This window comes from Serratia sp. YC16 (genome assembly GCF_009707615.1).
In the GTDB taxonomy this organism is placed as follows: Bacteria; Pseudomonadota; Gammaproteobacteria; order Enterobacterales; family Enterobacteriaceae; genus Serratia; species Serratia surfactantfaciens.
In genome coordinates, this window is record NZ_WLYN01000009.1 from 1 (window position 1) to 112,533 (window position 112,533).

Consider the following 112,533-nt stretch of genomic DNA (forward strand, 5'->3'; position numbering starts at 1 on the left):
AAAAGCGCAGCTACGCTGCGCCTTTCAACCACTCGACTATAAAGTCGGTGATGCTTTCCGGCTGATTGAGATCCAGCTGCTTAGCCGTGATGGATAACGGTCGGTCGCTGGCTACCGCTATAACAAACTGATCCAGCATATCTTCCAACGCTCTGCCGATCTCAGCGCGATAAAGCAGGATCTTGCTGACCGGCTCATGTTTGAACCCTTCCACCAGGATCAAATCGACCTTATCGGCGTCAAAGCGCCCAGCCAGGTAATGCAGATCCAACGGTTGTTGCTCCGGCGTTTCGGTCATTAATGCCCAACGCCGATCGCTGGCGACCAGCGTTTGGTCTGCGCCCGCTTTACGCAACTCATAGCTGTCTTTACCCGGCGTATCTACATCCATGTCGTGATGCGTATGCTTGATCAGTCCAATCCTCACCTGGCGTTGTTTCAGCAGTGGGATCAGCTGTTTGAGCAGGGTAGTTTTCCCCGTTCCGCTGTAGGCGCCGATGGCCAGTAAGGGGGGCAATAAACGATTCATTTTTTTAGCTCCCGTGCTTGCTGCCAGTTCAGGCAATCTTCCGGTGTATTCAGGTTATGAAATGCCGCTTGTTGCCCGCTGAACACCACGCGTTGCGCGCCGATCTGATGCAAGAACAGCATCAGCTTGCGTTCACCGCGCGCCAGGTAGTCGGCCAGCTGCGGCGCTAGTTGGGTATGCAATAACGCCAGCGTAGGGTGATCTCGCTCGCCATCACTGGCAAAGGCTGCCAGCGCCGCGTTTTTTTGTCGCCATAACTGCGCGACTAAGTCGGCGGGAAAGTCAGGGACATCACAAGGGACGAAAACCACCCATTCGCTGGGAGCCTGCTTGAGCCCGGCGAGCATCCCGGCCAACGGCCCAGCGAAATCGGACGTCAGATCGCCAATCACCGGCAAACCGCTCGCTTGATAACGTGCCTGATTGCGGTTGGCGCTGATGGCGATGGAAGCCACCTGCGGCCGTAACCTGGCGAGTACCTGTTGATAGAGCGCGACACCGCCAATCGACACCAGGCCTTTGTCCTCGCCACCCATACGCGTGGCCCGCCCGCCGGCCAAAATTACGCCGCTGATTTCTTTATGCATTTCGTTTATCCCGCCTTGTCGATGCGCTGATTGTAGCGCTAAAGCCGGCGTGACATCAGGATTTACCTTTATTGACAAGCCGGTTCTTTCACTGCGTGGGTAAGCCTGTTACTTTGTGAGTTTATTCATGCTATTGGACGATATTGAGATGAAAACGCATCGCGTAAACGAATTGATCGAGCTGCTGCACCCGGCCTGGCAGGAAGATCCCGATCTCAATTTGATGCAATTTTTGCAAAAGCTGGCGAAGGAAGCGGGTTTTCAGGGTGAGCTGTCCGAGTTGAGCGACGACATTCTTATTTACCATCTGAAAATGCGCGGTAGCGCCGGCACGGATCAGATCCCAGGCCTGAAGAAAGATTACGAAGAAGATTTTAAAACGGCGTTGTTGCGCGCTCGCGGCGTTATCAAGGACTGATCCTCGTGCGGTGCGAGAAAGCATAGCGCGTGAAATGCGCCATTAATGCTACTATTTCTCATTCCCGGCACCGTGCTGTCAGCGATCAAACGAACGTTATGAATAACTCTGCTTTTAATTTCGAAACTCTGTCGCCCGATTTGATAATGGACGCGCTAGAAGGGGTTGGCCTGCGCGTTGATTCCGGCCTGACGGCGTTGAACAGTTATGAGAACCGCGTCTATCAGTTTATGGACGAAGATCGCCGGCGTTACGTGGTGAAGTTTTATCGCCCGGAGCGCTGGAGCGCCGCACAAATCGGTGAGGAGCATCAGTTCGCTCTGGATTTGGCCGGCGCGGAGATCCCGGCGGTGGCGCCCTTGGCGCTGCAAGGCACCACGCTGCATACGCACGGCGGCTTCTTCTTTGCCCTGTTCCCCAGCGTGGGGGGCCGGCAATATGAGATAGACAATCTGGATCAGCTGGAATGGGTCGGTCGTTTTCTGGGGCGCATCCATCAGGTCGGCGGTGAGCGTTCGTTTACCGAGCGCCCGACAATGGGGATTGAAGAGTACCTCACCGCCCCGCGCCAGGCGCTGGCCAATTGCACGCTACTGCCGGCAGCGCAGCGTGACGCGTTTCTGCAGGCGACGGATAATCTGATTGCGGCGATCAAGCCGCACTGGCATCTGAACTGGCAGCCGCGCCGTTTGCACGGTGATTGCCATCCGGGCAATATTCTGTGGCGCGACAGCCCGCTGTTCGTCGATCTTGATGACGCGCGCAACGGCCCCGCGGTACAGGATTTGTGGATGCTGCTGCACGGCGAGCGTCGCGATCAACTGATGCAGCTGGACGTCTTGCTGGAGGCGTACGGTGAATTTGCCGAGTTCGATCAGCGCGAGCTGGCGTTGATCGAGCCGCTGCGCGCGATGCGCATGGTGTATTACCTGGCCTGGGTCGCCCGTCGTTGGCAGGATCCGGCCTTCCCTAAGAGTTTCCCGTGGATGGTGGAGTCTGATTTCTGGTTGTCTCAGACTGCGGCCTTCACCGAACAGGTTAAGCTGTTGCAGGAGCCTCCTCTGCAGCTGACGCCAATGTATTGAAGCTTTAACACAATGGAGAGTTTAGTCTTATGAAAAAAATATGGTTGGCGCTCGTTGGCATGGTGATGGCATTCAGTGCCTCGGCTGCACAGTTTAGCGATGGCGCTCAGTATGTGACCCTGGACAAACCGGTGACCGGCGAGCCGCAGGTGTTGGAGTTCTTCTCTTTCTACTGCCCGCACTGCTACCAGTTCGAGCAGGTCTATCATGTGTCTGAGAACGTAAAGAAAGCGCTGCCTGCCGGCACCAAAATGACCAAGTACCACGTTGAATTCCTGGGGCCGTTGGGCAAACAGCTGACTCAGGCATGGGCGGTGGCGATGGCGCTGGGCGTGGAAGACAAGGTGAGCCCGCTGATGTTTGAAGCGGTGCAGAAAACCCAAACCGTGCAAACGCCGGACGATATCCGCAATGTCTTCGTGAAAGCGGGTGTGACCGCAGCAGATTATGATGCGGCCTGGAACAGCTTCGTGGTGAAATCCCTGGTGGTTCAACAGGAGAAAGCCGCAGAAGATCTGCAGCTGCGCGGCGTGCCGGCGGTATTCGTGAACGGCAAGTATATGGTTAAGAACGATGGCCTGGACACCAGCTCGATGGACGCTTACGTGAAGCAGTTCGCCGACGTGGTTAAATTCCTCAGCCAGCAGAAATAAGCCAGACCCAATGCGAAAACGCCGGCATCGCCGGCGTTTTTTTATCCATATTGCCGTTTCAATTTATCCAGCAACCGATCTTTTTCCTGCCACAGCGTATTCAGCCACAGCTGGAAGCGCCGTTTGAACTGCTTGTCGTTGAAGTAGTCTCCATGCAGGGTTTCATCGATCGGCAGCGTCTCTATTCTCACCACGATACGCGTCAGCCGCCCACACAGCATATCCATAAAAGGCCGTTGGTTATTTTCCGGATAGAGCAGAGTCACGTTCAACACTTTGTCGAACTGATTGCCCAACGCGCTGAGCGTAAACGCGATGCCGGCGGCTTTGGGCGCCAGTAAATTGCGATACGGCGAATTGCTTTTAATTTTCTTGGCTTCGGTGAAGCGCGAACCCTCGACGAAATTGACGATAGTGGTTGGACGCTGACGGAACTTTTCGCAGGAACGGCGTGTGGTTTCGATATCCTTGCCGCGTTTCTCCGGATGCTTGAGCAAATAGGCGCGGGAATAACGCTTCATGAATGGCATATCCAGCGCCCAGCAGGCCAGGCCGACAAAAGGCACCCAGGCGAGCTGCTGCTTGAGGAAATACTTATTCATCGGAATATGATTTCTGAACAGCACGCACAGCACGACAATGTCCGACCAACTTTCGTGGTTGCTGATCAGCAGATACCAGTTTTTACGATCCAGGCCTTCCAGCCCTTCAATATCCCAACGCAATTGCCCGTTAATGCGCAATAACAGAGCCAGCCCCTGACACCAACACCACATCATGAAATCGGCGAAAGCCGAGATATACCGCCAGACGGCAGGAATGGGCACCAGGAGTTTCACGATGCCGGCCAGTGTGATGGGAATGGAACACAACACCGTCACCAGAATGGTGAGTATGACGGAAATGATAAAGATAACAGGCGTTAACAATCTTGGCATGGTTATGGGCTGACGGTTGTTGGGAACATCGTTGCATGCCAAAGCGCATGAACAAAAACATATTTTAACAGAAATCGTCGGGTTAAAGCGCCGCTAAAAATCACTGTTTTTCGTCTCGATGGATAACCATTTGCTGAGTTTTCGTGCAACTTGTCCAGCTTGTGCTATGGTAATTGAGGCGCCGAATTTGATTAATAGTGCGATTAAAATCCGGCGAAAGTTATATCCACAAATTCAATAAATGCCAGTAATAAAGCGTCGCCGGAATTCGTTCTTTTAACGCGGTGATTTAAATAGGAATTTTATTCGCCGTTATAACGATAATCGCAGCGTTATAATTCGTTCTCTTTTCTATGCACAAAGTTATCCACAGGTAAGATCTTGCGGATCCTCGCGCACAATCACATCATTTTCGTCCGCAATGCACGCTAAGGTTCGTCTCCGGCGGCCAGCTATGGCATGCTTACCCCTATGTCCGATCACGATAAAGAAACGCTATGGCCCAGATTGCAGAAAACCCACTAATCCTGGTTGACGGTTCCTCCTACCTCTACCGCGCTTACCATGCCTTCCCGCCGCTGACCAACTCGGCGGGTGAGCCGACCGGCGCGATGTACGGCGTGCTGAATATGCTGCGCAGCCTGCTGCTGCAGTATCAACCGAGCCACGTTGCCGTGGTGTTTGATGCCAAAGGGAAGACCTTCCGCGACGAGCTGTTCGCTGAATACAAGTCGCACCGGCCGCCGATGCCGGACGATCTGCGTGCGCAGATCGAGCCGCTGCACAACATGGTCAAGGCGATGGGCCTGCCGCTGCTGGTGACGCCCGGCGTTGAGGCGGACGACGTTATCGGTACGCTGGCGCTGGAGGCCGAAAAGGCCGGCCATGCGGTGCTGATCAGCACCGGCGACAAAGACATGGCGCAGCTGGTGACGCCGAACGTTACCCTGATCAACACCATGAACAACACGATCCTCGGCCCGCAGGAAGTGTGCGACAAATATGGCATTCCGCCGGAGCTGATCATCGACTTCCTGGCGCTGATGGGCGATTCATCGGACAACATTCCCGGCGTGCCGGGCGTGGGCGAGAAAACCGCCCAGGCGTTGCTGCAGGGCATCGGCGGGCTGGATGCGCTGTACGGCAACCTGGAGAGCATCGCCACGCTGAGCTTCCGCGGTGCCAAAACCATGGCGGCCAAGCTGGAGCAGAACAAAGAGGTCGCGTACCTTTCCTATAAGCTGGCGACGATCAAAACCGACGTCGAGCTGGATCTGACCTGCGCTGAGCTGACGGTGTCCGAGCCGGATGTCGATACGCTGCAACAGCTGTTCAAACAGTACGAGTTCAAACGCTGGCTGGCGGACGTGGAAGCCGGCATATGGCTGGAAAACAAGAAAGGCGCGGGTGCGAAAGCTGCCGGCGTCGCCAAAGCGGCCGTCGCCGCGGAAGCGCCGAAAGCGCTGGCGGCGGCCAAGCTGTCTCAGGACGGTTATGTCACTATCCTGGATGAAGCGACCTTTACCGACTGGCTGACGCGGCTGAAAAAGGCCGAGGTATTTGCCTTCGATACGGAAACCGACGGGCTGGATACCCTGACCGCCAACCTGATCGGCCTGTCCTTCGCGATCGCACCGGGCGAAGCGGCTTACTTGCCGGTGGCGCACGATTATCTGGATGCGCCGCCTCAGCTGGATCGCGCCTACGTGCTGGAAGCACTTAAGCCGCTGCTGGAAGACGAGAAGGCGCTGAAAGTCGGGCAAAACCTTAAGTTCGACATGAGCCTGCTGGCGCGCTACGGCATCGAGATGCGCGGCATCGCTTACGACACCATGCTGGAGTCCTATGTGCTGGACAGCGTCGGCGGCCGGCATGATATGGACAGCCTGGCCGACCGTTATCTGGGCCACAAAACCATCACCTTCGAAGAAATCGCCGGCAAGGGCAAAAACCAGCTGACGTTCAACCAGATCGCGCTGGAGCAGGCGGCACCTTACGCCGCCGAAGACGCCGATGTCACGCTGCAGCTGCACCTGGCGATGTGGCCGCAGCTGAAGCAAAGCGCGGAACTGCTGACGGTATTCAATGAGATTGAAATGCCGCTGTTGCCGGTACTGTCGCATATCGAACGCACCGGGGTGCTGATCGATCCGGCCATTTTGTCGGCCCACTCCCAGGAGCTGGCCAAGCGTCTGGCTGAGCTGGAAGTGCAGGCCCACGAGCTGGCGGAAGAGCCGTTCAACCTGGCGTCGACCAAGCAGCTGCAGGCGATCCTGTACGAAAAACAAAAGCTGCCGGTGCTGAAGAAAACCCCGGGCGGGGCGCCTTCTACCAACGAAGAAGTACTGGCCGAACTGGCGCTGGACTACCCGCTGCCGAAGGTGATTCTGGAATACCGCGGCTTGGCGAAGCTGAAAACCACCTACACTGACAAGCTGCCGCTGATGATCAATCCGGTCAGCGGCCGGGTGCATACCTCATACCATCAGGCGGTGACTGCCACCGGTCGTCTCTCCTCGAGCGATCCGAACCTGCAGAACATCCCGGTGCGCAACGAAGAAGGGCGGCGTATTCGCCAGGCCTTTATCGCGCCGGAAGGCTACCGCATCGTCGCCGCCGACTACTCGCAGATCGAGTTGCGCATCATGGCGCATCTGTCACAGGATGAAGGGCTGCTGAAGGCCTTCGCCGAAGGGAAAGACATCCACCGTGCCACGGCGTCGGAAGTGTTCGGCGTGCCGTTGGATAAAGTGACCGGCGAGCAGCGCCGCAGCGCCAAAGCGATTAACTTCGGCCTGATTTACGGCATGAGCGCCTTCGGTCTGGCGCGCCAGTTGGGGATCCCGCGTGGGGAAGCCCAACGCTATATGGATCTCTACTTCGAGCGTTACCCGGGCGTGCTGGACTACATGGAGCGCACCCGCCAGCAGGCCGCCGAACAGGGCTATGTCAGCACGCTGGACGGGCGCCGCCTGTACCTGCCGGATGTACGCTCCAGCAACGGCATGCGTCGCAAGGCGGCCGAACGCGCCGCCATCAACGCCCCGATGCAGGGCACCGCGGCCGATATCATCAAGCGTGCGATGATCGAGGTCGACGCCTGGCTGCAAGGGCAGGAGAAGCCGTTGGTGCGCGCGATTATGCAGGTGCACGATGAATTGGTGTTTGAGGTGCATGAGTCGGTGATCGACGAAGCCAGCCAACGCATCCGCCAACTGATGGAAGGCAGCATGACGCTGGCGGTGCCGCTGAAGGTTGATGTGGGCGTCGGCATGAACTGGGATGAAGCGCACTGATCGCCGGGTTATCGCCGGATGCGCTAACTGGCGAGAAGCTAAGCACTTTTCGTAATTAAGCTACAAGATGCGGCGATTGTTTCCTCAACTTCGCCGTTCTTGTGTCTCAAATTGTGTAAGTAAACTACAAAAAATTCTTTTTCCCTGCGAAAAAATGATGTAGAGTTACAGGCGTAGGGTACAGAGGTAAGATGTTCTATCTTTCAGACCTTTTACTTCACGTAATCGGATTTGGCTGAATATTTAGCCGCCCCAGTCAGTATTGACTGGGGCGTTTTTTATTGTAAAAACAGCAGCAAACCATACGTTTTTCCTATCACCACGCCCCGCTTTTCATGTCAGTTTCCGCCCCCTTAATTCGCGTCATCCGCTGAGATAAGCCCGTTTTGTCGATAAGTTTTTATGATGGCTTTATTTCAAAACTGTAATTAGATAACGAAAAATCCCGCCTGCGGCCGATCTTCGGGCATAAAAAAGCCGATGCGGTGAGGCATCGGCCTAAGCGTTCGGCTCGAGCTTATTCGCCGGCTTCGTCTTCCGGCAGCACTTCCGGCGGGATCTCGTTGAACCAGGTGTCCAGCTTCTGGCGCAGCTTGTCGACGCCGATCTTCTTCAGCGACGAGAAGGCTTCAACCTGGATATCTCCCATAAACGGCAGCACCGCTTCACGCACCATATTGAGCTGCGCCTTGCGTGCGCCGGAGGCCAGTTTGTCGGCCTTGGTCAGCAGCACCAGCACCGGCGTACCGACGTCGACCGCCCACTGGATCATCTGCTGGTCGAGATCTTTAAGCGGGTGGCGAATATCCATCAGCACCACCAGGCCTTTCAGGCTGTTGCGCATCTGCAGGTATTCGCCCAACGCGCGTTGCCATTTGCGTTTCATCTCTTCCGGCACTTCGGCATAGCCGTAACCTGGCAGGTCGACCAGGCGAATGCCGTCTTCCACTTCGAACAGGTTGATCAGCTGGGTGCGCCCTGGCGTCTTACTGGTGCGCGCCAGGCTTTTTTGGTTGGTGAGGGTATTCAGTGCGCTGGATTTACCGGCATTGGAACGGCCGGCAAAGGCGACTTCAATTCCTGCATCCCCCGGCAGATGGCGAATATCGGGTGCGCTGGTGACGAAATGGGTCACATGGTAGTTGTAGTTCTTGCTGGTCAAAATTTTTCGTCTCCGTGAGGATGGCTAACTGGTTGGCGATTATAACTGCATCAGCGGTAAAAATGGCGTGTTTCTCCGTTTTTAAGCGGCGGGACGCGATAAAGCGGCAGTTATGCCAAGCGTGCGTTGTGAGACATTTGCCATTCGAATCGCGGGTAATGTCGCTTTATTCGAAAGTGATATTTCTGTTTTTATTTTAAAAACAATGCGTTGTTTTTTCGTTATGTGGAAATGTCGCCCAAAACGGCGTCAGGTACCTTGAGCCTTCGCAACAATAACGTAAAGTACTCGTTAACGCAGGGTTGCGCAGGATTAAGGAACATCCGGGAAGGATGACAAATCTCAGGGAATGCACAGGGCGTGCAATGAGTGCCAGGATGAACGCAAAAGGAAGTGACTGTTTCGCACCGGAATAGGCGACAGGCACATCGGATGGTGAAGTATCGGCAGTTTGGATGCCCGCAGGAAGCTCGCTCGGGAAGGGCGGATGCGAATGGATTGCGCCATGGACGATTTTTCTTTCAGGATGAAGGACGTAGTGGCAGGGAATGCGGTTATAGCAGAGGGAAAAACCGGGATGTTGCATGTACGCAAGGAGCGCGTAACAGGAATACCCTTCGCAAGAAGGTGCGAAATAGGCGGCAGGTTTAACCTGCCGCCTTTTTTCTTTGCCCGCTTTCTGCTAGATTCCGCCGCAATTCTATACTGAATCTACATACCTAAGAGCACACGCTATGAACCAGCCATCAAAAGCACCTCGCGGCAGCGCGGCGAAGTCAAAAACGAAAAAGAAAAGCCGTATGGAGCTCGATCAGGAAGCGCGCGAGCGCAAACGCCTGAAAAAGCGCCGCGGCCACGCTTCCGGTTCGCGCACCCAGGTCGAGTCCGGCAGCCAGAAAAACAAATCGGCGTCTGAAGCCAAAGATCCGCGTATCGGTAGTAAGGTGCCGGTTGCGCTGGTGATCGACGAGACCAAAGTGAAGGCCAAACCGCAGCCGAAGCCAAAGGCCGAAGCGAAACCGCGCCTGTCGCCGGAAGAAGAACTGGCGAAGCTGGAAAATGACGAACGTCTGAACGAGCTGCTGGATCGCATCGACGACGGCGAAACGCTGAATGCGCAAGAGCAGGCGTATGTCGACAAGACGCTGGATCGCATCGATGTGCTGATGGACGTGCTGGGCATCGAGCTGGGCGACGACGACGAAGACGAAGAAGAAGAGAAGCAGGAAGATATTCTGAAGCTGCTGAAAGGCGGCAACCCGAAAGACGCCTTTTAACGCGCCATGTGGCTAATCCCGACAATAGCCCTACTCTTGATGTGTTATCTGCTGTGGTTATTCGGTAAACTATGGCGGCTGTCTAAGCGCAAAGCGCGTTTTCGCAGCGCTTCCGTGGCCAGACAGCGCAGACAACCGCCCCTCTCCCGGCCCGGTAGAAAAAGATATCGGAAGGAGTGAGCATGTCAGAGCAGACGATTGTCTGGGATTTGGCCCTGATCCAAAAATATAACTACTCAGGGCCGCGTTATACCTCATACCCCACGGCGCTGGAGTTTAACCAGAGCTACGACGAAGCGGCGTTTCAACGCGCCGCTGCGCGCTACCCTGAGCGGCCGCTGTCGCTGTACGTGCATATCCCTTTCTGCCACAAGCTGTGCTACTTCTGCGGCTGCAACAAGCTGGTGACGCGTCAGACGCACAAGGCCGACGAATACCTGAACGTCCTGGCGCAAGAGATCGCCGGCCGCGCGCCGCTGTTTGCCGGCCGCAAGGTTGGCCAGATGCACTGGGGCGGCGGTACGCCAACCTACCTGGATAAAGCGCAAATCAGCCGGCTGGTGGCGCTGCTGCGCGAACATTTTGATTTTCTGCCCGATGCGGAGATGTCGATCGAGGTCGATCCGCGTGAGATAGAGCTGGATGTGCTCGATCATTTACGTGCCGAAGGCTTTAACCGCCTGAGCATGGGGGTGCAGGATTTCAACAAGCAGGTGCAGCAGCTGGTCAACCGCGAGCAGGATGAAGCCTTCATTTTCGCCCTGATCGAGCGGGCCAAAGCGCTGGGCTTCCGCTCGACCAATATCGATCTGATCTACGGCCTGCCGAAACAGACGCCGGAAAGCTTCGCTTTCACGCTGCAGCGCGTGGCGGAGCTAAATCCCGATCGCCTCAGCGTATTCAACTACGCGCATATGCCGAACCTGTTCGCTGCCCAGCGTAAAATCAAAGACGCCGATCTGCCCGGTGCGCAGCAGAAGCTGGATATCCTGCAACAGAGCATCGCTTTCCTGACCGACGCCGGCTATCAGTTCATCGGCATGGATCACTTTGCACGCCCGGACGACGAACTGGCGATCGCGCAGCGCGAAGGCAAGCTGCACCGCAACTTCCAGGGCTACACCACCCAGGGCGACAGCGATCTGTTGGGGCTGGGCGTGTCGGCCATCAGCATGCTTGGCGACAGCTATGCGCAGAACCAAAAAGAGCTGAAGCATTACTATGACAGCGTACAGGCGCAGGGCAACGCGCTGTGGCGAGGGTTGGCGCTGACGGACGACGATTGCCTGCGGCGCGATCTGATCAAAACGCTGATCTGCAACTTCCGGTTGGCCTATCAGCCGCTCGAGCGGCAATACGGCATCGACTTCACCGCTTACTTCGCCGAAGACCTGCAGCTGCTGGCGCCGTTTGAACGCGATGGGCTGGTGGAGCGCGACGAGCAGGGCATCCGCGTTACGCCGCGCGGGCGCTTGCTGATCCGCAATATCTGTATGTGTTTCGATCGCTATCTGCGGCAACAGGCGCGCAGCCAGCAGTTCTCACGGGTGATCTGAGGATGAAAAAACAGCCGCTGATGCGGCTGTTTTTTTAACTGAAGAAATTAATCAGCGCGGCGCACAACACTGCGGCAACCGCCGCCTGCGGGGTGTGGCTGGCGGCGGAGCCCAGCTCCGCGCCCTGAGAAATGAATACGATGAATGAGTCCAGCATCGTCAACCTCCAGAGTGTGCGACACGATCATACTGCGCCCGCACCGGCTGTAAAGTCTGAGGTTGGCGTTTTTTTGTGCGCTGGGCTGCGTTTTTTATCATCAATCCCGGCACCTATTCCATGCCCAGTTCTTTGAGCTTGCGGGTCAGGGTATTGCGCCCCCAGCCCAGCAGGCGCGCGGCTTCCTGTTTGTGTCCCTGAGTGTGGCGCAGGGCGGTGGTGAGCAGCGTGCGCTCCATCTCCGGCTGCGCTTCCGACAGCAGGTTTTGATGACCGGAACGCAGCGCGCGATCGGCCCACTGGGCCAGCAGCGTGGCCCAGCTGTCCGGCAGACTGTGGCTGGGATTTTCCGGCGTCGCGGTTTCGAACAGCTCGCCCGGCAGATCTTGAATCAGCACTTCCTGCCCGGCGGCCATCACCGTCAGCCAGCGGCAGGTGTTTTCCAACTGGCGCACGTTGCCCGGCCAGGGCAGGCGGGTCAGCGCGGTTTCAGTTTCCGGGTGCAGGTTCTTGGCCTCTACGCCCAACTCTTTGGCGGCGATCTGCAGGAAATGGCGCGCCAGCCGTGGGATGTCTTCACGGCGTTCGCGCAGCGGCGGCAGGTGCACGCGGATCACGTTCAGGCGGTGGAACAGATCCTCGCGGAACTTGCCTTCCTGTACCCGCAGCTCCAGGTTCTGGTGTGTAGCGGCGATGATGCGCACGTCGACCTTCACCGGCGCATAGCCGCCGACCCGGTAGAACTGGCCGTCCGCCAGCACCCGCAGCAGGCGCGTCTGCACGTCGAGCGGCATGTCGCCGATCTCGTCGAGGAACAGCGTGCCGCCGTCGGCCTGCTCAAAGCGACCCTGACGGATTTGGTTAGCGCCGGTGAAGGCGCCTTTCTCGTGGCCGAACAGCTCGGACTCGATCAGATCCTTGGGGATGGCGGCCATGTTCAGGGCGATGAACGGCGACTTGGCGCGCGGGCTGTGGCGGTGCAGCGCATGTGCCACCAGTTCCTTGCCGGTGCCGGATTCGCCGTTGATCAGTACGCTGATCGACGAACGCGACAGCCGGCCGATGATGCGAAACACGTCCTGCATCGCCGGCGCTTCGCCGATGATGTCCGCCGCCGGATCGCTGGCCGGCTGGTTGCGCACCGGCTGCTGCTGCTCCTGATAATGGCTGATGGCGCGCTCGACTAGCGCCACCGCTTCGTCGATGTCGAACGGCTTCGGCAGGTAGTCGAAGGCCCCTTGCTGATAGGCGCTGACGGCGGCGTCCAGATCCGAATGCGCGGTCATGATGATCACCGGCAGCATCGGATGGCGCTGTTTGATCTGTTTAAGCAGCGCCAGGCCATCGATACCCGGCATGCGGATATCGGACAGCAGCACGTCGGGGGTTTGCGTGGCCAAGGCTTCCAGCACGTCATTGCCGCCTTCGAAGGTGGCGCAGCTCAGGCCCGCGCCGGTGAGCGCGCGCTCAAGCACCCAGCGGATGGAGCTATCGTCATCGACGATCCAGACTATCCCTCGTTGCATAGCAAACCTCACTGACGAATGGGCAGGTAGACCGAGAATTCGGTATGACCTGGCCAACTGTTGAATTCAATTTTTCCGCAATGCTGATCGATAAGATTGCGGGCGATGGATAATCCCAGGCCGGTACCGCCTTCACGGCCGCTGACCATCGGATAGAACAGCGTGTCCTGCAGCTGCGCCGGTACGCCGGGGCCGTCGTCTTCGACGTCGATGCGCGCCGCCAGGCGGTAGCGGGTGCCGTGCAACGTGATCTGAAACGCGGTGCGGGTGCGCAGCGTGATGGTGCCGCCCGCTTCACCCAGCGCCTGCAGCGCGTTGCGAGTGATGTTCAGCAGCACCTGTTCTATCTGATCCGGATCGTGGGCCATTTCCGGCAGGCTCGGATCGTAGTCGCGCACCAGCGTGACGTTATCCGGCATTTCCAGCGACACTAGCTGGCAGACGCGCTCCGCGACCTGATGGATGCTTTGGGTGATGTGCTGGCCGGGCCGCTGTGGCCCGAGTAGGCGATCCACCAGATTGCGCAGCCGATCGGCTTGCTCGATGATCACCTTGGTGTACTCGGTTAGCGCCGGATCGGGCAGCGCCTTGGCCAGCAGCTGCGCCGCGCCGCGCAGGCCGCCCAGCGGATTTTTAATTTCGTGCGCCAAACCGCGCACCAGATCGCGGGCCGCCACCTGTTGGGCATGCTGCAACTGTTCCTGGCTCAGGCGGCGCTGATTGTCCATCGGCGCCAGCTCGACCAGGATATAGCCTTCCGGCAGAGCCTGAGCGGTCAGGGAAAGGATATGCGCGCGGCCGTCGACCACCAGGGTCACTTCATTGTCGGTGAAGCCCTGACCGGCGCGCAGGCTTTCACGCATCAACGAGACGTTCAGCGAAAAATAACCGAGCAAATCGGGCAGCGGGGTGCCGAACAGCTTGCGGGAGCTTTGCGCCAGCAACTGCTGTGCCGCCGGGTTGGCGTAGTGAACCGCCAGTGAGTCATCCAACAGCAGGATGCTGTTGATGAGTGAATTGAGGATCTGCCCAGCATCGGGCAGCTTGCCAGTTGCCATACAGCAGACTCCTGCACCTTTTTAGTGCATCTATCCTACTCCATCCGGGATCGGCGCGGTATGGAATAGTTTTGCAGAAAATACGGTGGAGAAAAAAACCCATCCGAAGATGGGCTGAAAGTTTCCACGGCAACAAAAAAGCGATAACAAAAATGTGGGCGCCGTCCGCCTCTGCAGACGGCGCGGGTCGGGCTTAGACGCTGTAGTACAGTTCGAACTCAACCGGGTGTGGCGTCATGCGAACGCGGTCCATCTCTTCTTTGCGCAGTTCGATGTAGGCATCGATCGCATCGTCGGTGAACACGCCGCCGCGGGTCAGGAACTCGCGGTCTTCGTTCAGTGCGGCCATCGCCTCGTCCAGCGAGCCGGCCACTTTTGGGATCTCGGCTTCTTCTTCCGGCGGCAGGTCGTACAGGTTTTTGTCCATGGCGTCGCCAGGGTGGATCTTGTTGATGATGCCGTCCAGGCCGGCCATCAGCAGTGCGGCGAAGCACAGGTATGGGTTAGCCGCCGGATCCGGGAAGCGGGCTTCGATGCGGCGCGCTTTCGGGCTGGAAACCACTGGAATGCGGATAGACGCAGAGCGGTTACGGGCGGAGTAAGCCAGCATCACCGGCGCTTCGTAGCCCGGCACCAGACGTTTGTAGGAGTTGGTGGTCGGGTTGGCCAGGGCGTTGATCGCTTTGGCGTGCTTGATGATGCCACCGATGTAGAACAGCGCGGTTTCAGACAGGCCGCCGTATTTGTCGCCGGCGAACAGGTTGGTACCGTTCTTGGACAGCGACATGTGGCAGTGCATGCCGGAACCGTTGTCGCCGAACATTGGCTTCGGCATGAAGGTCGCGGTTTTGCCGAAGGCGTGCGCTACGTTGTGCACCACGTATTTGTAGATCTGAATTTCGTCGGCTTTCTTGGTCATGGTGTTGAAGCGGGTTGCCACTTCGTTCTGACCGGCGGTCGCCACTTCATGGTGGTGCGCTTCAACCACCAGGCCCATCTCTTCCATGGTCAGACACATGGTAGAACGCAGATCCTGCGAAGAGTCGACCGGCGGAACCGGGAAGTAACCGCCTTTCACCGCCGGACGGTGGCCTTTGTTGCCGCCGTCGTATTTTGTGCCGGAGTTCCAGGCGCCTTCGATGTCGTCGATGGCCACGTGGGAACCGCGGATGCTGCTGCCGAAGCGGATGTCGTCGAACAGGAAGAATTCAGGCTCTGGCCCGAACAGCACGGTGTCCGCGATGCCGGAAGAGCGCAGGAAGTCTTCGGCGCGTTTAGAGATGGAGCGCGGGTCGCGATCGTAGCCTTGCATGGTGCCCGGCTCGAGAATGTCGCAGCGAATGATCAGCGTAGGTTCTTCGAAGAACGGATCCAGAACCGCCGTGCTGGCGTCCGGCATCAGTACCATGTCAGATTCGTTGATGCCCTTCCAACCACCGATAGAGGAGCCGTCAAACATTTTACCTTCTTCGAAGAAGTCGGCGTTTACCTGGTGAGCCGGGATAGTCACGTGTTGTTCCTTACCCTTGGTGTCAGTGAAACGCAGGTCTACGAATTTCACTTCATGCTCATTCAGCATCGTCAAAACGTGTTCAGCGGACATACTTAACTCTCCCGGTTTATCATTGTCGTCGTCGTGGAACGAATCTGTGGAACTGGCTTTTTTTCGCCTTGAAAAGACTAAAGCGAAAAGCGTGCCAACTTTTAAAAAAGGCTTTCATCGCCTTTCTGCGCGGGTTTTACCCAGCCACAGTATGCACCATCAGCGATAATTTGCACTGTTATGGTGCAATTGGGGTGGGCGTGGGCACCGAAATGGTGCAAAAGTGCAACGATTGCGGCTTTTTGCACCGTGAAAGGGATCACAAACTGACCGGTATGCGGTTGTTTATAAGAGATGGTTGTGATCTTGTTTAGTCCCTCGCTTAATACGTGTACAATAGCGCGCTATTTCTAATGCCCGAGGCAAAGCTGTGATCGAAAATTTGCGTAACATCGCCATTATTGCCCACGTTGACCATGGTAAAACCACCCTGGTTGATAAGCTGCTGCAACAATCCGGTACTTTCGGAGAGCGTGCGGAAGCCACCGAACGCGTAATGGACTCCAACGATTTGGAGAAAGAGCGTGGGATTACCATCCTCGCAAAAAACACCGCCATTAATTGGAACGGTTACCGTATCAACATCGTGGATACCCCAGGACACGCCGACTTCGGCGGCGAGGTAGAGCGCGTGATGTCGATGGTTGACTCGGTGCTGCTGGTTGTGGATGCAATGGATGGCCCTATGCCGCAAACCCGCTTCGTGACCAAGAAGGCCTTCGCCAACGGTCTGAAGCCGATCGTGGTCATCAACAAGGTTGACCGTCCAGGCGCGCGTCCTGACTGGGTTGTGGATCAGGTGTTCGACCTGTTCGTGAACCTCGACGCGACCGACGAGCAGCTCGACTTCCCGATCATTTATGCGTCTGCGCTGAACGGCATCGCCGGCGTCGATCACACTGACATGGCGGAAGACATGACCCCGCTGTATCAGGCGATCGTCGACCACGTGTCTGCGCCGCAGGTTGAGCTGGAAGCGCCATTCCAGATGCAGATCTCCCAGTTGGACTACAACAACTACCTGGGCGTTATCGGCATCGGCCGCATCAAGCGCGGTAAAGTGAAGCCGAACCAGCAGGTCACCATCATCGACAGCGAAGGCAAAACTCGCAACGGTAAAGTGGGCAAAGTGCTGGGCCACCTGGGTCTGGAGCGTATCGACAGCACCCTGGCGGAAGCGGGCGACATCATCGCCATCACCGGCCTGGGCGAGCTGAACATCTCCGACACCATCTGCGACACCAACGCCGTAGAAGCGCTGCCGGCGCTGTCCGTCGACGAACCGACCGTAACCATGTTCTTCAACGTCAACACCTCGCCGTTCTGCGGTAAAGAAGGTAAGTACGTGACCTCGCGTCAGATCCTTGATCGTCTGAACAAAGAGCTGGTGCACAACGTGGCGCTGCGCGTCGAAGAAACCGACGATGCGGACGCTTTCCGCGTATCCGGTCGTGGCGAGCTGCACCTGTCGGTGCTGATCGAAAACATGCGTCGTGAAGGTTTCGAGCTGGCGGTTTCCCGTCCGAAAGTTATCTTCCGCGAAATCGATGGCCGCAAGCAGGAGCCATTCGAGAACGTGACGCTGGATATCGAAGAGCAGCATCAGGGTTCCGTGATGCAGGCGATGGGCGAGCGTAAAGCCGACCTGAAAAACATGGATCCAGACGGTAAGGGCCGCGTGCGTCTCGACTACGTGATCCCAAGCCGCGGTCTGATCGGCTTCCGTAACGAATTCATGACCATGACTTCGGGTACCGGTCTGCTGTACTCCACCTTCAGCCACTACGACGACGTGCGTCCGGGTGAAGTGGGCCAACGTCAGAACGGCGTGCTGATCTCCAACGGCCAGGGCAAAGCGGTCGCGTTCGCGCTGTTCGGCCTGCAGGATCGCGGTAAGCTGTTCCTGGGCCACGGTGCGGAAGTGTATGAAGGCCAGATCATCGGTATTCACTCACGTTCCAACGACCTGACCGTAAACTGCCTGACCGGTAAGAAGCTGACCAACATGCGTGCTTCCGGTACTGACGAAGCGACTACCCTGGTTCCGGCCATCAAAATGACCCTGGAGCAAGCTCTGGAGTTCATCGATGACGACGAACTGGTAGAAGTGACGCCGACCTCGATCCGTATCCGTAAGCGTCACCTGACGGAAAACGATCGTAAGCGTGCCAGCCGCGGTCCTAAAGACGCTTAATCGCTGATTGAGTGTCCCCTGCTTAGGGCGCGGTTCTCGCGCCCTGAGTTTTTTCCTCTGTTGTTCCCCGTTTGTGCGGCGCGCTATGCGCTTTTCCGTTCGCTCCCTGTTCAGCTGTTCCTTTTCCCGCTACAGTGAAATCTCACCGGCCCATCAGGAGAGGACTATGCTGTATATCTTTGATTTAGGTAATGTGATCGTCGATATCGATTTCAAGCGTGTGCTGGGCGTGTGGAGCAATTTGAGCGGCACGCCGTTGGCGGTGCTGTCCGATCGTTTCGCCATGGGTGAGGTGTTCCAGCAACATGAACGCGGTGAAATCAGCGACGAAGACTTCGCCGGCAAGCTGTGCGATGAAATGGGCATCGCGCTCAGCTTCGAGCAGTTCGCCACCGGCTGGCAGGCGGTATTCGTCGCGCTGCGCCCGGAAGTGATCGACATCATGCAGCGCCTGCGCAACGAAGGCCACCGGGTGGTGGTGCTGTCGAACACCAACCGTTTGCACTGCAACTACTGGCCGCAGCACTATCCTGAAGTGGCCGCCGCTGCCGATCATCTCTACCTGTCGCAAGATCTCGGCATGCGCAAGCCGGAAGCCGAGATCTATCAACATGTGCTGGCCGCGGAAAACACCGCCGCCGCCGACGCGGTGTTCTTCGACGATCACCCGGCGAACGTCCTCGCCGCGCAGGCGTTGGGGATCAAGACGGTGCACGTCACCGATCGCGACGTGGTGCCGGCCTATTTTGCCCAATGAGCGCAGGGCGCGTTAAGCTTAAGGCGTATCAACTGGCATCAAGGAGTGACCATGTCGTTTTTCCGCCGCAAGAAGCTGCCCCCTGCGATTAAGCCCGGCGTTACCTTCGGACGTTTGCTGTACCAGCGCATCGACAACGATGGCCTGACGATGCTGGCGGGCCATCTCGCCTATGTTTCCCTGCTGTCGCTGGTGCCGCTGGTCACCGTGGTGTTCGCGCTGTTCGCCGCTTTCCCGATGTTTGCCGACATCAGCGAACAGCTGAAGAGCTTTGTTTTTGCCAATTTCGTGCCGGCCGCCGGCAACGTGATCCAGAACTACCTGGAGCAGTTCGTTGCCAATTCCAACAAGATGACCGCCGTCGGCACCTGCGGGCTGATCGTCACCGCGCTGCTGCTGATCTCCTCGGTGGACAGCGTGCTGAACACCATCTGGCGCAGCAAGAACAAGCGGCCGATCGTCTTCTCCTTCGCCGTGTACTGGATGGTGCTGACGCTGGGGCCGCTGCTGGTGGGCGCCAGTATGGCCATCAGCTCCTACCTGCTGTCGCTCAACTGGCTGACTCAGACCGGGGTCAACGGTCTGGTGGATCAGGTGCTGCGCATCTTTCCGCTGATTTTGTCGTGTATCTCCTTCTGGCTGCTGTATTGCATCGTGCCGACGGTACGGGTGCCGCCCAAAGACGCGCTGATTGGCGCGGTGGTGGCCGGATTGCTGTTCGAGCTGGGTAAGAAGGGGTTCGCGCTGTACGTCACCATGTTCCCCTCCTATCAGCTGATTTACGGTGTGCTGGCAGTGATCCCGATTTTATTCCTGTGGGTCTACTGGAGCTGGTGTATCGTGTTACTCGGTGCGGAAATCACCGCGACCATCGGCGAATACCGCGACTACCGCCGGCAGAAGGCGGAGCAACAGGAACCAAAACCAGAAGGGCAGCAGGAATGATTGCGTTGATTCAACGGGTGTTAAACGCCAGCGTCACGGTAGGTGGCGAGACGGTAGGCAAGATTGGCCCCGGTTTGTTAGTGTTATTGGGCGTGGAGCAGGGCGATAACGAGCAAAAAGCGCAGCGCCTGTGCGAACGCGTGTTGGGATACCGCATTTTCGGCGACGAGAACGACAAGATGAACCTCAACGTCCAGCAGGCCGGGGGCAGCGTGCTGGTCGTCTCGCAGTTCACCCTGGCGGCGGACACCCAAAAGGGCATGCGCCCCAGCTTCTCGCGCGGCGCCGCGCCGCAGGAAGCCGATCGGTTGTATCAATATTTTGTTGGCCAGTGCCGCGAGCGCGGCATAGAGACCCAGACCGGCGAGTTCGCCGCCGACATGCAGGTGGCGCTGGTCAACGATGGTCCGGTGACATTCTGGCTACAGGTCTAAGCATTCGGAGAACAGGCGTCTATGTATCACCTACGAGTACCCGTAACAGAGCAAGAACTGAAGGAGTATTACCAGTTTCGCTGGGAAATGCTGCGCAAGCCGCTGCACCAGCCGGTGGGTTCGGAAAAGGATGCCTATGACGCCATGGCCCATCACCAAATGGTGGTGGACGAGGTCGGTAAAATCGTCGCCATTGGGCGGCTGTATATCAATGCCGACAATGAGGCGGCGATTCGTTTTCTGGCGGTAGACCCGACGCTGCAGGATAAAGGGTTGGGGACGCTGGTGGCGATGACGCTGGAATCCGTTGCGCGGCAGGAAGGCGTGAAGCGGGTGGTGTGCAGCGCCCGTGAAGACGCGGTAGATTTCTTCGCCAAGCTGGGGTTCGTCAACCAGGGGGAGATCACCGCGCCGCAAACCACCCCGATCCGCCACTTTCTGATGATCAAACCGGTGGCGACGCTGGACGATATCCTGCATCGCCCCGACTGGTGCGGCCAACTGCAGCAGGCCTGGTATGAACACATCCCGCTGAGCGAAAAGATGGGCGTGCGCATCAGCCAGTACACCGGCCAGCGCTTCGTCACCACCATGCCGGAGATCGGCAACCAGAACCCGCACCATACCCTGTTCGCCGGCAGCCTGTTCTCACTGGCGACGCTGACCGCCTGGGGGCTGATTTGGCTGCTGCTGCGCGAGCGCCATCTGGGCGGCACCATCATTTTGGCGGACGCGCACATTCGTTACAGCAAACCGATCACCGGCAGACCGCGGGCGGTGGCGGATCTCGGTTCGCTGAGCGGCGATTTGGCGCGTCTGGCGCGCGGCCGCCGCGCGCGCGTACACGCCGAAGTGCATCTGTTCGGCGATGAGGATAAGGGCGCGGTGTTCGAAGGCACCTACATGGTGTTGCCGGCCGAGCCGGATGTGCCGCTGGATCAGGGCGGTTCCGAAGCGCTGGAAGAGTAAAACGGCGGCCCTGTCCTGATGGCGGGCCGCGCGATAGATTACGGCAGCTGTTGGTTCACCGCTTGGCCATCGCCGGCGGTGGCCTGCAGATTGCCCTTCAATGAAGCTTTGAACGGCCCGTCGCTGTTCAACAGCCCTTTCAACTGCAGTTCGAGGTTGCCGTCGCCCGTCAGCGGCACCGGCTGCCATCCCCATTGCTGCAAGGTATTGAGCGGTACCGAGCGGCCGTGCAGCGTCAGCTGGAACGGTTTGCCCGGCAGCTGATCGACGCTCGCTTTGGCCTCCAGCAGTCCATTCGGCATAAAGGCGCTGAGCTCGGTGACGTTGATTTGGCTGGCGTCGGCGTTCAGCGCCAGCGAAGGGCGTCGCACGTCGATTTTGTTGAAGGTGGCCTCGCTGCCGTTCAGGTTCAGCGAGCCGGACCACACGCCCCATTGGTGGTCGCGCGCCAGCAGCAGGTTGCTGCCGTAGCCGTCCAGCGCGGTGATCTGGAACGGGAACGCCGGGTTGATGTCGATAATCAGATTGCGGTTGGTGGTCAGCTTGGTGACGTACACCTCGTTCAGCCAATCCGGCAGCGGTTTCAGCCACAGCTCGCGCCAGTCGATCGGCAGAGTGTATTCCAGCGCCGCCATGGCCACTTCATCCAGCTGCAGGCGTTTGCCGGCGCGCAGCCAGCTGCCGGAGGCGCGCAACAGGCCGCCTTCCCAGCGGGTGGTGAACTGCTGAATGGCGATGCCGGCGGAAGAGAGCCGCAGGGTGGCGATCGGGTCGATCAGGTGGAAGCCGCCGTTGATCACATCGCCGGCGTTGAAGTTGAGCGAGCCGTCCTCGCTGCGCCAGTCGCCCTTTTCGACGCTGACGTTTTGCAGCGACAGATCGAGATCGTTAAACGCCCACGCTTTGCCCTCCAGACGCGCGTCGATCAGATCGAACCGCTTGAGGGTGACCGGTGGCAAGGTGGTGAAGCGCTGCATGAACTCCGCCAGCGTCAACGGGGTTTGCAGGCGTACGCCGCTCAGCCGCAGGCGATCCACCTGCCAGCTGCCGTCGACGGCGCGGCTGGCCACGCCGGTCAGGTCACCCTGCGCCAGGTCGGCGCCAAAGTTGTTCAACAGCAGCTGACCCTGCTTTTGCTCTCCCTGCACCAATACCTTCGAGGCGGGAATGCCGTTCAGCGTCATCGAACCGGCGCTGAACTGGAACTGGTTGTTGTCCCCCAGCAAATGGTCGGCCAGCGGGCGCCATGGCGTGATGCCGGCGTTGACCTGCTGCGCGTTGAGCTGCCACTCGTTATCGTTGGACTGCAACGCCATGTTGCTCAGCTGCAGTACGTCAGCCTGTACAGGCAGCGCCGCCGCCTGCGGCTGCACGTTCAGCGTGCCGTCGCGCAGCGTGACGCTGTGGAAATAGCGCGGTTCGGTGATTTGGCGCAGGCTGAGGCCGAGCTCGACGCGTTTGGCGACCAGCGCCTGCGGCTGGCCGTTGCGCGCCAGCTGCACCTCTTCCAGAGCGATCTGGTCCGGCTGGCTCCACGAATGGGTGATTTTTCCTATCGACAGGCGGTATTCGCTGTTGCCACTGATCCAGGCGCTCAGGCGGCCTGCCGCCCAGCGGGTTTGCCCCACCAGATACAGCACCACCGCCGCCAGCACCACCAGCAGCAGCAACGTCAGCAACAGCTTTCCGATAAATTTCATCGTCTACATCCGCATCGGTCAAAAAAGATACCCTGTTTATGCCGCAATTGGCCGGGCATCTCAAGGGCAATGGTCTGATAGACAATAAAAAACGGCCGCAGGCGGCCGTTTGAACGTCAAGGGACGGGTTACTTTTTCTCGTGTTCCTGCGGGAACACCAGGTTCAGCACGATGGCGGTAATACCACCGGCGGCGATACCGGAAGAGAGCAGGGTTTTCAGCCAGTCCGGCGCGAACTGCAGGATCAGCGGCTGCTGGGAGACGCCCATGCCGACGGCCAGCGACAGCGCCATGATCATGATGGCGCGGCGGTTCAGGCGCTCGCGCGACACGATGCGCACGCCGGAGGCGGCGATGGTGCCGAACATCACGATGGTCGCGCCGCCCAGCACCGGCTCAGGGATGTGCTGCACGAAGCCGGCCACCGCCGGGAACAGCCCCAGCGCGATCAGCATCAGCGCCACCACGAAGCCGACGTAGCGGCTGGCGACGCCGGTCAGCTGGATCACGCCGTTGTTCTGGCCGAAGCAGGAGTTGGGGAAGGTGTTGAACACTGCCGACAGCATCGAGTTCAGGCCGTTGGCCAGCACGCCGCCCTTCAGGCGCTTCATGTACAGCGGCCCGCTGACCGGCTGTTCGGAGACGTCGGAAGTGGCGGTGATGTCGCCGATGGTTTCCAGCGAGGTGACCATAAAGATCAGCATCAGCGGCAGCAGCAGGTTCCAGTCGAAGCCCAGGCCGTAATAGAGCGGCGTGGGGATGGTGATCGCCGCCGTGGGCGCCGCCGGCGCGTCGGCGGGCAGCATGTCCATCGCCCAGGCCAACAGATAGCCGACCGCCATGGCGATCACCAGCGAAGCCACGCGCAGGTAAGGGTTGCGCTGGCGGTTCAGCAGGATGATTACCGCCAGCACCGCGCCGGCCAGCAGCAGGTTTTTCGGCGAGCCGAAGCTGTGATCGTTCATCGCGGCATAGCCGCCGCCGATCGAAGTCAGGCCGACCTGAATCAGCGACAGGCCGATGATCATCACCACGATGCCGGAAACCAGCGGGGTGATGATGCGGCGCGCCAGATGCAGCACGCGCGACAGCAGAATTTCGGTGCAGGAGGCGACCATCAGGGTGCCGAACAGCGCGGCCATCATGGTCGGCACGTCGGCGCCGCCGTTTTTCAGCGCCAGACCGCCCATGATCAGCGGCGAAACGAAGTTGAAGCTGGTGCCCTGAATCGACAGCAGCCCGGAGCCCACTGGTCCCCAGGTTTTGATTTGCAGAATGGAAGCCAGACCGGAGGCGAACAGCGACATGCTGATGATGTGCTGAGTATCCTGCGCCGGCAGGCCCAGCGCCTGGCAGATCAGCAGGGCCGGAGTGATCACCGCGACGAACATCGCCAGCAGATGCTGGCCGGCGGCAAACAGCGTTTGTGGCAGCGGCGGGCGATCTTCCAGGCGATAAATCAGTTCACTGGCGCGGGGTTCTGAGGCGGCTTGGCGCGCGGCATCAAGCTCGGAGGATGACATGCTCATGGTGTGGCGTTTCCAGATACGGCAAAGCAGGCATTTTAATGCTCCGCCCCGCAAAAGCAAACGGTTGCGCGTAAATATTATGTTGCCGACTTTCTCGTTTATGTCGCATTTTCATTCATTTTTTCTTGTCATCTCAGCGTTTTTTACTTCTAATCCTGCACTCATCAAGTTTAAAAACTCAGTGGTTTTCTATAACTTATTATTTTTATTTGGATCTTTTCCCTTACATGGAGTACCTGGATGTTTCATCTTGATACTTATGGCACGTTAGTCGCGGCGACGCTGGTTTTGCTCCTCGGGGGCAAGTGCGTCAGGACCATTCCCCTGCTGCGAAAATATACCATTCCTGCTCCCGTCGCCGGCGGTTTGCTGGTGGCACTCCTGCTGTTAGCCCTGAAAAAGCTCGTCAACTGGGAAATCAGTTTTGACATGTCGCTGAAGGACCCGCTGATGCTGGCCTTCTTCGCCACCATCGGTCTGAACGCCAACCTGGCGCGTTTGCGCGCCGGCGGCAAGGTGCTGGTGGTGTTCCTGTTCGTGGTGCTGGGTTTGCTTATCGTGCAGAACGCCATCGGCATCGGCATGGCGAAAATGCTGGGGCTGGATCCGCTGATGGGCCTGATCGCCGGGTCGATCACCCTGTCGGGCGGGCACGGCACCGGGGCGGCCTGGAGCAAGCTGTTCATCGAGCGCTACGGTTTTGAAAACGCGACGGAAGTTGCCATGGCCTGCGCCACCTTCGGCCTGGTGCTGGGCGGCCTGATCGGCGGCCCGGTGGCGCGCTATCTGGTCAAGCACTCCTCCACGCCGGAGGGCACCCCGGAAGACAGCGTGCAGCCGAGCGGCTTCGAGAAGCCGGAAAGCGGCCGCCTGATCACCTCGCTGGTGATGATCGAAACCATCGCCATGATCGCCATCTGTCTGAGCCTGGGGCAGCTGATTGCCGGCCTGCTGAGCGGCACGGTGTTTGAACTGCCGAACTTCGTTTGCGTGCTGTTCGTCGGGGTGATCCTCAGCAACACGCTGGCCTTCACCGGTTTCTATACCGTGTTCGAGCGGGCGGTATCGGTGCTGGGCAACGTCAGCCTGTCGCTGTTCCTGGCGATGGCACTGATGAGCCTGCGTCTGTGGGAGCTGGCCTCGCTGGCGCTGCCGATGCTGGCGATCCTGGCGGTGCAGACGCTGGTCATGGCGCTGTACGCGATCTTCGTTACCTACCGGGTGATGGGCAAAAACTACGACGCGGCGGTGCTGGCTGCCGGCCACTGCGGCTTCGGCATGGGCGCCACGCCGACGGCGATCGCCAACATGCAGGCGATCACCGATCGTTTCGGCCCGTCGCACGTGGCGTTTTTGGTGGTGCCGATGGTGGGGGCATTCTTTATCGATATCGCCAATGCCATCGTCATCAAGCTGTATCTGCTGCTGCCGGTGTTCCCGGCGGTGGGGTGATATCGCGAGCCAGAAAAGAAGAGGGCGCCGTCGGCGCCCTTTTTTATGCGTTGGAGTAGCGCGCCTTCTCCGGCAGCCAGCGCTCGATCAGCGCCTGGGCGTGCTCCGGATAGTGCTGGTGGAGGTGGCGAGCGACGCGTTGCACTTCGGGGATCATCGCCTGGTCGCGCAGCAGGTCCGCCACTTTGAATTCGGCGCTGCCGGTCTGGCGGGTGCCGAGCAGCTCGCCCGGGCCGCGGATTTCCAGATCGCGCTGCGCGATGACGAAGCCGTCATTGCTGTCGCGCAGCACCTGCAGACGCGTTTGCGCGGTTTTGCTCAGCGGCGTTTTGTACAGCAGCACGCAGTGTGAGGCCACCGCACCGCGCCCCACGCGGCCGCGCAGCTGGTGCAATTGCGCCAGGCCCAGCCGCTCCGGGTTCTCGATGATCATCAGGCTGGCGTTCGGCACGTCGACGCCGACTTCGATCACTGTGGTGGCGACCAACAGCTGCAGCTCGCCCTGTTTAAACGCCTGCATCACCGCCTGCTTCTCCTGAGCTTTCATGCGGCCGTGCACCAGCGCCACCTTCAGCTCCGGCAGCGCGGTTTTCAATTCTTCCCAGGTGGCTTCCGCCGCCTGCGCTTCCAGCAGTTCGGACTCTTCGATCAACGTGCACACCCAGTAAGCCTGCCGGCCCTCTTCCAGGCAGGCGCTCTTCACTCGTTGAATGATATCGGCGCGGCGGGTATCGGGAATGGCGACGGTGGTCACCGGCGTGCGGCCCGGCGGCAGCTCGTCGATGACCGAGGTATCGAGATCGGCATAGGCGGTCATTGCCAGCGTGCGCGGGATCGGCGTGGCGGTCATGATCAGCTGATGGGCGTGGAAGCCCTGTTCTTCGCCTTTCTCCCACAGCGCCAGCCGCTGATGCACCCCGAAGCGGTGCTGCTCATCGATGATCACCAGCGCCAGGCCGTTGAACTGCACCTGTTCCTGGAAGATGGCGTGGGTGCCGACCACCATCGACACCTGGCCGCTGGCGATGGCTTCCTGCTGCGCGATGCGCGCCTTGCCTTTCTGTTTGCCGGCCAGCCAGCCGACCTCCAGCCCCAGCGGTTCGAACCACTGACGAAAATTGTTGGCGTGCTGCTCGGCCAGCAGCTCGGTTGGCGCCATCAGCGCTACCTGCTTGCCGTGCGCGATGGCGCGCAGCGCCGCCAGCGCCGCCACCAGCGTTTTGCCGGAGCCGACGTCGCCCTGCACCAGCCGCATCATCGGGAAGTCTTTTTGCATATCGGCTTCGATGTCGGCCACCACGCGCGTTTGCGCGCCGGTCGGCGAGAACGGCAGCTGGGCGAGAAAACGGTTTTTCAGCCGATCGTCCGGCAGCAGCGGCTGCGCCCGGTAACTCTGGGCACCGGCGCGCACCGCCAGCATGCTGAGGTTATGCGCCAACAGCTCTTCGAGGATCAGGCGTTTTTGCGCCGGGTGTTTGCCCTGCTCCAGATCCGCCAACTGGATGTCCGGCGGCGGGCGGTGCAGGGTGTGCAGCGCCTGCGGCAGGCTCATCAGGCCGCCGCTCAGCTCCGGCGGCAGCAGTTCGGCAATGGCGCAGGTATCCAGCAGCTCCAGCGCCTGGTCGGTCAATTTGCGCAGCGTGGCCTGCCGCACCCCTTCGGTGGTGGGGTAGACCGGCGTCAGCGACTCCTGCAGCTCAACCTCGCTGGTTTCGCCCTGAATGCGGTATTCCGGATGGATGATCTCCGCGCCGTGGTTGCCGCGTTTGATCTCGCCGTAGGCGGTCACGCGGCGGCCGGTGGCCAGGCTGTTCTTCATCGCGGCGTTGAAGTTGAAAAAACGCATGGTGAGGATGCCGGTACCGTCGCTGATCTGGCAGGTCAGCATGCGGCGGCGGCCGAAGCTGATGTCGCTGCGCAGCACTTCCCCTTCTACCGTGGCGTAGATGCCCGGCAGCAGATCGTTGATCGGATAGAGGCGGGTGCGGTCTTCGTAGCGCAGCGGCAGATGCAGCAGCAGATCCTGAATGGTGTCGAGGCCAAGCTTGGCCAATTTGCCCGCCTGGCTGGCGCCAACCCCGGAAAGCGTGGTGAGTGGGACAGCATCCAGCAGGCGGCCTTTCATTTGCGCACCGTCGCCTGCATGGCCGCCCACCATTCGGCGCTGGCGACCACCTGGCCCTGTTCATCGATCTGCGGGCGCGGCAGCCCTTTGCGCTTGGCCACGTTGGCCAACACCGGGTAGCCGCCTTCGAACAGCAGGCGCTGCTGCTCTTCTTCGTCCAGCATGCTGTTATCGCGGCGATACAGGCCGGCGTTTTGCCGTTGGCGCTGCGCCTCATACAGGATCAGCGCGGAGGCTACGGAGACGTTGAGCGATTGCACCATGCCGATCATCGGAATGACGATGTCCTGATCGGCCAGCGCCAGCGCTTCTTCGGTGATGCCGGTTTTTTCCTGGCCGAGCAGCACGCAGGTTGGCCGGGTGTAGTCCACCTCGCGGAAATCGACCGCGCGCGCAGACAGGTTGGTGGCCAGAATTTGCATGCCCTGCGCTTTCAGGTGACCGACCGCGTCGCCGATGGAGCGGTGGGTTTTAACGCTGACCCAGCTGTTGCTGCCGGCGGCGGAGGAAACCAGGGTGCGCATGCGGGTGGTGGGCCACACGGCGTGGACCTGATGCACGCCGACGGCGTCGGCGGTACGGATAATGGCGGAGACGTTATGCGGTTTGTGCACCTGCTCCAGGCAAACCGTCAAATCCGGCTGCCGGGTCGCGAGCATTTCACAAATCCGCGCATAGCGTTCAGGACTCATAAGCGCTAGTTTCGGTTGCGGTTAACTTTGATCACATCCGGCATGATACGGATTTTACGCATAATGTTTGCCAAATGGATGCGATCGCGGGTGGTCAAGCGGATAAAGGCGCTATAAACCCGACCGTCTTTCTCTTCGGTGTTCAGGCTCTGAATATTGGACTCGGCCGCGTTGATCGCCGCCGTCAGGTTGGCCAGCGCGCCCTGGTGGTTAAACATATCCACCTTAATTTCGGCGATGAACTCCTGCTCGGTCTCTTTATCCCACTCGACCGCCATGAACTTCTCAGGCTCTTTCTGATAGCCGCGAATATTGCGGCAGGATTCATGGTGGATCACCAGCCCTTTACCCGGGCTGACGTGAGCGATAATCGGGTCGCCCGGAATCGGACGGCAGCACTTGGCGAAGGTGATCAACACCCCGTCGGCGCCCTTGATGGCCAGGTTGCGCACGCCGGAGGACGCGCCCAGGCTGGACTGATCGCCCTGCAGGTTCTTCGCCACCACCACGCTCATGGCGTTGCCGAGGCCGATTTCCGCCAGCAGATCGTCCAGCGTCGCCAGCTTCATGCGATCCAGTTCGTGCTGAATGTTTTCCTGCGGGATTTCGGCCAGCTTGCGGCTGCCACCCAGCGCGTGGTTGAGCAGACGGCGGCCGAGGCCGACGGAGTCGTCGCGCTTGAGATTCTTCAGCATCTGGCGAATTTTGGCGCGCGCTTTCGAGCTGACCACGAAGTTCAGCCAGGCGGCGTTAGGCCGCGCGCCCGGTGCGGTGATGATCTCGACGGTCTGGCCGCTGGTCAGCGACTGCGACAGCGGATATGGCTGACGATCGACGCGCGCGCCGACGCAGGCATGGCCGATATCGGTATGCACCGCATAGGCGAAGTCGACCGGCGTGGCACCGGCGGGCAGCTCGACGATGCGGCCTTCCGGGGTGAAAACGTAAATCTCATCCGGGAACAGATCGGATTTGACGCTCTCAATAAATTCAAACGAACTGCCGGCGCTTTGCTGCAGCTCCAGCAGGCTTTGCATCCAGCGCTGGGCGCGGATCTGCGCCGTGGTGCCGGTTTCGCCCTGTTCTCTTTCCTTGTAAGCCCAGTGCGCGGCCACCCCCATCTCAGCCATCTGATCCATGTCTTCGGTGCGGATCTGCACTTCGACCGGCACGCCGTGCGGGCCGATCAGCGAGGTATGCAGCGATTGATAGCCGTTGGCCTTGGGAATGGCGATGTAATCTTTCACCCGCCCCGGACGCGGCTTGTACAGGCTGTGCACCTGGCCGAGCACGCGGTAGCAGGTATCGACCTCTTTGACGATCACCCGGAACGCGTAGATATCCATGATGGAATGGAACCGCTGTTCTTTCAGGTGCATCTTGAGGTAGATGGAATAGAGGTGTTTTTCCCGCCCGCTGACGCGGCAGGCGATGCCGGCTTCCGTCAGCCGCCCTTCGATCTCGGAGAGGATTTTTTGAATCATCTCTTTGCGGTTGCCGCGCGCGGCTTTCACCACTTCCTTGATCACGCGATAACGGTTCGGGTACAGCGCCTCGAAGCCCAGCTCTTCCAGCTCGGTTTTCAGGTGATGAATACCCAGACGGTGGGCGAGCGGGCTGTAGATTTCCAGGGTTTCACGCGCGATGCGCCGGCGTTTGTCGGGGCGCAGCGAACCGAGGGTGCGCATGTTGTGCGTACGGTCGGCCAGCTTGATCAGCACGACGCGGATATCCTGCACCATCGCCATGATCATCTTGCGGAAGTTTTCCGCCTGCGCTTCTTTCTTGTCCTGGAATTTCAGCTTATCGAGCTTGGAGACGCCCTCGACCAGTTCGGCGACGCTCTTGCCGAACAGCTGTTCCATATCTTGATAGGTGGCCGGGGTGTCTTCGATGACGTCGTGCAGCAATGCCGCCATCAGCGTCTCGTGGTCGAGACGCATTTCCGCCAGGATGCAGGCCACGGCGACCGGGTGAGTAATGTAGGGCTCACCGCTGGAGCGTGTCTGGCCCTCGTGCGCGTCGCGCGCGACGAGGTATGCCTGTTTGAGGCGCTTAATCTGCTCCTCGGGCAGGTAACGTTGAATCAGCAGATTCAGGCTTTCAAACAGGTACAAGGCGGACTCGCAGTCTAATTAACGACGACCTTCAGCAATCGCGGTAACCGCTTGAATCTCTGCGGCTTCCTGCTCTTGCTGCTCCTGGCGCTCACGCACGTCGAGGATCTGGCTGGTGATCAGGCCTTCTTCGATTTCGCGCAGGGCGATAACGGTGTACTTGTCGTTCTCTTCCGGAACCAGTGCATCTTTGCCGCCGGTCTGGATCTGACGCGCCCGACGAGCAGCGACCAACACCAGGTCAAAACGGTTACCAATTTTCTCTACAGCGTCTTGAACAGTTACGCGTGCCATATTTGTGCTACTCCACAGGTGACGAAAAGACTGGGCATGATACTGAAACTGCCTTCAGTCTGCCAATAGTTTGCTGATTAAAGCGTCATGCCGCAGCAACTGGCGGCCCAAACGCAGGCGTTCGGCGCGAATGATGGTCTTCAGATCGGACAGCGCCAGATCGAAATCATCGTTCACGATCAGGTAATCGTACTCCGCGTAATGCGTCATTTCCGCCACGGCCTGAGCCATGCGCTTGGCGATCACCTCTTCGGAATCCTGCCCGCGCCCGCGCAGGCGGCGGCCCAGTTCTTCCTTCGACGGCGGCAGAATGAAGATGCTGCGCGCCTGCGGCATTTTGGCGCGGATTTGCTGCGCGCCCTGCCAGTCGATATCCAGAAACACGTCTACGCCGGTCGCCAACACTTGTTCGATGGCGGCGCGCGAGGTGCCGTAATAGTTGCCGAACACTTCGGCGTGCTCAAGAAACGCGTCCTGCTCGATCATCCGGCGGAATTCGTCTTTCGAGACGAAGAAATAGTGCTCGCCGTGATTTTCACCCGGGCGGCTGTCGCGCGTGGTGTGCGAAACCGAAACCTGCGTGTCGTACAGCGGTTGCGTCTTTAACAAAGCCTGAATCAGACTTGATTTACCTGCGCCACTGGGAGCAGAGACAATATAAAGCGTGCCTTGAGCCATGATGATGTTCGTTGATAACGGTTGATATGCCAATAACAGCGGATGTGTATTTTCTCCGCACAGTATACACGGCTAACGCGCCGGGTGCAGCGTTAGCTCGCATTTTGCCCGCGGCTTTGCGCGGAAAAAGCGGTGAATGCGCGAATTTGCGCGTTGAAGGGCGACATTTCTGCAGTTTTGGCCTCGGCGGCGGCGCGTTGCCGCCCCGACATCAATGATCCGGATGCTGGTAGTTGAACACCGGCAGGCCGAGGCGGAAGCGCAGGGCGATCAGGCGCGCGCTCAGACCGGCGACCAGCGTGATGATCACCACCAGATTGTGCGGCAGGCTGAGGTGCTGCAGGCCGATATACAGCCAGGCGGCGCTGAAGGAGATGCCGGCGTAGATCTCCTTCTGGAACACCAGCGGGATGCGGTTGCAGAACATGTCGCGCAGCACCCCGCCGAAGACGCCGGTGATCACCGCGGCGATGGCGGCGATAATCGCGCTGTGTCCCATATCCAGCGCCACTTGCGCGCCGATGATGGAGAACACGATCAGGCCGACGGCGTCGAGCACCAGGAACAGGCGGCGCAGATGGCGCATCAGGGGGGCCACCCAGGTGGTGACGATCGCCGCTATCGCGACGATGACGATGTATTCCGGGTGTTTGACCCAGCCTAACGGAAAATGCCCGAGCAGCATATCGCGCACCGACCCGCCGCCGATCGCCGTGACCGAGGCGATGATGATCACGCCGAACATGTCCATTTGGCGGCGGCCGGCCGCCAGCGCGCCGGTCATGGCTTCGGCGGTGATGCCGATGATATAAAGGATGCTCAGTAACATAAGGGGTTCACAACGTACTTGCGTCAGAATGATGGCCGGCAGGGTAATCGCCGCCGAGGGTGCGCGCTACTGAGTTTTTTTCACCGATGGTGTTTCGGATTAATTTAGCTAATCCAAACTGCGTTTTTATTGTCGATAACCAGCCTTTTTTAACATCTGGCTGCTGATAAAAGCATTAGAAATTTCGCGCTGGTTTCCATCGCTGACTATGCTTTTTGCAGCTAATCCTTCAACTGAGAAACCGAGACTGCAGATGAAAAATTCCCCGAAACTGGCCGCCTGCGCCGTGGTGGCTGCCGCCCTGCTGTTGAGCGGCTGCGTGGCGCCAGGTCACCAGACAACGTCACCCGCCCCGGTTTGCCGCACCGGCGATCCGCTGGTGCAGACAACGCTCTATTTTGGCCTGAATCGTCCGGCGGGGCCGGCGATCACCGCCGCCGAGTGGCAAACCTTCGTCGACAGCCAGGTGACGCCGCGCTTTAAAGACGGGCTGACGGTGTTTGACGCCAAAGGGCAGTGGCTGGGCCACGACGGCAAACTGGCGCGCGAGAACAGCAAGGCGCTGCTGCTGATCCATGCGCCGGGCAAAGAGAGCGAGACGAATATCGAGGCGCTGCGCAGCGGCTATAAGCAGCAGTTTGCGCAGGATTCTGTGATGCGGGTGGATGCGCCGGTGTGCGTGGCGTTTTAAAGCGAACTCCCGGCCTTATGGCCGGGAGTGGAGATTACAGCACCAGGCCGGCGATGGCCGCCGACAGCAGGCTCACCAGCGTCGAGCCATAAACCAGCTTCAGGCCAAAGCGGGAAACTACGTTGCCTTGCTGCTCGTTCAGCCCCTTGATGGCGCCGGCGACGATGCCGATGGAGGCGAAGTTGGCGAACGACACCAGGAACACCGACAGAATGCCCAGCCCGCGCGGCGACAGCTCCGCCGCGATCTTCTTCAGCTCAATCATCGCCACGAATTCGTTGGCCACCAGTTTGGTCGCCATGATGCTGCCCGCCTTCAAGGCCTCTTCCGCCGGGATGCCGATCAGCCAGGCCAGCGGATAGAACACGTAGCCGAGGATCTGCTGGAAGCTGATGCCGAGCACCGCCGAGAACAGCGCATTGACGGCGGAGATCAGCGCGATAAAGCCGATCAGCATCGCCGCGATGATCATCGCAATTTTGAAGCCGGCCAGAATGTACTCGCCCAACATTTCGAAGAAGCTCTGATCTTCGTGCAGTTTGTTCAGCTTCAGCTCCGGCTCGTCTTCGACCTGATACGGGTTGATGATCGACAGAATGATGAAGGTGCTGAACATATTAAGGATCAATGCCGCCACCACGTACTGCGCGTCGATCATCGACATGTAGGCGCCGACGATGGAGAGCGATACCGTCGACATGGCGGTGGCGGCCATGGTGTACATGCGGCGCGGCGAGATATCGCCGATGATGCCTTTATAGGCGATAAAGTTCTCCGACTGCCCCAGCACCAGCGTGCTGACGGCGTTGAACGACTCCAGCTTGCCCATGCCGTTGACCTTGGACAGCAGGGTGCCGACCAGACGGATGATCAGCGGCAGGATGCGGAAATGCTGCAAAATGCCGATCAGGGCGGAAATAAAGATGATAGGGCACAAAACGCCGAGGAAGATGAACGCCAGGCCATCCTTGCTCATGCCGCCGAACACGAACTCCGATCCTTGTGCCGCGTAGGCGAGCAGGGTGTCGAAGAAGCCGGCGACGTGTTTGATCACGCTGAGCCCGCTGGCGGAGTGCAGGAAGAAATAGGCCAGCGCGCCTTCGATCACCAGTAGCTGGATGATATAGCGCAGGCGGATTTTCTTGCGATTATTGCTGACCAGCAGCGCCAGGGCGATGATCACCACCAGGGCCATAATAAATTGCAGAATTTGTGGCATAAACGGTCCGTACGGTTCACGGGCAGGAAAAAAACACATTTAGCCACAGCATCGCCGCCCTTTCATTACCTTGCGTGATAATTAGAACAAAATACTTATGGCATGCGGGATATCTTGCCGAATGTCATCCACACGCGCTGCTCGGCAGTTTTTCATAAGCCCCTGTGAACAGCCTACTGGCCCGCAACCTGATGCAACCTTCGCCCCACGCGTGCAGACGCCTGGAATCTGGCTCGCAATGGGGGATTTTTCCCGGCGCAAAACGTGGTTTTCTCGGCTAAGACGGAGAAACATGCTTGAGCAGGGCGCCGCGACCGGCGCGCATTTTCTCAAGTCAGGAGGTGAACGATGAATACCGGCATGTTGCTCAGGGCGTTGGCCAACGGCGTTAATCCCGACACCGGCGAGCTGTTGAAACCGGCTTCAGCGGCCTGTGCGCCGGAGGCTATCCGCCTGCTGTTCGCGTTGGCCAACGAGTTCGACGGTGAATCCGCACTGCAGAAAAAAGCCCGGCTGACGCCGGAAGAGAAGCGGCAGAAAAATCTCACTGAGGGTCGGCCGGCCAATGCCTATTTCCCCTGGTCGGAAGAGGAAAAACTGCGGCTGCGCGAGAGCCATGCGGCCGGGGCGACGCTGGAAGCGTTGAGCGATGAGTTTGAGCGCTCAACCTGGAGCATTGCGGTGCAACTGCAGAAAATGGGGTTGATCGGTGAGGAGCAGGCGGCCGCCTATCGCTGATCTGCAGCCATAAAAAAGCCCGCGTGCCGCGGGCTTGATGGCGTGCGGAGCGGGATCACTCGATGTTCTGGATCTGCTCGCGCATCTGCTCGATCAGCACCTTCAGCTCGATGGCGGAGGCGGTGACGTCGGCATTGATCGACTTGGAGGCCAGGGTGTTCGATTCGCGGTTGAACTCCTGCATCATAAAGTCGAGGCGGCGGCCGACGGCTTCTTTCTTCTTCAGGATGTTGTGCGTCTCTTTCACGTGCGCTTCCAGACGGTCCAGCTCTTCGGCGACGTCGATGCGCTGCGCCATCAGCACCAGCTCCTGCTCCAGGCGGGTGTTTTCCAGCTGCACCTGCGCCTCTTCCAGCTTGCTGACCAGGCGCTCGCGCTGCCATTGCAGGATGTTCGGCATCTGGGCGCGCACTTTGACCACTTCGGCGCTGACGCCGTCGAGGCGCTGTTCGATCAGCGTTTTCAGCGCGGCGCCTTCGCTTTCGCGTGCGACGATAAAGTCATCCAGCGCGCCGTCCAGCGCCTGCATCAGCTCGGCGCTGATGGCGTCCAGATCCTGCTCCTGCGCGGACATCACACCCGGCCAGCGCAGCACGTCGATCGGGTTGATTTCCCCTTCGTCGCTCTGCATTTTCACCCAGTTGGCGGCTTCGACCAGCTGTTTGGCCAGCTTTTCGTTCAGGATCAGCGAGCTTTGCGCGCTTGGGTCCAGTTCGAAACGCAGGTTGCATTCGACTTTGCCGCGGGTCAGGCGGCCACGGATACGTTCACGGATCACCGGCTCCAGGCTGCGGAATTGTTCCGGCAGGCGGATGTAGGTTTCTAAGTAGCGCTGGTTAACGGAACGCAGCTCCCAGGCTGCGCTGCCCCATTCACCCTTGATTTCACGCCGGGCGTAGGCGGTCATGCTGCGGATCATTGATGCGTACCCGTAATAGGAAAAGATGGGGCGATTATAGCGTCGCGGCTGCGGGCAGGATAGGCATTACGTCACGAAGCCCGTATAATGCGCAGCCAATAGTTGATTTGAAGCCGGAGAGAGCCCATGCGTCCTGCAGGCAGAGCACCACAGCAAGTTCGCCCACTGACACTGACCCGTCACTATACCAAACACGCTGAAGGTTCAGTGCTGGTTGAGTTTGGCGATACCAAAGTCTTGTGCACCGCCACGGTAGAAGAGGGCGTTCCGCGCTTCCTGAAAGGCCAGGGGCAAGGTTGGATCACCGCCGAGTACGGTATGCTGCCGCGCTCCACCCACAGCCGCAATGCCCGTGAAGCCGCCAAAGGCAAGCAGGGCGGCCGCACGCTGGAAATCCAGCGTCTGATCGCCCGCTCGCTGCGAGCTGCGGTGGATCTGAAAAAGCTCGGTGAATTCACCATCACCCTCGACTGCGACGTACTGCAGGCCGACGGCGGTACCCGCACCGCCTCCATCTCCGGCGCCTGCGTGGCGCTGGCCGACGCGCTGAACACGCTGGTGGCCAACGGCAAGCTGAAAGCCAACCCGATGAAGGGCATGGTGGCGGCGGTTTCCGTCGGCATCGTCAATGGCGAAGCGCTGTGCGATCTGGAGTATGTGGAAGATTCCGCCGCGGAAACCGACATGAACGTGGTGATGATGGAAGACGGCCGCATGATTGAAGTGCAAGGCACCGCCGAAGGCGAGCCGTTCAGCCACGATGAGCTGTTGGCGCTATTGGCGCTGGCCCGAGGGGGCATCGAAACCATCTTCCAGGCGCAGAAAGCGGCGCTGGCGAACTGATTTTTTAAGGCGACTGAGAAGTCGCCTTTTTTATGCCCGACGATCGGGCGGCAGTAATGACAAGACCCAAACAGATTCAGACGAGGAGAAGCAGTAATGAAAGCCTATCAGCGCCAGTTTATCGAGTTCGCGCTTAACAAGCAGGTATTGAAGTTCGGCGAGTTCACCCTGAAATCCGGCCGCACTAGCCCGTATTTCTTCAACGCCGGCCTGTTTAATACCGGGCGCGATCTTGCGCTGTTGGGGCGCTTCTACGCCGAAGCCCTGATGGATTCCGGCATCGATTTCGACCTGCTGTTTGGCCCGGCCTATAAAGGCATTCCTATCGCCACCACCACGGCGGTGGCGCTGGCGGAACACCATGAGCGCGACGTGCCTTACTGCTTTAACCGCAAGGAAGCCAAAACCCATGGCGAAGGTGGTTCGCTGGTGGGCAGTCCGCTGCAGGGGCGCGTGATGCTGGTGGACGATGTGATCACCGCCGGCACCGCGATCCGCGAGTCGATGGAAATCATCGGCGCCAGCGGCGCTTCGCTGGCGGGGGTGCTGATCTCCCTCGACCGTCAGGAACGCGGCCGCGCGGATATCTCCGCCATTCAGGAAGTGGAACGCGACTATCACTGCAAGGTGATTTCGATCGTGACGCTGAAAGACCTGATTGCCTACCTGGAAGAGAAACCGGAGATGGCGGATCACCTGGCGGCGGTGCGCACTTACCGCGAGCAGTACGGCGTCTAAATAACAACGCCGGGCATGCCCGGCGTTATCTTTATTGCAGCTGTGCCGCTAATAGCGGCCAGCGGGCGTCGAATTCCTGCGTGGGGCGATAGCGGAATTCCGAACGCACATAGCGCGACAACATGCCTTCGCAGAAGGCCAGCAGCTGGCTGGCCAGCAGCGTTTCATCGACGATAAAGCCTTTGCCTTCGCGCAATTTGCGCTCTTTCAGCACCTGGCGCAACTGCGCCTCGATGCGCTCGAACAGCTGATTGATGCGGCCCTGCAGGCGATCCTGTTCAAACATCAGCGCGTGGCCGGTCATGATGCGCGTCAGCCCTGGGTTGCGTTCCGCAAAGCCCAGAATCAGCAGCAAAATCAGGCGCAGACGATTAAACGTCTCTTTCTCGTCCTGCAAGATCAGGTTGATGCGGGTGATCAGGCTGTCTTCAATAAACTCGATCAGACTGTCGAACATCCGTGTCTTGCTGGGGAAATGCCGGTACAGCGCAGCTTCAGAAACACCCACGTTCGCGGCGAGCTTGGCGGTGGTGATGCGTTGGCTGCCGTCGCTGGACTCCAGCATCTGGGCTAACGCCTGCAATATTTCCTCGCGCCGATTCCTTTTCGTCTTTTCTTTTTCTGCCATGTCTGATTAGACCCTTGCTAAAACTTAACTGACGGAAACCCGCGCACCGGCCGCTGCAGAGCAGGCTCTGTGCGGCTTATGTGATAGCTTTTTTACGATGCTGGGGTCAGCGGCCTTAACGGCCTTTTTCCGCGCTGCCTGGTGTGCGCTGCAATTGTCGCGGTAAAACCTTGCCGCAGAGACATCCTTCTCCCCGGAAAGGCAAGGTTCAGGCGACGTTTCCCTGCCGGCCATCGTACATTGGGTAGCGCTTAGTGGCGCCCCGAGTGGCCGAAGCCGCCTTCGCCGCGTTCGCTGCTGTCGAACTCTTCCACCAGGTTGAATTCGGCCTGCACCACCGGCACGAAGACCATCTGCGCGATGCGTTCGCCCGGCTCGATGGTGAAGTGTTTCTGGCCGCGGTTCCACACGGACACCATCAGCTGGCCCTGGTAATCGGAGTCGATCAGGCCGACCAGGTTGCCCAGCACGACGCCGTGCTTATGGCCCAGGCCCGAGCGCGGCAGGATCACCGCTGCCAGGCTAGCGTCGGCGATGTGGATCGCGAGGCCGGTAGGCAGCAGCGTGGTTTCGCCCGGCGCCAGCTCCACCGCGCTGTCCAGGCAGGCGCGCAGGTCGAGACCGGCAGAGCCCGGAGTAGCGTAGGTCGGTAGCGGGAAATCCTGACCGATGCGTGGGTCGAGGATCTTAACGTCGATTTTTTTCATCATAACGGCTGACTATCTCGTCTATTAAACGTTGGCCAAGGAGTGCCTTGTCGCTCAGCGCCAGGCGTTTCTCTCCATCCTGCCAAAAAAGGTGCAGGGCATTGGTGTCGCTGTTGAACCCGTGCTCTGCAAGCGATACATCGTTAGCGCAAATTAAATCCAGCTTCTTACGCGCCAGTTTTTGCCGCGCGTATTCTTCCACATTCTGGGTTTCGGCGGCAAACCCCACGACAAAGGGTCGATTTTTGGTCATCGCCGCCACGCCGGCGACGATATCGGGGTTTTTTACCATCTTGAGGACGATTTCATCACCCTGTTTTTTTATTTTTTCATCGGCGATCCGCTCGGGGCGATAGTCGGCCACGGCGGCGCAGGAGATGAAAATCTGCTGCTGCGCGGCGCGTTGCTGCACCGCCTGCTCCATCTCCAGTGCGCTGGTGACGTCCACTCGGGTGACCGATGGCGGCGTCGACAGGTTGACCGGCCCGGCGATCAGCGTCACCTGCGCGCCGCGAGCGGCGGCGGCGCGGGCAATGGCGAACCCCATTTTGCCTGAGCTGTGATTGCTGATGAAACGCACCGGATCCAGCGCTTCACGCGTCGGGCCGGCGGTGATCATAACCTGCAAATGTTGCAGATCCTGCGTGACAGAGAAATGGCCGTTCGCCAGTTCGACGATGTCCAGCGGATCCAGCATGCGACCCGGGCCGACGTCGCCGCAGGCCTGGCTGCCGCTGTCCGGCCCCCAGAGCCGCATGCCGCGTGCCTGCAGCGTTTGCAGGTTGGCCTGCGTGGCGGCGGCGCGATACATCTGCTGGTTCATGGCGGGCGCGGCGGCGATAGGTGCGTCGGTCGCCAGGCAGACGGTGGTCAGCAGATCGTTGGCCATGCCGGCGGCGACGCGCGCCAGCAGATCGGCGGTCGCCGGCGCCAGAATCACCAGGTCCGCCCATTTGCCGAGTTCGATGTGGCCCATGGCGGCTTCGGCGGCGGGATCCAACAGATCGTCGGACACCGGATAGCCGGAAACGGCCTGCAGCGTCAGCGGCGTAATGAACGCCTTGGCGGCGTGGGTCATCACCACGCGCACTTCTGCGCCTCTGTCGCGCAGGCGGCGCACCAGCTCTGGGCATTTGTAGGCGGCGATGCCGCCGCTGATGCCAAGCACAATATGTTTGCCGGAAAGTCCCGTCATCATCATTGTCCGATTGAAAGCCGAAAGATGCGCCATTTTAGCATATCCGCCGTTCAGGTGAGCGATTCCGCAATGGCTGCAAGGCGTTACATTGTGCTTTGCGAAACACTTCGCAATGTTATCAAACACCTGTCGAACGCGCCGGGTGGCACATGGCATGCTGTAGCCCTTTCAGGGAGGAACACGATGAGCAACCCGATTGTGGCGTGCTGGCCGGGCGCGTTGGCACCGCGTGAAAAGCTGCTGATGCAAGGGGCGGCGTCGCTGTCCGACGCAGAGCTGTTGGCCATTTTCTTGCGCACCGGATTGCCCGGCGTGCATGTGATGCAGTTGGCGGAACAACTGCTGCGCCGATTCGGCTCGCTTTATCACCTGATGTCGGCCGATCATCAGGCTTTTTGTAGCCAAAAAGGCCTGGGCGACGCCAGCTATACCCAACTGCAGGCGATTGCCGAACTGGCGCTGCGCTTCTTTTCCAGCCACTTGTCGCAGGAAAATGCCATGCTCAACCCGCGCGTCACCCAGCATTACCTGCAAAGTCTGCTGGCGCATCGCGAGCGAGAGGTCTTTTTGGTATTGTTTTTAGACAATCAGCACCGGGTTATTCGCCATCAGGAGATGTTTGCTGGTACCATCAGCAGCGTCGTCGTCTACCCGAGAGAAATTGTGCGTGAAGCGCTGAAGGCTAATGCAGCCGCGCTGATTCTCGCGCATAATCACCCCTCGGGTAAGGCTGAACCCAGTCACGCCGACCGTTTGATAACCGAGCAAGTGGTGAAAGCCTGCCAGTTATTGGAGATCCGAGTGCTTGATCATTTGGTGATCGGTCGGGGTGAATGCGTCTCTTTTGCCGAGCGCGGATGGCTTTAAGCGATTTTTTCGCGATCCTTGTGGGATCTTTAGCTGTTCGGGACTTGAGCACTTACGCTTCAGAGCGTATACTACGCCACCTTTGAGAATCTTGGGTTTGGCGCAAGAGCCTATCTCAGCAGGTTTCTGACCTGATGTGTGGTTTCTACCTGATGACGAGAGTCTCCTCAGTATGAAGTTTGCTGAGATGGGCTCTAAAAGCCTGACGAGGCGGCCATACCCTATACGAAGCTCGAGCTGATTTGATTTTTGGAGAATAGACATGTCCCGAGTCTGCCAAGTTACTGGCAAGCGCCCGGTGAGCGGTAACAACCGTTCCCACGCAATGAACGCGACCAAACGCCGTTTTCTGCCTAACCTGCACTCACACCGTTTTTGGGTTGAGGCTGAGAAGCGCTTTGTAACTCTGCGTGTATCTGCTAAAGGTATGCGTGTTATCGATAAGAAGGGTATTGAGACGGTTCTGGCCGATCTGCGTGCCCGTGGTGAGAAGTATTAAGGAACTGAATCATGGCTAAAGGTGTTCGCGAGAAGATCAAGCTGGTTTCTTCTGCTGGTACTGGTCACTTCTATACCACCACGAAGAACAAGCGTACTAAGCCGGAAAAATTGGAACTGAAGAAATTCGATCCAGTTGTCCGTCAGCACGTAGTATACAAAGAAGCTAAAATTAAATAATTTTAGTGGATTAATGAAAAACCCGGCCTTGGCCGGGTTTTTTGTTTTATAAAGGGTAGAAAACGTCGGAGGGAAGCCAGATGCCTGAATTACCGGAAGTTGAGACGAGCAGACGCGGTATAGAGCCTTATCTTGTCGGCCACAGCATTCAGTATGCGGTGGTGCGCAACGCGCGCCTGCGCTGGCCGGTTTCCGAGCAGATCCTGACGCTGAGCGATCAGCCGGTGCTCAGCGTGCAGCGTCGGGCCAAATACCTGCTGATCGAACTGCAGCGCGGTTGGATTATCGTGCATCTGGGCATGTCGGGCAGCCTGCGCATGCTGCGCGAGGAAAACGAAGACGAAGCAGGTAAACATGACCACGTTGATCTGGTGATCAATAACGGCATGATCCTGCGCTATACCGATCCGCGCCGTTTCGGCGCCTGGCTGTGGTGCGAAGATTTGGCGACCAGCAGCGTGTTGGCTCACCTGGGGCCGGAACCGCTGAGCGAAGCGTTCAACGGCGACTACCTGTATGAAAAATCACGCAATAAGCGCACGTTAATCAAACCGTGGCTGATGGATAACAAGCTGGTGGTCGGGGTCGGTAACATTTACGCCAGCGAATCGCTGTTCAGCGCCGGGATCCTGCCCGATCGTCCGGCGGGATCCTTGAGCAAAGCCGAAGCGGCATTGTTGGCGCAGACCATCAAGGCGGTGTTGCAACGTTCCATCGAGCAGGGCGGCACGACATTGCGCGACTTTTTGCAGTCGGACGGCAAACCGGGGTATTTCGCGCAGGAGTTGCAGGTTTACGGGCGGGCGGGAGAACCGTGCCGCGCATGCGGCACGCCGATTGAATCCGCCAAACATGGGCAGCGCAGCACCTTCTTTTGCCGCCGCTGCCAGCGCTGAGCATCACTCGGCGGCGAGCTTGGCCATCAGCGCCTGGGTGACCACATCGGGCAGGAAAGGCGCGATATCGCCGCCGTGGCGGGCGACCTCCTTCACCAGTGAGGAGGAGATGAACGACCACTCTTCGGAAGGCATCAGAAATACGCTTTCCAGCGTTGGCATCAAGTGACGGTTCATGTTCGCCAGCTGCAATTCGTATTCAAAGTCAGACACTGCACGCAGCCCGCGCACCAGGATATTGGCGTTCTGGTGGGCGGCGAAGTGCGCCATCAGTTCACTGAAGCCCAGCACTTCCACATTGTCCAGATGCGAGGTGACCTGCGTCGCCAACGCCACGCGTTCATCCAGGCTGAACAGCGGTTTTTTGCTCGGGCTGGCGGCGATGGCCAGAATCACGTGATCGAACATCAGTGACGCGCGCGTTACTAAATCCAGGTGGCCGTTGGTCATGGGATCGAAGGTCCCGGGATAGATGGCTTTGCTGGTCATGATTCACTTCTCTGAGTAGTTGCGGCCCAATGCCCATAATGCGGCATATTTATTGAAGGTATATTGCGCGTTGACCACCGCTAACAGCAACCCCTGTTTACCGTCCAGGAAGCCGGCGCGCAGCAGCCAGGTTTTGACGAAGGCGCCGAGCGTGTGGGTCAGGATAGACAGGTAGCCGCAGCGCTTGCCGGCCCGGTGGCGCTGGGTGGCCCACTCTTCGGCGTAGCGCAGCTGTTTACGCTGGAAGGCGAAGAAATCGCGGCAGGTCAGGTGCAGCATATCGCCGCTGAGGGGGATGACTTTAGCGTCGCCGATGTTCAGCGATTCGTGCACCAGATCGTCGTTATAGCGATAGCGTTGGTTGGCGTACAGGCGGTTGACGCGGTCGGGATACCAGCCGCTGTGGCGCATGAAGCGGCCAAGGAACAGATTGCGCCGCGCGCAGCTGTAGACGGCGCCGTCGTCCGGCGCGTTCAACACCTGTTCGATAGATTGCCGCAGCTCGGGCGTGACGCGTTCGTCGGCGTCGATCATCAAAACGTAGTCATGGCTGGCGTAGCTTTGCGCCAGCTGACGCTGCTTGCCAAACCCTTGCCAGTCGGTGTGCGTGAAGACTTTGGCACCCAGGCTTTCGGCGACGGTGACGCTGTCGTCTTCGCTGCCGGAGTCCAGCACAATGATTTCATCGGCCCACTCGACCGAGCGCAGACAGTCCGGCAACAGCCCGGCTTCGTTTTTGGCGATCATCACCACCGACAGGCTTTTGCGGCTGCTCATTCAGTGACTCCGGGGCGGCAGGTGCGGTTCCAGCAGCTGCAGCAGGCGCTGCAACGCTCCCTGATTCTGATACAACACTTCCACCGCATGGCGGCCGTAGTAGCGGCGGTAGTCTTCGTCGGTCAGCAGGGTTTCCACTTCCTTCACCAGCGAATCGACATCGGTCACGGTGATCAGGCCTTCAGCCTGCGAAAGCTTGGCGCAAATGTCTTTAAAGTTGAAGGTGTGCGGACCCATCAGCACCGGGATGGCGTGCGCGGCAGCTTCCAGCGGGTTGTGCCCGCCACGTTCCACCAGGCTGCCGCCGACAAAGGCCAGATCGGCGATGCCGTACAGCAGCATCAGCTCGCCCATGGTATCGCCGATCACCACCTGAGTGCTGCCGGATGGGATTTCGCCGCTGCTGCGCAGGGTGTAGCTGAAGCCGGCTTTCTGCACCAGCTCTTTGGCGGTCGGGAAGCGTTCCGGGTGACGCGGCACCAGGATCAGCAGCAGGTCGGGGTGTTTTTCCAGCAGTTTGCGATGCGCTTCCAGCAGGATGGTTTCTTCACCCTCATGGGTGCTGGTGGCGATCCACACCGGGCGGCGCGGCGCCCATTGGCGGCGCAGCGTAACGGCGCGGGCGGCCAGCTCCGGGGTGACGGAGATATCGAATTTCAGGCTGCCGGTGACGGCCAGCTGAGAGCGTTTCAGGCCCAGTTCGATAAACCGATCGCCGTCTTCCTGGTTCTGTGCGGCGATCAGCGTAATGCGGCGCAGCATATCGCGCATGAACCCGCCAATTTTCTTATAGCCAGCGGCGGAGCGTGCCGACAGACGTGCATTGGCGATCACCAGGGGGATCTGCCGCTGATGCAGCGCGTTGATCAGGTTAGGCCATAGCTCGGTTTCCATAATGATCACCAGCTTGGGATTCACCTGGTCGAGGAAGCGGTTCATGGAACCGGGCAGATCGTAGGGCAGATAGACATGATGCACGTCTTTGCCGAAAGCGGACTGGACGCGTTCTGAACCTGTTGGGGTCATTGTGGTCACAGTTATCGGCAAAGCGGGGTAACGGTGGCGTAGTGCCCGCACCAGCGGGATGGCCGCCAGCGTTTCGCCGACGGAGACGGAATGCAGCATGATGCCGCCTGGCACGACTTTCCCGGCGCAGAAGCCATAGCGTTCCGCCCAGCGTTTACGGTAGGCTGGAGCTTTGCGGCTGCGCAGCAGTAAGCGGAGCCAGATCAGGGGTTGGATGAGGTAGAGTAGTACCTGATATAAACGCAGCAACATTCTATCAATTTCATTTATATGGGTTATTCGGAATAGTACCATAACTGGAAGGGAAAGGCGCTAATTTGGTAACCTTGGGTGTCAGTTTCAGACAACCGGCGAGCGATTTCGCCGATAGGCTCGGAATGAAGAATATTTTAATTATTCGCCGCGATAACATCGGCGATCTTGTTTGCACCACGCCTCTGATCGAAGGGGTGAAAATTGCCTATCCAGACGCTAAAGTTTATCTGCTGATCAATAAAGTCAGCCAGGACGTTGTTAAAAACAACCCTCATCTCGAGAAAGTTTTTGTCTATAAAAAGGCCAAGCATAAGGCGAAAAATGAAACGACGTTGGGCGTTTATTTCGAACGTCTGATGATCTTCCTGAAGCTGCGCAAAATAAAGTTCGATGCGGTCATTCTGGCCAATCCGGTACCTTGCAAATACAGCCTGCGTTTAGCGAAAATGGCCGGCGCAACCCATATTATCGGCGCCGATTTGGGCACGAAAGATATTGATCGCCCGTTTCGCAAGGACGATTTCCGCGGCCTCCATCAGGTCGAACATACCTACAGCTATTTATCGGCGATCACCGATAAATCCATTCCAATCCCTCCGGTGCGGGTGTTTCTGACGCCGGAAGAGCGGCAGCTGGCGGCGCAGCGGTTGCTGGAACGTCTGCCGCCGGTCGAACGAGTCTGCGCCGTGCATATCAGCAGCCGCAGCCCGAAAAGGCGCTGGCCGGTTGAGCGCTATGCCGAAATCATCAACCGTCTGACTGCCGATCCCCACACCGGCGTGCTGATTTTCTGGTCGCCGCAGGGCACGCTGGCGCCGGACGACATCGGCGACCAGCAGCGCGCAGAACAGCTGTTGGCGCTGTGCCAAAACGAACGCGTCGCGCTTTATCCGACGGCCTCGGTGCGTGAGCTGTTGGGCGGGTTTGATTTATGCGATCGGGTGCTGTGCAGCGACGGCGGGCAGATGCATCTTGCCGCCGCGTTGAATAAGGATATGGTGGTGTTCTTTGGCGATACCGATAAAACGTCCTGGCATCCATGGACCGGTCGTCATCATATTTTGCAAAGTGAGTCTGGGCACTGTGAAGATGTTTCTGTCGATGAAGTTTGGCAGAAAATGCAGGCGCTCAACTAGCGAAGAAAATAAGGCAGGTATCTCCTGCCTTATTTATTCCTTTATTATTGTTTTTTCAGTTCCAGATATTGGCGGCAAATAGGCTCCAGCCCATAGCTCAGCAATTGCTGTTGATTTATCTGCGGCGGCTTGGCGTAAATTTCCGCCATTTTTGCTGCCAGCGACGCTTCGCTTAATTCCGCCAGCGCGTTAGCCATTCCGGCTTTTTCCAGAATTTCCGCAGGGCCGCCTGGGCAGCGGGTGCTGACCACCGGCGTGCCGCACAGCAGCGATTCTACCAGCACGTTACCGAACCCTTCGCTGTCGGAGCTGAGCACCAGCAGTGAGGCATGGCGAATAAACGGGTAGGGATTGGCCTGAAAACCGAGAAACAGCACGCGTTCTGCGATGCCTAGCTCCGCCGCCAGGCGTTTGGCGTCGGCGACTCTGGCGTCGTCTCCGGTACCGATCAAGGCCAATGGCGCCTGAATGCCGGACTGCGCATAGGCTTTCAGCAGCCGGTCATGCCGCTTTGCGGGGTGAAAACGGCCGACATGCACCAAATAGTCCTGGCCGGCCAGTTCGCAAGGCGCCGCGGCCTGTTGCTGGATGGCGTCGATGTCGAACGGGTTGTTGATGACCGCCAGCCGGCGCGGGCGGATCGGCAAGTTCTGCTGCAGATCGTCGCCGACCGCCTGTGAAACGGCGACGATATTTCTCCCCTGGTAAACGTTGGCGATTTTGCGCTGCTTCAGCCAGCGGTCCAGGCCCTTGCGGTGGCCGAGGTAGGAGGTGGAGAGAATGCCGTGAATGCAGAACCACAGACGATCCGCGGCCAACCGCTTGCTGCGGCTGACGATGCGATCGGTTTTATGCAGGTTGGAGAACACCAGATCGAACGCGCCGTGTTGGCGTTCGTGTTCGGCTATCGCCCGATCCAGCGCTGCGGCGCGGCGCGACAGCTCGGTCAGCTTGCGCCAGGGGGCACGGCTGCGATCGGCCACCACCTGATAATCAATGCCTGACGGGATAGGGTAATTGCAGACGTCGCGCAGCGAGATAAGGCTGACGTCATGCCCCTGTTGCTGCATACCCTGACACAGGGTCAGCACCACTTTTTCCGCGCCGCCTCCCGGCAGGCCGTCGATGATCATCAGAATACGCATAGCTAGTCCAGTAACCGGTTATAGAGAGAAATCAGCTGTTCGGAGAGATGCGCCGGCGTAGCCGTCATAATGCGCAATCTCGCCGCTTCGCCCATGGATGATCCCAGCGCTTGGCGCGGCAGCGCGCGGATAGCCTCCGTGATGGCCGGCACGTCGAGCGCATCGGTGACGAAGCCGTTTTCGCCAGGGGTGATAAATTCGGCGCCACCGCAGGTGGTGCTGGTGACAACCGGCAGGCCGCATGACATCGCTTCCAAAATCACGTTGGGGAACGGATCGTACAGCGTCGGCAGCAGCAGCGCGTCCGCCGCCTGGTAGAACGGCAAGGTCTGCTTCTGCACGCCCATAAAGTGAATGCGATCGCTGCAGCCCAGCGACTGCGCCAACGCACGGTAGCGTTTTTCGGCCTTGTCTTTGCCAACCACCAGGAGATGGCTGTCGGTCGCCGCCACGGCGCGGATGGCGGCGGCCAGCCCTTTGCGCTCGAAACCGGAGCCGACAAAGATCAGGCAGTGCGCCTGTTGCGGGATCTGATATTGTTCGCGCAGGCCGCGGCGCAGGGCCTCGTCGGCGGGCGGGAATTTCTGATTGTCGATGGCGTTATAGATCACCGTGATCTTGTCGGCGGGCACGCCAAAGTCGGCGATGATCTCCTGCTTGATCATCTCGGCGTTGCAGATGACGGCTTTCAGCTCTGGCGCAGCGTACATGGCGCGTTCGGCGCACATCACGTAGCGGTGATAGCGGTTTGAAAACAGCCATTTGCGCCGCCATTCCGGCAGCAGACGCGCGCGTTGCAGCAGCCAGCGGCGATGTACGCCGTCGCCGGCGCGGTAGATGTCGCAGCCGGGAATGCGCTCGTGGCTTTGTACTAAATCGAAGCGCTCTTTCTGCCACAGAGCCCTGGCCGCCACGGCGAACCCCCGCTCGCGGCTGATGCGGCCGAGCTTTAACGGGTTGCACAGGTGGATGTGCCAGTTGGGATTGGCGTCACCCTGCCATTCGCGAGTGATGACGTTCAGATCGAGATCCTGTTGCTCCAGCGCCTCCAGGGCGCGGGAAACGAAACGTTCAGCTCCGCCATCCGGGCGGTATTTTTGGCGAACGATCGCCAAACGAAATGCTTTCATGCCAGCGTGCTCCGCGCGGCTGCAATCACCGCGTCTGTAGGAATAAGGTCGAGATACCGTTCGTCGGTGCCGGTATCGATGGCGTCCGGATCGGGCAGTTCACCGAAGTCACCGGCCCAGATCACGGCGCCGGTAGCCTGCCATGGCCGCCAGAAGGTCAGCTTGGAAGGGCCGAACAGCGCTATGCATGGCGTTTGCAGCGCAGCGGCCATGTGCATCGGCACCGAATCCACGCCGATAAACAGTTTGGCGTGATCGATTAAGGCGGCCAATTGGCGCAGCGTCAGTTGCCCGGCCAACGAGATCACGCCCTGCGGCGGGCTGAGCGCCAAAATGCGCTCCACCATGGCTTTTTCTCTGGCGTCGGGGCCGGAGGTGATCACCAACTGGTGGCCGTCCGCCTGTAAGGCGGTGAGGGTAGCGGCCATCTTCTCTTCGCTCCAGCATTTGAAGAACCAGCGCGACGTGGGCTGCACCACAATATAACCGCCGGCGACGCCCTGTTTCTGCAACAGTTGCTCACAAGCCTGCCAATCCTTTGGATCATAACTCATGGTCACACGTTCATTGAGCGCGGGCAGGTTCAGCGGTGCCAGCAATGAGAGATTCTGTTCGACGGTATGCAGGCGGGCGTGATTGTCGACCGGTACCAGCTGCGTGTGACAGTGGCGCCACACGAAGCCGCGGCGTTTGGGAAAATCGAAGCCCAGACGGATGCGCGCGCCGGTCAGGCGCGTGAGGATGGCGCTGCGCCACTGATCGGCCAGGTTGACCACCAGATCGTAGCGCTGCGCTTTCAGGCGGCGCAGCAGCGCCAGTTCGTGCCCCAGGTGCGCGCGGGTGCCCTGTTTTTTCCATTGGCGATCGATGGTGAACAGGGTCGACAGCTCCGGATTACTGGCCAGCATCTCCCGCGTTTCCTGATACAGCAGCACATCGATCTGCGCCTGCGGGTAGTTTTGGCGCAGGCTGCTGATGACCGGCGTGACCAGCAGCATATCGCCGTGGTGGCGCAGTTTTATGATCAGAATACGCTGTACGGATGGGGCGGAAGTTAGGGCTGGCGCGTCGTTCATCATGAGTCGCTTTCTGGGAAACCAATCTTTGATTCTAAATGACCCGATCGCATGTGGCTACTGTTGCACGGTTTTCTTGCCGGGCGGCAAAAAAATCGCCGGATCGGGGACGAATGCGTCTCAACGTTGTCCAAACCAGGCAGCAAAGTCGTTTGCCCTGGCGAAACGGCCTGCGTAACATAGTGCATTCTGTTGATATCAGGCTCGATATTCATGACTAAACCGGCGTTTCTCATCACCATTGATACCGAAGGCGATAATCTGTGGCAAAACCACGATCGCATCGCGACCGAAAACACGCGTTTCTTGCCGCGCTTTCAGGCGCTGTGCGAAAAATACGCCTTCAAACCGGTTTATCTCACCAACTATGAAATGGCGATGGACCCGGCTTACGTCGAGTTTGCGCGCGACGTGATCGCCCGCGACGCCGGCGAGGTGGGGATGCACCTGCACGCCTGGAACAGCCCGCCGCTGACGCCGCTGACCGACGACGACTGGCGCCACAAACCTTATTTGATCGAGTATCCCGCCGATCAGATCCGCGCCAAGGTCGATCACATGACCAAGCTGCTGGAAGACGCTTTCCAGACCAAGATGCTCAGCCATCGCGCCGGCCGCTGGGCGTTCAACGAATACTATGCCTCGCTGCTGCTGGAATACGGTTATCAGGTGGACTGCTCGGTCACGCCGCGGGTCAACTGGCAGTTTTCGCCGGGCAATCCGCGGGGCAACGGCGGCACGGATTACAGCCGCTTCCCGTCGCAGGCCTATTTCATCGATCCGCAGAACATCGCCAAACCGGGCGCTTCGTCGCTGCTGGAAGTGCCGATGAGCATTCAGTACAAGCACTCGGCGCTGATGAATGCGTTCAAGCAGGGGTATGACCGGCTGCGCGGCAAGCGGCGCTCGCCATCCGTCAACTGGCTGCGCCCGAGCGGCGGCAATGTGGACAAGATGATAGGCGTGGCTGAGGCGTCGCTGGCGCAGGGGCATGACTACGTCGAATTTATGCTGCACTCCTCCGAATTTATGCCGGGCGGCAGCCCGACGTTCAAGACCGAGCAGGATATCGAAGTGCTGTACCGCGATCTGGAGCAGCTGTTTGACTGGCTGCAGCAGCGTACGGTGGGCATGACGCTGGCCGAGTATTATCAACTTAAAGCGAACTAAGAACTCACATGTCGAAGAAATGGAAAATCAAGGTTGCCGACTGGTTCTTGCGCCGCTATACGGCGAAATACGGCCGTTTTCAGGACAAGGCGACGTTTGACGGCGCCCAACAGTTTGACAATATCGTCATCTATTCCACCACGGCGTTGGGCGACTTCATGTTCAACACGCCGGCGCTGAGGGCGATGAGGGAACGCTACCCCAACGCCCACATCACGCTGGTGGTGCACAAGAAAAACCGCGAGCTGGTGGAAAACGGTCGTTATTACGATCGCGTGGTGTATTGGGACAGCAAGATCAAGACGATACGTCCATTGCTGAAATCGCTGCGCGAACATCGGCCGGATTTGGCGCTGATTCTGCACTCCCACCTGCCTTATGACATCATCAGCGCCGTACTGGCCGGGGCGAAGTACATTATCAGGGATAACTACAGCTCGGGCATTTGCGGGCTGGAGCCTTGGCTGACCAACTACATCTTCCATTATTACGGCCACTTCGTGCGCCGCAAACTGGAGCTGATTTCCATCCTGGGTTGCCGCAGCGACGATCCGACGATGGAAATTCCCGTGGACTATCAGCGCGGCGTCAAAAGCAGCGAGCATCCTACCATCGGTTTTCAACTGGGGGCGTCAACAGAATCGCGTTGCTGGCCGGTTTCGCACTATGCGCGGCTGGCCGATGAGCTGGTGGCGAAGCACCCTAATGTACGCATCGTACTCATTGGCGCACCGTTTGACGACGGCAAGGCAAAGCAGTTTATGAGCCTGATCGGCCCGCAAACGCAGGCCTGCGTGGATAACCAGATCGGTAAAACGGGGCTGCAAGGCTTGCTGACGCTGATCGACAGTTTCCATGTTCTGGTCACCGGCGATACCGGGCCGCTGCATTTGGCGGTGGCGCTGAAGGTGAAAACCATCAGCCTGTTCGTGACCGCCGACTCACGCTCTACCGGCCCGATTCAGGATGCTGAACTGCACCGCATCATTCAGGTGTCGCGTACCGGCTATACGATGCCGCTGGAGGCCGAAAGCCCGATGGGAGTCATCCAGCCGCAGCGGATTTATGATGAGTTGGTCGCGCACGTGCCTTTGACGCGCTAGAGGTGCGGCACCGCATCGGCCGCCTGGCCGATGCGGTTAGTGCGGCTTACGCCCGCGCAGTCTCGAAAGAAAGGTATCCACGCGCGCATAGCGCATCTGGCGGACTTTTTTGCTCGACACGCCGCTGTTGCGGCAGATCTCAGCGGTGCGACGCAGGATATGCAACGTTGCCGGCGCGTAATGATAATAGCCGTATACCGCCTTCGACATGCTTTTCACCTCGGAAAAGCAGTTGGCCAGCATCAGGGCGGCCAACCGGCGCAGCGGCTCATCCCCGGGATGCTGCGCCACAAAACGCAGCATTTTCTCCATGGCGAACAGCAAATCTTCGATATCTTTGGGTTTGATATTGCGGGTAATGCCTTGGCTGTTGTCCCGATAGAAATAGAGTTCGCAGTCGAGATGGGCGATGCGGCGGGTTTTGAAATACTGAAAAGGCGTGAAAATCACGTCTTCATAGCGCCTGCCGTCTTCGAACGTTTCCCCTTCCAGCAGCGTACGTTTATACACGCGACTCCAGAGATGCCACATCGAGCGTGCAAACAGCGGTTGCAGGCAGCCGAGCCCCAACTGTGGAAAGTCGTAGGCCACGGGCTGCACTGCGCGGTTATCCGGGGTCGGCGGTTGTTCGGTAAACTTCTGATAATTGAAGTCGATCAGGTCATTTTCCCCGGCTGTCAGCAAGGGCCGCAGGATCGCCAGGTAGTCGTCGCTCAGCAGATCGTCGCCGTCGAGAAAAGTGATATAACGCCCGGTGGCCCGTTGCAGGCCGACATTGCGGGCGTGCGCAATGCCGCCGTTGGCTTGTGAAGTAAAGACCACGCGCGGATGCCGCCGCTGCGCCAGATAGTGGCTGACCAGCGCGCCGGAAGCGTCGGTGGAGCCATCGTCGATGATCACCACCTCGATATCGTCGCTAATCTGTGCAAATAACGAATCCAGCGCAGCGATAACGAACGCTTCATTATTATAAAACGGCACGATGACGCTGAGCAGCGGCTGCTGAGGATTCACGGTGTTGGTTCCTGGACAGGGGGCTGTTTCGCGACGGAAAGAACGGCGGCGATCAGCGCCAGACAGAACATGGCGGTGCCTTCCGTGCTGAAGAAGATAACGTCGCTCAGGCCGTAAACGAACAGACTGGCGCTGACGCTCAGCAGCAGCGCGTTGCGCTGCGGCCGGAATGAAGAGAAGAACAGCCCCACATAGAGCGCCAGCAGCAGCAGTGCGCCCCAGACGCCCTTGAGCGAGTAGGTTTCCAGCAGTTCGTTATGCAGGTGGACGTTGATGTAGGGCATGACGCCAGACAGGCGAGGCTGCAGTGCGACCATCGCGCGGATCTCTTCGCCGCGCTGCTCGGCGGATTGGCCCCATGGGGCTTGTGAACCGGTACGCCATGCCAGCGTTTGCATCGACAGCCGGGAAATGATCGAGTTTTCAGTCTGTGGCTGGTCCATCAGGCGCATGTCGGTCTCAAAGGCCTGAATGCGTTCCTCTATCTGCGGTTTAAACACCAGGCCGCAAGCTACGAGCAGCAGCGGCACCGAGGCCACCAACGCGAGTTTGTGTTTCCTGGAAACCAGCTGCTTGGTCGCCAGCAGCGACAGGCAGACCGCCACCGGGTAGACCAGCATGGCCGCGCGCGTGCCGGTGAGCACCAAAGCAGAGAAGGACAGCAGGAATGCCGCAATGTACCACACCAGGCGGTAGCGGGTGCGCAGCATCAGGATGGCCTGCATCATCACCAGATCGATGGCGGTCATCAGGTAGGCAGCGACCGTGGCGCGATCGAAATTGAGCTCTACGCGCGGAATATCCAGACGCAGCCCCTGATAGAGGGAATAGCCGTTGACCGCCAGACCGGTAACGAGAGCTACAACGATCAGCAGACGCTGCACACACAACCGCTCATTGAGCGCGATCAGCAGGATGAACGCAGTAGCGAGCTGCAGTTTGCCGGTCGACATATAAGAGCGATAAATGTTGATGTAGTCACCCGGCTGTTTGAAGTGATGCATCCAGAGGATGGTTCCCATGCCCACGCTGAACATCAGTGCGGGCAGCAGCAGATTTTTAACGTTGCTGAAGTAGTAGCGCGGGTACAGGCAAACGGCGATAAAGGCGATGTAGCTGGAAACGTAAAACAGATTGCGTCCGGTCGCGGAACCGAAAGGAATGGTACAAAAAGCGATGGCGCACCCCAGATAGATCAGATAGCTGAAGGCAGGGTGCGGCGTTCTGTGTTTTAGCATCGGGCGTGTTTTCCGGCTCACGTTTTAATTAAGCGATGAAGGATCGCAGCGTGTCGTCGAACTCAGCTTTGAACTGAGCATAGTTGAAATGCTCAGCAGGATAGCGCTGCGCATTGCGGCTCAGAGTCTGGTAGGTTTCGCGCTCCAGTAATTTCTCAACGGCATCCGCACAGTCGAGATGCGACAGCAGCTTGGGCGACACCAGACTGTCGGTCAACGGATCGTAGACCTCATGCGGGAAGTCGACCTCGATATCGGTGAGCTGTCGGTGTTGTTCAATGGTGATCGACGGCGTCAGGCCGATGCCGCAGACGCCGTCTTTCACCGCCTCCGGCTGGCCGTCAACCTGCGGGAAAATGACCGGCACGCCGAAATAGAGCGATTCCATGCAAGACAAGCCAAACGGTTCGGTTATCGGTGTACTCATGTAGATATGCGTACGATTGAAGAAGCCGGCGACATCGTCCTGGTAGCCGCTAAAAGTCACGCGATCGCCGAGCTGAAGCCGGGCCGCCAGCGCCTCGAACGCTGCGCGATCCGGCCCTTTGCCGGCCACTTCCAGCGTGACGTCATGTCCGCGCCGCAGCAATTCCTGCATCATCAGCAGCGAAACGCTGATGCCTTTCAGGCTGACCAGGCGCGAGGCGGTGCCGATCCTGATCGGCTGTGACAGCACTTTCGGCGCGTCGGCGATCCCCGCCGGCGTCTTGATGCGGTTGATCACCACGTGATTTGGGCAAGGCAGATTAAAACGCAGCTCCATCACCCGCTTCGACGCGTGCGAGGCGGAAATGACGCCGTCCAGCATGGCGAAGAAACTCAGCGTCTTTTTATTCTTGGGGTAACGCCAGGAGCAGCCGTGATCGTAGTAAACCAGTTTGCCGCGCTTGGGTTTGGCCGCCAGCCCCGGCACCAGGTCCCAGACGATCACTACGTCGGCGTTCGCCCGCTCGATTTTCCACTTCAGCAAAAATTTGCGCAGGAACTGCGGGCAGCGCAACGGCAGCGCATTGATTAGGCGGTTGGCGAAGGTGACGGGCTGATGCGCGGGCAACTGGCGGCGGATCTCTTCGCCAATGTCACCGCTGATGCACAAGACCTGGTTGCTGCCGTCGGTGGTATCGTTGATGTACTGCAGGAACAGGCGCTCGACGCCGCCCATTTTACCCAGGTTGATAATATGCAGTTTTTTCATGCTATAACCTTTTGCAACGCCTGCCATGCTGTATCGGCGTCGATTGTCGCCATGCTTTTTTCCGGCGAAATCAGCGAGTGCTGATTTTGCCCGTAGCCGCCGATCAGGCCGGGATCGGTCGGCCCGAACAGCGTGATGTTCGGTTTGTCGAGCGCGGCGGTCAAATGGCTTAGCCCGGTGTCGACCGAGACCACCCCTTTGGCGCCGGCCAGCACTTCGGCCACCTGCTGCAGGCTGAGTTTCGGCAGCACCTCGACATGCGTAAAACCTTCCGCCAACCGCAGCGCGCGCTGATGTTCATGCTCTGCGCCCCACGGCAGTTTGATCTTCAGCCCGCTGTCGGCCGTCAGCGCGATCAGCTCACGCCAGTTTTGCTCCGGCCAGTGTTTATCGTCACGGGTCGTAGCGTGCAAAAACACCAAATACTGTCCGGCATCGGCCGGCGGACTGCTGAGAAAACGCGCGGCGATGGCGTAATCGCCGTAGCTGCCCGGTTTGTCGTAACCGAGGCTTTTGGCGAACAGCTCGCGCGTGCGTTCCACCGCGTGCTGCTGTTTGTCTATCTCATGGCGAACGTTGTAGAACCAGCTGGCGAACGGCTCGCGTGCGCTCTTGCAGTCGGGGCCATGCTTGTTGCCCTTGGCGATGCGCGTGATCAGCGCGGCGCTTTTGATCAGGCCCTGTGCGTCGATCACCACATCGTAGCGGCGTTCTTGCAGCGCGCGCTTGAAGTCGCAGCGCTGCTGCCGGGTGTCGTTGCCGAACCAGTTTTTACGCCAGCGGCGAATGGCCACCGGGATCACGCGGTCCACCGCCGGGTGCCAGGTGGGAATTTGGCTGAAGCCTTCTTCCACCACCCAGTCGAAGCGGATATCGGGAATGGCCTGCAGCGCGTCGGTCAGGGCGGGCAGCGTATGCAGCACGTCCCCCATCGAGGAGGTTTTTACGATTAACACCTGCATGACTATTCCTCGCTGGCGACAAGCAACGGCGTCAGCGCGTCCAACACTTGCTGCGGCTGAATATCGATCAAACTTTGGTGGTATCCCTGATCGGCATCGCCTTTACGCACCTTGTGGTAGCCGCTGATCAAACGGATAACGCGCGCCTTGTCGGAGAGCGGCGGCGTGAAGTCGGGGCTACTTGGGCCGTACAAGGCTATCAGCGGTTTGTTCAACGCGGCGGCAACGTGCATTAAACCGGAGTCGTTGCTGACCACCGCCCGACAGGCCGCGATCAGGATAACCGCCTGCTCCAGCTGGGTTTTCCCGGCCAGGTTGAGGCAGAAATCGCGCGCGTCTTCCTGCAATGCGGCGCGGATCTGTTCACCGGCTTCGTGGTCTTTCGCCGAACCGAACAGCGCGACCTGATAGCCGCTCTCGATCAGCTGCTGAGCCAGCGTTGCGTAGTGATAATGCGGCCAGCGTTTGGCGGGGCCGAACTCCGCGCCCGGGCAGAAGCCGACGATCGGTCGGCTGTCGGTCAGGTTAAAGGCCGAAGTGGTTTCGGCGATCTCTTCGTCGCTCACCTGCAGCTGCGGCCACAGCAACGGCTGCGGCAGATCGTCGGCGCGCTGAATGCGGCCTTTGTCATAGGCCAGCGCCACGTAGCGCTGCACCATCAGCGGGAAGGCCGTCTTGTCGAGCACGCGGACGTCGTTCAGCAGGCCGTAACGCATTTCGCCTCGCCAGCCGGTGCGCTGCGGGATATCGGCGAAGAAGGGTACCAGCGCGGATTTGAACGAGTTGGGCAGAACGTAAGCGCGATCGTAACGGTTGGCGCGCAGGGCGCGCCCCAGGCGGCGGCGCTCGCCGAGCCCCAGCGCGCCGTGGCCCAGCGGCATCGCCAGCGCCTGATTGACTTCCGGCATGCGCGCCAGCAGCGGGCGGCACCAGGCCGGCGCCATCACATCGATCTCCGCCGACGGGTATTCGGCCTTCAGGGTGCGATAGAGACTTTGCGACATCATCATGTCGCCAACCCAAGAAGGGCCGATAACCAGTATTTTCATACCCAGCGTTAGTTCCTTCAGCTTATGCGGTGCGGTTCAACCAGGCCATGTACTCTTTCACGCCTTCGGCGACCGTTTTGAACGGTGCGTCGTAGCCGGCGGCGCGCAGCTTGGTCAGATCGGCCTGGGTGTACGCCTGATAGCGGCCCTTCAGCTTCTCCGGGAATTCGATGTATTCCACCGCGCCCTTCTGGTGGAAGTCCACCACCGCGTCGGCCACCGCCTGGAAGGTTTCCGCCCGGCCGGTGCCGCAGTTGAAGATGCCGGATTTGCCGGTTTTCCAGAACCACAGGTTGACCGCCGCCACGTCGCCGACGTAGATGAAGTCGCGCTTGAAGTTTTCGCTGCCGGCGAACAGTTTCGGGTTTTCGCCGCGGTTGATTTGGGTGTTCAGGTGGAAGGCGACGCTGGCCATGCTGCCTTTGTGGCCTTCGCGCGGGCCGTAAACGTTGAAGTAGCGGAAGCCGCAGATCTGCGAGTCCGCTTCCGGCAGGATCTCGCGCACGTACTGATCGAACAGGAATTTGGAGTAGCCGTACACATTGAGCGGCGCTTCATATTGGCGCTCTTCGATGAACTCTTCGCGGCCGCCGTAAGTGGCGGCGGAGGAGGCGTACAGGAACGGAATTTCGCGATCCAGGCAGTAGTGCAGCAGGTCTTTGGAGTACTGATAGTTATTGTCCATCATGTACTTGCCGTCCCACTCGGTGGTCGCGGAGCAGGCGCCTTCGTGGAAGACCGCTTCGATATCGCCCAGATCGTCGCCGGCCACGATGCTGGCGATAAAGTCTTCTTTATCGACATAGTCGGCGATGTCCAGATCGACCAGGTTGACGAACTTGGTGCCGTCTTTCAGGTTATCCACCACCAGGATATCGCGATATCCCTTGTCGTTCAGTGCCTTAATGATGTTGCTGCCGATCATGCCGGCGCCGCCTGTGACGATAATCATTGGGTTACCCCTGCTAAGCTGCCTGGTGGAGCACAATGCCCCACGCTCAATGGCGGTTATCATAGCATTTCATGCCGCGGCAAACAGCGTAAGGGCTCCGAATATCCCGCATTGCCATTGAAGTCCGCTTTTTGCCGTGATATCTGCTGCAATTTTAATATTCTCTCCCGCGCATTCTCGTCAGTTTGGTTACAAATCAGTAAAATATGCCGCAAATAGCCCAATCCTGGAGATAACCGAATGTCAGCGTCTTTTTATCAGCAGTTGGAACAACAGCTTGCCGCCACTCGCAGTGAAGGGCTGTTCAAGGAAGAACGCATCATCACCTCCGCGCAACAGGCGGATATCGCCGTCGCCGACGGCAGCCATGTGATCAACTTCTGCGCCAATAACTACCTGGGCCTGGCCAACCATCCGGCGCTGATCGCCGCCGCCAAGTCGGGGATGGACAGCCACGGTTTCGGCATGGCGTCGGTGCGCTTCATCTGCGGCACTCAGGACAGCCACAAACAGCTGGAACAGAAACTGGCGGCCTTCCTGGGTATGGAAGACGCGATCCTGTACTCCTCCTGCTTCGACGCCAACGGCGGGTTGTTCGAAACCCTACTTGGCCCGGAAGACGCCATTATCTCCGATGCGCTGAACCACGCGTCGATCATCGACGGCGTGCGCCTGTGCAAGGCCAAGCGCTATCGCTACGCCAATAACGACATGACCGAGCTGGCCGCGCAGCTGAAGCAGGCCAAAGCCGATGGCGCGCGTCACATTCTGATCGCCACCGACGGCGTATTCTCGATGGACGGCGTGATCGCCAACCTGAAAGGGGTGTGCGATCTGGCGGACGAATATCAGGCGCTGGTGATGGTGGATGACTCCCACGCGGTAGGCTTTGTCGGCGCCAACGGGCGCGGTACTCATGAATACTGCGAAGTGATGGGCCGCGTCGATATCATCACCGGTACGTTAGGCAAGGCGCTGGGCGGCGCTTCCGGCGGCTACACCGCCGCCAAGAAAGAAGTGGTGGAGTGGCTGCGCCAGCGTTCGCGCCCGTACCTGTTCTCCAACTCGCTGGCGCCGGCGATCGTCGCCGCATCGATCAAAGTGCTGGAACTGCTGGAAGAGGGCGATGCCCTGCGCGATCGCCTGTGGGCCAACGCGCGGCTGTTCCGCGAAAAAATGACCGCCGCTGGCTTCACCCTGGCCGGCGCCGATCACGCCATCATCCCGGTGATGCTGGGTGAGGCGAAGCTGGCGCAGGAGTTCGCCAATGCGTTGCTCAAGGAAGGCATCTATGTGACCGGTTTCTTCTATCCGGTGGTGCCGAAAGGCCAGGCGCGCATCCGTACCCAGATGTCTGCCGACCACACCCCGGAGCAAATCGAACGCGCAGTGGCGGCGTTTACACGTATCGGTAAGGATCTTGGCGTTATTGCATAAGGTAAAACCATGAAAGCACTGTCAAAACTGAAAGCGGAAGAAGGGATTTGGATGACCGACGTGCCTCAGCCGGAGCTGGGCCACAACGACATCATGATCAAAATCCGCAAAACCGCGATCTGCGGCACCGATGTGCATATCTACAACTGGGACGAGTGGTCGCAAAAAACCATTCCGGTTCCGATGGTGGTCGGCCATGAATACGTGGGCGAAGTGGTGGCGATCGGTCAGGAAGTCAAAGGCTTCAGCATCGGCGATCGCGTGTCCGGTGAAGGGCATATCACCTGCGGCCATTGCCGCAACTGCCGCGGTGGCCGCACACACCTGTGCCGCAACACCGTCGGCGTGGGCGTGAACCGTCCGGGCAGCTTCGCGGAATACCTGGTGATCCCGGCGTTCAACGCCTTCAAGATCCCGGATAACATCTCCGACGAACTGGCGTCGATCTTCGATCCGTTCGGTAACGCGGTGCACACCGCGCTGTCGTTCGATCTGGTCGGGGAAGATGTGCTGGTGTCCGGTGCCGGCCCGATCGGTATCATGGCGGCGGCGGTGTGCAAACACGTCGGCGCGCGGCATGTGGTGATCACCGACGTTAACGAATACCGTCTGGAACTGGCGCGCAAGATGGGCGTGACCCGTGCGGTGAACGTCAGCAAGGAAAACCTCAGCGACGTGATGGCCGAACTGGGCATGACCGAAGGGTTCGACGTCGGCCTGGAAATGTCCGGCGCGCCGCCGGCCTTCCGCACGCTGCTCAATGCGATGAACCACGGCGGGCGCATCGCCATGCTGGGCATTCCGCCTTCGGATATGTCGATCGACTGGAACCAGGTCATCTTCAAAGGGCTGTTTATCAAAGGGATTTACGGTCGCGAAATGTTCGAGACCTGGTACAAGATGGCGGCGCTGATCCAGTCCGGCCTGGATTTGACCCCGATCATCACCCACCGTTTCTCGATCGACGAGTTCCAGCAGGGCTTCGACGCCATGCGCTCCGGCAAGTCGGGCAAAGTGGTGCTGAGCTGGGATTAATCTCGGCAGACGTGAAAAGGGCCGGAATTCCGGCCCTTTTTTATGCTTGCGGTTTGGCTTGCGTCCAGTGTTGCCAATGACGCTTGATGAAGGCCACCGGCGCCGAAGTGGCGATGCTGTCGGCGATGACGCCCAGCGCGGTGCCGGCGTTGGTACTTTCCTTCGGCGGTTTGACCTTGCACTGCTTGATGCCGCCGCTGAACGGGTTCTTCGGCTGCGGTTTCTGCGGTTTAACCGGCGGTGGGACGTAGCTGCCGCCGCCGTTGCCCTGCGGTTCGTTCAGCAGTGCGCTCGGCTTGACCAGCACGATATCGGCGGGCAGCGACGGCAGCATCTGCTGCAGCACTTTCACCGTCGCCGGGCGCGGGTGGCCAATGGCGATGGCGGAGCCGTTGCGCCGCGCCAATTCGACCGCGCGGTTGAACTGACGGCGGATGTCGGCTTCGTTTGCGGTATCGTCGAGGAACACCTTGCGTTTGATCACTTTCACGCCGGTGCCGGCCGCGGCGCGGGTTGCCTGGCTGCTGCCGATGGTCATGCTGTCGAGAAAATACAGACGGTAGCTTTCGAGCGCCTGCATCACTTTCTGCATGCCCGGCAGGCTGGAGGTCATGGCGCTGCCCATGTGGTTGTTCATGCCGACCGCATAAGGCACGTTGTTCACCGCGTTGCGGATGATGCGCTGGATCTCTTCGCTGCTCATGGAGGGCTGCAGAGTATCGCGCTCCAGCGGCTGCTTGCTGAGCGGCGCCATCGGCATGTGGATCAAGACTTCGCGGCCCTGGCTGTGGGCGCGGGTGGCCATCAGGCGGGCATGCGGCGCGTTGGGCAACACCGCGACCGAGATCGCCGTCGGCATTTGCAGCACCGCGTTTTCTTCGTGAGGGCGGTAGCCCACGTCATCGATGACGATGGAGAGTTTCCCTGCCTGCGCAGCGTAAACCTGCAGCAGACAGCCGATTAACAGAGCTGTACGGGTTTTGACATAGCGCAAATCTATCTTCCCAACCACGGCAGTGGGTTAACCGCCTGTCCCTGACGACGGATTTCGAAATAGAGCGACGGCGTTCCCTGGCCGCCGCTGGTGCCTACCAGAGCGATCGGCTGGCCGGCGCGCACCTGCGCCCCGACGTTGACCAACGCGCTTTGGTTGTAGCCGTACACGCTCATGTCGCCTTTACCGTGTTCGACCACCACCATCAGGCCATAGCCTTGCAGCCAGTCGGCCAGCAGCACGCGGCCATCGGCGACGGCTTTCACTTCGCTGCCTTCGCGGGCTTCAATCACCATGCCTTTCCAGCGTAGCTCGCCCTGCTGCGGTTCGCCAAAGCCGTGCAGCGTGCGGCCGCGCACCGGCCACATCAGCTGGCCGGCCGGACGACCGAGGCCGCCGGTACGCGCCATCAGCGAGCGATCGGCTTCGCTCGGTTTGTAGGTGGTGCCGGTTTTCTTCGCCTGCTGTTCCTTGATGCGCACCTGTTCGCGCACCTTGGCCGCTTCACGCGCTTCGCGTTCGGCGCGCGCACGGGCTTCGCGCTCCGCCCGGGCGATCTTGTCGCGCATGCGGGCTTCGTTCTGGCGCAGTTCCACCAGGCGTTGTTGGTCTTTTTCCAGCGAGGCTTCCAGCGCGGTCAGCGTTTGCTTGCGGGCGCCGCGCGCCTGCTCCAGCTTCTGCTGCTGCGTCTGTTGCTCGCCCAGGAGGGATTTTTGCTGGCCCTGTTTGGCCACCAGCGTGGTTTTTTGCTTCGCCAGCTCGGCGCGGGTCTGCTTCAGCTCTTCGATGGTTTTCTGACGCGCTTCGTTCAGATAGCCGAAATAGGCCAGAATACGTTCGCTGCGCTGGCTTTCTTCACCGCTGAGGATCAGCTGCACGGCGCTGTGCTGCCCTTGCCGGAAGGCGGCGTCGAGCTGTTTGGCGAGGAGGTTTTGTTGGGTCGACTGCTGCTTTTGCAGCTTGGCGATCGAGGCGTTCAGGCCGGAAATATCCTTGCCCAGCTGGGTGAGCGTGCCCTGGGTGTCGCGCAACTGGCGGCTGGCCTGGGCGATGGTTTTTTCCTGCTGACGCAGCTGATCCTGCAGCGAGCTGCGCTGCTGTTGCTGCTGCTTCACCGCTTTTTCTTTCTCGGCGATGCTCTGCTGGATGTCTTTCAGCTGGGATTTATTGTCTTCCGCCGCCTGGCCGGCGAGCGGCAACAGCAAGACGCCAGCGCAAAATACGCTGGCGCACATGGCGGTGAACGTCCTTGGCGCGGTGCGTTCAGGCAGCGGTCGGCTGCCTGCGTTTGCGCTTCGGGTTACCCTTGATAGTGCAAAAAACGCCTTCTCCCTCATGGAGAAGGATTATTCCACGATGAACAGCGGCTTACCAGTCATCTCTTGCGGGATTTCCATTCCCATCAGTGTTAGCAGGGTTGGCGCGATGTCCGAAAGCTTGCCGCCTTCGACCGCCCGCGCCGGTTTGCCGACGTAAATCAGCGGCACCGGCAGGCTGGTGTGGGCGGTGTGCGCCTGCCCGGTGGCCGGATCGCGCATCTGTTCGGCGTTGCCGTGATCGGCGGTGATCAGCAGCTGGCCATCGACGTCGCGCACGGCGTCAACCACCTGAGCGATGCACGCGTCCAGCGTTTCCACCGCTTTGACCGCCGCTTCATACACGCCGGTATGCCCCACCATGTCGCCGTTCGGATAGTTGCAGATAATGGCGTCGTATTTGCCGCTGCGGATGGCGCTCAGCAGCTTGTCGGTCAGCTCGGCGGCGCTCATCTCCGGCTGCAGATCGTAGGTGGCGACCTTCGGCGAATTGACCAGCACGCGGTCTTCGCCCTTGAACGGCGCTTCCACGCCGCCGTTATAGAAGAAGGTGACGTGGGCGTATTTTTCGGTTTCCGAGATGCGCAGCTGGGTTTTGTCGTGCTTCATCAGCCATTCGCCGAAGGTGTTGGCCAGCGACGCCGGCGGATAGGCGCAGGCGGTCGCGATGTCGGCGGCGTACTCAGTCAGCATCACGAAATCGCCGAACTGCACCCGCTTGGCGCGCGGGAAACCGTCGAAATCCGCGTTCACGAAGGCGCGGGTGATCTGGCGCGCGCGGTCGGCGCGGAAGTTCATGAAGATCAACGCGTCGCCGTCCTGCATCGCGGCATCGGCCTCACCGGCGGCGCGAATGACGGTCGGTCTGACGAACTCGTCGTTTTCACCGCGTTCATAGGCGGCCTGCAAGCCGGCAGCCGCATCGTCGGCCAGGTAGTCGCCTTTGGCCGCGGTCAGCAGGTCATAGGCCAGCTGCACGCGATCCCAGCGGTTGTCGCGGTCCATCGCGTAATAACGCCCGATCAGCGAAGCGATGCGCCCGACGCCCAGCGCGGCGAAGGCATCGCGGCAGCGTTGCAGCGGGGCTTCGGCGCTGCGTGGCGGGGTGTCGCGCCCGTCGAGGAAGGCGTGCAGATAGATGGCTTTGGCGCCGCGCTGGGCGGCCAGCTTGATCATGGCCAGGATGTGCTCGTCGTGGCTGTGCACGCCGCCCGGCGACAGCAGGCCCATGATATGCACCGCCTTGCCGGCCGCCACTGCCTTGTCGACGGCGGCAGTCAGCACCGGGTTGGCGAAGAAGTCGCCGTCGGCGATCGCTTTGTCCAGCCGGGTCAGATCCTGATACACGATGCGCCCGGCGCCCAGGTTGACATGACCGACTTCGGAGTTGCCCATTTGCCCGTCGGGCAGGCCGACATCCAGCCCGGAAGCGGCGATCAGCGTATGCGGCTGCTCCTTCCACAGGCGATCCATCACCGGGGTGCCGGCGTTCAGGATCGCGTTGTCCTCCCGCTCTTCACGGTGGCCGTAACCGTCCAGGATCACCAGTACCATCGGTTTTTTGTTGCTCGACATTGCATTGACCTCTTATATGAACTTTTTAAGCTGCGAATAGCCATGCGCCCGCCGCAAGCATGGCTATTCGCCCTCGAAAAACCGGCTGATTTTACACCGCCGCCGGCGATAAATAGCCCAAAGAGATCAAGGTTGCGGCGAATCGCGCGGGCTTTTATGCTCTGACGTCGGGAATTTCTCAGCGCAGCCCGCAGTTTCTACAATCGCGCTTGCTTATTGGCTGTATTTGCCGCACTCGGCAGGTATACTCTGGAACCTTGACTTATTTATCCCTTAACTGACGGGAGTTGTTACACCCCATGCTGCAAGAAATTATGCCATTCGTAAGCAGACACCCTATTCTGAGCCTGGCTTGGATCGCTCTGCTGGTCGCCGTGATCGTCATGACGTTCAAAAGCCGTTTCTCCAAGGTCAAAGAGATCGCCCGCGGTGAAGCTATTCGTCTGATCAACAAAGAAGAAGCCGTGGTGGTCGACACCCGCAGCCGCGACGATTTCCGCCGTGGTCACCTGGCCAACGCCATCAACCTGACCGCCAGCGAAATCAAAAACGGCAGCCTGGGCGAGCTGGAAAAACACAAAGCGCAGCCGATCATCGTCGTGTGCGCCAACGGCACCGCCTCCCGCGAGCCGGCGGAGAACCTGAGCAAGGCCGGTTTTGAAAAGGTGACTATGCTGAAAGACGGCATTGCCGGCTGGAGCGGAGAAAACCTGCCGCTGGTGCGCGGTAAGTAACCGTTTAACCTATTTGAGGTGGCAATCCATGGCTAACATTGATATCTACACCAAAGCGACCTGCCCGTTCTGCCATCGCGCCAAGGCGCTGCTGAACAGCAAGGGCGCGGCGTTTAACGAGATCGCCATCGACGGCGATAGCGCCAAGCGCGAAGTGATGATCGAGCGCAGCGGGCGCACCACCGTGCCGCAGATTTTCATCGACGGCCGGCATATCGGCGGCTGTGATGATTTATATGAACTCGATGCTCGCGGCGGCCTGGATCCGCTGCTTTAAGCCGCTTGCCGGTTCATCGAGTGTCAATAAGGACGTTTAACCAAGGGTATTACTCACATGTCAGAACAAAACAGCACTGAAATGGCTTTCCAGATCCAACGTATTTATACCAAGGACATCTCCTTCGAAGCGCCGAACGCGCCGCAGGTTTTCCAGCAGGAATGGCAGCCGGAAGTTAAACTTGATCTGGATACCGCGTCCAGCCAGCTGGCTGACGAAGTGTATGAAGTGGTACTGCGCGTAACCGTGACGGCGACCCTGGGCGAAGAGACCGCGTTCCTGTGCGAAGTGCAGCAGGCGGGCATCTTCTCGGTAGCAGGCATCGAAGGCACGCAGCTGGCGCATTGCCTGGGCGCGTACTGCCCGAACATCCTGTTCCCGTATGCGCGCGAGTGCATCACCAGCCTGGTTTCCCGCGGTACCTTCCCGCAGCTGAACCTGGCACCGGTCAACTTTGACGCGCTGTTCATGAACTATCTGCAGCAGCAGGCGGAAGGCGAAGGTGCCGCACCACATCAGGATGCCTGATGAACACCGTCAATGCTTCAATGACTGTTATCGGTGCCGGCTCGTACGGCACCGCATTGGCCATTACGCTGGCGCGTAACGGCCATCCCGTGGTGTTGTGGGGACATAACCCCGCGCAAATTCAAACGTTGCAGCACGATCGCTGCAATCAGGCGTTTCTGCCCGACGTTCCTTTCCCCGATACGCTGTTGCTTGAAGCCGATTTGGCGCGTGCGCTGGCCGCCAGCCGCGACGTGCTGGTGGTGGTGCCGAGCCACGTGTTCGGCGACGTGCTGCGCCAGCTGAAGCCGCATCTGCGCCCGGACGCCCGCATCGTATGGGCCACCAAAGGGCTGGAGGCGGAAACCGGCCGCTTGCTGCAGGACGTGGCGCGTGAAGCGTTGGGCGAGGCGATCCCGCTGGCGGTGCTCTCCGGGCCGACGTTCGCCAAAGAGCTGGCCGCCGGCCTGCCGACGGCGATCGCGCTGGCGGCGACCGATGCGCAGTTCGCCGACGATCTGCAACGGCTGCTGCACTGCGGCAAGAGCTTCCGCGTCTACAGCAATCCCGATTTCATCGGCGTGCAGCTTGGCGGTGCGGTGAAGAACGTGATCGCCATCGGCGCCGGCATGTCCGACGGCATCGGTTTCGGCGCCAACGCTCGTACCGCGTTGATTACACGCGGGCTGGCGGAAATGAGCCGTCTGGGTTCTGCGCTGGGCGCCGATCCTTCGACGTTCATGGGCATGGCGGGGCTGGGGGATCTGGTGCTAACCTGCACGGACAACCAATCGCGCAACCGCCGCTTCGGCATTATGCTGGGGCAGGGCAAAGGCGTGCAGGAAGCGCAGGACAGCATCGGTCAGGTGGTCGAGGGCTATCGCAATACCAAAGAGGTGTTGGCGCTGGCGCAGCGGCACGGCGTGGAAATGCCGATCACCGAACAGATTTATCAGGTGCTTTACTGCCATAAAGACGCCCGCGAAGCGGCGCTGAGCCTGCTGGGGCGCGCCCGAAAGGACGAAAAGCCCAGCGTGTGACATAAAACGATATGCCGGGGCAGCATGCTGACCCCGCAAATGACCTGGGCCGCTTCGCGCTACCGTGTGAAGCGGCCCGTTTGGCAAGGCAGAGGGGAATGTGATGTCGTCAGAAGAGTTGGAACAGGTCTGGAACAGCATTAAATCAGAAGCGCGAGCACTGGCTGATTGTGAACCGATGCTGGCCAGCTTTTTCCATGCGACGTTGCTCAAGCACGAGAATCTGGGCAGCGCGCTCAGCTATATGCTGGCCAACAAGCTGGCGACACCGATCATGCCCGCGATTGCGGTACGCGAGGTGGTGGAAGAGGCCTACAAGTCCGACAACCAGATGATCGTTTCGGCGGCGCGCGATATCCTCGCGGTGCGGCTGCGCGACCCGGCGGTCGATAAGTACTCCACGCCGCTGCTTTACCTGAAAGGGTTCCATGCGCTGCAGGCTTACCGCATCGGCCACTGGCTGTGGCAGCAAGGTCGGCAGGCGCTGGCTATCTACCTGCAAAATCAAATTTCCGTCGCCTTCGGCGTGGATATCCACCCGGCGGCGACCATCGGCTGTGGCATCATGCTCGACCACGCTACCGGCATCGTGATCGGTGAAACGGCGGTGGTGGAAAACAACGTCTCTATCCTGCAGTCGGTCACTCTGGGCGGTACCGGTAAAACCAGCGGCGACCGTCACCCGAAAATCCGCGAAGGGGTGATGATTGGCGCCGGCGCCAAAATTCTCGGCAATATCGAAGTGGGCAAGGGTGCGAAGATCGGCGCGGGCTCGGTGGTCTTGCAGGCGATACCGCCGCACACCACCGCCGCCGGGGTGCCGGCGCGCATCGTCGGGCGGCCGGAGAGCGATACGCCGTCGATGGACATGGACCAATACTTCAACGGCACCAATCACGGTTTTGAGTACGGCGACGGCATTTGAGCGCCGCTGGCTGAGCCATTCAGGGGGAGCTTCGGCTCCCCCTGTGTTTTTCAAACCGCGTTCAGCCCTGTTTCGGGAAGTTGGTGATATCGGTGACGATGTCGTCGATCGCCGCCTTGACGTCTTCCGCCGTGACCGGTGAGCTGTCGTTGCTGACGGTTTTGCCGTAGGCCTTGCGCACCACTTCCATCACCGTTTTACCGGTATCCTGGTCGATCAACTCACCTTCGATATACAGCGTGGTGTTTTGCGTCCGGTGGCCGGTGGCGGCCATGGTGCTGGCGACCACGGCGGCGACAGGCACCACTTCATAGAACTTCATGTCTTCGTTTTCGGCTGAAACGGCAGTGATGGCGAGCTTGGCCACCAGTACGCGCGAGCCAGCCGGGCTTGGCAGAATGGTAAAGCGGTTCTGCAGCGCAGTTTTAATTCGCTGGGTCGCATACGCCTTAATCTTGTTCAGCGTTTCCTGGCTGACTCGCGCCGTGGGTTTCTCCGCCGGGAAATAGACCACCGGTTGGAAATAGAGGCCGCGATAGTTGGATTCCTTGTAACTTGGGTCTATCCAGCGCAGCGTTTTATGGCCGCTTGGCGAGGTGGTTTCCTGCAGTTTGCTGTAATCGGACAAGAAGCCCGAATATTGAGATGTCTGGGTGACTTTGGACGAACAGCCCGCCAGCAACAGACCCGCTGCCAGAACCGCCATGGCAACGCCCAAGCGTGGTTTCTTCATATGCTTTCCTATGATGAGTGGTGATTACCCTTAAAAAACATAGCGCATTATCTGCGCCGCAGCGGGCGTTTTCGGGGCCGGGCGTGCCCTGTCGCGGACTTTTATCAGGATCGTGATACGCCGCCGGTTTTCGCCGCTAGCGCCATTGATAAGGCGGCGAGTACGGCATCCGCTCTGGCCAGTGCCTGGCGTTGCTCGGCTTGCCACTGGGGCAACAATGGCCAGAGATCCGCCTGGTGTTCGGCCTGCAGGCACCAGACTTCTCGGTCGTGCCACTCGCCGAGGGCGTTTTGCGCCGCTTTCAGACTCGCCGCTGCGCAGGGAGAGAGGGGGAGGCGTTGCGGATAGGCTTCGGCCGCGTAGCGCAGGCGTTTGATCAGCAGCCGCAGGCGGTGGCGATCGTAGCCGGTATCGGCCAACGCCCGGTGCAGTTGTCGTTGCTGGCGCTGCAGGCGTCGGTTCAGACGGTGTTTGGCAGCGTGCCGCGCAGTGCTTCGAAAGCGGCGCGGCCAGGCATGCAGCAGCGAGGGAAAATCGATGAGCTGCGGATGGGCGAGCAGTTGACGGCAGCGGGCCTGAAAATCGCTCTGGCGCGCGTTCGCCTGCCAATCCAGGCGATGGCGCACCAGTTCGGCGATCAGCACCTCGAGATCGCGCGGCGGCGTCGTGAGCCTGCCTAACTCGGCGGCGGCCCGATCGAGCCGCGTTGCGCCGGGGCTGCCGCGCAAAGGGCGCAACAGGCTGCGAATGCGCCGCAGACAGACGCGCAAGTCGTGCAGCGCTTCGCTGTCAGGCGCTTGCTGCAGCCGCAACAGCGCCGCGTTCAGCGCCAGCTCGAGCCGACGAAGCTGGGTGACAATATCTTCGACGAAAGCCATGTACCGTTCCTGGAAAGAACATCGCAGCGATGACACTTCCAGTATGGCGCGTCGTCGCGGATTACGCCTTGATCAACGCGCCGGCATAGTCCAGCTGCCGCCAGGCCTCATAAACCACCACCGCGACGGCATTCGACAGGTTCATGCTGCGGCTTTGCGCCTGCATCGGGATGCGGATTTTTTGCTGCGCAGGCAGCGCATCAAGGATATCGGCGGGCAACCCGCGGGTTTCCGGGCCGAACAGCAGGTAGTCGCCGGCCTGATAGCTGACGGCGCTGTGCGCCGGGGTACCCTTGGTCGTGAGGGCGAACAGCCGCTGCGGATTTTCGGCGGCGAGGAAGGCGGCGTAGTCGGCATGACGGCGGACGCGGGTGAACTCATGGTAGTCCAGCCCGGCGCGGCGCAGGCGCTTGTCGTCCCACGGAAAACCCAGCGGTTCGATCAGGTGCAGATTAAAGCCGGTATTGGCGCACAGGCGGATGATATTGCCGGTGTTGGGTGGGATTTCAGGTTCAAATAAAACGATGTTCAGCATGTTGCAGGCCCCTCGTGAACGAGGGGCGCAGGATAGCAAACTCTTACTGTTCTGTCTTAGCCGATAGGCGTTGATGATGCAGCGGCAGCCACAGCACCAGCCTCAGCCCGCCCAGCGGGCTGTCTTCCGCCTTCACCCAGCCGCGATGCTGGTTGACCGCTGCCTCGACGATAGCCAGGCCGAGGCCGGTGCCGCCGGACTCGCGGTCGCGCGCTTCATCGGTACGGTAGAACGGACGGAAAATCTGCTCGCGATCTTCGGCGCTGACGCCGGGGCCGTCGTCATCCACTTCAATGGTTACGCCCTGATTGTCGGCGCTGAACGCCACGGCGATGCGGGTATGCGAATAACGCAGGGCGTTGCGCACGATGTTTTCCAACGCGCTGTCGAGCGCACTCGCGTTGCCGAACAGCGTCCACGGGCCGGGCGGTGCGACGATCTCCAATTGTTTGCCCATCTGTTCCGCTTCGAAACGGGCGTTGTCCAGCACGTCGGCCCACAGTTCGTTGGCCTTCAGCTGTTCGCGCGCCAGTTCGCCCTTCTGCTGTCCGCGCGACAGCGCCAGCAGATCGTTGATCATCGAATCCAGCCGCTGCGCTTCGGTTTCGATGCGCGCCAGCTCGTGGCCTTCACCGTGACGGCGGCGCATCAGCGCGGTGGCCAGCTGCAGGCGCGTCAGTGGCGTGCGCAGCTCGTGCGAGATGTCCGAGATCAGCCGTTGCTGGGCGTTCATCATGCGTTCCAGCGCGCTGACCATCTGGTTGAAACTGGCGCCGGTGGCCAGGAATTCCTGCGGGCCGGCCTCCAGCTCCGGGTGCTGCTTCAGGTTGCCGCGCGCCACGTCATCGGCGGCGTTCTTCAGCTTGCGCGCCGGTTTCGCCAGACTCCAGGCCAGCCACAGCAGCAGCGGGGCGCTGATCAGCATGGTGACGATCAGCAGCAGCAGCGGCCGGTCGAACATCAGGTTGATGAAATCGGATTGCGGGCTGTTGGCGGGGCGGATCAGGTACAGCTGGTAGTTGTCTTCGCCGTCGCGCACTGCGAACGGCCCCACCAGCTCGACGCGACCGTACTTTTTCTTCTTCGGATGATCCGAGTTGTCGGATTGGCCGATGAAATTGCGGACGATCTGCATTTCGTTGCGCTGCGCGCCGATCACCCGGCCTTCGCTGGTGACCAGCAGCAGGCGCTGGCCCGGCGGCGCCCATTTGTCGATGGCGCGGAACAGGCGGCGCCACCACATCAGATCGTTGGCCGGATCGTTTTGCAGTTCGGCCTCGACGTGTTGTTCCAGCATCAACCCCTGCCGCTGCTCGCTGTCGAGCAGCGAGGTCATTTGGCGGGAGTCGAGCTTGGGCACCATCAGCACCAGCATTAGCACCAGGGCTAACGTGAACCAGAAAATGGCGAAGATGCGTGCCGTCAAACTATTGATCATGTTGCAGATACCATCAAATAACCGCGCCCGCGCAGGGTTTTGAACCACGGATGCCCGTCTTTGCGATCCGGCAGCTTACGCCGCAGGTTGGATATGTGCATGTCGATGGCGCGATCGAACGGGGTCAGGCGTTTGCCTAACACTTCCTGGCTCAGCAGTTCGCGCGACACCACCTGGCCAAGATGCTGCGCCAGCAGGTACAGCAGGGTGAATTCGGTGCCGGTCAGATCCAGCACCTGGCCGTCGAAGCTGGCCTCCTGGCGGCCGGGGTTCAGCTGCAGGCCATCGACATCCAGCGTCGGGGCGCCGCTGTCGACCTGCTGTTGCTGTTCGCTCCAGTTGGAACGGCGCAGAATGGCGCGGATACGCGCGACCAGTTCGCGATCGTTGAAGGGTTTCGGCAGGTAATCATCGGCGCCCAGCTCCAGGCCCAGCACGCGGTCCAGCTCGCTGCCGCGCGCGGTCAGCATGATGACCGGCGTCTGGTGATGCTGGCGCAGTTCTTTCAGCGTATCGATGCCGTTTTTCTTCGGCATCATGATGTCGAGCAGCAGCAGATCGACGGAGCTGTCCAGCAGCGACAACGCCTGCTCGCCATCGTGCGCGACGACGATATTAAAACCTTCCATTTCAAGCAGTTCTTTTAACAGCGAGGTCAACTCGCGGTCGTCGTCAACTAACAGAATCTTGTTCATTATGATTTACCTCCAGACGCAAAATACGTCATCAACTGTTGCCATTCCATGACTTTACGTAGTTTTACATGCACTGACGCAGGTTTTCAGGTGTAGCGGTACACTGCTCCTCGTTGATTCGCAAAGTGAGAAAGCTTGAGGAGTTGAAATGCGTAAGGCGACCGCATTAGTTATGGCATCACTGCTGGCAATTGGTTCGACCGCTGCCTTCGCTGCCGACACTATACCGGATGCAGCCCAACCTCCCGGCAACGACGCGATGACCCGAATACCCGGCCAGCACCACATGTTTGACGGTGTCAGCCTCAGCGAACAGCAGCGCCAACAAATGCGCGATTTGATGCGCCAGGCCCGGCACGATCTGCCTGGTGTCAATGTAGCTGAAATGGAAGCCATGCATAAACTGGTGACCGCAGAGAAATTTGATGAAGCCGCCGTGTATGCCCAGGCGGAAAAGATGGCCCAACAGCAGGTCAAGCGCCAGGTGGAAATGGCCCGGGTGCGCAACCAAATGTATAACCTGCTGACGCCAGAGCAAAAAAGTGTTTTAGACCAGAAACATCAGCAGCGTATGCAGCAGATGGAGCAACAAATTTCTGGTTTGCAACAAGCTTCTGCCCAGAAGTGAAGTACGACTGAGTAGTCCCCTGTTTTTCCTTGCCATAGACACCATCCCTGTCTTCCCCGCCATGATGGCGGGGTTTTTTTTATCCGGCATTTCGCTATATTGAGCGCCACACCTTTTGACCGGGGCCCCCATAATGGAACAGCGCTATGCACGCCTGGTGAAGTCCGCTGCGTTGGCCGCTACCGCGCTGGCGTCGTCGCTGCTGTTGATTAAAATCGTCGCCTGGTATCACACCGGTTCGGTCAGTCTGTTGGCGGCGCTGGTGGATTCGCTGGTCGATATCGCGGCATCGCTGACCAACCTGCTGGTGGTACGCTATTCGCTGCAGCCGGCCGATGCCGAACACACGTTCGGCCACGGCAAAGCGGAGTCGCTGGCGGCGCTGGCGCAAAGCATGTTTATTTCCGGTTCCGCCCTGTTTCTGTTCCTCACCGGCTTTCAGCATCTGTATGCGCCGCAAACGCTGCGCGATCCCGGCATCGGCGTCGTCGTGACGGTGATAGCGCTGGTCAGCACCCTGATTTTGGTGACTTATCAACGCTGGGTGGTCAGAAAAACGCGCAGTCAGGCGGTGCGCGCAGATATGCTGCATTATCAGTCAGATGTCATGATGAATGGTGCTATTCTTATCGCTCTTGGGCTAAGCTGGTACGGCTTCCAGCGGGCGGATGCGCTGTTCGCGCTGGGCATCGGCGTTTACATCCTCTATAGCGCGCTGCGCATGGGCTATGAGGCGGTGCAGTCGCTGTTGGATAGGGCGTTGCCGGATGACGAGCGCCAGGCGATTATCGAAGTGGTTTCTTCCTGGCCCGGGGTGAAAGGCGCGCACGATCTGCGCACGAGGCAGTCGGGGCCGACGCGTTTCATCCAGCTGCATCTGGAGATGGACGACACGCTGCCGCTGCGCGAGGCGCATCGGTTGGCCGATCAGGTGGAACAGGCGTTGCGGCACCGTTTTGCGGGGGCAGACGTCATCATTCACCTGGATCCGTGCTCCGTGGTGCCGCCGGGTAGGCGGGGGCATTGGGAGCTATAATCAGATAGAGGCACAGATCGAAGTATTATCATGAATATCTGAGTTAGCTCAGCGTGCCATGCGGTGTTTTTACCGTTATATTGCGTGACTTGAATCAATTCAGCTGGGTGTTTTTGATATAATATCCAGCAATAAGCCGTAAAGCTGGTTTTCTGCAGCCGGAGAGGTTCCAAGACGATCGGCGGAGACAGAATTCTTAAGAAATTGCATCTACACAGTTCAGAGGTAGTCATGATCAAGAAAATCGGTGTACTGACGAGCGGCGGTGATTCGCCGGGTATGAACGCTGCAATCCGCGGCGTTGTGCGTTCTGCGCTTTCAGAAGGTCTGGAAGTTTTTGGTATTTACGATGGCTACCTTGGCTTGTACGAAGATCGCATGGAGCAGCTGGACCGCTATAGCGTGTCTGACATGATCAACCGCGGCGGCACCTTCCTCGGCTCGGCCCGCTTCCCGGAATTCAGGGATGAGAACGTGCGCGCCAAGGCGATTGAAAACCTGAAGAATCGCGGCATCGACGCGCTGGTGGTTATCGGCGGCGACGGTTCCTACATGGGCGCCAAGCGACTGACGGAAGAAGGTTTTCCGTGCATCGGCCTGCCGGGCACCATCGATAACGACGTTGCCGGCACCGACTACACCATTGGTTACTTCACTGCGCTGGAAACCGTGGTGGAAGCGATCGACCGCCTGCGCGATACCTCCTCTTCGCACCAGCGTATCTCCATCGTGGAAGTGATGGGCCGTTACTGCGGCGATCTGACGCTGGCGGCGGCGATTGCCGGCGGCTGCGAATTCATCGTGCTGCCTGAAATCGAATTCAACCGCGAAGACCTGGTCTGCGAAATCAAGGCCGGTATCGCCAAGGGTAAAAAACACGCCATCGTGGCGATTACCGAGCACATCTGCGACATCGATGAGCTGGCGCGCCACATCGAGCAGGAAACCAAGCGTGAAACCCGCGCCACCGTGCTGGGCCACATTCAGCGCGGCGGTTCGCCGGTCGCTTATGACCGCATCCTGGCCTCGCGCATGGGCGCCTACGCCATCGAGCTGCTGCTGCAGGGCTACGGCGGCCGCTGCGTCGGTATCCAGAACGAAAAAATGGTGCACCACGACATCATCGACGCGATCGAAAACATGAAGCGTCCGTTCAAGGGTGACTGGCTGGAAACGGCGAAAAAACTGTACTGATACGCCGCTCACCGCACGACAAAAAAGCCCCCGCTCGCGGGGGCTTTTTTATGTCCGTCGGCGATATATTCCGGAATCATCTATCCCACAATTTTTTATTCTTTAATTGCCGAGAAAGTTTCTGGCAGGCTCTGATGCTAAATCAACCGATTGAGGTTGCGCTTAATTTTCTGGGAGAGCCTGTCGATGCGTAAATGGGGTGTAGGTCTGACATTGGTGCTGTTGGCGTCCGGCGCCATGGCGAAGGATATTCAATTGCTGAACGTGTCATACGATCCGACGCGTGAGTTCTATCAGGCTTACAACACAGCGTTCAGTAAGCACTATCAGGCGGAAACTGGCGACAAGGTGACGGTGCGCCAGTCGCACGGCGGCTCCGGCAAACAGGCGACCTCGGTGATCAACGGCATCGAGGCCGACGTGGTGACGCTGGCGCTGGCCTATGACGTCGACGCCATCGCCGAACGCGGGCGCATCGAGAAAGACTGGATCAAACGCCTGCCGGACAATTCGGCGCCTTACACCTCGACCATCGTCTTCCTGGTGCGCAAAGGCAACCCGAAACAAATTCACGACTGGCCCGATTTGCTCAAGCCGGGCGTGTCGGTGATCACCCCGAACCCGAAAACCTCCGGCGGTGCCCGTTGGAACTACCTGGCCGCCTGGGGCTACGCGTTGCACCACAACAACAACGATAAGGCCAAGGCGCAGGACTTCGTCAAAAACCTGTACAAGAACGTCGAAGTGCTGGATTCCGGCGCGCGCGGCTCGACCAACACCTTCGTTGAGCGCGGCATCGGCGACGTGCTGATCGCCTGGGAAAACGAAGCGCTGCTGGCGGAGAAAGAGCTGGGCAAAGACAAGTTCGAGATTATTACGCCGAGCGAATCGATCCTGGCCGAACCGACGGTGTCGGTGGTGGATAAGGTGGTCGATAAGCGGGGTACCCGCGACGTGGCGACCGCCTACCTGAAGTATCTGTATTCGCCGGAAGGGCAGACCATCGCGGCGCAGCACTATTACCGTCCGCGCGATGCGGCGGTGGCGGCCAAGTTTGCCGGGCAGTTCCCGCAGCTGAAGCTGTTCACCGTGGATGACACCTTCGGCGGCTGGACCGAAGCGCAGAAGGTGCACTTCGCCACCGGCGGCGTGTTCGATGAGATCAGCAAACGCTGATGCCGGTTGAGCGGCAATAAAAAACCCCGGCAAGCCGGGGTTTTTTTATGGCAAGCCTAAGGCAATCAGGCTTTTTTCGCTGCGGCAGCGGCTTTGACGATCACGGCGAAAGCGTCGGCTTTCAGAGAGGCGCCGCCAACCAGCGCGCCGTCGATGTCCGGCTGAGAGAACAGCTCCGCGGCGTTCTTGTCGTTCACCGAACCGCCGTACTGAATGATGATTTCAGCGGCAACCGCGGCATCGTGCTTGGCGATGTGATCACGGATAAATTTGTGCACGGCCTGCGCCTGCGCAGGGGTAGCGGACTTGCCGGTACCGATGGCCCAGACTGGCTCATAGGCGATCACGGTGCCTTTCATCGCCGGTGCGCCCAGCGTTTTCAGCACGGCGTCGATCTGGCGCGCGCACACTTCTTCGGTTTTGCCCGCAGCGTTTTCCGCTTCGGTTTCACCGATGCACAGCACCGGGATCAGACCGGCTTCTTTCAGCACGGCGAATTTCTCGGCGATGACTTCGTCGCTTTCTTTGTGGTAGGTGCGACGCTCGGAGTGGCCGATGATGATGTACTGGGCGCCGACGTCTTTCAGCATGTTGGCGGAAACTTCACCGGTGAAGGCGCCGGACAGGTTAACGTCCACGTTCTGCGCGCCCAGCGCGATGCGGCTGCCGGCCAGCGCGTGCTTGGCCTGATCCAGATACATCACCGGCGGGGCGATGGCGACGCCACAGCCGTCAACGCTGCTCAGCTCATGGCGCAGGCCGGCGATCAGTTCGTTGACCATGTGGGTGCTGCCGTTAAGCTTCCAGTTACCCATAACTAATGGATGACGCATGTTTTTTCCTCCAACTAGAAAACGCGAGAGTCGAAATGACAACTGCCGGACCGGCAGTTTACCTGCCCAACAGTATAGAGATCATTAAGCGCGAAGGCTTTGCTTTTCGTCATTAAATACCGCGCCGTTACGGCTCGGAAAGCGCCAGCTTAATCGGTTCAACTGCGAAGGTTACCCCTTTATCGCCGTTGTCCGAGACGACATAGCGAATGGCGCCGACCTGCTGTTGGTAAAAGCGCGATCCTTTGCCTTTTTCCAGCAGGTTGTTCACCTTGTTCTGGCTCTGTTCCACCGTCAACGCCGGTTCGAACTGGCGCATCAGCGCCGCCATGTAGTTGATGGCGATGGCGCGCGCGGCTTTTTCTTCATTGGCCTGCTGCAGCGGCAGGTGAGTGATCTGCAACGTTTTGATTTTACCGGTACCTTTCTCCAGCGCGGTAGAGGCATACAGGTTTTCGTTGAGTTTGCTGGCGGCGCGCGTCAGCAGCGGCGAATCATCTTCGGCCGAGGGAATGGCGCGAAATTCGCCAATCGGCAGTTTGGGATTGTCGCGATTGTATTTCTCGCGGAACTTGACCACCGTCAGATCGAAGGTCGGCGCTCCGGCCAACAGGTAAGGCGCGGTGGGCTTCGTTTCGCCTGCCGGCGGGTCGGCCCAGGCAGTGGCGGCCGCCTGCAGCAGGCAGGCGATGACGAGGGTTTTTCTCAGCATGGCGTATGGCATCAAGGACAAAGATGGCTCCGATTAAAGCGATAACCCGCAGGCCTTGTCAAAGATCCCACGCCATTATCGGTTCGCTGACGAGAAAGCTGTGCGGCGTGCCGCGTTATGCAGGGCGAAAAACTCGGCCCGGCAGCGCCTATGTTACACTGCGGCGCAGAATATGGGCAGGCTTAGAGCGCAGGAATCGATGACGTTACAACAGTGGTGTTTTTCTTTTAAGGGCCGCATCGGGCGGCGCGACTTCTGGATCTGGATGGGGCTGTGGCTGGTGCTGATGGCGGCGGCGTTTACGTTGGCCAATTATCAGCTGGTCGCCATTCAATCCATCGCCTTCTTTATCGTTGCGCTGCTGTGGCCGACGGCGGCGGTGCTGGTCAAACGGCTGCACGATCGCAACAAGGCCGGCTGGTGGGCGCTACTGCTGATCCTGGCGTGGATGCTGGCGGCGGGCAACTGGCAGATGCTGGCGCCAATCTGGCAATGGGGCGTCGGGCGTTTCATCCCGACGCTGATTATCGTGATGATGATGATCGATCTGGGCGCCTTCGTCGGCACGCCGGGGGACAATCGGTTCGGCCCGGAAGCCGAACCGGTGAAGTTCCGCTGATCTTCCGCCGGGTTACCAGTAGTGTTCGCTGGTGATATGGCCCGGCTTGCGGCGCAGGTGCTTGCGCATCTGGCGGTGGTCTTTCAGCGTTTGCTGGGTGTCCCGCACCATTTGCGGGTTGCCGCACAGCATCACGTGGCTGGTTTCGGCGTCGATGGTCAAGCCGATCGCCGCTTCCAGCCGGCCGTCCTCGATCAGCGCCGGTACGCGGCCGGTCAATGAACCGGGCGCCTCTTCGCGGCTGACGACGGTCTGGATACGCAGCTTGCCGTTGTAGCGCTGCTGCAGTTGCTGCATCAACGGCAGGTAGCTCAGGTCGCGCGCAAAGCGCGCGGCGTGCACCAGCACCAGGTTTTTAAAGCGCTCCAGGCCGGCGCCCTGTTGCAGAATCGATAAATAGGGGCCGATGGCGGTGCCGGTCGCCAGCATCCACAGCGTGTCGCAGTCGGGAACCTCGTCCAGCACGAAGAAGCCGGCGGCTTCTTTGGTTACCATCACCTCCGAGCCCGGCTGCAGCTGATTGAGGCGTGGGCTCAGTTTGCCTTCCGGTACGGTCACCAGATAGAACTCCAGATTGGCATCATCGGGGGCATTGACGTAGGAATAGGCGCGCTGCACCCGTTCGCCGTCGATTTCCAGCGCCAGCTTGGCGAATTGCCCGGCGGTGAAAGGATCGATGGGGGCGTTGACCACCAGGCTGAACAGCCCGTCGGTCCATTGTTTTACCTGCGTAACCTTGCCGTTTACCCATTCAGCCATACTCTAAAGCTCCCGTGGTCGAATCAAATAAGCACAATGTCGTGAGCCGGAAATGGCGTGCGCGGTGCGCTCTACCCGGTAATCGTTGCCGAACAGGCGGTGAAACAGCTGCAGCTCGGAATTGCACAGGCTGCTGCAGCTGGAACCGGCTACGCCGATTGGGCAGTGGTTTTCCACCAACAGCGCGCCGTGCGGATGTTCGATCAACTCGGCCATGTAGCCGTCGTGTTGCCGCAGCCGCACCAAGCGGGTTAATCGGTCCTGATGGCTGCGCTCGGCGGACAGCTCTTCGGCATAGCGCAGATAAAGCTGCTCTTCGCGCGCGCTGAGCAAGGGTTCCACTCCGGCGCCGCCAAACAGCTGCAACGCGGATTCTCGCAGCCTCTCCTGATCGGCGGCAGCAAAGGCGTGCCCCCGTTCGGTCAGCGACCAGTAGCGCGTCGGGCGGCCGACCTTGCTGCGCGCTTCTTCGTAACAAACCAGCTCACGTTTTTCCAGGGATTGCAGATGTTGTCGGATGCCCATCGGCGTGATGTCCAGACGCTCCGCCAGCATTTTGGCCGAGTGCGGGCCGAGAGCCTTTAACTGCAATAAAATCAGCTCAGGTGTTTTCATGAACCAAATCCCTATGGTGTTATTTTATTTCAAGTTGATGAAAAGAATTATCGATTAAATGCTAAAGCGCGGCTACTGCAAGCACGCAATTTTTAACTCCAAAGCGTTAGTCGTACAGTTTAATTTACGAGCCTGGTCGGGTTTGCTGCCAGTGTGACCTGGATCAATATCTGTCTGAAACTCGCTAAAAAAATCAGATTTGATTAGTTTATGCCGCCATAGAGGGCTGCTCGCCGTTCTGGCTGCTGCAACGGCCATACCGGGACGCTGTGACGAGTTGAAACGTTAACGAAGATAATGAGAAAACTAGAGAATTTTCACCTGCTGGTGATGCTTGTTCTGTTGGTCGCCGTCGGCCAGATGGCGCAAACCATTTATGTTCCCGTTATTGCTGATATCGCTCACGATCTGTCGGTGCGCACCGGCGCCGTGCAGCGGGTGATGGCGGCGTATCTGCTGACCTACGGTTTTTCCCAGCTGATTTACGGGCCGATATCGGACCGTATCGGACGCCGCCCGGTGATCCTGACCGGCATGATGATCTTCCTGGTCGGTGCGCTGGGCGCGCTGCTGTCCACCAACCTGACGATGCTGGTCGCCGCCAGCGCGATTCAGGGCATGGGCACCGGCGTGGCGGGCGTGATGGCGCGCACCATGCCGCGCGATCTGTATGCCGGTACTGCGCTGCGTTACGCCAACAGCCTGCTGAACATGGGGATTTTGGTCAGTCCGTTGCTGGCGCCGGTGATCGGCGGCGCGCTGGCGATGGTGTTCGGCTGGCGCGCCTGTTACGCCTTCCTGCTGGCGCTGTGCGCCTGCGTCGCCTTCGCCATGTTCCGCTGGCTGCCGGAGACCCGTCCGGTACAGACGGAAAAACGCCGCATGCTGGCCAGTTTCCGCCAGCTGCTGGGCGACAGCACCTTCAGCTGCTATCTGGTGATGCTGATCGGTGCGCTGGCGGGAATTGCGGTATTCGAGGCCAGCTGCGGCGTGTTGATGGGCGGCGTGTTGGGGCTGAGCGGCCTGACCGTCAGCATCCTGTTCATTCTGCCAATTCCGGCGGCGTTTTTCGGCGCCTGGTACGCCGGGCGCGACGGCAAGACCTTCCACACGCTGATGTGGCATTCGGTGATTAGCTGCCTGCTGGCGGGAGCGATGATGTGGATCCCGGGCTGGTTCGGCGTGATGAACATCTGGACGCTGATCGTGCCGGCCGCGCTGTTCTTCTTCGGCGCCGGCATGTTGTTCCCGCTGGCCACCACCGGAGCGATGGAGCCGTTTCCTTACCTGGCCGGCGCGGCGGGCGCGCTGGTGGGCGGCATGCAGAACATGGGGTCTGGTCTGGCGACCTGGCTGTCCGCCATGCTGCCGCAAACCGGGCAGTTCAGCCTCGGGCTGCTGATGTTCGCCATGGCGCTGTTGATCCTGCTGTGCTGGTGGCCGCTGTCCAACCGGATGCAGCATCAGGGTCATACCGCATAACCACAGGGCGCCATTCGGCGCCCTCATACCGTTGACAAAGGGGGAAAAAGCGTGGTTTTTCCCCCTGTGTGGTTATCAGCCGAAAATCAATAAATTGATTTTCCTTGTTTTCTATTCGCTGCTCTCTGCCAACCCCGCAAGGGCATGAGGTTTGTCATCCATCATCAGGGCGCCATTCGGCGCCCTGTTTCGTTACAGCAGAAATTCGTGCAGCGCCGGGTCTTTGCGATCCAGATAGTGGGTTGAACGAATACGGCGGATGGTGCGCGATTTACCGCGGATCAACAGGGTTTCGGTGGTGGCCATGTTGCCTTTGCGGCTGATGCCTTCCAGCAGATCGCCTTTGGTGATGCCGGTGGCGGAGAAAATCACGTTATCGTTGCGCGCCATTTGATCCAGACGCAGCGCCTGACCTGCTTCGATGCCCATCTCCCGACAGCGCGCCAGCTCCTGTTCACCGATGCGGCGGTTTTCGGCGCTGTCGCCTTTCACTTCATGGCGCGGCAGCAAACGCGCCTGCATGTCGCCGTCCAGCGCGCGGATCACCGCGGCGGAGATCACCCCTTCCGGCGCGCCGCCGATGCCGTACATCACATCGACCTCGCTTTCCGGCATGCAGGTGAGAATGGAGGCCGCCACGTCGCCGTCAGGAATGGCGAACACCCGCACCCCCAACTGCTGCATCTGCGCGATGACGCCGTCGTGGCGCGGTTTGGCCAACACGATCACCGTCAGCTGCGACAAGGGTTTACCCAGCCGCGCGGCGACGTTCTGCAGGTTCTCCGCCAGCGGCAGGTTGATATCGATGGCGCCGCGCGCCGCCGGGCCAACCACCAGTTTCTCCATGTACATGTCCGGCGCGTGCAGGAAGGTGCCGCGATCGCCCACTGCCAAGACCGCCAGCGCGTTGGACTGGCCCATGGCGGTCATGCGGGTGCCTTCGATCGGATCGACCGCGATGTCCACCGCGTCGCCCTGGCCGGTGCCGACCTGCTCGCCGATATACAGCATCGGCGCTTCGTCGATTTCACCTTCGCCGATCACGATGCGGCCATCGATATCCACTTTGTTGAGCATGATGCGCATGGCGTGGACCGCCGCGCCGTCGGCGGCGTTCTTGTCGCCGCGTCCCAGCCATTTGTAGCCCGCCAGCGCGGCGGCTTCGGTAACGCGGGAAAATTCGATGGCTAATTCACGTTTCATGGCAAACCTGTCTGTGAGAAAGGGAAGAAAATATCGGCAAAGTTTATCACAGCGCGGCGGCGGCGGGGCGGGGCAAAAAAAAGCGCCGCCCGCAGGCAGCGCTTGTTGGAGGGCAACGGAAGCGGGATTACTCGTGATCTTCCCACGCCTGAGCGCGAGCCACCGCTTTTTTCCAGCCGCTGTAACGGTAGTTGCGTTCGGTGGTTTCGATGCTTGGGCGGAATTCGCGCTCAATCACCGCTTTGCTCTTCACCTCATCCAGATCGTTCCAGTAGCCGATGGCCAGGCCCGCCAGGAACGCCGCGCCCAGCGCCGTCGATTCACGCACTTCAGGGCGCTCTACGCGGGTGCCGAGGATATCGGACTGGAACTGCATCAGGAAGTTGTTGGCGACCGCGCCGCCGTCCACGCGCAGCGATTGCAGGCGGGTGTTGGCGTCGGCTTGCATCGCGTCCAGCACGTCGCGGGTCTGGAAGGCGATGGATTCCAGCGTGGCGCGGATGATGTGGTTGCTGTTGGCGCCACGGGTCAGACCGAAGATGGCGCCGCGGGCATACGGATCCCAGTAGGGCGCACCCAAGCCGGTGAAGGCCGGCACCACATAGACGCCGTTGCTGTCTTTCACCTTGGTGGCGAAGTATTCGGAGTCGGCGGCGTCGCTGATCAGTTTCAGCTCGTCGCGCAGCCACTGGATGGACGCACCGCCGATGAACACCGCGCCTTCCAGCGCATAGTTCACTTCGCCGCGCGGGCCGCAGGCGATGGTGGTCAGCAGGCCATTTTTCGAGCGCACCGCTTCTTTGCCGGTGTTCATCAGCAGGAAGCAGCCGGTGCCGTAGGTGTTCTTCGCCATGCCCGGTTGAACGCACAGCTGGCCGTACAGCGCTGCCTGCTGGTCACCGGCGATACCGGCGATAGGAATACGCGTGCCGCCTTTACCGCCGATGTTGGTCTGGCCGTACACTTCTGAGGAAGGACGGACTTTCGGCAGCATGGCGCGCGGGATATCCAGCACTTCCAGCATGCGCTCGTCCCAGTCCAGCTCGTGGATGTTGAACATCATGGTGCGTGAGGCGTTGGTGTAATCGGTAACGTGCACGCGCCCCTGGGTCATCTTCCACACCAGCCAGGTGTCGACGGTGCCGAACAGCAGTTCGCCGCGCTTGGCGCGTTCGCGGGCGCCTTCGACGTTGTCCAGGATCCACTTCACCTTGGTGCCGGAGAAGTACGGGTCAACCACCAGGCCGGTGTTGTGACGGATGTACTCTTCCAGGCCGTCGCGCTTGAGCTTCTCGCAGATGTCGGCGGTGCGGCGGCACTGCCAGACGATGGCGTTATAGATAGGCTTGCCGGTCTCTTTTTCCCAGACGATGGTGGTTTCGCGCTGGTTGGTGATGCCGATGCCGGCGATCTGATCGGAACTGATGTCGGCCTTCGCCAGCACTTCTACCAGCGTCGAGCTTTGCGACGCCCAGATCTCCATCGGGTCGTGCTCAACCCAGCCGGCTTTTGGGTAGATCTGCGGGAATTCGCGCTGCGATACCGCAACGATGTTGGCGTCGTGATCGAGCACGACGGCGCGTGAGCTGGTGGTCCCTTGGTCGAGTGCGACAATGTATTTTTTTTCTACAGTCATGGTAATTATCCTGCTGTTGTTAACCGTTTAAAACTGCACCAATCACGCTTTACGCTGCTGAGCCTTGGCGTCGGACTCTTCTTCCGTCACACAGACGTCGCACGGCAGGTGGCGGCCAATCAGCGCGCGGTAACCGAAGGCGCCCAGGCCGCAGCCGACGATAGGCGCGAAGATCGGCACCAGGAAGTACGGGATGTCGCGTGCGCCGGTGAAGGCGACTTTGCCCCAGCCGGCCAGGTAGGCGAACAGTTTTGGCCCGAAGTCACGCGCCGGGTTCAACGCAAAGCCGGTCAATGGTCCCATGGAGGCGCCGATCACGGCAATCAGAATACCGATCAGCAGCGGCGCCAGCGGGCCGCGCGGAATGCCGTTGCCGTCGTCGGTCAGCGCCAGGATCAGGCACATCAGAATGGCGGCGATCACCGTTTCCACCAGGAAGGCCTGGCCGACGGAGATGTGCGCGTTAGGATAGGTTGAGAAGATGCCGGCCAGTTCCAGGCTTTCGTTGCTGCCGCGCACCATATGGTGAGCCGCTTCGAAGTCGAAGAACAGGTTGTAGTACAACCCGTAGACCAGCGCGGCGGCGCAGAAGGCGCCGGCGACTTGCGCAATGATGTAAGGCACCACTTTGCGTCCGTCGAAGCAGGCGAACAGCCACAGCGCGAGGGTGACCGCCGGGTTGAGATGCGCGCCGGAAATGGCGGCGGTCAGGTAGATGGCCATGGCGACGCCCAGGCCCCAAATGATGCTGATTTCCCACTGGCCGAAGCTGGCGCCCGCCAGTTTCAGTGCGGCAACGCAGCCTACGCCAAAGAAGATCAGCAGCGCCGTGCCGAGGAACTCGGCGATGCACTGGCCTTTTAATGTCGGACTGGTGGTTTGGCTCATAATGTTGGTGTCCTGCAAAACGGCGGTTGTTGGTTTATAGGCTCAGTTGGGTATACATCCGGCCTATGGGCACAGTTTTTTTCATCTCGTCCAATTATTGAATAAGGACGTGATGTAAATTTATCGTTAACGAACATAAACGAGAAATAGCGAAATCAAAATGTGTGTGGCGCGTCATAAAATTGAGCGATTTCGCGTCGTTTAGTGTTCTTTCTGAGCCATAAAAGTGTGATCTGACCAGTGGTTTGGCGAGGGGTGTTAACAACTCGCGGCGACGGCGGCGGGGATTTTCAGTTTTTGCTGATGGCGGGGGCAGGAAAATTGCAACAGACTGCGCGATGATCCGGTATGTTGCTAGACAGGCGGAGACTGGCTACTTACAATCGTTTTTAACGAATCGAGACTGCGCGCCTTCCGTAACGGCGCGCGTCACTGAGCGCGATGCAATATTCGCAGTCGCTGCAGCCGACGTTGCGGCCGCTACTTATAGATGTACGCCTTGCTATCATGAGGGGACTGAAGCATGTCATTTGAAGTATTTGAGAAACTGGAAGCAAAAGTACAGCAGGCGATTGATACCATCACCTTGTTGCAGATGGAAATTGAAGAGCTGAAAGACAAAAACAACTCTCTGTCGCAGGAAGTTCAGGCTGCCTCCGGCAACCACGAAGCGTTGGTGCGCGAAAACCAACAGCTGAAAGAAGAACAGCACGTATGGCAAGATCGCTTGCGCGCGCTGCTGGGCAAGATGGAAGAAGTCTGATTCCTCACGCCATGCAGCAACGAAAAGGGCGCCTCAGGCGCCCTTTTTCATGACCGAAAATCACTCGATGTCGAGCGGGTCTTCGGAGAGGATGATGCCGGTGTTGTCGGCATACAGATGGTCGCCGGAGAAGAAGGTGACGCCACCGAAGTTGACGCGGATATCGCTTTCGCCCACGCCTTCGCTCACGGCTCCTGCCGGGATCGCCGCCATCGCCTGAATGCCGATGTCGAGCTCTTCCAGATCGTCCACCTGACGCACCGCACCGTACACCACGATGCCTTCCCATTCGTTCTGGGCGGCCAGGCGCGCCAGCTCGGCGTTGACCAGCGCCCGGCGAACCGAACCGCCGCCGTCGACCAACAGCACGCGGCCGCGGCCGTTTTCTTCAAGCAGATCGAACAACAGGCCGTTATCCTCAAAGCATTTCACCGTGGTGATCTGCCCGCCAAATGAAGTACGCCCGCCAAAATTGGAGAACAGAGGTTCAACAACGTTCACCTCTTCATGATAGATGTCGCAAAGTTCGGAAGTATCGTATTTCATAGGATTTTACGTCTGTTTGCCGCTGGAATGTTCAGTATATCCCTTTATTCGCCCTGTTGGCAAAATCATCAGTTTTTAACTGAGCGCCACGCCGATGGCGAACAGCAGGTTGGCCAGCAGCGCCGCCTTGACCATGTGCTCCAGCATCGGCCGCATGCCGACCGGTGTCGGATCGCGCAGCACGCGCAGGCCGTGGCGCACCAGCAGCGGGATCGCCAGCACGAACAGCCAACCCCACGGGCTGTGGAGATTGAACAGCGTAAACAGCGCGAAACACAGCACCGCGCCGCCGAGCAGCAGGGCATGGTAAATGCGCGCCTTGTGTGGGCCGAGACGCACCGCCAACGTGTTCTTGCCGTTCTCGCGATCGCTCTCGATATCGCGCAGATTGTTGATGTTGAGCACCGCCGTCGCCAGCAGGCCGCAGGCGGTGGCCGGCAGCATCACGACGCTGTCGAAAGTGTGCGTTTGCAGATAATAGGTGCCGGCCACGCTCAGCCAGCCGAAGAATACCAACACCGAGATGTCGCCCAGCCCCAAATACCCGTAGGGCTTGTTGCCGACGGTGTAGGTGATGGCCGCCACGATGGACAGCCCGCCCAGCACCAGGAAGCCCACCACGTCGCTGGGTTGCTCGCAGGCGACGGCGATCAGCGAACAGCCGGCGAGGGCGATCAGCACCACCGTCACCACCAGCGCCCGTTTCATCTGCGCCTGGGTGATCATGCCTTTTTGCATGCCGCGCAACGGCCCGATGCGATCTTCTTTGTCGCTGCCTTTGACCGCATCGCCGTAGTCGTTCGCCAGGTTGGAGAGGATTTGCAGCAGGCCGGCGGTCAACAGCGCCAGCAGCGCCACTTCAGGTTTCAGGCTGCCGTGCCAGGCGGCGATCGCCGAGCCGACCACGATGGAGGCAAAGGCCAGCGGCAGGGTGCGGGGGCGTAGACTTTCCAGCCAGGCGGAGATCGGGGTGGTGGAGGTTGATGAGCTCATGTTTCGCTTCTGTCAGTAAGTTGCGGTGTCCGTTAGAAATAATTGTGGGAGGCAATGCCTCCCACACAGATGACTGACAAGACAATGATTGAGCGATTATAGGATAAAACGACTCAAATCTTCATCCGCCACCAGTTCATCCAGATGACTGCGCACGTAATCCGCATCAATTGTAATGGATTGGCCATTAATTTCACTCGCATCGTAGGAAATATCTTCCATCAGACGCTCCAGCACGGTATGCAGACGACGCGCGCCGATGTTCTCGGTGCTTTCGTTGACTTGCCACGCGGCTTCGGCGATGCGGCGGATGCCGTCGGCGGTGAACTCGATATTGACGCCTTCGGTGCCCATCAGCGCTTTGTACTGCTCGGTCAGCGACGCGCTCGGCTCGGTCAGGATGCGCTCGAAGTCTTCGGTGGTCAGCGCCTGCAGCTCAACGCGAATCGGCAGACGGCCCTGCAGTTCCGGGATCAGATCCGACGGATTGGCGGTCTGGAATGCGCCGGAAGCGATGAACAGGATGTGATCGGTCTTCACCATGCCGTGCTTGGTCGACACGGTGCAGCCTTCCACCAGCGGCAGCAGATCGCGCTGCACGCCTTCGCGCGAGACGTCCGGGCCGGAGCTTTGGCCGCCGCGCTTACAGATTTTGTCGATCTCGTCGATAAACACGATGCCGTGCTGTTCAACCGCTTCGATCGCCTGCTCTTTCAGCTCTTCCGGGTTCACCAGCTTGGCGGCTTCTTCTTCCACCAGCAGCTTGAAGGCTTCTTTGATCTTCAGCTTGCGCGGTTTTTGCTTCTGGCCGCCGAGGTTCTGGAACATCGACTGCAGCTGGTTGGTCATCTCTTCCATGCCCGGAGGCGCCATGATTTCCACGCCCATCGGCGCGGCGGCCAGATCGATCTCGATCTCTTTGTCATCCAGTTGGCCTTCGCGCAGTTTCTTGCGGAATGCCTGGCGGGCGGCGGACGGCTCCTGGTTTTCTTCCGGCTGGCCCCAGTTGTTCTTGGCCGGCGGGATCAGCACGTCGAGAATACGCTCTTCGGCCAACTCTTCGGCGCGGGTGCGGTTTTTCTCGATCGACTGCATGCGCACCATCTTGATGGCGGCATCGGTCAGATCGCGGATGATGGAGTCCACTTCTTTGCCCACATAGCCCACTTCGGTGAACTTGGTGGCTTCAACCTTGATGAACGGCGCGTTGGCCAGCTTCGCCAGGCGGCGGGCGATTTCGGTTTTACCGACGCCGGTCGGGCCGATCATCAGGATGTTTTTCGGGGTCACTTCGTGACGCAGCATCTCGTTGAGCTGCATCCGGCGCCAGCGGTTGCGCAGGGCAATGGCGACAGCGCGTTTGGCCTTGTTTTGGCCAATGATGTAGCTGTCCAGTTCGCTGACGATCTCGCGCGGAGTCATTTCAGACATGGTATTCGATCCTTACGCTTTGGAAGGCAATTCTTCAATGGTGTGGAAATGGTTGGTGTAAATACAGATGTCGCCGGCGATGTTGAGGGATTTCTCAACGATGTCGCGCGCGCTCAGCTCGGTATTTTCCAACATGGCGCGGGCGGCGGCCTGAGCGTACGGGCCGCCGGAGCCGATGGCGATCAGATCGTTTTCCGGCTGCACCACATCGCCGTTGCCGGTGATGATCAGCGAAGCGGTTTCATCGGCGACCGCCAACAGCGCTTCGAGCTTGCGCAGCATGCGGTCGGTGCGCCAGTCTTTCGCCAGCTCGACGGCGGCTTTCACCAGGTGGCCCTGGTGCATTTCCAGTTTGCGTTCAAACAGTTCAAACAGCGTGAAGGCGTCAGCGGTGCCGCCGGCGAAACCGGCGATCACTTTGTCGTTATACAGGCGACGCACTTTCTTGACGTTCCCCTTCATCACCGTATTACCCAGGGTTGCCTGGCCATCACCACCGATGACGACCTGGCCGTTGCGGCGTACGCTTACAATTGTTGTCACGAGCAGACCCTCGTTAAAGACGGAAAGAAGTCCCCGCAGCGCCTGCTTTCGCAGACGCTACGAGGCATATTGACAGTATAGATGGGGGGGGATTGACGCTTTTCAACCCCCAACGGAGAGGGGAATGCAACTCGACATGCCGACGCCCTTCAGGCGCGAAAGGGTTTTGTCCGCGGCGGCGCGGCTGCTGTACGGGCCGAGCACCACGCGATTCCAACCGCCGCCGGCGGTGATGCGGCTCTCGATGCCCTCGAACGCCAGGCGCGCCCGCACGGATTCAGCCTGATCGGTGGCGCGGAACGAACCGCATTGCACCATCCACTTCTGTTTCGATTCCGGTTTGGTTTCCTGCTTGGCCGTTTCCTGCTTCACTTCCGGTTTGGGCTCCGGCTTCGGTTGCGGCTTCGGCTCAGGCTGTTTCACCTGTACCGGTTGCTGGGTGGCCGGCTTCGGCTGCTGGTGCTGCTGCACCGGCGCAGTGGTGGCGCCGTTGTTGAACGGGTTGCGCGGCGCCTGGGTGACCTGCTGCGGTTGCTGTACCGGCTGCTGCTGCATTTGCTGTTGTTGCATCTGCTGCTGCTGGCGATTGCTGCGCGCGTTGGCCTGGCCCGGATCGTTATACGGCACTTCGTTCAGCTGCGTCGGGCGCTGCTGCATGTCGGCCTGCATCTGCTCCAGCAGTTGCCGTTGTTCGGCGGTCAGCTGAGTTTTGGAATTGAGCTCGCCGCCGGCCGTCGGCTCGGTCGGGCTTTGCACGCCGATCTGCCGGTTTTCCAGCTCTTTGATATAACGCCAGCGCTCTTCCGGCTTCGGCGGCAGGCCGTTGCCCGGGCGCGTGGTGTGCGCAGGCAACAACGGCGCGTCTTCCGGCTTGTTGTGCGTAATGAAATAGAGGCCACCGACAAAGATAACCAGCAACGCGGCGGCTAACGCCAGCACGGTTTTGGAAACCTTCGGAGAACTGCGTTTTTTACGGCTGGGGGTTTTACGCTTAGCTCCTGCTGCGCGCCCACGGCTTACATAGTCTTTTTGTGCCACTATTATTCCGCTGTGTCCTGATGAGAGGATAAGTCCGTCATGTTACTGAACCCTAAAATATTTGACTAGCGTTTCGGGGCAGCGGTGCTGCCTCTGATAATCAATTCACTGTCCAATAGCCGGGAGCCGCTGGCCACCGTTTGGCCGTTCAACTGCTCCAGCAGCAGCAACATCGCCTGCTGGCCGATCTGGAAGCGCGGCTGCGCCACCGTGGTCAGCGGCGGATCGCAATACTGCGCCAGCTTGAGGTCGTCAAAGCCGACGATCGACAGATCCTGCGGTACCCGCAGCCCCATTTTTTTCGCCTGGGACAGCACGCCGATCGCCATGACGTCGCTGTGGCAGAACACCGCCGTCGGCGGTTTCGGCTGAGCCATTAGCATCGCCAGCGCTTGCGCGCCGGCTTCGTAGGTAAAATCACCCCGGGTAATATAGCTGCTTTCGACGGTAATGCCATTACGACGTAGCGCTTGAACGTAACCCTGCAGCCGATAATGGCTCAATGGCATCTGTTCCGGCCCGGCGACGCAGGCGATCTGCCGGTGGCCCAGCTGATGCAAATAATGCACGGCTTCAAAGGCGGCGGTCAGGTTGTCGATATGCACCGTCGGCAGCTCCAGCTCGGGAGCGAACTCGTTGGCCATCACCATCGGCGGCAGGTTGCGCTGCTCTTCCTTGCTGGCGTCGAACGGCAGGTTGGAGCCCAGCAGCAGCATACCGTCGATCTGCTTGGTGATGATCAGATTGACGAAGGTGCGCTCTTGCTGGTTCTGCTGCGCGCAGTCGCCGATCAGCACCAGATAGCCTTGCTGGGCGGCGGTCTGTTCGATCCCCTGGATCACGTCGGCGAAAAACGGATCGCAGATGTCGGGTACGATCACCAGGATGGTGCGGGATTCGTTGCGCTTGATATTGCGTGACAGAGCATGAGGAGAATAACCCACGGCCAGGACGGCCTGTTCCACTTTCTGGCGCGTCGGCGTTGACACCTTTTCCGGGTTCATCAGCGCACGCGATACGGTAGCCGTTGAAACGCCCGCCATTTCGGCGACGTCTTTCATGGTCGCCATGGATAACTCTTTCTTGTGTTCCAACGCCTTTCTCCTTGCGTCAGCGCCATGCCGACGCCGCTACTGCTGTTTGCTCACAATGTCCGGCATGCGGTGGCGGGATTGTTGTCATTGAGCGCCACTCGCGTTCGGGCACTCCGTCGCGCTGCGATGTGGCGACAAAATTTGCCCTCGCAGACATTCTAAACAGAATACGCCCCGCCTTTGTTACCTAATTTGCATAAAAAATGTGACCTGAGAAGGTTTTTTAGCGTTCGCTCGCAATTTAAAGGGTAAACGTTTGCACTGCGGCAGCTAAATCGGACTTTTCCGGGATCAACTGTCGATCGGATCGACATCCAGCGTCCATTTCACCTTGCGCGTTTGCGGCAGGGTGCCGATCAGCGGCAGCGAACTTTTCATCAGCTGTTGCAGGACGCGCCGCGCAGGATGCTGCAGCAGCAGCTGCCAGCGGAAACGGCCGCCGCGTTTGGACTGCAGCGCCGGCACCGGGCCCATCACCCACAGCGAGTCGTCCTTCAGCGGGCTGGCTTCCAGCAGGTTGCGCAGCTGCTGCAGGAACAGCGGGGCCTGCTGGTTATCGTGGTCTTCGGCGCGCACGATGATGTGGCTGGTATAGGGCGGCAGGAACACGCTGTTGCGCTCCGCCAGCGTCTGTTTGGCGAAGGCGTCGTAACCCTGTTGCAGCAACACCTGCAGCAGCGGGTGCTCTGGATGGTGGGTTTGCAGCAGCACTTCCCCCTGTTTGCCCGCCCGGCCGGCGCGCCCGGAGACCTGGGTGTACAGCTGAGCGAAACGCTCGGCGGAGCGGAAGTCGGCGGAGAACAGCGCGCCGTCGACGTCCAGCAACGCCACCAGCGTGACGTCGGGAAAGTGGTGGCCCTTGGCCAGCATCTGCGTGCCGATCAGAATGCGCGCTTCGCCGCGATGGATATCCGCCAGGTGCTGTTCCAGCGCCCCTTTGCGGCTGGTAGTATCGCGATCGATACGGGTGATCGGCGTGTCGGGGAACAGCGGCGCCAGCTCCTGCTCCAGCTGTTCGGTGCCGACGCCGACCGACACCAGGTGGGTCGAGCCGCACTGCGGGCACTGGTGCGGTACCGGCCGCTGGCTGTCGCAGTGGTGGCAGCGCAGCTGGCGCTGATGCTGGTGGAAGGTGTAGTAGTGATCGCAGCGTTGGCATTCGGCGATCCAGCCGCACTCGTGGCACAGCAGCGCCGGGGCGTAACCGCGGCGGTTAAGGAACAGCATCACCTGATTGCCGGCTTTTAAATGGTGCTGCATGCTTTTTAAAAGCGGCTGCGACAGGCCGACCTTCAGCGGCAGCCCTTTCAGATCGATCAGGTGCTGCGCCGCCGGTTTGGCGTTGCCCGCACGCTGGGTGAGCTTCAGCTGGCGATATTTGCCCAGCTGCACGTTGTGCAGCGTTTCCAGTGCCGGCGTGGCGGAGCCCATCACCATCGGGATGTCCTCTTCCCGGGCGCGGAATACCGCCAGATCGCGGGCGTGGTAGCGCCAGCCTTCCTGCTGTTTATAAGAGCTGTCGTGCTCTTCGTCGATGATGATCACGCCCAGCTGGCGGAACGGCGTGAACAGCGCCGAACGGGTGCCGATGACGATGGCGGCTTCGCCGCTGCGCGCGCGCAGCCAAACCGCCAGCCGCTCGCTGTCGTTTAGCCCGGAGTGCAGCACGTCCACCGGCGCGTTGAAGCGCTCGCGAAAACGGGCGATGGTTTGCGGCGTCAGGCCGATTTCCGGCACCAGTACCAGCGCCTGCCGGCCTTTGGCCAGCACGTTCTCCAGCACGCTGAGGTACACCTCGGTCTTGCCCGAGCCGGTCACACCGGCCAGCAGCCAGGCGGCGAACTGTTCATCCTCGCTTCTGATCGCCCCGACGGCGGTGGCCTGTTCGGTATTCAGCCGCAGCCGCTCGCCGAGTACCGCGAAGTTGGGGCGCCAGTCTTGCGTGTCCGCGACCTGAGCGCGCAGATCGATCAACCCTTTGGCGCGCAGCGCCTGCAGGGCGCTTTCCGTCAGCTCCAGCTGACTGACCTGATGGCGATAGACCGGGCGTTGCAACAGTGCCGCCAGCGCCTGCTGCTGTTTCGGCGCGCGTTTCAGACTGTCGGGCGGCGTGGCACGCCCCTGCTCGGTGGCGAACCACTGCCACAGCGGCGCGGCTTCGGCAGGTTTGCCTTGCCGCAGCAGGATCGGCAGTGCGTGGAACAGTACTTCGCCGATAGGATAATGGTAGTAATCGCTGGCCCAGCGCAGGATGCGCCACAGGCTGGGGGAGAACAGCGATTCGCTGTCGATCACGCTGTCGATCGGTTTGAGCTTGTCCAGCGGCAGTTCGCTGGTGTCGCTGCAGCCGGTGACGATGCCGATCGCATGCTGCCTGCCCCAGGGCACGCCTACGCGCGCGCCGGCCACCGGCTGCATGCCGGGCGGCAGCAGATAGTCGAAGGTGCGGGCGAGGGGGACCGGCAAAGCAACGTGTACGACGGGCATGATCTCATCCAAATTGAAAAAAAGAGGGCATCAGTTTACACGGCGCATCGGCAAATGTACGGTTCCGATTGCGCGCCCCGGCTAATGCTGTATAATTTGCCGCCTTTGGTATAATTCGATACCAAAATTCTATTATCAACCACGTGTGGTGTCTGGCGAAACAGGGCTGGATAGCGACACGGCCTTAACTGAGGTTTCCCATGAAACAAGGTATCCACCCAAAATACGAAGAAGTTACTGCTAACTGCTCTTGCGGTAACGTGATGAAGATCCGCTCCACCGTGGGCCACGATCTGAACCTGGACGTTTGTGGCGCATGCCACCCGTTCTACACTGGCAAGCAGCGTGACGTTGCTACCGGTGGCCGCGTTGACCGCTTCAACAAGCGTTTCAGCGTACCAGGCGCTAAGAAATAAGATTTCTTATCGTCCGATGAAAAAGGCGCCCTGGGCGCCTTTTTTCGTTTCTGCCGCCGGCGTTCGCCGGGCGGTTCTCAATATTCCCAGGTATCGGGATCGACACCCAGTTCGCGCATCAACGCTTTTGCGGCTTCCGGAATTTCATCGCTGCGCTCTTTGCGCAGGTCTTCATCATTCGGCAGCGGCTGGCCGGTAAAGGCATGCAGAAACGCTTCGCACAGCAGTTCGCTGTTGGTGGCGTGGCGCAGGTTGTTGACCTGGCGACGGGTCCGTTCGTCGGTGAGGATTTTCAGGACCTTCAGCGGAATGGATACCGTGATCTTTTTGACTTGCTCGCTTTTTTTACCGTGTTCAGCGTAAGGGCTGACATACTCGCCGTTCCACTCAGCCATGGGACACCTTAACTTTGTCAGAAAAATTACAAAATTCTAAAAACCGGGCAATTATGCCCGATCTTCACTGTTCTCACTAAATAAATGTCAATTTTACGCGACCAGGGTCACTGAATGCCCCGCTTCGGCCGGGCATTGTGGCTCAACATCTTATCGTCATGTCATATCGGCATAATTTTAGCGGGTATTGTGCCATTGCTCAATCTATACGCAGAGAAGTTTAGATGTCCAGATGTATTGACGTCTATCAATCCTGCGATTACTCTTTAGGCCTCATTCACCGAACCGAGAGCCGAGCGAGCCCATGACGCGTAAACCAGCCACGATTGCCGTACGCAGCGGCCTGAACGACGACGAACAGTATGGCTGCGTTGTCCCGCCGATTCATCTGTCCAGCACCTATAACTTTACCGACTTCAACCAACCCCGAGCCCATGACTACTCGCGCCGCGGCAACCCGACGCGCGACGTGGTGCAGCGCGCGTTGGCGGAGCTGGAAGGCGGCGCCGGCGCGGTCATGACCGGCAGCGGCATGTCGGCGATCCATCTGGTGACTACCGTGCTGCTGAAGCCCGGCGATCTGCTGGTGGCGCCGCACGACTGCTACGGCGGCAGCTATCGGTTATTCGACAGTTTGAGCAAGCGCGGCGCCTATCGGGTGCTGTTCGTCGATCAGGGCAATGAAGAAGCCCTGCAGCAGGCGCTGGCGCAAAAGCCCAAGCTGGTGCTGATTGAAAGCCCCAGCAATCCGCTGCTGCGGGTGGTGGACATCGCGGCGATCTGCACCGCCGCGCACGCGGCGGGTGCGTTGACGGTGGTGGACAACACCTTCCTCAGCCCGGCCCTGCAACAGCCGATCGAACTCGGCGCCGATCTGGTGGTCCATTCTTGCACCAAATACCTGAACGGACATTCGGACGTGGTGGCCGGCGCGGTGATCGCCAAAGATCCCGAGCTGGCGGTCGAACTGGCCTGGTGGGCGAACAACATCGGCGTGACCGGCGGCGCGTTCGACAGCTATCTGCTGCTGCGCGGCATGCGCACGCTGTCGCCGCGCATCAAGGCAGCGCAACAAAACGCCGAAGCGATTGTCGGCTATTTACAGCAGCAACCGTTGGTGAAAAAGCTGTATCATCCTTCCCTGCCGGAAAATCCGGGGCATGAGATCGCCCGCCGGCAGCAGCGCGGTTTCGGCGCGATGCTGAGTTTTGAACTGGACGGCGATGAAGTGGTGCTGCGCCGTTTTCTCTCTGCCCTTGAGCTGTTTACTCTGGCAGAATCGCTGGGCGGCGTAGAAAGCCTGATCTCGCATGCAGCGACCATGACCCACGCCGGTATGGCGGCGGAGGCGCGGGCAGCGGCCGGCATCTCCGAGAGCCTGCTGCGCATTTCCGTGGGTATTGAAGACAGTGAAGATTTGATTGCCGATCTGGAACGCGCTTTCCAGGCGGCGGCAACGAGGTAAGCATGAATGCAATTGCTGTAGCAGGGCCGGTGAGCGGGCGTCAACTGCACAAGTTTGGCGGCAGCAGTCTGGCGGATGTGAAGTGTTATCTGCGTGTGGCCGGGATTATGGCGGAATACAGCCAGCCAGGCGACATGATGGTGGTATCGGCCGCCGGCAGTACCACCAACCAGTTGATCAACTGGCTGAAGCTCAGCCAGAGCGATCGCCTGTCTGCGCACCAGGTGCAGCAGACGTTGCGTCGTTATCATAGCGATCTTATCGGCGGCCTGCTGCCGCCGGAAAGCGCCGAGCCGCTGATCGCCGAATTCATTCAGGATCTGGAACGTCTGGCGGTGCTGCTGGACGGCAAAGTCGACGACGTGTGCTATGCCGAAGTGGTCGGGCACGGCGAGATCTGGTCGGCGCGCCTGATGGCGGCGGTGCTTAATCATCTGGACATGCAGGCGGCCTGGCTGGATGCGCGTGATTTCCTGCGCGCCGAGCGCGCCGCGCAGCCGCAGGTGGATGAAGGCCGTTCTTATCCGCTGCTGCAACAATTGCTGGCCCAACATCCGGGCAAACGCCTGGTGGTGACCGGCTTCATTTCGCGCAACGACGCCGGGGAAACCGTGCTGTTGGGGCGTAACGGCAGCGACTACTCCGCCACTCAGGTCGGCGCGCTGGCCGGTGCTGCGCGCGTCACCATCTGGAGCGACGTAGCCGGGGTATACAGCGCCGATCCGCGCAAGGTGAAAGACGCCTGCCTGCTGCCGCTGCTGCGTCTGGACGAAGCCAGCGAGCTGGCGCGTCTGGCTGCGCCGGTGTTGCACACCCGCACTCTGCAGCCGGTCTCCGGCAGCGATATCGATCTTCAGCTGCGTTGCAGCTACCAGCCGGAGCAGGGCTCGACGCGCATCGAGCGCGTATTGGCTTCCGGCACCGGCGCCAAGATTGTCACCAGCCACGACGATGTGTGCCTGATTGAACTGCACGTCGCCGCTCAGCATGATTTCAAACTGGCGCAGAAAGAGTTGGATCTGGTGCTCAAGCGCGCGCAGATCAAACCGCTGGCGGTGGGGATCCACCCTGACCGCAACCTGGTGCAGCTGTGCTACACCTCCGAGGTGGTCAATAGCGCGCTGGCGACGCTGCAGGCCGCAGCGTTGCCGGGCGAGCTGCGCCTGCGCGAAGGGCTGGCGCTGGTGGCGATGGTCGGCGCCGGGGTGTGCAAGAACCCGCTGCACAGCCACCGTTTCTATCAGCAACTGAAAGATCAGCCGGTCGAGTTTATCTGGCAGGCGGAAGATGGCATCAGCCTGGTGGCGGTATTGCGCCAGGGGCCGACCGCGCTGCTGATCCAGGGGCTGCACCAAAGCCTGTTCCGCGCCGAGAAGCGCATCGGTCTGGTGCTGTTCGGCAAGGGCAACATCGGCTCGCGCTGGCTGGAGCTGTTCGCCCGCGAGCAGACCAATATTTCCGCGCGCAGCGGCTTCGAATTTATCCTGGCGGGGGTGGTGGACAGCCGCCGCAGCCTGCTGAATTACGACGGGCTGGACGCCAGCCGCGCGCTGGCGTTCTTTGAGGACGAAGCGCAGGAGCTGGACGAAGAGTCGCTGTTCCTGTGGATGCGCGCGCACCCGTTCGACGATCTGGTGGTGCTCGACGTGACCGCCAGCGAAGAGCTGGCCGGGCAGTATCTGGACTTCGCCAGCTACGGTTTCCACGTGATCAGCGCCAACAAGCTGGCGGGTGCCTCGTGCAGCGCGACCTATCGCCAAATTCGCGACGCCTTCGCCAAAACCGGCCGCCACTGGCTGTACAACGCCACCGTCGGCGCCGGCCTGCCGGTCAACCACACGGTGCGCGATCTGCGCGACAGTGGCGACAGCATTTTGGCGATCAGCGGCATCTTCTCCGGCACGCTCTCCTGGCTGTTCCTGCAGTATGACGGCACGGTGCCGTTCACCGAGCTGGTGGATCAGGCCTGGCAGCAGGGGCTGACCGAACCGGATCCGCGGGTCGATCTCTCCGGTCAGGACGTGATGCGCAAGCTGGTGATCCTGGCGCGCGAAGCGGGCTACGACATCGAGCCGAATCAGGTGCGGGTCGAGTCGCTGGTGCCGGCGGGCTGCGAGCTGGGTTCCGTCGATCAGTTCTTCGAGAACGGCGAGGCGCTGAACCAGCAGATGCAGCAGCGCTTTGAGGCCGCCAGCGAAATGGGCCTGGTGTTGCGCCACGTGGCGCGTTTCGACGCCAACGGCAAGGCGCGGGTCGGCGTTGAGGCCGTGCGTCCTGAGCATCCGCTGGCCTCGCTGCTGCCGTGCGACAACGTGTTCGCCATCGAGAGCCGCTGGTATCGCGATAATCCACTGGTGATCCGCGGGCCGGGCGCCGGTCGCGACGTGACCGCCGGGGCGATCCAGTCAGACCTTAACCGGTTGGCGCAGCTGCTTTAATCCTCTGCGGGCGCGGGTTCACCGCGCCCCTTTGCTTTTCCTGCCATACTTATCCTTGTCGCTATCATGAAATTCCCTCTTTGAGCGGGTGAGGATTAATCATCTTATTCCCCTCATTTTCCTGTTGACTCTTTAGCCAACATGCGGCATTTTCTATCTAGACGTCTAAACGTATAGACGCTCATCAAGATGAAATAAAAACAGTGATCGAGAAGAGGTGAGCAGGGTATGAGTTTTTTCCACGCAAACCAGCGGGAAGCGCTGAATCAGAGTCTGGCGGAGTTGAACGGCCAGATTAACGTATCATTCGAGTTCTTCCCGCCACGCACCAGCGAGATGGAAGAGACCCTGTGGCAGTCGATCGATCGTCTGAGCATCCTCAAACCTAAATTCGTTTCCGTCACCTACGGCGCCAACTCCGGCGAGCGCGATCGCACCCACAGCATCATCAAGGGGATCAAGGAGCGCACCGGCCTGGAGGCTGCGCCGCACCTGACCTGCATCGACGCCAGCCCGGCTCAGTTGCGCGACATCGCGACCGACTACTGGAACAGCGGCATCCGCCATATCGTGGCGCTGCGCGGCGATCTGCCGCCGGGCGGCGGTAAGCCGGACATGTATGCGACCGATCTGGTAGCACTGCTGAAAGACGTGGGCGACTTCGATATTTCCGTCGCCGCCTACCCGGAAGTGCACCCGGAGGCGAAGAGCGCGCAGGCAGATTTGATCAACCTGAAGCGCAAGATCGACGCCGGCGCCAACCGCGCCATCACCCAATTCTTCTTCGACGTTGAGAGCTACCTACGCTTTCGCGACCGCTGTGTCGCCGCCGGCATCGACGTGGAAATCGTGCCGGGCATTCTGCCGGTGTCCAACTTCAAGCAGCTGCAGCGCTTCGCCACCATGACCAACGTGCGGGTGCCGAGCTGGATGACCAGCATGTTCGAAGGGCTGGACGACGATGCGGAGACCCGCAAGATGGTCGGCGCCAACATCGCCATGGACATGGTGAAGATCCTCAGCCGCGAAGGAGTGAAGGATTTCCACTTCTATACCCTGAACCGCGCCGAGATGAGCTACGCCATCTGCCACACGCTGGGCGTGCGCCCGGTGGCCGCCGCCTGACACTGGCAGGCCTGTTCCCATGAAGAAAGGGCGTCGCTTTATCGCGGCGCCCTTTTTTGTGGGGGAAGGCATAAAAAAACGGCCCCGGTAAACGGGGCCGCGATTTGGCTCACTAGCCGGTGTTGCGCATCCCGGCGGCGACGCCGGCGATGGTGACCATCAGCGCCTGCTCCACGCGGGCGTCGGGCTGTTCCTGCTGACGCGAACGGTGCAGCAGTTCGGCCTGCAGGACGTTCAGCGGGTCGGTATAAACGTTGCGCAGCGCGATGGATTCGGCGATCCACGGCAGGTCTTCCATCAGGTGCGCGTCGTTGGCGATGGTCAGCACCACCTTGATGTCGCTTTCCAACTGATCGCGCAGCTGCTGGCCCAGCGGCCACAGCGATTTCTCCACCAGGCGCTGATCGTAGTATTCCGCCAGCCACAGGTCGGCCTTGGCGAACACCATTTCCAGCATGGCGATGCGGGTGGAGAAGAACGGCCAGTCGCGGCACATCGCCTCCAGCTCCGCCTGTTTGCCGGCCTTCACCGCTTCCTGCAATCCGGCGCCGGCACCGAGCCAGGCCGGCAACATCAGGCGATTCTGCGTCCAGGCGAAGATCCACGGAATGGCGCGCAGGCTCTCCACGCCGCCGTTCGGTTTGCGTTTGGCCGGGCGCGAGCCCAGCGGCAGTTTGCCCAACTCCAGCTCCGGCGTAGCCGCGCGGAAGTAAGGCACGAAGTCCGGGTTTTCCCGCACATAGCCGCGATACATCCGGCAGGAGGTCTCGGACAGATCGTCCATCAGCGCGCGCCACTCTTTCTTCGGTTCCGGCGGCGGCAACAGGTTGGCCTCGAGGATCGCGCCGGCATACAGCGCCAGACTACTGATAGTGACTTCCGGCAGGCCGAACTTGAAGCGGATCATCTCGCCCTGTTCGGTGACGCGCAGGCCGCCCTTTAGGCTGCCCGGCGGCTGCGACAGCAGCGCCGCATGCGCCGGTGCGCCGCCGCGGCCGATGGAGCCGCCGCGGCCGTGGAACAGCGTCAGCGCCACGCCGGCTTTTTCACAGGTTTTGATCAGCGCGTCCTGCGCGCGGTATTGCGCCCAGGAAGCGGCCATCACGCCGGCATCTTTCGCCGAGTCGGAATAGCCGATCATCACCATCTGTTTGCCCTGAATAAAACCGCGATACCAGTCGATGTTCAGCAACTGGGTCATCACGTCGTCGGCGTTGTTCAGGTCGTCGAGGGTTTCGAACAGCGGAGCGACCGGCAGCGCGAACGGGCAACCGGCCTCTTTCAACAGCAGGTGCACCGCCAGCACGTCGGACGGCGTGCGCGCCATTGAAATCACGTAGGCGGCGATCGAGCCCTGCGGCGCTTCGGCGATTACCCGGCAGGTTTCCAGCACTTCCAGCGTATCGGCGCTCGGCTCCCACTTCAGCGGCACCAGCGGGCGTTTGGAGTTCAGTTCGCGGATCAGGAACGCCTGTTTATCGGCTTCCGACCAGCTTTCATAGTCGCCCAGCCCCAGGTAGCGGGTCAGCTCGGCGATGGCCTCGGTATGGCGGGTGCTCTCCTGGCGCACGTCGATGCGCACCAGCGGCACGCCGAAGCAGCGCACGCGGCGCAGAGTATCCAGCAACTGGCCGTTGGCGATGATGCCCATGCCGCAGGCCTGCAGCGATTGGTAGCAGGCATACAGCGGCTCCCACAGCTGTTCGTTGTTCACCAGCAGATCGTGCGGCTTCAGCACGCGCTCGCCCTTCAGGCGGCCTTCCAGATAGGCCTGGGAGCTCATCAGCTGGCTGCGCAGCTGCTTCATGATTTCGCGGTACGGTTCCTGCACCTCGTCACCGCCGGCGCGGGCGCGCAGCTCCGGGGTGCACTCGGTCATCGACAGCTCGGAGACCAGCACCTGAATATCGCGGGTGAACAGGTCGCAAGCTTTCCAGCGGCTGAGCAGCAGCACATGGCGGGTAATTTCGGCGGTCACGTTCGGGTTGCCGTCGCGATCGCCGCCCATCCAGGAGGTGAAGCGCACCGGCACCGCTTCCGCCGGCAGGCTGTAATCGATAGAGTTTTCCAGCTGTTCATTGAATTCGCGCAGGAACGCCGGCACGCCTTCCCACAGGCTGTTTTCCACCACCGCGAAACCCCATTTGGCTTCGTCGATCGGCGAAGGGCGGTGTTTGCGAATTTCATCGGTGTGCCACGATTGGGCCACCAGCTGGCGCAGGCGGCGCATGATCTTGTTGCGCTCGTAGTCGGCCAGATCGTTGTGATCGAGCTGGCTGAGGCAGGTGTTGACCTCCACCAGCTTGTGGATCAGGGTGCGGCGGGTGATCTCCGTCGGGTGCGCCGTCAGCACCAGCTCGATGGAGAGTTGCGAGACTGCGTGTTGCAGCTCTTTGTCGCTGAGCTTTTTGTCTTTGAGGCGGCTGAACAGTTGGGCCAGCGCCTCCGGATTGCTGGCGGCTTCGCCGTTGGGCGAAATGCTGTGGTACTGCTCGGCGACGTTGGTCAGGTTGAGGAACTGGCTGAAGGCACGCGCCACCGGCAGCAGCTCGTCGTTGGACAGGTTCTGCAGGGTGGAGAGCAGTTCCTGGCGATGCGCTTCGTTGCCGGCGCGTGAGGATTTGGAAAGCTTACGGATGGTCTCTACGCGATCGAGAATATGCTCGCCCAGCGCTTCTTTGATGGTATCGCCGAGCAATTTGCCGAGCATACTGACATTACTGCGCATTGCCGAATATTGTTCGTTCATATAACCCCTGACCCAGTTCTGTATGATTTTTATCTTGTAAATAAATTTCACGCGTCAGGCGCAGACCGCCTGCCTGATCCCACCGCGTTCCTGTCCAGTCGTCCAATTGACACTATTTTTAGCAAAAAAACATCAAAATCGGCGCATTTTCTGAAATTTAATTACGGCACGTCGGTTATCAGCACGGCTTATTTCGCCGTCTACTACTTATTTGGAGTTAGGGGAAAGCATAAAGCATTTCCCCTGTTAAATGTCGGGTTTATTGCCGGCAAAAATGAGTGACCAGCTGGCCCAGCAGTTTACGCGTCGGTTCGATAAACGCGGTGTCGAGGTATTCGTCCGGCTGGTGGGCCTGGTCGATAGAGCCGGGGCCGAGCACTAACGTCGGACACACCTGCTGTACGAACGGCGCCTCGGTGCAGTAGTTGACCACCTGGGTGCGGGTGCCCAGAAGTTCCTCGATCACTGCCACCATGCGGTGGTCGGTTGGGCACTCGTAGCCCGGCACCGACGCGTGCAGCTCTTCGATGCTCAGGCGGCCCGGCCAGCGTTGGCTCACCGGCTCCAACGCCTGATGCATCAGTTCGTTGATGTTGTCGAGCGTCATGCCGGGCAGCGGGCGGATATCCAGGTGCAGCTCGCAGCAGGCGCAGATGCGGTTGGCCGCGTCGCCGCCGCTGATATGGCCGAAGTTCATGGTGGGATAAGGCACGGCGAACGCCGGGTTGTTGTAACGCTCCTGCAGGGTTTTGCGCAGCGCCATCAGGTGGCTGATGGATTCGTGCATCAGATCGATGGCGTTGACGCCGCGCGCCGGATCGCTGGAGTGGCCGGACTGGCCGACGATGCGAATGGCGTTGGCCATGTGGCCCTTGTGTGCGCGGACTGGCTGCAGCGAGGTCGGTTCGCCGATGATGGCGAAATCCGGCCGAATGGCGGTGGAGGCGGCGAAATAGCGTGCGCCGGCCATCGTCGTTTCTTCATCTGCGGTGGCTAAAATGTACAGCGGCTTGGTCAGTTTGCTCGCGTCGATATCGCGCACCGCATCCAGGATAAAGGCGAAGAAGCCTTTCATGTCGGCGGTGCCCAGGCCGTAGAGCTTGTTGTCGTGCTCGGTCAGGGTGAAGGGATCGCGCGTCCAGCGGCCTTCGTCGTAAGGCACCGTATCGGTATGGCCGGCCAGCAGCAGGCCGCCGCTGCCTTCGCCGATGCTGGCCAGCAGGTTGAATTTGTGGCGCGATTCCGGCACCGGCTGTACGTCGACGCGAAAGCCCAGGTCGGCAAACCATTCGGCCAGCAAGTTGATTAACGCCTCATTGCTCTGATCGAGGCCGGCATCGGTGGCGCTGATCGACGGTGTGGCGATCAACGCCCGGTACAGCTCAATAAATGGAGGTAATTTCATCTTCACTGTTGACAGCCTTTGGTTAGGATAGTATCAATATTCATGCATTTATTTTGAATAAAAATACAGTAAGCCGAAGCGTAAGGGAACCCGATACCCGGATGTTTATAAAAGCATCAACGCCTGGCTCCGTGGGTGAACGGCGCAACAACGCTGGCTAGCCCTGTTACCTGGGTCGCAAGCGACCGTACGTCAGTTGAGAAGGTGAAAGGCCACATGTTGAATACGCTGATCGTTGGTGCCAGCGGTTACGCCGGAGCGGAGCTCACGGCTTACCTGAATCGCCACCCACACATGAACATAACCGCTTTAGCGGTTTCAGCGCAAAGTGCAGATGCAGGAAAGTTGCTTTCCGATCTCCATCCCCAGTTGAAAGGCATCGTCGATCTGCCGCTGCAGCCGTTGACCGACGTTGCACTGGCGGCGCAGGGTATCGATGTGGTGTTCCTCGCCACCGCCCATGAAGTCAGCCACGATATTGCACCGGCTTTTCTGGCGGCGGGTTGCGTGGTGTTCGATCTTTCCGGCGCCTTCCGCGTGCAGGACGCCGGTTTTTATAGCCAGTACTATGGTTTCGAGCATCAGCATGGCGCTCTGCTGGAGCAGGCGGTATACGGCCTGGCGGAGTGGCAGAGCGACAAGATCAAACGGGCGCAGCTGATCGCGGTGCCGGGCTGCTACCCAACGGCGGCGCAGTTGGCGCTCAAACCGTTGATCGAAAAGCAGCTGCTGAACCTGGACCAGTGGCCGGTGATCAATGCCACCAGCGGCGTCAGCGGCGCCGGGCGCAAGGCCAGCATGACCACCAGCTTTTGCGAAGTGAGCCTGCAGCCATACGGCATTTTCACTCACCGGCACCAGCCGGAGATCGCCGCGCACCTGGGCGTGCCGGTCATCTTTACGCCGCACCTGGGCAATTTCCCGCGCGGCATTCTTGAAACCATCACCTGCCGCCTGAAAGCCGGCGTGACCGCGCAGGACGTGGCTGCCGCCTATCATGCCGCCTATGACGACAAGCCGCTGGTGCGGCTGTACGACCAGGGCGTGCCGGCGCTGAAAGCGGTGGTGGGGCTGCCGTTCTGCGACATCGGTTTTGCGGTGCAGGGCGAGCATCTGATCGCCGTGGCGGTGGAAGACAACCTGCTGAAAGGCGCGGCCGCACAGGCGGTGCAATGCCTGAATATCCGTTTCGGTTTCCCGGAAACCCAGTCACTCCTTTAAACCAGCGTGAGTAAACAGCAATGAACCCGTTAATTATCAAGTTAGGTGGCGTGTTATTAGACAGTGAAGAAGCGCTGGAACGTCTGTTTACCGCGTTGGACAGCTACCGGCAGCAGCATCAGCGTCCGCTGGTGATCGTGCACGGCGGTGGCTGCGTGGTAGACGAGCTGATGAAGCAGCTCTCTTTACCGGTGGTGAAAAAGAACGGCCTGCGGGTCACGCCGGCCGATCAGATCGACATCATCACCGGCGCGCTGGCCGGCACCGCCAACAAAACGCTGCTGGCGTGGGCGATTAAGCATCAAATCAACGCCGTTGGCCTGAGCCTGGCGGACGGCGGCAGCGCAGTCGTGACCCAGCTCGATCCGGCATTGGGTCACGTCGGCAACGCGCAGCCCGGCTCGCCCGCGCTGCTCAATACCCTGCTGGGCGCCGGCTACCTGCCGGTTATCAGCTCCATCGGCATCACCGCCGAAGGGCAGTTAATGAATGTGAACGCCGATCAGGCGGCGACGGCGCTGGCGGCGACGCTGGGGGCGGATCTGATCCTGCTGTCGGACGTCAGCGGCATCCTCGACGGCAAGGGGCAACGCATTGCGGAAATGACGGCGCAAAAAGCGGAGCAACTGATCGCGCAAGGCATCATCACCGATGGTATGGTGGTGAAGGTGAATGCGGCGCTCGACGCAGCCCGCACCCTCGGCCGCCCGGTGGATATCGCCAGCTGGCGCTATGCCGATCAGCTTCCTGCTTTGTTTAACGGCGTGTCGATTGGCACCCGGATCCTCGCTTAATTTTAGAATTAGAAAGGAATAGATCATGCAAAACCAAGGCATCAAAAAAATCGTTCTGGCGTACTCCGGCGGCCTGGATACCTCGGCCATCATTCCATGGCTGAAAGAGAACTACGGCGGCTGTGAAGTGGTGGCGTTCGTGGCGGACATCGGTCAGGAGCGCAGCGATCTGGAAGGCGTGGAGCAAAAAGCCCTGCAGTCCGGTGCCTCTGAATGTCACGTGGTCGATCTGCGTGAAGAATTTATCCGCGATTACGTTTATCCGGTGCTGCAGACCGGCGCCCTGTATGAAGGCAGCTATCTGCTGGGCACCTCGATGGCGCGGCCGATCATCGCCAAGGCGCAGGTCGAGCTGGCGCTGAAAGTGGGCGCCGACGCGCTGTGCCACGGCGCAACCGGCAAAGGCAACGACCAGGTGCGTTTCGAGACCACCTACACCGCGCTGGCTCCGCAGCTGAAAGTAGTGGCGCCGTGGCGTGAATGGAACCTGCGTTCCCGTGAGGCGCTGCTGGATTACCTGAAAGAGCGCAACATCCCGACCACTGCGTCGCTGGAGAAGATCTACAGCCGCGATGAAAACGCCTGGCACATCTCCACCGAAGGCGGCGTGCTGGAAAGCCCGTGGAATGCGCCGAACAAGGATTGCTGGGTATGGACCGTCGATCCGCAGGAAGCGCCGGATCAGCCTGAACAGGTGACCGTTACCGTTGAGAAAGGCCGCGTTGTGGCGGTTAACGGTAAAGCGCTGTCGCCGTACCAGTGCCTGGAAACCCTGAATGCGTTAGGCGCCAAGCACGGCGTTGGCCGTATCGACATCGTGGAAAACCGTCTGGTAGGCATCAAATCCCGCGGCTGCTATGAAACCCCGGGGGGCACCATCATGGTGGCGGCGCTGCGCGCCGTCGAGCAGCTGGTACTGGATCGCGACAGCTTCAAATGGCGCGAGCAGCTGGGCCTGGAGATGTCTTATGTGGTGTACGACGGCCGCTGGTTCGCGCCGCTGCGCCGCTCGCTGCAGGCCTCTGCCGAAGCATTGGCTGAAGAGGTGAACGGCGAAGTGGTGCTGCAGCTGTACAAAGGCCAGGTGACGGCGACCCAGAAGAAATCCGCCAACAGCCTGTACTCCGAAGAGTTCGCCACCTTCGGCGAAGACGAAGTTTACGATCACAGCCACGCCGGCGGCTTTATCCGCCTGTTCTCTCTGTCTTCACGCATCCGCGCGTTGAACGAGAAAAAGAATAAATAATCGATTGGCGTGACTCTGCAAGGGCGCAGCATGCTGCGCCCTTTCGCATAAAAATTCAGGAGTAAGGTATGGCACTTTGGGGCGGACGGTTCACTCAGGCGGCGGATCAGCGGTTCAAGCAACTCAACGATTCGCTGCGGTTCGATTATCGCCTGGCGGAGCAAGATATCGTGGGCTCGGTGGCCTGGTCGAAGGCGCTGGTGACCGTTAACGTGTTGACGGCAACGGAGCAGCAGCAGCTGGAGCAGGCGCTGAATGCCTTGCTGACGGAAGTTCAGGCCGATCCTCTGGCGATCGTCCAAAGCGATGCGGAAGACATCCACAGCTGGGTGGAGCAGAAGCTGATCGAGAAGGTCGGCGATTTGGGCAAGAAGCTGCACACCGGCCGCAGCCGCAACGATCAGGTCGCGACCGATCTGAAGCTGTGGTGCAAGCAGCAGATCGGCGATCTGCATCAGGCGATCGTCCAGCTGCAGCAGGCGCTGGTGGAGACCGCCGAAGCCAACCAGGATGCGGTGATGCCGGGGTATACCCACCTGCAACGCGCGCAGCCGGTGACATTTGCGCACTGGTGCCTGGCCTATGTCGAGATGCTGGCGCGCGATGAGAGCCGTCTGCAGGATACCCTGAAACGGCTGGACGTCAGCCCACTGGGCAGCGGTGCGCTGGCCGGCACCGCTTATCCTATCGATCGCGAGCAGCTGGCCGGCTGGCTGGGCTTCGCCTCGGCGACCCGCAACAGCCTGGATAGCGTCTCCGATCGCGACCACGTGCTGGAGCTGTTGTCCAATGCCGCCATCAGCATGGTGCACCTGTCGCGCTTCGCCGAGGATCTGATCTTCTTCAACAGCGGCGAGGCGGCGTTTGTCGAGCTGTCCGACCGCGTGACCTCCGGCTCCTCGCTGATGCCGCAGAAGAAAAACCCGGACGCGCTGGAGCTGATTCGTGGCAAATGCGGCCGCGTACAGGGCGCGCTGACCGGCATGATGATGACGCTGAAAGGCCTGCCGCTGGCGTACAACAAAGACATGCAGGAAGACAAAGAAGGGTTGTTCGACGCGCTCGACACCTGGATGGACTGCCTGCAGATGGCGGCGTTGGTGCTGGACGGCATTCAGGTGAAGCGCCCGCGTTGCCAGGAAGCGGCGGAGCAGGGCTATGCCAACGCCACCGAGCTGGCGGATTACCTGGTCGCCAAGGGCGTGCCGTTCCGCGAAGCGCACCATATCGTCGGCGAGGCGGTGGTAGAAGCGATTCGCCAGGGTAAACCGCTGGAAGCGTTGCCGCTGGCGGATTTGCAGCAGTTCAGCGCGACGATTGGCGACGACGTTTACCCGATTCTGGCGTTGCAATCCTGCCTGGACAAGCGTGCTGCCAAAGGCGGCGTAGCGCCACAACAGGTAGCCGCGGCAATCGCCGCAGCGAAGCAGCGTTTGGCTTGATACATCGTTACTGACAAGGAGGTTTATGCCCTGCTTCTTTTTAATGCCCGTCTTTACCGATTTCTACATACGCAAGGCAGGGGCCAATCCGGCTTCTGCCGGAGATGGAGAAATCAATGTACAAGAACAGAAAGCGGGCGTTACGCCGTTATCACTATCGCAGGTTGAGAAGTGATCGAAAAAATTATTATGGCGGAATACGTTACCCCGAGCAGTTTACGCTTCATGGCATTGCCCGCAGAGCAGGCAAATTAGTTGCCAGCGCGCCTGATTGCAGTTGCTGGATGTGTGGAAACCCTCGTCGTTATTGGCAAAGTGTTACTTTGCAGGAATTAAAGGCGAGAGATAGCGAAGGCGATGGTTGGGCGGAGTTCGATGCCGAAAGCGTTTGATGTGAAGTAATAAGAGCGACGTTCGCCCGGTGAACGTCGCTCTTTGTTTATTATCGGATTATTCGCCCGGACAGCGCTGGCAGCGCTCGATTTCGGTCGCGCCGAGTTTGAGCTTCGCCTGCAGGTCGCGCAGCGCGGTGCGCAAGCCTTCTTCGATCACCGGATGATAGAACGGCATGTCTAGCATCTGATCGACGGTCATTTGCTGCTGGTGCGCCCAGGCCAGCAGGTGCGCGATGTGCTCGGCGTCCGGGCCGATCATTTCCGCACCGAGGAAACGGCCGGTGCCTTGCTCGCCGTAAACGTGCAGAATGCCCTTGTTGCGCAGCATCACCCGTGAGCGCCCCTGATTCTCAAACGAGACTTTGCCCACTTCAAAGCAGCCGCAGGCGCTAAACTTCTCGCTCAGCTCGCGGAAGGTTGAGCCGACCATGGCGATCTGCGGATCGGAAAACACCACCGAAATCGCGCTGCGGCGCAGGCCCGGATTGATCTCCGGGAAACTGCCGGCGTTGGCGCCGGCGATACGCGCCTGATCGCTGGCTTCATGCAGCAGCGGCAGCTGATTGCTGGCGTCGCCGGCGATGAAGATATGCGGCACGCTGGTTTGCATCGTCAGGCGGTCGGCCAGCGGCACGCCTCGGGCGTCGAGCTGCAGGCCGGTGTTCTCGAGGCCCAGCCGATCGACATTGGGGCGGCGGCCGGTGGCGGCCAGCACGTAGTCCACCAGGATCTCTTGCGGTTGGCCCTGCAGATCCTGATAGCGGATAAATACTTTATCGCCCTCGCGCTGCATCATCTCTACCTTCACGTCGGCATCGAGATAGAACTCGTCCCCCAGCGCTTTGGCGGCGTAGTCGCGCACGGCGCTGTCGGTCAGCGGCCCGACGGCGCCACCGATGCCAAAGACCTTGGTGTCGACGCCGAGGCGGTGCAGCGCTTGCCCCAGTTCCAGCCCAATGACGCCGGGGCCGAATACCGCTACGGACTGCGGCAAATCATCCCAATTGAACAGATCGTCGTTGACGACCAGGCGGTCGCCCAGCTCGTTCCACGGCGCCGGCCAGCTGGGACGAGAACCGGTGGCGATCACGATGCGCTGTGCCACGATGCGTGTATGGTCATCGACCTGCAGCGTGTTGTCGTCGATAAAGCGGGCATAGCCCTGAATTTTGTCGGCGGCCGGGATCTCGTCCACGCCTTCCAGCACGAAGCCGACGAAGCGATCGCGTTCGCGCTTGACGCGATCCATCACCTCGCGCCCGTCGATGCGCGTCTTGCCGGTTGGATGCACGCCAAAACCAGGCGCACGTTCGATTTGATGCACCGCTTCGGCGGCGGCTATCAATAACTTGGATGGCATGCAGCCAACGCGCGCACAGGTGGTGCCGTAAGGCCCGCCTTCGATCATCACCACGCTGGGGGTAGACAGTTTGGCCGCGCGATAGGCGCCGAGCCCTGCGGTGCCGCCGCCGATGACCGCGACATCAACGTTCAACAGTTTCATATCCGCTCCTGAAAGGTAAAAAAAGGGCGGGCCGTAGCCCGCCAAAGTTCACGTTGGCTTTGTTATTACTTATTAAGCTGACAGGAAAGTTTCCAGATCGTCGCTGCCGCCGATGTGACGGCCGCCGATGAACACCTGCGGCACCGTGGCGCGGCCGCTGACGGCGCGCAGGCTGACGGTGGTGGCGTCTTTGCCTAGTACGATCTCTTCATACTGAATGCCGCGCTCTTGCAGCATCTGCTTGGCTTTGGCGCAGAACGGGCAGCCCGGTTTGGTGAACAGGGAGACCGATTCCTGCACTTTGAATTCCGGTGCCAGGTATTTCAGCATGGTATCGGCGTCGGACACTTCAAACGGGTCGCCCGGCTTGTTCGGTTCGACGAACATTTTCTCGACCACGCCGTCGCGCACCAGCATCGAGTAACGCCATGAACGCGGGCCAAAGCCCAGATCCGCTTTCTCGACCAGCATGTTCATGCCCTTGGTGAATTCACCGTTGCCGTCCGGCACGAAGGTGATGTTTTCTGCATGTTGGTCGGCTTTCCAGGCGTTCATCACGAAGGTGTCGTTCACCGAGACGCACAGAATGCCGTCGACGCCGTGCTGTTTGAACACGCTGGACAGCTCGTTGTAGCGCGGCAGATGGCTCGAAGAGCAGGTCGGCGTGAACGCGCCCGGCAGCGAGAATACGATAACGGTTTTGTTTTTGAACAGGTCATCAGTGGTCACATCAATCCATTGGTCGCCCTGACGGGTGTGGAAAGTAACCTGCGGAACTTTCTTGCCTTCTTGACTGGTAAACATTGATTAACCCCTTAATTAGGAAAAGTAATTTTTGGTATTTAGCGCAATATCGCTTCGTTGGGACACATTATTGTCGTTGGGGCTTGATAGATCTAATCGCTCATTGCTATCTTATCTATCGCCATGAGCTATCATGGATTGGAGGGAAACAATGAACATTCGTGATTTAGAGTATCTGGTCGCCTTGGCCGAGCACCGGCACTTCCGCCGCGCGGCCGATTCATGCCATGTGAGCCAGCCGACGCTCAGCGGGCAGATCCGCAAGCTGGAAGACGAGTTGGGCGTCATGCTGCTCGAACGCACCAGCCGCAAGGTGCTGTTCACCCAGGCGGGCCTGTTGCTGGTGGAGCAGGCGCGTACCGTGCTGCGCGAAGTGAAAGTGTTGAAGGAGATGGCCAGCCAACAGGGCGAAGCCATGTCCGGGCCGCTGCACATCGGCCTGATCCCGACCGTGGGGCCTTATCTGCTGCCGCAGATCATCCCGACGCTGCACAAAACTTTCCCGAAGCTGGAAATGTATCTGCACGAAGCGCAAACCCATCAACTGCTGGCGCAGCTCGACAGCGGCAAACTGGACTGCGCCATTCTGGCGCTGGTGAAGGAGACCGAGGCGTTTATCGAAGTGCCTCTGTTCGATGAACCGATGAAGCTGGCGGTGTATTCCGATCACCCTTGGGCGCAGCGTGAGCGCGTAGCGATGCCGGATTTGGCGGGTGAGAAACTGCTGATGCTGGAAGATGGCCACTGCCTGCGCGATCAGGCGATGGGCTTTTGCTTCCAGGCGGGCGCGGACGAAGATACCCACTTCCGCGCCACCAGTCTGGAAACGCTGCGTAACATGGTCGCGGCCGGCAGCGGCATTACCCTGCTGCCGTCACTGGCAGTGCCGCCGCAGCGCGAACGCGACGGCGTCTGCTATCTGGATTGCTACAAGCCTGAG

At 59.8% G+C, this 112,533-nt stretch carries 107 protein-coding genes (1 of these 107 only partly in view); 47 read left to right on the forward strand and 60 right to left on the reverse strand.

The genetic code is table 11. The features are described from left to right. Positions 1-10: 10 nt before the first annotated feature. Together mobB and mobA are read right to left on the reverse strand one after the other, a co-directional pair. Positions 11-529 carry a molybdopterin-guanine dinucleotide biosynthesis protein MobB gene (gene mobB / locus GKN89_RS19750; protein WP_154747609.1) on the reverse strand — a complete coding sequence of 173 codons (519 nt, stop codon included), beginning with the start codon at positions 527-529 and terminating at the stop codon, positions 11-13. Then, a complete protein-coding gene (gene mobA, locus GKN89_RS19755) occupies positions 526-1,116 on the reverse strand; it encodes a molybdenum cofactor guanylyltransferase MobA (RefSeq protein ID WP_154747610.1) in 591 nt (196 codons plus the stop codon). Before mobA ends, mobB begins: the two co-directional genes overlap by 4 nt. 148 nt (positions 1,117-1,264) lie before the next feature. Between mobA and GKN89_RS19760 the strand changes: the two genes are divergently transcribed. From GKN89_RS19760 to dsbA, 3 genes are all read left to right on the forward strand, one after another. Beyond that, complete coding sequence (locus GKN89_RS19760; RefSeq protein ID WP_004931268.1) at positions 1,265-1,534, forward strand: YihD family protein; 270 nt, start codon at positions 1,265-1,267, stop codon at positions 1,532-1,534. Positions 1,535-1,632: 98 nt separating this feature from the next. Further along, positions 1,633-2,619, forward strand: coding sequence for a serine/threonine protein kinase (locus tag GKN89_RS19765; protein ID WP_154747611.1), 987 nt, complete (start codon positions 1,633-1,635; stop codon positions 2,617-2,619). A gap of 29 nt (positions 2,620-2,648) precedes the next feature. Further along, a complete protein-coding gene (dsbA, locus tag GKN89_RS19770) occupies positions 2,649-3,272 on the forward strand; it encodes a thiol:disulfide interchange protein DsbA (RefSeq protein ID WP_004931264.1) in 624 nt (207 codons plus the stop codon). A 41-nt stretch (positions 3,273-3,313) separates the two neighbouring features. Here the strand turns inward: dsbA and GKN89_RS19775 are convergent, their stop codons facing one another. Next, positions 3,314-4,210, reverse strand: a complete 897-nt coding sequence (locus GKN89_RS19775; RefSeq protein ID WP_015379457.1) for an acyltransferase — start codon at positions 4,208-4,210, stop codon at positions 3,314-3,316. Positions 4,211-4,707: 497 nt separating this feature from the next. On the opposite strand from GKN89_RS19775, the gene polA reads away from it, so the two are divergent. After that, positions 4,708-7,506: a DNA polymerase I gene (polA, locus tag GKN89_RS19780; RefSeq protein ID WP_154747612.1), complete on the forward strand. Its 2,799-nt coding sequence runs from the start codon at positions 4,708-4,710 to the stop codon at positions 7,504-7,506. A 517-nt stretch (positions 7,507-8,023) separates the two neighbouring features. On the opposite strand, the gene yihA is transcribed toward polA, so the two are convergent. Beyond that, positions 8,024-8,668 (reverse strand): ribosome biogenesis GTP-binding protein YihA/YsxC, encoded by a 645-nt coding sequence (gene yihA / locus GKN89_RS19785; protein ID WP_019452177.1) that lies wholly within the window; start codon positions 8,666-8,668, stop codon positions 8,024-8,026. A 734-nt stretch (positions 8,669-9,402) separates the two neighbouring features. On the opposite strand from yihA, the gene yihI reads away from it, so the two are divergent. Together yihI and hemN are read left to right on the forward strand one after the other, a co-directional pair. Continuing rightward, the gene (gene yihI / locus GKN89_RS19790) at positions 9,403-9,945 is read left to right on the forward strand and encodes a Der GTPase-activating protein YihI (protein ID WP_025160303.1); all 543 of its coding nucleotides are present in this window, start codon (positions 9,403-9,405) and stop codon (positions 9,943-9,945) included. A gap of 182 nt (positions 9,946-10,127) precedes the next feature. Next, positions 10,128-11,501, forward strand: a complete 1,374-nt coding sequence (hemN, locus tag GKN89_RS19795; RefSeq protein WP_019452180.1) for an oxygen-independent coproporphyrinogen III oxidase — start codon at positions 10,128-10,130, stop codon at positions 11,499-11,501. Between the two features lie 34 nt (positions 11,502-11,535). Here the strand turns inward: hemN and GKN89_RS19800 are convergent, their stop codons facing one another. The 4 genes from GKN89_RS19800 to glnA all read right to left on the reverse strand — a co-directional run bounded on the left by GKN89_RS19800 (position 11,536) and on the right by glnA (position 15,845). Next, positions 11,536-11,658 carry a YshB family small membrane protein gene (locus GKN89_RS19800; RefSeq protein ID WP_015379453.1) on the reverse strand — a complete coding sequence of 41 codons (123 nt, stop codon included), beginning with the start codon at positions 11,656-11,658 and terminating at the stop codon, positions 11,536-11,538. A 113-nt stretch (positions 11,659-11,771) separates the two neighbouring features. After that, the gene (gene glnG / locus GKN89_RS19805; RefSeq protein WP_154747613.1) at positions 11,772-13,184 is read right to left on the reverse strand and encodes a nitrogen regulation protein NR(I); all 1,413 of its coding nucleotides are present in this window, start codon (positions 13,182-13,184) and stop codon (positions 11,772-11,774) included. Positions 13,185-13,192: 8 nt separating this feature from the next. Beyond that, positions 13,193-14,242 (reverse strand): nitrogen regulation protein NR(II), encoded by a 1,050-nt coding sequence (gene glnL / locus GKN89_RS19810; protein ID WP_004931246.1) that lies wholly within the window; start codon positions 14,240-14,242, stop codon positions 13,193-13,195. Between the two features lie 193 nt (positions 14,243-14,435). Beyond that, positions 14,436-15,845 carry a glutamate--ammonia ligase gene (glnA, locus tag GKN89_RS19815; RefSeq protein ID WP_019452181.1) on the reverse strand — a complete coding sequence of 470 codons (1,410 nt, stop codon included), beginning with the start codon at positions 15,843-15,845 and terminating at the stop codon, positions 14,436-14,438. A gap of 370 nt (positions 15,846-16,215) precedes the next feature. Here glnA and typA point away from each other — a divergent pair, with 370 nt between their 5' ends. The 5 genes from typA (at position 16,216) to fabY (ending at position 21,144) form a co-directional block, all read left to right on the forward strand. Next, positions 16,216-18,039 (forward strand): ribosome-dependent GTPase TypA, encoded by a 1,824-nt coding sequence (typA, locus tag GKN89_RS19820; RefSeq protein WP_004931243.1) that lies wholly within the window; start codon positions 16,216-16,218, stop codon positions 18,037-18,039. A 166-nt stretch (positions 18,040-18,205) separates the two neighbouring features. Then, a complete protein-coding gene (gene yihX, locus GKN89_RS19825) occupies positions 18,206-18,796 on the forward strand; it encodes a glucose-1-phosphatase (RefSeq protein ID WP_154747614.1) in 591 nt (196 codons plus the stop codon). A gap of 51 nt (positions 18,797-18,847) precedes the next feature. Further along, positions 18,848-19,741: a virulence factor BrkB family protein gene (locus tag GKN89_RS19830; protein WP_063918305.1), complete on the forward strand. Its 894-nt coding sequence runs from the start codon at positions 18,848-18,850 to the stop codon at positions 19,739-19,741. Beyond that, on the forward strand, positions 19,738-20,175 hold the full coding sequence (dtd, locus tag GKN89_RS19835; RefSeq protein WP_074053614.1) for a D-aminoacyl-tRNA deacylase: 438 nt from the start codon (positions 19,738-19,740) through the stop codon (positions 20,173-20,175). Before GKN89_RS19830 ends, dtd begins: the two co-directional genes overlap by 4 nt. Before the next feature lie 21 nt (positions 20,176-20,196). Beyond that, positions 20,197-21,144: a fatty acid biosynthesis protein FabY gene (fabY, locus tag GKN89_RS19840; RefSeq protein WP_025160304.1), complete on the forward strand. Its 948-nt coding sequence runs from the start codon at positions 20,197-20,199 to the stop codon at positions 21,142-21,144. 38 nt (positions 21,145-21,182) lie between these two features. Here fabY and GKN89_RS19845 read toward each other — a convergent pair whose 3' ends face one another. Together GKN89_RS19845 and GKN89_RS19850 are read right to left on the reverse strand one after the other, a co-directional pair. Beyond that, positions 21,183-22,844, reverse strand: a complete 1,662-nt coding sequence (locus GKN89_RS19845) for an AsmA family protein (RefSeq protein WP_154747615.1) — start codon at positions 22,842-22,844, stop codon at positions 21,183-21,185. A 128-nt stretch (positions 22,845-22,972) separates the two neighbouring features. After that, positions 22,973-24,373 carry an NCS2 family protein gene (locus GKN89_RS19850; RefSeq protein WP_019452186.1) on the reverse strand — a complete coding sequence of 467 codons (1,401 nt, stop codon included), beginning with the start codon at positions 24,371-24,373 and terminating at the stop codon, positions 22,973-22,975. 240 nt (positions 24,374-24,613) lie between these two features. Between GKN89_RS19850 and gltS the strand changes: the two genes are divergently transcribed. Next, the gene (gene gltS, locus GKN89_RS19855) at positions 24,614-25,825 is read left to right on the forward strand and encodes a sodium/glutamate symporter (protein ID WP_038872558.1); all 1,212 of its coding nucleotides are present in this window, start codon (positions 24,614-24,616) and stop codon (positions 25,823-25,825) included. A gap of 43 nt (positions 25,826-25,868) precedes the next feature. Here gltS and recG read toward each other — a convergent pair whose 3' ends face one another. The 6 genes from recG to GKN89_RS19885 form a co-directional block, all read right to left on the reverse strand. After that, on the reverse strand, positions 25,869-27,950 hold the full coding sequence (gene recG / locus GKN89_RS19860; RefSeq protein ID WP_154747616.1) for an ATP-dependent DNA helicase RecG: 2,082 nt from the start codon (positions 27,948-27,950) through the stop codon (positions 25,869-25,871). Next, positions 27,947-28,642, reverse strand: a complete 696-nt coding sequence (gene trmH / locus GKN89_RS19865; RefSeq protein WP_041037384.1) for a tRNA (guanosine(18)-2'-O)-methyltransferase TrmH — start codon at positions 28,640-28,642, stop codon at positions 27,947-27,949. Before trmH ends, recG begins: the two co-directional genes overlap by 4 nt. Before the next feature lie 5 nt (positions 28,643-28,647). Continuing rightward, the gene (spoT, locus tag GKN89_RS19870) at positions 28,648-30,759 is read right to left on the reverse strand and encodes a bifunctional GTP diphosphokinase/guanosine-3',5'-bis pyrophosphate 3'-pyrophosphohydrolase (protein WP_019452189.1); all 2,112 of its coding nucleotides are present in this window, start codon (positions 30,757-30,759) and stop codon (positions 28,648-28,650) included. Between the two features lie 18 nt (positions 30,760-30,777). Then, the gene (rpoZ, locus tag GKN89_RS19875) at positions 30,778-31,053 is read right to left on the reverse strand and encodes a DNA-directed RNA polymerase subunit omega (protein ID WP_004931221.1); all 276 of its coding nucleotides are present in this window, start codon (positions 31,051-31,053) and stop codon (positions 30,778-30,780) included. A gap of 54 nt (positions 31,054-31,107) precedes the next feature. Further along, positions 31,108-31,731, reverse strand: a complete 624-nt coding sequence (gene gmk, locus GKN89_RS19880) for a guanylate kinase (protein ID WP_004931218.1) — start codon at positions 31,729-31,731, stop codon at positions 31,108-31,110. A gap of 211 nt (positions 31,732-31,942) precedes the next feature. After that, entirely contained in the window at positions 31,943-32,560 is a 618-nt protein-coding gene (locus GKN89_RS19885; RefSeq protein WP_019452191.1) for a trimeric intracellular cation channel family protein, read from the reverse strand. A gap of 253 nt (positions 32,561-32,813) precedes the next feature. Here GKN89_RS19885 and GKN89_RS19890 point away from each other — a divergent pair, with 253 nt between their 5' ends. Next, on the forward strand, positions 32,814-33,251 hold the full coding sequence (locus tag GKN89_RS19890; protein WP_063918310.1) for a DUF3574 domain-containing protein: 438 nt from the start codon (positions 32,814-32,816) through the stop codon (positions 33,249-33,251). A 34-nt stretch (positions 33,252-33,285) separates the two neighbouring features. On the opposite strand, the gene GKN89_RS19895 is transcribed toward GKN89_RS19890, so the two are convergent. Further along, positions 33,286-34,470: a NupC/NupG family nucleoside CNT transporter gene (locus GKN89_RS19895; RefSeq protein WP_004931212.1), complete on the reverse strand. Its 1,185-nt coding sequence runs from the start codon at positions 34,468-34,470 to the stop codon at positions 33,286-33,288. Positions 34,471-34,818: 348 nt separating this feature from the next. Here GKN89_RS19895 and GKN89_RS19900 point away from each other — a divergent pair, with 348 nt between their 5' ends. Further along, entirely contained in the window at positions 34,819-35,208 is a 390-nt protein-coding gene (locus GKN89_RS19900; protein WP_154747617.1) for a hypothetical protein, read from the forward strand. A 55-nt stretch (positions 35,209-35,263) separates the two neighbouring features. Here the strand turns inward: GKN89_RS19900 and GKN89_RS19905 are convergent, their stop codons facing one another. Continuing rightward, positions 35,264-36,127 carry a YicC/YloC family endoribonuclease gene (locus GKN89_RS19905; protein ID WP_015379441.1) on the reverse strand — a complete coding sequence of 288 codons (864 nt, stop codon included), beginning with the start codon at positions 36,125-36,127 and terminating at the stop codon, positions 35,264-35,266. A gap of 126 nt (positions 36,128-36,253) precedes the next feature. Here GKN89_RS19905 and rph point away from each other — a divergent pair, with 126 nt between their 5' ends. Next, positions 36,254-36,970, forward strand: coding sequence for a ribonuclease PH (gene rph, locus GKN89_RS19910; protein ID WP_063918311.1), 717 nt, complete (start codon positions 36,254-36,256; stop codon positions 36,968-36,970). A gap of 96 nt (positions 36,971-37,066) precedes the next feature. Beyond that, a complete protein-coding gene (pyrE, locus tag GKN89_RS19915; RefSeq protein WP_063918312.1) occupies positions 37,067-37,708 on the forward strand; it encodes an orotate phosphoribosyltransferase in 642 nt (213 codons plus the stop codon). 31 nt (positions 37,709-37,739) lie between these two features. Here pyrE and slmA read toward each other — a convergent pair whose 3' ends face one another. The 3 genes from slmA to coaBC all read right to left on the reverse strand — a co-directional run bounded on the left by slmA (position 37,740) and on the right by coaBC (position 40,241). Beyond that, entirely contained in the window at positions 37,740-38,336 is a 597-nt protein-coding gene (gene slmA, locus GKN89_RS19920) for a nucleoid occlusion factor SlmA (RefSeq protein ID WP_004931203.1), read from the reverse strand. Positions 38,337-38,587: 251 nt separating this feature from the next. After that, positions 38,588-39,046 (reverse strand): dUTP diphosphatase, encoded by a 459-nt coding sequence (gene dut, locus GKN89_RS19925; RefSeq protein WP_015379440.1) that lies wholly within the window; start codon positions 39,044-39,046, stop codon positions 38,588-38,590. Continuing rightward, positions 39,024-40,241, reverse strand: a complete 1,218-nt coding sequence (coaBC, locus tag GKN89_RS19930) for a bifunctional phosphopantothenoylcysteine decarboxylase/phosphopantothenate--cysteine ligase CoaBC (RefSeq protein ID WP_195934023.1) — start codon at positions 40,239-40,241, stop codon at positions 39,024-39,026. Before coaBC ends, dut begins: the two co-directional genes overlap by 23 nt. Positions 40,242-40,424: 183 nt before the next feature. On the opposite strand from coaBC, the gene radC reads away from it, so the two are divergent. From radC to mutM, 4 genes are all read left to right on the forward strand, one after another. Beyond that, on the forward strand, positions 40,425-41,108 hold the full coding sequence (radC, locus tag GKN89_RS19935; protein WP_004931197.1) for a DNA repair protein RadC: 684 nt from the start codon (positions 40,425-40,427) through the stop codon (positions 41,106-41,108). 262 nt (positions 41,109-41,370) lie between these two features. Continuing rightward, a complete protein-coding gene (gene rpmB, locus GKN89_RS19940; protein ID WP_004931195.1) occupies positions 41,371-41,607 on the forward strand; it encodes a 50S ribosomal protein L28 in 237 nt (78 codons plus the stop codon). An 11-nt stretch (positions 41,608-41,618) separates the two neighbouring features. Continuing rightward, positions 41,619-41,786 carry a 50S ribosomal protein L33 gene (gene rpmG, locus GKN89_RS19945; protein ID WP_002442576.1) on the forward strand — a complete coding sequence of 56 codons (168 nt, stop codon included), beginning with the start codon at positions 41,619-41,621 and terminating at the stop codon, positions 41,784-41,786. 80 nt (positions 41,787-41,866) lie between these two features. Next, complete coding sequence (gene mutM / locus GKN89_RS19950) at positions 41,867-42,682, forward strand: bifunctional DNA-formamidopyrimidine glycosylase/DNA-(apurinic or apyrimidinic site) lyase (protein WP_025160307.1); 816 nt, start codon at positions 41,867-41,869, stop codon at positions 42,680-42,682. Between the two features lie 3 nt (positions 42,683-42,685). Here mutM and coaD read toward each other — a convergent pair whose 3' ends face one another. From coaD to waaA, 3 genes are read right to left on the reverse strand one after another with little or no spacing between them, the layout of a single operon-like run. Then, complete coding sequence (coaD, locus tag GKN89_RS19955) at positions 42,686-43,171, reverse strand: pantetheine-phosphate adenylyltransferase (protein ID WP_004931181.1); 486 nt, start codon at positions 43,169-43,171, stop codon at positions 42,686-42,688. A gap of 3 nt (positions 43,172-43,174) precedes the next feature. Then, positions 43,175-43,948: a glycosyltransferase family 2 protein gene (locus tag GKN89_RS19960; RefSeq protein WP_019452199.1), complete on the reverse strand. Its 774-nt coding sequence runs from the start codon at positions 43,946-43,948 to the stop codon at positions 43,175-43,177. Next, a complete protein-coding gene (gene waaA / locus GKN89_RS19965; RefSeq protein WP_019452200.1) occupies positions 43,949-45,226 on the reverse strand; it encodes a lipid IV(A) 3-deoxy-D-manno-octulosonic acid transferase in 1,278 nt (425 codons plus the stop codon). A 125-nt stretch (positions 45,227-45,351) separates the two neighbouring features. Here waaA and GKN89_RS19970 point away from each other — a divergent pair, with 125 nt between their 5' ends. Continuing rightward, on the forward strand, positions 45,352-46,365 hold the full coding sequence (locus GKN89_RS19970) for a glycosyltransferase family 9 protein (RefSeq protein WP_154747619.1): 1,014 nt from the start codon (positions 45,352-45,354) through the stop codon (positions 46,363-46,365). Positions 46,366-46,409: 44 nt separating this feature from the next. On the opposite strand, the gene GKN89_RS19975 is transcribed toward GKN89_RS19970, so the two are convergent. Genes GKN89_RS19975 through rfaQ form a run of 3 tightly spaced genes read right to left on the reverse strand, consistent with a single transcriptional unit; the run spans position 46,410 to position 49,719 of the window. Further along, positions 46,410-47,510, reverse strand: coding sequence for a glycosyltransferase (locus GKN89_RS19975; protein WP_154747620.1), 1,101 nt, complete (start codon positions 47,508-47,510; stop codon positions 46,410-46,412). Positions 47,511-47,512: 2 nt separating this feature from the next. After that, on the reverse strand, positions 47,513-48,640 hold the full coding sequence (locus GKN89_RS19980; protein WP_154747621.1) for a glycosyltransferase family 4 protein: 1,128 nt from the start codon (positions 48,638-48,640) through the stop codon (positions 47,513-47,515). Further along, positions 48,637-49,719: a putative lipopolysaccharide heptosyltransferase III gene (gene rfaQ, locus GKN89_RS19985; RefSeq protein ID WP_154747622.1), complete on the reverse strand. Its 1,083-nt coding sequence runs from the start codon at positions 49,717-49,719 to the stop codon at positions 48,637-48,639. Before rfaQ ends, GKN89_RS19980 begins: the two co-directional genes overlap by 4 nt. 210 nt (positions 49,720-49,929) lie before the next feature. On the opposite strand from rfaQ, the gene GKN89_RS19990 reads away from it, so the two are divergent. Both GKN89_RS19990 and GKN89_RS19995 read left to right on the forward strand, forming a co-directional pair. Further along, the gene (locus GKN89_RS19990; protein ID WP_019452205.1) at positions 49,930-50,886 is read left to right on the forward strand and encodes a polysaccharide deacetylase family protein; all 957 of its coding nucleotides are present in this window, start codon (positions 49,930-49,932) and stop codon (positions 50,884-50,886) included. Positions 50,887-50,894: 8 nt separating this feature from the next. Beyond that, the gene (locus tag GKN89_RS19995) at positions 50,895-51,989 is read left to right on the forward strand and encodes a glycosyltransferase family 9 protein (RefSeq protein ID WP_154747623.1); all 1,095 of its coding nucleotides are present in this window, start codon (positions 50,895-50,897) and stop codon (positions 51,987-51,989) included. Positions 51,990-52,025: 36 nt separating this feature from the next. Here GKN89_RS19995 and GKN89_RS20000 read toward each other — a convergent pair whose 3' ends face one another. Genes GKN89_RS20000 through rfaD form a run of 6 tightly spaced genes read right to left on the reverse strand, consistent with a single transcriptional unit; the run spans position 52,026 to position 58,399 of the window. Next, complete coding sequence (locus GKN89_RS20000; protein WP_370520256.1) at positions 52,026-53,003, reverse strand: glycosyltransferase; 978 nt, start codon at positions 53,001-53,003, stop codon at positions 52,026-52,028. Further along, the gene (locus tag GKN89_RS20005; RefSeq protein ID WP_154747624.1) at positions 53,000-54,241 is read right to left on the reverse strand and encodes an O-antigen ligase; all 1,242 of its coding nucleotides are present in this window, start codon (positions 54,239-54,241) and stop codon (positions 53,000-53,002) included. Before GKN89_RS20005 ends, GKN89_RS20000 begins: the two co-directional genes overlap by 4 nt. Positions 54,242-54,269: 28 nt before the next feature. Continuing rightward, positions 54,270-55,436 (reverse strand): glycosyltransferase, encoded by a 1,167-nt coding sequence (locus GKN89_RS20010; protein WP_154747625.1) that lies wholly within the window; start codon positions 55,434-55,436, stop codon positions 54,270-54,272. Beyond that, positions 55,433-56,398, reverse strand: coding sequence for a lipopolysaccharide heptosyltransferase RfaC (gene rfaC, locus GKN89_RS20015; RefSeq protein WP_019452210.1), 966 nt, complete (start codon positions 56,396-56,398; stop codon positions 55,433-55,435). Before rfaC ends, GKN89_RS20010 begins: the two co-directional genes overlap by 4 nt. Positions 56,399-56,400: 2 nt before the next feature. After that, the gene (rfaF, locus tag GKN89_RS20020; RefSeq protein ID WP_019452211.1) at positions 56,401-57,447 is read right to left on the reverse strand and encodes an ADP-heptose--LPS heptosyltransferase RfaF; all 1,047 of its coding nucleotides are present in this window, start codon (positions 57,445-57,447) and stop codon (positions 56,401-56,403) included. Between the two features lie 22 nt (positions 57,448-57,469). Next, entirely contained in the window at positions 57,470-58,399 is a 930-nt protein-coding gene (rfaD, locus tag GKN89_RS20025; RefSeq protein ID WP_019452212.1) for an ADP-glyceromanno-heptose 6-epimerase, read from the reverse strand. A 240-nt stretch (positions 58,400-58,639) separates the two neighbouring features. Between rfaD and kbl the strand changes: the two genes are divergently transcribed. Further along, the gene (gene kbl / locus GKN89_RS20030; RefSeq protein WP_004931154.1) at positions 58,640-59,836 is read left to right on the forward strand and encodes a glycine C-acetyltransferase; all 1,197 of its coding nucleotides are present in this window, start codon (positions 58,640-58,642) and stop codon (positions 59,834-59,836) included. Between the two features lie 9 nt (positions 59,837-59,845). Continuing rightward, entirely contained in the window at positions 59,846-60,871 is a 1,026-nt protein-coding gene (gene tdh, locus GKN89_RS20035; protein WP_016929697.1) for an L-threonine 3-dehydrogenase, read from the forward strand. Positions 60,872-60,911: 40 nt separating this feature from the next. Here tdh and GKN89_RS20040 read toward each other — a convergent pair whose 3' ends face one another. From GKN89_RS20040 to gpmM, 3 genes are read right to left on the reverse strand one after another with little or no spacing between them, the layout of a single operon-like run. Further along, entirely contained in the window at positions 60,912-61,865 is a 954-nt protein-coding gene (locus GKN89_RS20040; protein ID WP_154747626.1) for a divergent polysaccharide deacetylase family protein, read from the reverse strand. 2 nt (positions 61,866-61,867) lie between these two features. Beyond that, positions 61,868-63,202 (reverse strand): murein hydrolase activator EnvC, encoded by a 1,335-nt coding sequence (gene envC, locus GKN89_RS20045; protein WP_063918323.1) that lies wholly within the window; start codon positions 63,200-63,202, stop codon positions 61,868-61,870. A gap of 9 nt (positions 63,203-63,211) precedes the next feature. Next, positions 63,212-64,756, reverse strand: a complete 1,545-nt coding sequence (gene gpmM, locus GKN89_RS20050; protein ID WP_019452216.1) for a 2,3-bisphosphoglycerate-independent phosphoglycerate mutase — start codon at positions 64,754-64,756, stop codon at positions 63,212-63,214. Between the two features lie 299 nt (positions 64,757-65,055). On the opposite strand from gpmM, the gene GKN89_RS20055 reads away from it, so the two are divergent. The 5 genes from GKN89_RS20055 (at position 65,056) to cysE (ending at position 68,239) form a co-directional block, all read left to right on the forward strand. Continuing rightward, complete coding sequence (locus tag GKN89_RS20055; RefSeq protein ID WP_015379424.1) at positions 65,056-65,490, forward strand: rhodanese-like domain-containing protein; 435 nt, start codon at positions 65,056-65,058, stop codon at positions 65,488-65,490. Positions 65,491-65,518: 28 nt separating this feature from the next. Continuing rightward, entirely contained in the window at positions 65,519-65,767 is a 249-nt protein-coding gene (gene grxC, locus GKN89_RS20060) for a glutaredoxin 3 (protein WP_019452217.1), read from the forward strand. A gap of 57 nt (positions 65,768-65,824) precedes the next feature. Next, positions 65,825-66,295, forward strand: coding sequence for a protein-export chaperone SecB (secB, locus tag GKN89_RS20065; RefSeq protein WP_004931139.1), 471 nt, complete (start codon positions 65,825-65,827; stop codon positions 66,293-66,295). Continuing rightward, entirely contained in the window at positions 66,295-67,314 is a 1,020-nt protein-coding gene (gene gpsA / locus GKN89_RS20070; protein ID WP_019452219.1) for an NAD(P)H-dependent glycerol-3-phosphate dehydrogenase, read from the forward strand. The genes secB and gpsA overlap by 1 nt, the downstream gene beginning before the upstream one ends. Before the next feature lie 103 nt (positions 67,315-67,417). After that, entirely contained in the window at positions 67,418-68,239 is an 822-nt protein-coding gene (gene cysE, locus GKN89_RS20075) for a serine O-acetyltransferase (RefSeq protein ID WP_004931135.1), read from the forward strand. Between the two features lie 61 nt (positions 68,240-68,300). Here cysE and GKN89_RS20080 read toward each other — a convergent pair whose 3' ends face one another. The 5 genes from GKN89_RS20080 to cpxR all read right to left on the reverse strand — a co-directional run bounded on the left by GKN89_RS20080 (position 68,301) and on the right by cpxR (position 72,518). After that, entirely contained in the window at positions 68,301-68,972 is a 672-nt protein-coding gene (locus GKN89_RS20080; protein ID WP_063918325.1) for a DUF3313 domain-containing protein, read from the reverse strand. 104 nt (positions 68,973-69,076) lie between these two features. After that, the gene (locus GKN89_RS20085) at positions 69,077-69,850 is read right to left on the reverse strand and encodes a CHAD domain-containing protein (protein ID WP_154747627.1); all 774 of its coding nucleotides are present in this window, start codon (positions 69,848-69,850) and stop codon (positions 69,077-69,079) included. 61 nt (positions 69,851-69,911) lie between these two features. Beyond that, positions 69,912-70,385 carry a tRNA (uridine(34)/cytosine(34)/5-carboxymethylaminomethyluridine(34)-2'-O)-methyltransferase TrmL gene (gene trmL, locus GKN89_RS20090; RefSeq protein WP_019452222.1) on the reverse strand — a complete coding sequence of 158 codons (474 nt, stop codon included), beginning with the start codon at positions 70,383-70,385 and terminating at the stop codon, positions 69,912-69,914. 43 nt (positions 70,386-70,428) lie between these two features. After that, positions 70,429-71,823, reverse strand: a complete 1,395-nt coding sequence (gene cpxA, locus GKN89_RS20095; protein WP_019452223.1) for an envelope stress sensor histidine kinase CpxA — start codon at positions 71,821-71,823, stop codon at positions 70,429-70,431. Then, entirely contained in the window at positions 71,820-72,518 is a 699-nt protein-coding gene (cpxR, locus tag GKN89_RS20100) for an envelope stress response regulator transcription factor CpxR (protein WP_004931124.1), read from the reverse strand. Before cpxR ends, cpxA begins: the two co-directional genes overlap by 4 nt. A gap of 148 nt (positions 72,519-72,666) precedes the next feature. Here cpxR and cpxP point away from each other — a divergent pair, with 148 nt between their 5' ends. The 4 genes from cpxP to GKN89_RS20120 all read left to right on the forward strand — a co-directional run bounded on the left by cpxP (position 72,667) and on the right by GKN89_RS20120 (position 76,552). Next, positions 72,667-73,146: a cell-envelope stress modulator CpxP gene (gene cpxP / locus GKN89_RS20105; RefSeq protein WP_063918327.1), complete on the forward strand. Its 480-nt coding sequence runs from the start codon at positions 72,667-72,669 to the stop codon at positions 73,144-73,146. 133 nt (positions 73,147-73,279) lie between these two features. Next, positions 73,280-74,182, forward strand: coding sequence for a CDF family cation-efflux transporter FieF (fieF, locus tag GKN89_RS20110; RefSeq protein WP_154747628.1), 903 nt, complete (start codon positions 73,280-73,282; stop codon positions 74,180-74,182). A 231-nt stretch (positions 74,183-74,413) separates the two neighbouring features. Then, positions 74,414-75,376, forward strand: a complete 963-nt coding sequence (gene pfkA, locus GKN89_RS20115; protein ID WP_004931116.1) for a 6-phosphofructokinase — start codon at positions 74,414-74,416, stop codon at positions 75,374-75,376. A gap of 186 nt (positions 75,377-75,562) precedes the next feature. Continuing rightward, on the forward strand, positions 75,563-76,552 hold the full coding sequence (locus tag GKN89_RS20120; RefSeq protein WP_025160374.1) for a sulfate ABC transporter substrate-binding protein: 990 nt from the start codon (positions 75,563-75,565) through the stop codon (positions 76,550-76,552). 65 nt (positions 76,553-76,617) lie between these two features. Here GKN89_RS20120 and tpiA read toward each other — a convergent pair whose 3' ends face one another. Together tpiA and GKN89_RS20130 are read right to left on the reverse strand one after the other, a co-directional pair. Beyond that, positions 76,618-77,385 (reverse strand): triose-phosphate isomerase, encoded by a 768-nt coding sequence (tpiA, locus tag GKN89_RS20125; protein WP_025160373.1) that lies wholly within the window; start codon positions 77,383-77,385, stop codon positions 76,618-76,620. A gap of 127 nt (positions 77,386-77,512) precedes the next feature. Continuing rightward, positions 77,513-78,097, reverse strand: coding sequence for a DUF1454 family protein (locus GKN89_RS20130; protein ID WP_019452228.1), 585 nt, complete (start codon positions 78,095-78,097; stop codon positions 77,513-77,515). 199 nt (positions 78,098-78,296) lie between these two features. On the opposite strand from GKN89_RS20130, the gene GKN89_RS20135 reads away from it, so the two are divergent. Next, positions 78,297-78,716 (forward strand): DUF805 domain-containing protein, encoded by a 420-nt coding sequence (locus GKN89_RS20135; RefSeq protein WP_019452229.1) that lies wholly within the window; start codon positions 78,297-78,299, stop codon positions 78,714-78,716. Positions 78,717-78,728: 12 nt separating this feature from the next. Here GKN89_RS20135 and fpr read toward each other — a convergent pair whose 3' ends face one another. Next, positions 78,729-79,475 (reverse strand): ferredoxin--NADP(+) reductase, encoded by a 747-nt coding sequence (fpr, locus tag GKN89_RS20140; RefSeq protein WP_019452230.1) that lies wholly within the window; start codon positions 79,473-79,475, stop codon positions 78,729-78,731. Positions 79,476-79,478: 3 nt separating this feature from the next. After that, on the reverse strand, positions 79,479-80,090 hold the full coding sequence (locus GKN89_RS20145; RefSeq protein WP_074053583.1) for a metalloregulator ArsR/SmtB family transcription factor: 612 nt from the start codon (positions 80,088-80,090) through the stop codon (positions 79,479-79,481). 297 nt (positions 80,091-80,387) lie between these two features. On the opposite strand from GKN89_RS20145, the gene emrD reads away from it, so the two are divergent. Then, positions 80,388-81,572: a multidrug efflux MFS transporter EmrD gene (gene emrD / locus GKN89_RS20150; RefSeq protein ID WP_074053582.1), complete on the forward strand. Its 1,185-nt coding sequence runs from the start codon at positions 80,388-80,390 to the stop codon at positions 81,570-81,572. A 192-nt stretch (positions 81,573-81,764) separates the two neighbouring features. Here emrD and glpX read toward each other — a convergent pair whose 3' ends face one another. The 3 genes from glpX to GKN89_RS20165 all read right to left on the reverse strand — a co-directional run bounded on the left by glpX (position 81,765) and on the right by GKN89_RS20165 (position 85,299). Continuing rightward, complete coding sequence (gene glpX, locus GKN89_RS20155) at positions 81,765-82,775, reverse strand: class II fructose-bisphosphatase (RefSeq protein WP_019452233.1); 1,011 nt, start codon at positions 82,773-82,775, stop codon at positions 81,765-81,767. A gap of 127 nt (positions 82,776-82,902) precedes the next feature. Next, entirely contained in the window at positions 82,903-84,411 is a 1,509-nt protein-coding gene (gene glpK / locus GKN89_RS20160; RefSeq protein WP_019452234.1) for a glycerol kinase GlpK, read from the reverse strand. 42 nt (positions 84,412-84,453) lie between these two features. Continuing rightward, positions 84,454-85,299, reverse strand: a complete 846-nt coding sequence (locus GKN89_RS20165) for an MIP/aquaporin family protein (protein WP_025160371.1) — start codon at positions 85,297-85,299, stop codon at positions 84,454-84,456. Between the two features lie 523 nt (positions 85,300-85,822). Between GKN89_RS20165 and zapB the strand changes: the two genes are divergently transcribed. After that, on the forward strand, positions 85,823-86,062 hold the full coding sequence (gene zapB, locus GKN89_RS20170; RefSeq protein ID WP_004931092.1) for a septal ring assembly protein ZapB: 240 nt from the start codon (positions 85,823-85,825) through the stop codon (positions 86,060-86,062). 60 nt (positions 86,063-86,122) lie between these two features. Here the strand turns inward: zapB and rraA are convergent, their stop codons facing one another. The 7 genes from rraA to priA form a co-directional block, all read right to left on the reverse strand. Beyond that, positions 86,123-86,608: a ribonuclease E activity regulator RraA gene (rraA, locus tag GKN89_RS20175; RefSeq protein WP_019452236.1), complete on the reverse strand. Its 486-nt coding sequence runs from the start codon at positions 86,606-86,608 to the stop codon at positions 86,123-86,125. A 75-nt stretch (positions 86,609-86,683) separates the two neighbouring features. Then, positions 86,684-87,601 (reverse strand): 1,4-dihydroxy-2-naphthoate polyprenyltransferase, encoded by a 918-nt coding sequence (locus GKN89_RS20180; protein ID WP_015379416.1) that lies wholly within the window; start codon positions 87,599-87,601, stop codon positions 86,684-86,686. Positions 87,602-87,697: 96 nt separating this feature from the next. After that, the gene (gene hslU / locus GKN89_RS20185) at positions 87,698-89,032 is read right to left on the reverse strand and encodes an HslU--HslV peptidase ATPase subunit (protein ID WP_004931086.1); all 1,335 of its coding nucleotides are present in this window, start codon (positions 89,030-89,032) and stop codon (positions 87,698-87,700) included. Between the two features lie 12 nt (positions 89,033-89,044). Then, on the reverse strand, positions 89,045-89,575 hold the full coding sequence (gene hslV, locus GKN89_RS20190) for an ATP-dependent protease subunit HslV (protein WP_004931085.1): 531 nt from the start codon (positions 89,573-89,575) through the stop codon (positions 89,045-89,047). A gap of 102 nt (positions 89,576-89,677) precedes the next feature. Further along, the gene (gene ftsN / locus GKN89_RS20195) at positions 89,678-90,613 is read right to left on the reverse strand and encodes a cell division protein FtsN (protein ID WP_370520260.1); all 936 of its coding nucleotides are present in this window, start codon (positions 90,611-90,613) and stop codon (positions 89,678-89,680) included. A 65-nt stretch (positions 90,614-90,678) separates the two neighbouring features. Continuing rightward, positions 90,679-91,707, reverse strand: coding sequence for a DNA-binding transcriptional regulator CytR (gene cytR / locus GKN89_RS20200; protein ID WP_019452238.1), 1,029 nt, complete (start codon positions 91,705-91,707; stop codon positions 90,679-90,681). Positions 91,708-91,998: 291 nt separating this feature from the next. Continuing rightward, complete coding sequence (gene priA / locus GKN89_RS20205) at positions 91,999-94,194, reverse strand: primosomal protein N' (RefSeq protein ID WP_025160369.1); 2,196 nt, start codon at positions 94,192-94,194, stop codon at positions 91,999-92,001. A gap of 200 nt (positions 94,195-94,394) precedes the next feature. On the opposite strand from priA, the gene rpmE reads away from it, so the two are divergent. Continuing rightward, entirely contained in the window at positions 94,395-94,610 is a 216-nt protein-coding gene (rpmE, locus tag GKN89_RS20210; protein WP_004931078.1) for a 50S ribosomal protein L31, read from the forward strand. A 77-nt stretch (positions 94,611-94,687) separates the two neighbouring features. Here rpmE and metJ read toward each other — a convergent pair whose 3' ends face one another. Beyond that, positions 94,688-95,005 (reverse strand): met regulon transcriptional regulator MetJ, encoded by a 318-nt coding sequence (metJ, locus tag GKN89_RS20215; RefSeq protein WP_004931076.1) that lies wholly within the window; start codon positions 95,003-95,005, stop codon positions 94,688-94,690. A gap of 304 nt (positions 95,006-95,309) precedes the next feature. On the opposite strand from metJ, the gene metB reads away from it, so the two are divergent. The 3 genes from metB to metF all read left to right on the forward strand — a co-directional run bounded on the left by metB (position 95,310) and on the right by metF (position 100,033). Continuing rightward, positions 95,310-96,470 carry a cystathionine gamma-synthase gene (gene metB / locus GKN89_RS20220; protein WP_154747630.1) on the forward strand — a complete coding sequence of 387 codons (1,161 nt, stop codon included), beginning with the start codon at positions 95,310-95,312 and terminating at the stop codon, positions 96,468-96,470. Positions 96,471-96,472: 2 nt separating this feature from the next. Further along, positions 96,473-98,908 (forward strand): bifunctional aspartate kinase/homoserine dehydrogenase II, encoded by a 2,436-nt coding sequence (locus tag GKN89_RS20225; RefSeq protein ID WP_025160368.1) that lies wholly within the window; start codon positions 96,473-96,475, stop codon positions 98,906-98,908. Positions 98,909-99,136: 228 nt separating this feature from the next. Next, the gene (metF, locus tag GKN89_RS20230; protein WP_019452242.1) at positions 99,137-100,033 is read left to right on the forward strand and encodes a methylenetetrahydrofolate reductase; all 897 of its coding nucleotides are present in this window, start codon (positions 99,137-99,139) and stop codon (positions 100,031-100,033) included. Between the two features lie 112 nt (positions 100,034-100,145). Here metF and ppc read toward each other — a convergent pair whose 3' ends face one another. Together ppc and argE are read right to left on the reverse strand one after the other, a co-directional pair. Then, positions 100,146-102,782 carry a phosphoenolpyruvate carboxylase gene (gene ppc / locus GKN89_RS20235; protein WP_154747631.1) on the reverse strand — a complete coding sequence of 879 codons (2,637 nt, stop codon included), beginning with the start codon at positions 102,780-102,782 and terminating at the stop codon, positions 100,146-100,148. Between the two features lie 259 nt (positions 102,783-103,041). Continuing rightward, positions 103,042-104,187 carry an acetylornithine deacetylase gene (gene argE, locus GKN89_RS20240; RefSeq protein ID WP_063918331.1) on the reverse strand — a complete coding sequence of 382 codons (1,146 nt, stop codon included), beginning with the start codon at positions 104,185-104,187 and terminating at the stop codon, positions 103,042-103,044. Between the two features lie 216 nt (positions 104,188-104,403). On the opposite strand from argE, the gene argC reads away from it, so the two are divergent. From argC to GKN89_RS20265, 5 genes are all read left to right on the forward strand, one after another. Beyond that, complete coding sequence (gene argC / locus GKN89_RS20245) at positions 104,404-105,408, forward strand: N-acetyl-gamma-glutamyl-phosphate reductase (protein ID WP_063918332.1); 1,005 nt, start codon at positions 104,404-104,406, stop codon at positions 105,406-105,408. Between the two features lie 20 nt (positions 105,409-105,428). After that, the gene (argB, locus tag GKN89_RS20250) at positions 105,429-106,202 is read left to right on the forward strand and encodes an acetylglutamate kinase (RefSeq protein ID WP_154747632.1); all 774 of its coding nucleotides are present in this window, start codon (positions 105,429-105,431) and stop codon (positions 106,200-106,202) included. Between the two features lie 25 nt (positions 106,203-106,227). Next, positions 106,228-107,448: an argininosuccinate synthase gene (locus GKN89_RS20255; RefSeq protein ID WP_019452247.1), complete on the forward strand. Its 1,221-nt coding sequence runs from the start codon at positions 106,228-106,230 to the stop codon at positions 107,446-107,448. A 68-nt stretch (positions 107,449-107,516) separates the two neighbouring features. Next, on the forward strand, positions 107,517-108,890 hold the full coding sequence (gene argH, locus GKN89_RS20260; RefSeq protein WP_043140965.1) for an argininosuccinate lyase: 1,374 nt from the start codon (positions 107,517-107,519) through the stop codon (positions 108,888-108,890). Positions 108,891-109,006: 116 nt separating this feature from the next. After that, positions 109,007-109,282 (forward strand): hypothetical protein, encoded by a 276-nt coding sequence (locus tag GKN89_RS20265; protein WP_154747633.1) that lies wholly within the window; start codon positions 109,007-109,009, stop codon positions 109,280-109,282. A gap of 58 nt (positions 109,283-109,340) precedes the next feature. On the opposite strand, the gene GKN89_RS20270 is transcribed toward GKN89_RS20265, so the two are convergent. Both GKN89_RS20270 and GKN89_RS20275 read right to left on the reverse strand, forming a co-directional pair. Next, positions 109,341-110,789, reverse strand: a complete 1,449-nt coding sequence (locus tag GKN89_RS20270; protein WP_154747634.1) for a dihydrolipoyl dehydrogenase — start codon at positions 110,787-110,789, stop codon at positions 109,341-109,343. A 72-nt stretch (positions 110,790-110,861) separates the two neighbouring features. Beyond that, positions 110,862-111,593 carry a glutathione peroxidase gene (locus GKN89_RS20275; RefSeq protein ID WP_019452251.1) on the reverse strand — a complete coding sequence of 244 codons (732 nt, stop codon included), beginning with the start codon at positions 111,591-111,593 and terminating at the stop codon, positions 110,862-110,864. 151 nt (positions 111,594-111,744) lie between these two features. On the opposite strand from GKN89_RS20275, the gene oxyR reads away from it, so the two are divergent. Continuing rightward, positions 111,745-112,533 carry the 5' portion of a DNA-binding transcriptional regulator OxyR gene (gene oxyR / locus GKN89_RS20280; RefSeq protein WP_015379402.1) on the forward strand. It continues 129 nt past the right edge of the window, so the window shows 789 of its 918 coding nt (coding positions 1-789); the start codon lies at positions 111,745-111,747; its stop codon lies off the right edge, out of view.

What these genes read in the sequence shown, in the direction of transcription:
- mobB (WP_154747609.1), bottom strand. Translation starts at nt 529, where the DNA reads ATGAATCGTTTATTGCCCCCCTTACTGGCCATCGGCGCCTACAGCGGA.
- mobA (WP_154747610.1), bottom strand. Translation starts at nt 1,116, where the DNA reads ATGCATAAAGAAATCAGCGGCGTAATTTTGGCCGGCGGGCGGGCCACG.
- GKN89_RS19760 (WP_004931268.1), top strand. Translation starts at nt 1,265, where the DNA reads ATGAAAACGCATCGCGTAAACGAATTGATCGAGCTGCTGCACCCGGCC.
- GKN89_RS19765 (WP_154747611.1), top strand. Translation starts at nt 1,633, where the DNA reads ATGAATAACTCTGCTTTTAATTTCGAAACTCTGTCGCCCGATTTGATA.
- dsbA (WP_004931264.1), top strand. Translation starts at nt 2,649, where the DNA reads ATGAAAAAAATATGGTTGGCGCTCGTTGGCATGGTGATGGCATTCAGT.
- GKN89_RS19775 (WP_015379457.1), bottom strand. Translation starts at nt 4,210, where the DNA reads ATGCCAAGATTGTTAACGCCTGTTATCTTTATCATTTCCGTCATACTC.
- polA (WP_154747612.1), top strand. Translation starts at nt 4,708, where the DNA reads ATGGCCCAGATTGCAGAAAACCCACTAATCCTGGTTGACGGTTCCTCC.
- yihI (WP_025160303.1), top strand. Translation starts at nt 9,403, where the DNA reads ATGAACCAGCCATCAAAAGCACCTCGCGGCAGCGCGGCGAAGTCAAAA.
- hemN (WP_019452180.1), top strand. Translation starts at nt 10,128, where the DNA reads ATGTCAGAGCAGACGATTGTCTGGGATTTGGCCCTGATCCAAAAATAT.
- GKN89_RS19800 (WP_015379453.1), bottom strand. Translation starts at nt 11,658, where the DNA reads ATGCTGGACTCATTCATCGTATTCATTTCTCAGGGCGCGGAGCTGGGC.
- glnG (WP_154747613.1), bottom strand. Translation starts at nt 13,184, where the DNA reads ATGCAACGAGGGATAGTCTGGATCGTCGATGACGATAGCTCCATCCGC.
- glnL (WP_004931246.1), bottom strand. Translation starts at nt 14,242, where the DNA reads ATGGCAACTGGCAAGCTGCCCGATGCTGGGCAGATCCTCAATTCACTC.
- glnA (WP_019452181.1), bottom strand. Translation starts at nt 15,845, where the DNA reads ATGTCCGCTGAACACGTTTTGACGATGCTGAATGAGCATGAAGTGAAA.
- yihX (WP_154747614.1), top strand. Translation starts at nt 18,206, where the DNA reads ATGCTGTATATCTTTGATTTAGGTAATGTGATCGTCGATATCGATTTC.
- GKN89_RS19830 (WP_063918305.1), top strand. Translation starts at nt 18,848, where the DNA reads ATGTCGTTTTTCCGCCGCAAGAAGCTGCCCCCTGCGATTAAGCCCGGC.
- dtd (WP_074053614.1), top strand. Translation starts at nt 19,738, where the DNA reads ATGATTGCGTTGATTCAACGGGTGTTAAACGCCAGCGTCACGGTAGGT.
- fabY (WP_025160304.1), top strand. Translation starts at nt 20,197, where the DNA reads ATGTATCACCTACGAGTACCCGTAACAGAGCAAGAACTGAAGGAGTAT.
- GKN89_RS19845 (WP_154747615.1), bottom strand. Translation starts at nt 22,844, where the DNA reads ATGAAATTTATCGGAAAGCTGTTGCTGACGTTGCTGCTGCTGGTGGTG.
- GKN89_RS19850 (WP_019452186.1), bottom strand. Translation starts at nt 24,373, where the DNA reads ATGAGCATGTCATCCTCCGAGCTTGATGCCGCGCGCCAAGCCGCCTCA.
- gltS (WP_038872558.1), top strand. Translation starts at nt 24,614, where the DNA reads ATGTTTCATCTTGATACTTATGGCACGTTAGTCGCGGCGACGCTGGTT.
- recG (WP_154747616.1), bottom strand. Translation starts at nt 27,950, where the DNA reads ATGAAAGGCCGCCTGCTGGATGCTGTCCCACTCACCACGCTTTCCGGG.
- trmH (WP_041037384.1), bottom strand. Translation starts at nt 28,642, where the DNA reads ATGAGTCCTGAACGCTATGCGCGGATTTGTGAAATGCTCGCGACCCGG.
- rpoZ (WP_004931221.1), bottom strand. Translation starts at nt 31,053, where the DNA reads ATGGCACGCGTAACTGTTCAAGACGCTGTAGAGAAAATTGGTAACCGT.
- gmk (WP_004931218.1), bottom strand. Translation starts at nt 31,731, where the DNA reads ATGGCTCAAGGCACGCTTTATATTGTCTCTGCTCCCAGTGGCGCAGGT.
- GKN89_RS19885 (WP_019452191.1), bottom strand. Translation starts at nt 32,560, where the DNA reads ATGTTACTGAGCATCCTTTATATCATCGGCATCACCGCCGAAGCCATG.
- GKN89_RS19890 (WP_063918310.1), top strand. Translation starts at nt 32,814, where the DNA reads ATGAAAAATTCCCCGAAACTGGCCGCCTGCGCCGTGGTGGCTGCCGCC.
- GKN89_RS19895 (WP_004931212.1), bottom strand. Translation starts at nt 34,470, where the DNA reads ATGCCACAAATTCTGCAATTTATTATGGCCCTGGTGGTGATCATCGCC.
- GKN89_RS19900 (WP_154747617.1), top strand. Translation starts at nt 34,819, where the DNA reads ATGAATACCGGCATGTTGCTCAGGGCGTTGGCCAACGGCGTTAATCCC.
- GKN89_RS19905 (WP_015379441.1), bottom strand. Translation starts at nt 36,127, where the DNA reads ATGATCCGCAGCATGACCGCCTACGCCCGGCGTGAAATCAAGGGTGAA.
- rph (WP_063918311.1), top strand. Translation starts at nt 36,254, where the DNA reads ATGCGTCCTGCAGGCAGAGCACCACAGCAAGTTCGCCCACTGACACTG.
- pyrE (WP_063918312.1), top strand. Translation starts at nt 37,067, where the DNA reads ATGAAAGCCTATCAGCGCCAGTTTATCGAGTTCGCGCTTAACAAGCAG.
- slmA (WP_004931203.1), bottom strand. Translation starts at nt 38,336, where the DNA reads ATGGCAGAAAAAGAAAAGACGAAAAGGAATCGGCGCGAGGAAATATTG.
- dut (WP_015379440.1), bottom strand. Translation starts at nt 39,046, where the DNA reads ATGATGAAAAAAATCGACGTTAAGATCCTCGACCCACGCATCGGTCAG.
- coaBC (WP_195934023.1), bottom strand. Translation starts at nt 40,241, where the DNA reads ATGATGACGGGACTTTCCGGCAAACATATTGTGCTTGGCATCAGCGGC.
- radC (WP_004931197.1), top strand. Translation starts at nt 40,425, where the DNA reads ATGAGCAACCCGATTGTGGCGTGCTGGCCGGGCGCGTTGGCACCGCGT.
- rpmB (WP_004931195.1), top strand. Translation starts at nt 41,371, where the DNA reads ATGTCCCGAGTCTGCCAAGTTACTGGCAAGCGCCCGGTGAGCGGTAAC.
- rpmG (WP_002442576.1), top strand. Translation starts at nt 41,619, where the DNA reads ATGGCTAAAGGTGTTCGCGAGAAGATCAAGCTGGTTTCTTCTGCTGGT.
- mutM (WP_025160307.1), top strand. Translation starts at nt 41,867, where the DNA reads ATGCCTGAATTACCGGAAGTTGAGACGAGCAGACGCGGTATAGAGCCT.
- coaD (WP_004931181.1), bottom strand. Translation starts at nt 43,171, where the DNA reads ATGACCAGCAAAGCCATCTATCCCGGGACCTTCGATCCCATGACCAAC.
- GKN89_RS19960 (WP_019452199.1), bottom strand. Translation starts at nt 43,948, where the DNA reads ATGAGCAGCCGCAAAAGCCTGTCGGTGGTGATGATCGCCAAAAACGAA.
- waaA (WP_019452200.1), bottom strand. Translation starts at nt 45,226, where the DNA reads ATGTTGCTGCGTTTATATCAGGTACTACTCTACCTCATCCAACCCCTG.
- GKN89_RS19970 (WP_154747619.1), top strand. Translation starts at nt 45,352, where the DNA reads ATGAAGAATATTTTAATTATTCGCCGCGATAACATCGGCGATCTTGTT.
- GKN89_RS19975 (WP_154747620.1), bottom strand. Translation starts at nt 47,510, where the DNA reads ATGCGTATTCTGATGATCATCGACGGCCTGCCGGGAGGCGGCGCGGAA.
- GKN89_RS19980 (WP_154747621.1), bottom strand. Translation starts at nt 48,640, where the DNA reads ATGAAAGCATTTCGTTTGGCGATCGTTCGCCAAAAATACCGCCCGGAT.
- rfaQ (WP_154747622.1), bottom strand. Translation starts at nt 49,719, where the DNA reads ATGATGAACGACGCGCCAGCCCTAACTTCCGCCCCATCCGTACAGCGT.
- GKN89_RS19990 (WP_019452205.1), top strand. Translation starts at nt 49,930, where the DNA reads ATGACTAAACCGGCGTTTCTCATCACCATTGATACCGAAGGCGATAAT.
- GKN89_RS19995 (WP_154747623.1), top strand. Translation starts at nt 50,895, where the DNA reads ATGTCGAAGAAATGGAAAATCAAGGTTGCCGACTGGTTCTTGCGCCGC.
- GKN89_RS20005 (WP_154747624.1), bottom strand. Translation starts at nt 54,241, where the DNA reads ATGCTAAAACACAGAACGCCGCACCCTGCCTTCAGCTATCTGATCTAT.
- GKN89_RS20010 (WP_154747625.1), bottom strand. Translation starts at nt 55,436, where the DNA reads ATGAAAAAACTGCATATTATCAACCTGGGTAAAATGGGCGGCGTCGAG.
- rfaC (WP_019452210.1), bottom strand. Translation starts at nt 56,398, where the DNA reads ATGCAGGTGTTAATCGTAAAAACCTCCTCGATGGGGGACGTGCTGCAT.
- rfaF (WP_019452211.1), bottom strand. Translation starts at nt 57,447, where the DNA reads ATGAAAATACTGGTTATCGGCCCTTCTTGGGTTGGCGACATGATGATG.
- rfaD (WP_019452212.1), bottom strand. Translation starts at nt 58,399, where the DNA reads ATGATTATCGTCACAGGCGGCGCCGGCATGATCGGCAGCAACATCATT.
- kbl (WP_004931154.1), top strand. Translation starts at nt 58,640, where the DNA reads ATGTCAGCGTCTTTTTATCAGCAGTTGGAACAACAGCTTGCCGCCACT.
- tdh (WP_016929697.1), top strand. Translation starts at nt 59,846, where the DNA reads ATGAAAGCACTGTCAAAACTGAAAGCGGAAGAAGGGATTTGGATGACC.
- envC (WP_063918323.1), bottom strand. Translation starts at nt 63,202, where the DNA reads ATGAGGGAGAAGGCGTTTTTTGCACTATCAAGGGTAACCCGAAGCGCA.
- gpmM (WP_019452216.1), bottom strand. Translation starts at nt 64,756, where the DNA reads ATGTCGAGCAACAAAAAACCGATGGTACTGGTGATCCTGGACGGTTAC.
- GKN89_RS20055 (WP_015379424.1), top strand. Translation starts at nt 65,056, where the DNA reads ATGCTGCAAGAAATTATGCCATTCGTAAGCAGACACCCTATTCTGAGC.
- grxC (WP_019452217.1), top strand. Translation starts at nt 65,519, where the DNA reads ATGGCTAACATTGATATCTACACCAAAGCGACCTGCCCGTTCTGCCAT.
- secB (WP_004931139.1), top strand. Translation starts at nt 65,825, where the DNA reads ATGTCAGAACAAAACAGCACTGAAATGGCTTTCCAGATCCAACGTATT.
- gpsA (WP_019452219.1), top strand. Translation starts at nt 66,295, where the DNA reads ATGAACACCGTCAATGCTTCAATGACTGTTATCGGTGCCGGCTCGTAC.
- cysE (WP_004931135.1), top strand. Translation starts at nt 67,418, where the DNA reads ATGTCGTCAGAAGAGTTGGAACAGGTCTGGAACAGCATTAAATCAGAA.
- GKN89_RS20080 (WP_063918325.1), bottom strand. Translation starts at nt 68,972, where the DNA reads ATGAAGAAACCACGCTTGGGCGTTGCCATGGCGGTTCTGGCAGCGGGT.
- GKN89_RS20085 (WP_154747627.1), bottom strand. Translation starts at nt 69,850, where the DNA reads ATGGCTTTCGTCGAAGATATTGTCACCCAGCTTCGTCGGCTCGAGCTG.
- trmL (WP_019452222.1), bottom strand. Translation starts at nt 70,385, where the DNA reads ATGCTGAACATCGTTTTATTTGAACCTGAAATCCCACCCAACACCGGC.
- cpxA (WP_019452223.1), bottom strand. Translation starts at nt 71,823, where the DNA reads ATGATCAATAGTTTGACGGCACGCATCTTCGCCATTTTCTGGTTCACG.
- cpxR (WP_004931124.1), bottom strand. Translation starts at nt 72,518, where the DNA reads ATGAACAAGATTCTGTTAGTTGACGACGACCGCGAGTTGACCTCGCTG.
- cpxP (WP_063918327.1), top strand. Translation starts at nt 72,667, where the DNA reads ATGCGTAAGGCGACCGCATTAGTTATGGCATCACTGCTGGCAATTGGT.
- fieF (WP_154747628.1), top strand. Translation starts at nt 73,280, where the DNA reads ATGGAACAGCGCTATGCACGCCTGGTGAAGTCCGCTGCGTTGGCCGCT.
- pfkA (WP_004931116.1), top strand. Translation starts at nt 74,414, where the DNA reads ATGATCAAGAAAATCGGTGTACTGACGAGCGGCGGTGATTCGCCGGGT.
- GKN89_RS20120 (WP_025160374.1), top strand. Translation starts at nt 75,563, where the DNA reads ATGCGTAAATGGGGTGTAGGTCTGACATTGGTGCTGTTGGCGTCCGGC.
- tpiA (WP_025160373.1), bottom strand. Translation starts at nt 77,385, where the DNA reads ATGCGTCATCCATTAGTTATGGGTAACTGGAAGCTTAACGGCAGCACC.
- GKN89_RS20130 (WP_019452228.1), bottom strand. Translation starts at nt 78,097, where the DNA reads ATGCTGAGAAAAACCCTCGTCATCGCCTGCCTGCTGCAGGCGGCCGCC.
- GKN89_RS20135 (WP_019452229.1), top strand. Translation starts at nt 78,297, where the DNA reads ATGACGTTACAACAGTGGTGTTTTTCTTTTAAGGGCCGCATCGGGCGG.
- fpr (WP_019452230.1), bottom strand. Translation starts at nt 79,475, where the DNA reads ATGGCTGAATGGGTAAACGGCAAGGTTACGCAGGTAAAACAATGGACC.
- GKN89_RS20145 (WP_074053583.1), bottom strand. Translation starts at nt 80,090, where the DNA reads ATGAAAACACCTGAGCTGATTTTATTGCAGTTAAAGGCTCTCGGCCCG.
- emrD (WP_074053582.1), top strand. Translation starts at nt 80,388, where the DNA reads ATGAGAAAACTAGAGAATTTTCACCTGCTGGTGATGCTTGTTCTGTTG.
- glpX (WP_019452233.1), bottom strand. Translation starts at nt 82,775, where the DNA reads ATGAAACGTGAATTAGCCATCGAATTTTCCCGCGTTACCGAAGCCGCC.
- glpK (WP_019452234.1), bottom strand. Translation starts at nt 84,411, where the DNA reads ATGACTGTAGAAAAAAAATACATTGTCGCACTCGACCAAGGGACCACC.
- GKN89_RS20165 (WP_025160371.1), bottom strand. Translation starts at nt 85,299, where the DNA reads ATGAGCCAAACCACCAGTCCGACATTAAAAGGCCAGTGCATCGCCGAG.
- zapB (WP_004931092.1), top strand. Translation starts at nt 85,823, where the DNA reads ATGTCATTTGAAGTATTTGAGAAACTGGAAGCAAAAGTACAGCAGGCG.
- rraA (WP_019452236.1), bottom strand. Translation starts at nt 86,608, where the DNA reads ATGAAATACGATACTTCCGAACTTTGCGACATCTATCATGAAGAGGTG.
- GKN89_RS20180 (WP_015379416.1), bottom strand. Translation starts at nt 87,601, where the DNA reads ATGAGCTCATCAACCTCCACCACCCCGATCTCCGCCTGGCTGGAAAGT.
- hslU (WP_004931086.1), bottom strand. Translation starts at nt 89,032, where the DNA reads ATGTCTGAAATGACTCCGCGCGAGATCGTCAGCGAACTGGACAGCTAC.
- priA (WP_025160369.1), bottom strand. Translation starts at nt 94,194, where the DNA reads ATGCCCGTCGTACACGTTGCTTTGCCGGTCCCCCTCGCCCGCACCTTC.
- rpmE (WP_004931078.1), top strand. Translation starts at nt 94,395, where the DNA reads ATGAAACAAGGTATCCACCCAAAATACGAAGAAGTTACTGCTAACTGC.
- metJ (WP_004931076.1), bottom strand. Translation starts at nt 95,005, where the DNA reads ATGGCTGAGTGGAACGGCGAGTATGTCAGCCCTTACGCTGAACACGGT.
- metB (WP_154747630.1), top strand. Translation starts at nt 95,310, where the DNA reads ATGACGCGTAAACCAGCCACGATTGCCGTACGCAGCGGCCTGAACGAC.
- GKN89_RS20225 (WP_025160368.1), top strand. Translation starts at nt 96,473, where the DNA reads ATGAATGCAATTGCTGTAGCAGGGCCGGTGAGCGGGCGTCAACTGCAC.
- metF (WP_019452242.1), top strand. Translation starts at nt 99,137, where the DNA reads ATGAGTTTTTTCCACGCAAACCAGCGGGAAGCGCTGAATCAGAGTCTG.
- ppc (WP_154747631.1), bottom strand. Translation starts at nt 102,782, where the DNA reads ATGAACGAACAATATTCGGCAATGCGCAGTAATGTCAGTATGCTCGGC.
- argE (WP_063918331.1), bottom strand. Translation starts at nt 104,187, where the DNA reads ATGAAATTACCTCCATTTATTGAGCTGTACCGGGCGTTGATCGCCACA.
- argC (WP_063918332.1), top strand. Translation starts at nt 104,404, where the DNA reads ATGTTGAATACGCTGATCGTTGGTGCCAGCGGTTACGCCGGAGCGGAG.
- argB (WP_154747632.1), top strand. Translation starts at nt 105,429, where the DNA reads ATGAACCCGTTAATTATCAAGTTAGGTGGCGTGTTATTAGACAGTGAA.
- GKN89_RS20255 (WP_019452247.1), top strand. Translation starts at nt 106,228, where the DNA reads ATGCAAAACCAAGGCATCAAAAAAATCGTTCTGGCGTACTCCGGCGGC.
- argH (WP_043140965.1), top strand. Translation starts at nt 107,517, where the DNA reads ATGGCACTTTGGGGCGGACGGTTCACTCAGGCGGCGGATCAGCGGTTC.
- GKN89_RS20265 (WP_154747633.1), top strand. Translation starts at nt 109,007, where the DNA reads ATGTACAAGAACAGAAAGCGGGCGTTACGCCGTTATCACTATCGCAGG.
- GKN89_RS20270 (WP_154747634.1), bottom strand. Translation starts at nt 110,789, where the DNA reads ATGAAACTGTTGAACGTTGATGTCGCGGTCATCGGCGGCGGCACCGCA.
- GKN89_RS20275 (WP_019452251.1), bottom strand. Translation starts at nt 111,593, where the DNA reads ATGTTTACCAGTCAAGAAGGCAAGAAAGTTCCGCAGGTTACTTTCCAC.